The sequence below is a fragment of the Sulfolobus sp. E5-1-F genome (genome assembly GCF_009601705.1).
Classification (GTDB): domain Archaea; phylum Thermoproteota; class Thermoprotei_A; order Sulfolobales; family Sulfolobaceae; genus Saccharolobus.
Map to the genome: position 1 here is coordinate 115,343 of NZ_CP045687.1, position 114,274 is coordinate 229,616.

Consider the following 114,274-nt stretch of genomic DNA (forward strand, 5'->3'; position numbering starts at 1 on the left):
AGATAGATAATTTTCAAACTAAAAAGTCTGAATGAGAGTATGAAAAGTATACCGGAAATTATTGATAGAATTGCATCAAATAGGAAGAATGCTCTTATGCCAAATGGTAAAATCCGAAAACTATATAATGGTAAATGATCAGCAGTCCACGCAAAACTAATTATTCCCGCAACTACTCCTAACACCAATAACGAAATTGAAACTCTCGGCATATACCCTTATGAAATTGAATAAATAATAAGATTTTGCCCAAATCTTTAATTAGATTGAAAACACTATTTGGGAAAAGATTTAAATTAATATAAAAGGGAGGACATTTTAAGTGAGACAATGAAAATAAGTAGAATTGGACTTGTAATACTAGGAATTTCTATAATAATTCTGATAATTGGTGGGGCATTTTTTGGAATGGCAGCTACATCCCATCATCCAGCACCTTCGTCAAGTCATATAACAACATATACCACTACTACTAGTACATCAACCAGTATGTCATCTTCTACTACTACCACTTCAACATCGAGTTCTAGTGGAGCGGTATGGGGTTGAAAAGAAAGCTACTCGTTTTTAGTTTCTCTTTTTCTTCAATAGGCGGACCATTAGCGTTAGTTGGGCAATTTTTAGAAAACGTAACCCCATACGAAGTAGCTTTATCTATTCTCATATTCGCACCCATTACTTTTCTTATATACTATTCGATGAATAGAGTATGGGATAAAGGAGGGCTTTACGATTATGTAGTCAAATTTACTCCCAAACTTTCTAATTACTTCCTATACTTCTGGTTTTTCTCATATTTTCTTTATTTAAGTTATACAGTAGATTATATAGTATATTACATACTAAATCTAGACGGATTGGTAGGTATACTGTTGACAATAGGAATAGCGGGGTCTATCGCAATTATAACATTCTTGGATAAGGAGTTAGAATTCCTGCTTATCTCAACTATAATACAAATTTTATTTATACTCCCTATAAATTGGCATCTTAAACCCATGAACTCTTATGAACTAAGTTTTACTAACATTCTATCTACCTCTCTGTTATATATCTGCATAACCCTTACACCGTTTGTAGGAAATGGTAGCAAAGAGGGAATTAATAGTGTAATTCTATCATATGTAATAACTGGAGCTATTCTGTTTTTAGACTCCTTTTTCAACATTCCTAAAATAATATATCTTATTTCATCATTTAGTACATTCTCGTTAATAGTAGTAGAATTCTATTCGCTGAAGAGCGTTCTATCGAAATTCAGCGTTAAGAGTAAAAAATATCTCATACTAGGGTTCTTAGGATTTACACTCGCAAGCCTAATAAATCCCTACACATATTATATTTATACAATTGTGCCATCTTTGACAGCACTTTACGTGTCATTAATGATCTTCTTTATCTCGATGATCTTTTCAATTAGAAATGTGCTAAAACTGCTAGGCTTGATAAGTGTAGGATTACTCGGATATGGTCTTTATACTTCATTACAACTATCATCCTATTACCTACTTCTAGAACAAATCATTACAATTATTATAATAAGCGTGATTCCGTTAGTTAAGAATCGACTTTTCTATTAGTAGACATAGCTAATAGTTTCATATAGAGATAACCGCCCACAGCTTGTAATATACCTCCTATTTCTAATGGTAATGAATATGAGATATCTAATAAGTAACCACTAATACCAGAGCTCATTTGTGACAGCCTTGTCGCCAAACCTTGAAAGCTTGAAGCAGTACCAAAATCTTCAGCAGACACTCCTCTAATATTAACTGCACTCCTATTTGGTGCTCCAATCCCAGCGTTTAAACCCCTTGCGATATATAATCCAGCCGCTAAAGTCAACCAAGGTGAAAAGGCCATCGCAATTAAGAACACACCATTCAGTATCCTAGTTATCGAAGCTACCTTTAATGGGTCAAACCTTATTTTATTCGAAAGCAGTGAACCTATTGCAGTCGTTAAATAAGATATTGTAAAGAGTAATCCTATTTCGAAAGAAGTAGCATGAAAAGCTAACTTATACCACAATGGGAGGAGTGGAATAGCTATACCTAGTCCGAATCCAGTTATTGAGTTTGAAACTATAACTTTAGAAATGTATTTTATACTGGACTTTTTCATAATCTTAGAAGTCTTTTTAGGCCTCCTAACCTCTTTAACAAAAAGTAATGATATTGCTGAAGCTAAGAGTAATGCAAATGATAGGAAATATAGTATTCTATATCCCTCAACTGAATTGCTTATATAGGACCTTATTGAAAGGAGAACACTCCCTCCTATTCCAGATAAGGATGAAGCTGACATTAGGAAACTTAGTCTTCTTACCCTTTCCTTTTCATCAATCCAATTACTAGCCACCAATGCAGTTAAACCTGGTGAAAATACTCCTCTTATACCGCCAGCAGTTCCTCCAACTCCCCCTATTATCAGAGCTATAAAGATTAGAATTCGGTTAATCGAAAGGGCAAGCAGTATTGATGCAATTGAAGCCAATATTTCTACAAAGATCAAAACTTTTTTGTAACCAGTCCTGTCACCTATCATACCTAGGGCTAGGTTAAGAGCCGATGAAAATCCTATTGCTCCTAAAAATATTATTCCTATAATTTCAAGTTTCACACCAATCTCAGATAAGTATAGTGAGGAGGAGAGAGTTATGTAAATTATTCCTATACTCCTTAAAATCCTTGATAATAGAAGATAAGCATAGCCATAATCGTCTTGCAAAAAATCACCTAATATAAAAAAAAGAATAATTTAGTAGTTTAACTATTTTTCGTTTTATCTTCTATCCCCAGCTAAATTAAACTTAATAAGGAAAACATTGAGTATTAACTTATGCCATTATGTCCTTCATGCGAAATAAGATTTACCACATGGCATGATTTAGCCAATCACATGGATTTTATGGCGAACGTTAAGAGTGACAAATCTCATGTAATGTGGCTAAATAGAAATTTATCAATAAACAGAATGGAGATTGACGAACTAGCATCTGCCTTGGAAAAGTTTTTCTTAACACCCGACAGCTTATCAATGTGGATTAGGACAAGATTTATAGAGAAATTTTATGGAGATAATCCTCATCCCTTTATTGTCGCAATGCAAAATCCTACTAAAGGAGTATTATTAGGCTATGTAATTGAACATCAACATTTTTTGAAGAATTGGGTTAAGGTATTATCATCAATAGTATTCAAAACTGATAAGGACGATGTCTTACAATATGAACTTGAGAATATCTCAGTTGAGTTTATAGGTTATAATGGTAGACCAGCTCACTACGAGTTATTGCTAAGGATGGGAGAAGCCTTAGGAATGCCGAGAGAGAAAATATTGTCAACACCACCATTACCCTCTACGCAGTCAGCAATAGGAACATGGAGGAAAATTGCTGAAAGTAAAACCTGGTTGGAGACGATGGCAGCAATGCATAGTCTCGAATTAGTAGCTGATAGAAGTTTAGTTAAATATGGTGCTAAATTACACTATTTTAATCCAGAAATACTTTCCTCTGATGAATATCCCCAGGCTGTTAAGGACTTTTTGAGAGAAGGATATGAGGCTGATGTTTCACATGCAGGAGAAGCTCTAGAAATGGTTGAGAAATACGCTAAGGAAATTGAAATGAAGGAAAAAGTGCAAGTTGTTGTACTTAAATCATTTGACGCTTTTTCAAAATATTTATTAGCTAGATTAGAGAGAGGATTTGAAATAGAACCAGGTCTACTAAAGAGGGTGATTAGATGAAGATTATTGTTAATGGCAAAGAAGCAGGTACAAAGGAAAAAGGTTGTGCTCTATGCGGAGGAACTTGGGGAGATTATTATGAGGATATTGATGGCGAGAAGTTGTTCTTCTGTTGTGATATATGTGCACTAGAATTCGTAAACATGGCGAATGAGATTAAGAAAAGAACAAATTGGAGGAAAATTGATGAGTTGATAATAAATGGAAATTATTATACGGGAAGGACGTGCTCGGCTAAGAATGAAAATAAGGAGTATAAATTTTACGTTAAGTTTAATGACGAAGGAGGAGTAGAGACTTTTAAGGAATTAAGCTAATGGTTCACATAAGCCATTTTCTTTTATCCTCATTTTATTTTTAGGTTCACTTAAGGACCTACAGAATAATTTAACATTATCAGATTTGACTAGACAAAGCCAATACTTGTCTTCAAATCCATCAGGGGTAGCAGTCAATTTCCACGATATTAATAGTTCCACCTCCTCTATATTCTTGGTGTTAAATTCCGTTGAATAACACCTTGGACATCTGGCCCTCTTAACCCAAAACGAATAGCCACAATTTTTACACACATAGATCAAGGCTCATCACCGTAAACTATTACAGTTGCTGAATTTCCAAAGCCAGCCATGCTCAGAGATAGACCAACGCTAGCATTTTTAACTTGTCTACTGTCTGCCTCATGCCTAATCTGTAAAAATGCCTCAATTGCTTGAGCTATTCCGCTTGCCCCTATTGGATGACCTTTAGAATTTAACCCTCCACTGGTGTTTATTGGCATCTCGCCATTAATCTTTGTGTAATCATTATAATATGCCTTCCATCCTTCTCCTTTCCTTAATAAACCTAACTCCTCAGCCTCAACTATTTCCAAGACTGTAGCCATATCATGAAGTTCAGCAAAATCAACCTTATCAACCTTAGCCATTCTCTTGGCAATTAATCCAGCATTTTTCACTGAATTTATTGATAATATATCCTCACGTTCAGACAAATAAGATGTATCCGACGAAGCCCCTATACCTTTTATAAATACGGGCTTTTTGGAAAAACTATATGCGTCTTCATCCCTTACCATAACAATTGCTGCTGCTCCATCACTAATTGGGGTAAATTCGTAAAGGGTTAGTGGATCTGCTATGATAGGTGAATTCAAAACTTCCTCTAAAGACACTACCTTCTGAATATGAGCATATGGATTTAAAGAGCCATTATAGTGATTTTTTACTGCCACTAGAGCAAATGCCTCTCTTGGTGCATTATATCTCCTCATATACTCCTTCGTCATCAATCCTGCAAGTGAAGGTAGTGTTAGTCCAGCAACTCTTTCTTCTGGCGATAATAAGGAGGCTATTACTGATGTAACTTGCTTGGTATTCCTCTCAGACATTTTCTCAACACCTAAGACTAATACGGTTTTGGCAATTTTAGAATCAAGTAACGATTTAGCAACCAATATTGCAGAACCTCCACTTCCACTAGTATTATCAACCCTAATTGATGGTACGGTGTCAATTGACAAATAGGTTGTAATTAAGTTATTTATACCAGATAAGGAGTTGAATTCTCCAGAATAGGTGTTAGAAACAACTACAAAATCAATTTCATATTTTCGTACTAATGGTAACGCAGCTTCTCCCGCAAGCTCTAACAAGCTCTCCTTTCTCTTCCCAAATCTGGTTAAGTTTGCATCAATAATTGCAACCATTCATGTGAGTTTCTACATTTAAAATATAAAATTAAACTCTCAATAGAGAGAATATAAATCTAGTTTCCTAAACACAAACAGCTATAGTCCTTGTTAGTAAGAAATGTTTATATTTTTTAAGAAAGAGTGTAATGATAATGGCAATATTCATAGTTCTTTCAAATCTCACAGATAAGGGAGCTGAGACTATAGCAGATAAGCCAGAAAGAATAAAAGAGGTAAATGAGGAGTTAGCTAAGATAGGAGCTAAGGTAAAGGAGCAATATGTAGTATTTGGTGATATAGATTTTATTAACATAGTAGAAGTGGATAATGTCGAAACGTTCCTTAAGGCATTAATTGAGCTGAATAGCAGAGGTACTGTAAGGACAAAGACCTATTTAGCGATTCCCGTTGATGAGGCGATAAAGGCTATTAAGACTACACCACCTATTGGTCATCCACATGAAAAGAAATAACTTTTAAAGGTAATACATTTTTTGTCTCTCGTATTGAGATAAATATAATAATCTCTCTTTTAGAGACGGATGAGTTCTAAATGAGAGAACACCTTTTTTATCAATAATAGTATTATTTACAATAAATTCCTTAGCCAGCAATATCTGTATTGGGGGGATATATCTCAGCATATTAGTAGGGATGCTTCTACTTAAATATCCAATTTTTATCAAAGAACTTTCTAGCCAATAAGTTATCTCAGGATTAATCTTCACTGCAGTTAAATCAGCTCTCCTTTCTATTTTTCTATGCACGTAAAAAACTAAAGGCAACAGGATGACTAAATATATTATAAGGAAAAATAAGGAAACTAAAGGCAGATAATTGATAAGTGTCGCGTAGATTGAATTTATGGAAAATATTGTAAGTAGCATGACTTCTGGATCATAATTCCTTATATGGGCAATTTCATGAGAGAGAACTGCTACTAACTCCTCTGGGGTTAGACTCTCATATAATGGTAAAGTAACTGCGATTCCTCGAAAAATTATATTTCCAAAGGCAAAAGCGTTAAGGAAATTATCATTTATAGTATAAATTCTGGACACCTTAACGTTAAATTTCTTTGAAAGATCTTCTACCATTAAGGTGATATCTTGAGAAGCTTTCCTCATTTTAAACACAAGTATCATTATAATTGGAGAAATGAGGTACCACAAACCAAATACTAGTCCTATTTGAATTAGAAAGAAATAGGGTATGGTTATATTCATGGATGATACTACTATGCCAATTACTAAAATAGAGAAGAAGGATGCTAGATAATATTTCCACCAATATGTGGTTATAGAGTGCACACATATTATTCACTCTAAAAGTTTATAAAACGATAAGATAATCAAAGTTATTACCTAGAGAACTAGACTAACATTATGAAACCAGAAGATTACTACTACTCGATCAAATTAATACCTGAAATAACTATAGCGAAGGGAAAATTATTTCACGTAGAGACATGGATAGAAGAGGATAAGTACAAATCATCAATTTATTTGAATCTTCATCGGATAACCTTTCAAGGAAACGAATCATCTCCAAAGTTCCATAACGATAAGCTTTACTTTATAAGAAATGAGGAATCGAAATCATCCTTACTAGAAGCACAACTCTATGGTGAGCCAAAAATAGTTTTTACATTTTCTGGTAGAATATTGAAATACGACTTCCATAGCAAGGGAATATTAGTAATAGCAGAGGAAAATACAGATAAGACATTACCGTTTAGAGCTGAGAAGATAAAATATAGGTTTGATAGTAGAGGCTTATTGAGAGCTAGGCAATCACTTTATTTATTCGATGGTAAGGATTTGAGAAAGCTTGTCAGCGGGGACTTCGACGTTACAGATGTAGCTACAAACGGCAATAGGATTGTAATTTCGGCAACTAAAGATGGAGATGATTATGGATTAGGAAATTTGTATGAGGTGAACATAGAAACTGGGGAGTTAAACAGAATAACGAAAGAAGATGGAACTGTTCAAGCAATCGCTATGAATAGCGATGGTAAAATAGTATTTCTAGGACATAGGAAAGGACTAACTCCATGGGCTTCTCTCGAAATAATTTTGCCAGAAGAAGGAAAGAGTTACATTTGTGGAAAGACTTGCGGAAATAAAGTATTAACTGATTTATTTGATGGTGCAAAGGATAAGATAGTATTCGAAAAGGATATAATACTCTCCTTAGGTCAAGAGGGAGGTACGTCGCATATTTATCAAATCTCTGATAATAAGGTAGATAAGGTAACTAGCGGAAATATAATGGTAAGAGGATTTGATTATAGTGATGACGAACTAGCCTACTTCTATTCTACTCCAGAAAAACCCGTAATACTAAAGTATGGAGATATAGAATATGACCCTAATCCTAACGTTAAAGGATACACTCCAGAGAGAATTGTAATAAACTCTAATGGAATGGAAATCGAAGGATGGAGTATAATTAGAGATCCTAATAAACCAACAATATTATTTATCCATGGAGGACCGCACATGGCATATGGGTATGGTTATTTCATAGAATTCCAGTTCTTCGTAGATAATGGATTTAACGTAATATATGCAAATCCTAGAGGTAGCCAAGGATATGGAGAGAATTTCGCTAAAGCTTGTGTGGGAGATTGGGGTGGAAGGGATTTCGAGGATCTAATAAACTTCGTGAATACAATTAAGGAAAAGTATGGTTTGAAAGGTAAATTTGGTGTTACAGGTGGTTCTTATGGAGGTTTTATGACCAATTGGGTAGTAACGAAGACTGATATGTTTTCAGCTGCCATTAGTGAAAGGAGCATATCAAATCTAGTTAGCATGTGTGGGACTAGTGATATAGGTTTTTGGTTTAATATTATTGAATCAGGGATCACTGATCCGTGGAGTGCTGAAGGTATAGAGAAATTGATGAGAATTTCTCCTATTTATTATGTGAAAAGCGTTAAGACACCTACTATGTTAATTCACGGCGAGGAAGATTACAGATGTCCAATTGAACAGGCTGAGCAATTTTATGTCGCATTAAAGATGCAAGGGGTCCCAACAGTGTTAGTAAGATATCAAGGTGATAGTCATGAACACGCTAGAAGGGGAAAGCCTAAGAATATGATAGACAGACTAAAGACTAAATTAGAATGGTTTAGTAAATATCTGCTCTAATCAATATCTTTTTCCCATTCCTTATTTATGGCTGAGAGAACGTCCCTCAAAGTAACTACGCCTATTATTTTTCCCGTTTCATTAATTGCTAATAAGTGAGTTATATTTATTTTTCATCATGAAAATAAAGGTATCTATTAAATCCTCCTCTCCGTTTATAGTAATCGCGTTCTTAATCATAACTTTTGATACGGATTCATTTTGTGAGATCCCTTTTGCAAGTGACCTTAAAATTATACTCCTAGTTATTATTCCTATAATATTATCTCCTTTACTATTGTCAACTATAAGAGCGAAATTAACTCCTTTTTTATCCATAAGTTCTAATGCTTTATAAAGGCTAGTATATCGGTCAATTTTTAAGGGTATAGTATTATTGAAGACATCCTTAAGTTTCATAGATTATTTTTCTCTTTCTAAGACTTAACTTTATTTATCATTAACAATGTTTAACAATTACACTTTATAAGAAGAAAGTTTAAAAGACATATATAAGGAAAGAGACTATCTTGTATAAGAAAAAAATATATAGATTAACTTGAGCCGGCACCACAACCGCAATATCCATATTCATCTATCTCAATACCGCATATTGGGCATACGTAACCGGAGCCTTTTACTTCTTGAGCTCTTTTTCCATATAGCAATAGATGGGGATCGAAATACAATTCCCTTAAATTAGGTAGAGATTTCTCTTCTTCTGCTGTAATTTTTATATTTATAGCCTCCTTAATTCTAAATTTTAAAGTTTTCTTTTCTAAAGCTTTCTTAGCCAGTTGTTTAGATGAAATTTTCCCCTAATAACTCCGCTGCGATCTATAATTTCTACCTCTTCATCACTTACATGAAGGGCTATCCCCTCAACTTCTTCATCTTCATGTAATTTCTTAACTTCTTGCATATTGCTATTTATACTGTTTATAGTATTTAAACTTATATCTTCATAACTCCAATAGAAATAGACTTGTTTCTATATGAAGAATTTTTCCTTTATCGCTTAATGAATAGAACAACTAATTATATAAAAAAGAAAATGAAATCAAGTTAAACACAGCAACTCATTTTAGTAATATCACTGGTGAAAGCTAACGCTATTATTCTTAAACTTTCTCCCATTGTAGGAAAGACGTGTATTGTATCAATTAAATCGTCTATTGTAGCCCTAAATTTAATTGCTAACGCTGCCTCATTTATCACTTCAGCAGCGTATTTACCAAACATGTGAACACCTAAAATATTCCTAAACTTCCTATCTATAACCATCTTTATCAATCCATAATCTTCCCTTAATATCCTCGCTTTAGGTATATTACTCATCTTAACGACCCTATAGTCTATATCATAACCTTCTTTAATAGCCTCTAACGCAGTAAGACCGACTTTAGCTACATTGGGTTCTATAAACACAGCTTGAGGCACACTAATCATATCAATACTTCTTTTTACATTCAGTATTGCGTTTTCTGCTGCGATTGAACCTTGTCTTCCAGCTAAAGCTTCCAACATAGGACCACCAATTACATCCCCGGCCGCAAACACATTAGGATTTGAGGTTCTTAATTCTTCATTAACTTTTATGCCTCCCTTATCGTTTAACTCGATCCCCGCTGCGTCTAAATTCAAATCTACATTAGGCTTTCTTCCAGTAGCCAGTAGGATTTCGTCAGCTTCAACTTCACCTTTGTCCGTAACTATTATCTTTCCCTCCTTTCCTTTCCTAACCTCCTTAACTCTCACATTCGTAAAAACTGGAATGTTATCAATATCTTCTAAATAGTTTTTAACTGCGAGAGAGATTTCCGGTTCCCAATTTGGTAATATTCTTTCGCTCCTTTGAAGAATTATAGTATCAACTCCTAGTCTCTTGTACATTTGCGCAAACTCTAACCCTAAAGCCCTGCCACCTATAATAGCCAAGGATGATATTGTCTTGTTTGGTGATAAGGCTTCTACATTCGTCCAAAATCCAACTTCAGTTAAACCCTTAATGTTAGGTATATCTGGAGAAGAACCTGTGGCTATTATAAACTTTTTAGCCTCTATTATCTCCCCATTTACTTTAATTGCATTAGGTGAAATGAAATGCGCTTTACCGATTTTTAATTTAACATCATATGAATTTATCAGATCCTCGTATTTTTCCTTTCGTAGTGAATTTACGATTTCAGCCTTATCTTGAAAGGCTTTGAAAAATTCTGGAAATAACTTTTTTCCTACTATTTTTGAAGAATAATTGTACAACTCACCTATTCTCAACATTCTCTTCGAGGGAACGCATCCTACATTAACACAAGTTCCACCTATTTCTCCATAACCTACAACTACTGGCTTTATTCCTAACTCATTTGCTTTTATTAACGCCGCAAATCCAGCTGCACCATAACCTATGATCACTAAGTCTTCCATTACTATCCCTTTCTAGCAACATGAGGATCCTGCTGCTTCCTTAAATCTAGCCTCGTATTTATCGGCACAATGAGAACAACAGAAGTAATGCTCTTTGCCATTGATTTCTCTTACATATATTTCATTTTCAGATAGTTTAACTCCACAATTCTCACATTTCAACTCGTCTTGCTTTAGATTTAACCTTAGATTAACCATCTTATTCGCCTATTTATATTTCTGATTAGGTAATATATAAATATTTTCATATGAACATATGTTCATAGAAAGACTTATTTCCGCTTGTTGACATTATAAAAGTGTGGAACCTCTTACAAATGAATTAGAATCGTTATTCTCTGCATTAGCTGATGGGACGAGATTAAAAATAGTGCTCTTTCTATTAGATAAAGGAGAAGCTACTGTCGATGAAATAAGCAAATCTTTAGGTAAATCGCAATCTTTAATATCTCATCATATGGCTTGTCTAAGAAATTGCGGAATAGTCAAGGTTAGAAGAGATGGTAAATTTTCATACTATTCAATATCAACACCTGAAATAATTGAGCTAATAAAACTATCTATAAATCACGTCAGAAAATACAGCCAATCTATCTTATCTTGTGATGTTCTTGCAGAAGAAAAAGGTCAAGTTAAATTATCTCGTTAGAGTACCATATCCGTTTGAGTTGGTTTGTCTCAACTGTGAAACAAGCTTCTTCTCCCTTTTCTTTGTGGATTAACTGGTGATTTAGAGCCTTAGAAACTGGTATTATCTGATTACATAGTTTACATCTCAACATGATTTCATCATATTCTGATGATGAAACTCGAGGCAAAAGTGGAAGAATATCTCCATTACCAATTATGGGCAATTTAGTGGGTATAATCTTCTTACTACTCATAAATATATGTTTATGAAGAGATCAATAAAAACTTTATTCAATAATTACATGTTAAAATCTAATCTCCACGTTTCCAGATCAATGCATTGTCACTTTTTCTCCTAATCATAAGTACCCTATGAAGAGGAATCACAATATCTTCATGTTTAAGATATAAATAATTGTTATCTATAGTATAAATCTCACTAAACGAAATCTCCTTTAAACCGGTCTCAGTTAGTCTGTCTTTTATCAAAATGACATAATCATCTAAGTTTTCTTCATATTTCCATCTAACCATGTTTATTGCATCTTTAATTTTCATATAAAATTTTATATAAGGAAGAGCTTTTAGTTTTTTATAAGATGAAGAGAATGGCAATTTATTGCCGGAATGATTGGTGAATGACCGGGCGCATAACTGATATAAACGGGAGAAATAATAGTAGTATAAATGACAAAGCAATGTCCTAAGTGCGGGTATGTTAATCCGGATGATGCAAATTATTGTAGCAGATGCGGATATCCATTACCGCAACAGCCAGTAATATCTTCAAATTATCCCTCTACACCTCCACCTAATCCCCTCAGACCAGATAGGATAACTGCATCGCTAAATATCTTCACAAGGAATCTCTCAATTATATTCCCTTCAATAATAATGTTAATAATAGAGATTATATTAATAGCGGTCCTTGGTGCAATAACTGCTGGAATTGGTTTAATCTTACCTGTAGCCTTTACAGTTACGGCTGTAATATTTAGTATAATTATAGGGATTATTGATGCGATTATCTTCAGCATAACAGTACATACAACCACTTATATGGCCCAAGATGCTGTTATGGGAACTCCACTGAATTTAAGTACAGCTTTCACAAAGGCTAGAAATTCCTTAAATAGGTTGTATCCTATAATTGCTATACTTGTAGTATTGGGAATATTGTTAGGAATAAGCAGGTCGGTTGGGTTAGGCTGGATAATAGAAGGACTAGTTGGAGTACTATTATATATATATTCTGCTTCAGCAGTCTTAAATAAACCAACAAGTTTATCTGAAACACTAAACTGGTATTCGAGAGCATTTAGCGCAGATGCAGGTGGAGCAATAGTTATGCTAATTGGATCGTTATTTAGCTTAATACCAGTATTGAATATATTTGTAATACCTTATACTTCAATTTTAACCTATTTAATGGTAAAGGATATTAGTTAATATATAATAAGTAGAATTTTATTTTATTAACACCCTGAGAAATCATTATAAGTAGGGGAAATTACAAATTTATTATAGGGATTGTTAATGAGGAGTATTTCTGAGGCTATAACTGTGGTATTTCTTATTTTAGTTACATTAATTGCAATTACAATTGTTACCATCTATTATCTGCATGTGGTTAACACAAATCAATATGGTCTCTCTCAAGAACTTAAAAATTACTACGTTGATACTGGCCAGGTTTTAAGTGTCGTATACTATCGTCAAATAAATAACCAATCATACTTTTATGTCGAGAATATTGGAAATGTACCAATAAATGTAACTAACATCTATGTTTATCATACTATTGTAAAATTTATAATATATAATAACACGAATACTCACATTCAGATACTATACCCGAGAATAGTTTACGTGATTGAGGTCTATGACAACACTACCAGTATAATAATACAAACTTCTAATAATAATTTGATACAATTGGAGGCCTAAAAGATGAAGGGACAAGCTTCAGTTATCGCAATGATAATAATCTTCTTCTTACTACTTGTAACAATAGGTTTAATACTATATGTAAGTGCCTCATATATGAACCTTCAAAAAGAATATTTACAAGTTTCTCAAATACTTGAGAATAAAGCTAAAGAGAATTTATTGATAGGATATGTAAACAATACTTTGTCAATATATAATTCCGGATCAGTAGTAACTACAATCGTTGCCATATTATTAATAAATAAAACCAATGTGACAATTGTACCCGAAAACATTACAGTACCGCCCAATACAAATGTTATAATACACGTTAAGAGCGCTAGTGGGTATGTTATTGTAACATCTTATGGAAATAGTTTCTATATTGCGCCACCTTCTGGGAAAAAGTAAAAAAGGAGAAATAAGATAATATCCTTATGCGAAAGTATAGAAAAGGCTTAGAAAACGCTTTGGTTACTGTATTGCTAATATTAGTTGCAATAGCGGCAGTTAGCCTTATCAGTTATTACTTCTTTGGTGTACTCAGGCATAGTATGATCACTACTGGACTGAGTATAAGTAATGTCCAAATGGTTGGAGGTATTCTTACTGGAGATTTAGTAAATCAAGGAGCTAGTAATATAACCAGTATTACAATTCAAGTACATCCTCAAAATAACGCTACGGTTATATCAAACTATACTAATTCTAGCTTAGATATACCACCTGGGCACTCATATGCCTTTACATTAGCAGTACCTAAGGCAATTGAAGGTAATAATTATGTTATTACTGTGATTGTTAAGTACGATAATGGACAAACCTATGCTACATCAGTAGAAGTTATTGACGAGTAGCTACAATAAAGTATTTTATTTTTATTTTTTTAAATAGGTATATGGTACTTATTGGTAAAAAGAAATCACATAATAAATTTGAAGAATTATCCTATTATCTACAATCGATTGATGAATCCGGAATAATAACTCTAAGAGCTAACTTAGAAAATTACAATATCGTGGAGCATTATTCCTTAAAAAACTTTGACGTCGAAGTTTACATTGGTGAGAAAGAGGGGATTGGTTACTACTTAGTAAACGAACCACAGCTAGATAAGAGAGAAGAGAAGATCTTGTTAGCGATTCTTGATGGCTTGATATATTCTCCCACAACTGCAGTATCAAATAAACAAATTAACTTAGAAAAACTTCAAGATGATGTATTAAAAATTTCGGCTAAATTAGGGGTTATAGGCGAGGTAAAGAGAAACTTAAAGAAATATATGTACTATATTACTCGAGAAATAAAATATTCAGTCTTACAAGCTCCAATGAGTGATCCTTTTATCGAAGAGATAGAACTAGTATCCGCAGGTACACCTATTTCAGTAGTTCATAGTAGACATAGTGAATGGCCCAGATTGGAGACTAATATTATTTTAGGCAGTGAATTAAAGGTGAGGAGAATAGTAGAGAGGTTAGCATCATTAGGTGGGAGAAGTGTAAGTACAGCTACCCCATTACAAGATTTCATGTTACCAGAAGGTCATAGAGTTGCCGTAACTTACGGGGAGGAAATAAGCAGAGGAACAACGTTTAACATAAGGAAATTCCCTGAGAAACCTTTAACGATAATTGATTTAATATATAAGTATGGAACATTGAGCGAGTTAATGGCAGTTTACCTATGGATAATTGCAGAAGCTAAGTTATTTACATTCCTCGTAGGCCCAACAGGTAGTGGAAAGACTACAGCTCTAAACGCACTATTAATGCTACTTAATCCATTAGCTAAATATTTAACGATTGAAGATACGCCAGAGCTAAAATTGCCCCACAAATATTGGATCCAATTCTATACTAGGCCATCGAACTATGAAGGAAGTAAGGATATCAGTTATTATGAGTTAGTAAGACTTTCTTTAAGATATAGACCGGATTATATTATAGTAGGAGAAGTCAGAGGAAAAGAAATAGAATGGCTAGTTCAAGCAGTTGCCAGTGGTCACGGTGGACTAACAACCTTTCATGGATCTAATCATGTTGACTTAATAACTAGAATCAGTGGGTTACTAGGACAAGAGCTCTCATTACAATTCAGACAGTTAATTTCAGTGATCGCAATCATAAAGAGAATTGAAACTGAGGATAGAAAGATGAATAGGAAAATGATATCTATTGTTGAAAACGATACAAACGGATTTAGGGAAGTATTTAGATATGATTATGAAAGAAAGGGATTCATTCCCGACAATTCAAAGGAAATCAATAGTGTTCAGTTAGAAAGGGCTAGAGAGTTATTAGGCTGGAGTAGAGATAATTTGTACAGAGAGATTGAAAATAGATTATTATTACTAAGGGAACTTGCTAAAAAGAACGTTTATGAGTATGATAATTTGGCTAGAGAATTAGTTAAGTATTACATAAATGGTGATAGGGGTGAGTGAAAGAAGAATTAAATTGGCTAGTATAGTCTCATATGATTTCTTATTTCTAGTTCTATTATCAGGCTTATTGAATTTAATTATCGCACTATTTAGAGAACGACTTCTATATATAGTTAGTGGTTTCTTCCAATATATAGTGATTAACCCTTCAGTTGCACTTGGAGATGCTTTAGGTTTTCTATTTGTTCTTCAAGCATTACTTTTAGGATTATTTATTGGAGGAATAGTTGTTTTAAGTATAAACTTTACAATAAATTTAACGCGAATAAGAAGTGAATATGAAGAAGGTGTTCCATTATCAACTATTTTGAAATCTAGAATAATTACAAGCAGTAGATTGGGTTTTATAGCGAATTGGATAAGCGAGCGTACTAAGAGATATATTAATGCAAGTGCTGATTTGGAAAGCCCAACCGAAGTTGGCGTTAGATATGTTGCATATTTTTTGGTCTCGTTGCTTGTTGTAATACCGATATCATTAGTACTCAGTATAATTTTGCTCTCCCCTCTACCATTTCTATTATTACTTTTTCCATTAATTTTTATCTTTTATCCAGAACAGAAATACAAGAGTAGGGCTAGGGAAATGAGAGACAACATTCAAGATGAGATACCTTTCTTTGTTACTTTAATTACTATCATTAACGCCAGTGGTACGACTATATATGAGGGAATGAGAAAAATTGTACAATTTCCATTATTTAAAGCTATGAAAAAGGAAGCATTACTTATAATAAGAGATATAGAACTCTTTGGAAAATCCCCTCTTGACGCCCTAGAGCACAGAGCTCGGTTAACCCTAAATAGAGATTACTCTTGGTTTTTAGCCGGTTACACTTCGATTATAAGGAGTGGTGGTGATATTGAAGCATATCTTTTTCAAAAGGCTAGAGAGTTTCTTAATTGGCTCCAGTTTCGTTGGAGATTTTACTCCGAAAGAACATCCTTCATAGGTGAGCTAATAGTAATCTTGTTCCTTATTTTCCCAATGTTCTTAATTGCACTGGCATTCTTTACAAATGGTGCTGTTATATTATTTTTGCTTATAATACCAATATTATTTGGCACAATATTGTATGCAATTACAGCTAGTAATAGGCCAAGATATATGGATAATCTGGGTCTTACCAAGGTACAAGTACTAATCTCAGTTGTCGTTGCATTACTAACAGCAGGAGTAGTAGAAATATATCTTAATGAAATATATTACGCAATTGGTCTAGGACTTCTAGTATTCTCCATTTCATCGACAATGTTGATGTATAACCAAATAAGAGAAATCAATGATATTGAAAACTCGCTACCGCAATTTTTAAGAGATATCACGGAGTTTAGAAAGATAGGTTATGATCTAAGTCGAGCCATTAAGACATTAGCTGAGGAAAAGAAATATAGAAGGGAACTTAATAGAGTATTAGATGAGATAGTAAAACAAGATTCCATGGGAATTCCAATAACTAGGGCTAAGATAAATACTAGAAGCTGGTTAGGCAGATTCTCACTTACTACTGTTCAGATATTAATAGAAAGTGGTGCTGTAAGACCAGACCTCCTTGAGTATTTAACCGAGTTTACTCTTAACTTTATACAGTCGAAGAAAGAGGCGTTCTCAAGAATGAGAGCCTATCAAGTTTTAGGAATCTTAACGCCAATCCTTCTAATAGCTACAATACTCATAGCTATTGTGATCATTAGTTCATTCACAGCAATTACTTTACCAACAAACACGCTTGGTCTACCTCAGTTTCCTAACATCATTAGCCAATTTATTTTATCACCGTTTATCCTAGCTGAAATGTTCATATTTATCTTATTGTCAACCTTTACTATAGGGTTACTAGTAACTAAAGCGCTATATGGTACTGTTCAATATATGATAATGCCGTTGATTGGATTAGTATTAGCGTTACTTTCAATACACTTCTTCAGTGTAATAGAACCGATAATTTTGAAATTCTTCTCAATATAAATGTTTATAATCCTCTCCTTCCCATATTTTATTAATGCAAGATAGTTTAGGATTACTTGCAATTACTCTAGCAATTATACTACTATTTTCCATTCTAACTGGTATAATAATATTAAATCACGAGGATATTATGGAGTTCTATAATACTCAAGATGCTATAAACGCCGAAAAATTAAGTAAAGCCAAAGTAGGTTATTATTGGGTTGTTGAAGAATTAAAAAATAAGACAATCTCCTTTATTCCTCACGTTTACATATTAGACACTGAGGGGATCTATAATATTCAAAGCATTTTGGAAACTACCTTTAGTGGTGAAACTTACACATTTCCAGTTAAAAACTTGATGATTTTTACTAATGGTTCATTAATTAAAGATGGAATAATTTTAAGTCCTGGAGACGCAATAATAATCAGACCAAATATCACTAGTGGACAAATAAGCTTCATCAGCAATACTGGAAATTCGTTCTCACTAGCATTACTTCCTCCATCTTCCGATACATTACTTCAAAATGAATCAAACCAGAATTATACTGTTATAAGCCTTGGAAATGAAAGCATATTGTCGATAAAAACAATTCTTGACCGATTACTGGGACCCCAAAATATCACAAGTGGTGAATTAGTCTTTAATTCAACACCACCATTATATAACTATACCTATAATCCCTCTTCTACTGAGTTCCCATCTGCAGAACACTATCAAGTAAACATTACTTATTTTGAAAACGTAACTCCCGTAAAAGTCTTTAATTTAAAGGATAATACAACATATATTGTATATCTAGGTTATGCATGGTGGAGCGGTAAAGTTTACGCGTTTAAAGATGGAAACGACGGAAACTGTGTTGGTAATTTCAACATCTCATACAATACCTCATACGTTTACTATAAATACGGCCCGGTGAATTTTATTGATAACTACAAAATTAATTTTCACACTCTTAGTTATGGTTACGTTCCACTGTATATGATAGTATATACTTATAATGTTACCAATTCCAATTTGGGATCTTATAGCAAGATAGGAAATTACAGTCAACTGTGGGTTAGACCTATAGGAAATAATTCTCAAGTATATATAACTTATAGCGGTTCCAGCTATATTCATTATTATTACTACAACTTCTCAATAAGATACGTGGATAACAATAGTGTAAATTCAATTATAGTAGGAGGGTCAACTATATACTTAGGTTATTTTCCAATAAACATTACGATAGATGTAGTGGACAATGCAGGGATATATAATGAGATATCGTCATTCCAAATACTATACAAAAATGTCCCACAAATAACTAATTTACCTATAATTATGAACTTAACATACAATATAACCTCGTATTCCCCTCCATTCATCCTTAACATTTCTTTAACCAACGCATCACTTACAATAATGTTTAATGGTACAGCTAATTTACCAAACTACACTTTCTATAGTTACAAGTTACCTATTATAATTCCAACAAACGAAAGTATATTAAACATTAATGGTTATACTTTACCTATATTTGTTCCATACTTTATTATTATAGTTAATGGAAAAATCATCGGAGAAAACTTACCGCCCTAGTAAATATATGTAGTATAGAATCATTGAGACAATTATAACAAGATCATAAGCTATAGGATTAAAAAGGAGAATTAAGATACATACTGCCAAAACGGAGTATACATATCTCCAAAAGTTCTTTGAGAATATAACACCGAATGTAGAAAAACCCAGTGAGAATATAATAGCAGAATAGAACCATTCTTGATAATCAAATATAGTTGGGGGAAAAGTTGCTACTCCAATTAATGGGAAAACCTCTCTATACGTTAATCCCCTTAGGTAGTGCAATAAATATAACGCAAACATCTCAGCCATCATTGGGTAGAAAAACCAGTAGCTGTTTATGGAGTAGTAAAAAGCATAGTATAATGTTGAAAATTTTGAAGGGCCAAATTGAGCAATACCGAAAGTTAATCCCATTAATACTTCATTCAATACTAATAGTAGTGAGAAAATAACAATATGAACTCTTTCTCTATTGAACTTTTTATTTACAAAGTTTCTTATATTTAGTAGAAAATAAACAATTAGAGGTATCATTATGAAAGTGTTTATGCCAAAAGCTATTGCCAACGATAAGGTTGATGGCGAGATTAAATAAACAGATGCCCCAATAAACATAGTTATCATCATTATTAAAGAAAAATATATGAAGAAGACTCCAACATAGGTTTTTATTTTCTCTATATAGTAAAGGATTAATATTATAATGATAATCATGATGGAGGCTATAAACGGTAATACTATTAGTTCATCTAGCATATGTGAGTTATTTTATATTAAAAATAAAAAAGTATATGTGACTGAGTGTGGTCAACAATTTTATGCATTTGAGATATTTGCATTTATTATCACTCCCTATCCACTAAATATACTTGAGTGTAAAGAATGTTGTAGATTAGGAAGAAGGTCGAGAGCCAACTCGTAATCGTTAACCTATTTGAACTTTAGGTGAAGCGAAAGCCCATAGAGGAGAGCCTATGCTTTAATGTCCTTTTTCAGCGTAATCCCTCCTACCAAACGTAACCCACTTGTGCCCAACATTAAACCAGTCAAAGGCATTATAAGCTGGTAAACCATCATGCAAGTAAACCACTCGATCAATCCTCTTAAAGTACCTACTCGCAATTTCCTCAATCCCCCTCATGTTAACTATTAACACGTGAAAACCACTCCTCAAGCCATGAAGAAAGGAATAGCCTTTGTCACAACATCCCTAATGATCCAAACGTAATAATAATTACCCCTAACGCAAACAACCTTAGTCTCGTCAATGCCGTAAAGACCACTCAAGGACACTACATACTTAACCCTACCAAGCCTCTTGTAATAGTAAAGCAAAGTGGAGTGTGGTAGCGTTGTCCTCCAAGAGGATAAGCCAGCTAGATAACTCGCTAAGCCTAACGCGACCTCCTCCCTAACGTGAAATCTTGGCTTAAGATTAATATACTCCATTAGGATTAAAATAACTTGGGTGAGCACGGGAATACTCCACTTGTTAGGCATGTGCTCACCAATAAAAATCCCGTGCTCACCCAAAAAGGTATTACGCTAAATAAAAACAATTTATTTCTATAATAGAAATAACTTATACGATTAATTTCAAATTAAGTAAATTGTTGACCACACTCATGTGACTTACGGAAAACCTTTTATATAATAGGTTTTTATAAATATTATGAACCCGTTTAAGAAAGAAAAAACATATCCTAAACAAGTTGATTTGAACAAAGTAGTAAATGAGTTTGTATCTTACTTAAATAGTCAGAAATGGAAAGTTCAACAGAAAGTTGAGGGAAATAAGGCAATAGTTCAAGCACAAAAAGGTGGAATATTGAGGGATATAATTGCTGCAGATAGAGCCTTAACGTTTACTTTTGAGAACACGCCACAAGGCCTTAAGGTTACTGCTGGTATAGGTGGTTGGAAAAAGAATTTGGCGATAACAGCGTTAGAGACACTGTTCTTATCCGAATTATTCTTACTAATTGATGTTCCGGAAATGTTATGGAATGAACACATTGAAACAGAGCTTATGAAAAAATTAGATGAAATAATACAAAAGTACTAATTTATAGTAACTTTTGTTTTAATCGTGAATATAGTTTTATTCTTTCTTCAGATTCTCTAGTAGGTCTTTCAATCTCCTTAAACTTAACCTTTTCAAGAAATTCGATAACATTTTTAGGCTTATCTACACCGCAGAATGACATACCCCTAACTATAGAGCCCAAACCCCAAGGACCTCCATAAACTGTATTTACAAATTTCTTAATTTCCTCAAAATTGTTCATAAGATAGCCACAAACTTCTTCCCTTATATAAGGATTGCGTACCAGAGAGGATATAACGAATCTAGTATCTTGAGCCTTTATAGTCTTATTAAATATTAATGAGAAAACCTTGTCTACAATAGATGGATCACGAAGTGATGAAATCGCATTTAATATTCTATTCTTCTCCTCATCTAAATTATACTTCTTATACTTTTCTAGAAGAGTATTGAAATCGTTGGTAGTTACTGCATATGCTATTGCAACGGCATCCTTTATATTGCTATCTATATTTTCGTATTGATCAAATAGAGTCGATAATCCTAATGCAAAATCTTCATCCATTATAGCCAAGGCACTGCTAACAGCTGAATACGCTAATTTACCTAAATCATCATTAGCCTTCCTAAATATCTTCACTTGATTAACCAGGAAATCTTTTCCATAATTATTCTTTAATAGATAATATAAAGTTAAGAATTGGGAGGTTACTTCCCTTGATACAAAAGAGTTAGAGGCATATACGAACTTATTAATCACGTCAAAGTACGTCTTTGGGTTTATCAGATCGGCCAATAGGAAATTCCAATAATCATTAACTAACCCTAACTCTTCATAAACATTATACTTAGACGAGAAGGCCAGATCAAGAGAATCGTAAAGCACTCTATAAAATCCAGTCCTATTTATGTTAACCTTAATACTTTTCAAGCCCTCTTCTATCTTTATTTCAGCTGATTCTTTATCTAAAAGGAGAGTTCCAAATTTACCGTTAATCTCGTATGTAAGTGGAACCTTGTACGTCTCATTTAAACCACTATCAAAGAGCATGAATCTCTTCTGCGAAAACCTAACTGAATTGCCAGACGCATTAACAAAAATTATAGGATAACCAGGTTTCGTAATCCAATCCGCCATAATATCCCCTATATTTTGCCCAGCTACTTTTGAAATTGAATCCCATAGATCCTTGCCCTCTGCGTTCCCAAATTTGAAGGAGTTTAAGTAGTGAACTACACCCTTTCTGAAATTCTCCTCACCAACATAAGCCTCAATCATCCTTAAAATACTAGCTCCCTTACCATAACTGATATTATCAAACATTTGTTCAATTTCATGGGGATCTCTTACATGCGCCTCTATAGGATGGGTAGTCGAAAGGGAGTCATCCTCTAAAGCGCTTAAAGTCTCGCTATAAATAAGATGACCTTCACTATCCCATTGAGGAAATAAATACTTTAGACTCTTAAAGCTCATGAATGTTGCGAAGCTCTCGTTTAACCATAAATCATCCCACCACTTCAAAGTAACCAAATTACCAAACCATTGATGAGCTAACTCATGAGCAACAACCTCGGCAACCCTGAACTTCTGATAAACAGATGAAGACTCATCAGCCAACAAAGCAGTCTCCCTAAAAGTAATTGCACCCCAATTCTCCATAGCACCTGCGGCAAACTCTGGAACTTGTATCAAATGAACTTTTGGTAATTGATATGGTATCTCAAAATATTTTTCATAAAACTCAATAACATTTCTCGCAACATTAATTGCAAATACTCCTCTTTTTGACTTTCTAGGGACTGTAGCCAATATTATTGTAGGTCTCTTAGAGTTGTCCACAATCTCCTCAAAATCGTCTATTCCTAAGTATAACAAGTATGTAGACATTCTAGGAGTTTCTTGAAAATGATAAATTACCTTACCGTTCACATCCTCTTCTACTTTCTCAACTTGCATATTCGATATTACCTTTAATCCCTTTTGTACTTTAACACTTAATCTAAATTTTGCTTTCATTGCAGGATGATCAAAACATGGTATAAATCTTCTAGCGTATATCGCCTCAAACTGTGTTGTTATCATTCCTTTACCATTATAAGGAGCGACATAAATTCCCAAAATTGAATCATTAGAAGCCTTTCCTTTAAACCTTATTTCAAGTTCCCTTTCTACCTTACCATAAATTATTAATTTCTCACCCTTTACTTCAAATTTAGCATCTCTACCATCAGATTTCACACTTTCTATATCGAGATTGACACTATCAAGCTCTAATTTTTCTTCGTCAGAGGTAAGATATATTTTCTCTATGCCTTCATAATTATATCCATTAAAGTCCAGAAAAATTTCATACTTTTCCACGTTATGCATACCTATATAAATAGAAGTGTAAATAAAAAATTAGTGATGAAGATAGAGAAGTACTTTGGTGTACCTTTGGGCGGAATAGGGACGGGAAAAATAAACTTCTACCCGGATCTTACGATTGATGAGATAACTATTCTAAACAACTGGTCAAACCCACTCAGAAGGATAAGGGGCTTTCACGTATTAACGTTTCTAGATGGAGAACCTATCTTTCTTCAAACCAATCCTGGAAAAAACGTGGAAACGTCTCCTCGATACACCTTCATTAAGCACATGGACATGTGGGTAGAGTTCCCGATTATTAGGTATTCAACACCTTTTGCTGAAATAGAAGTATATTCAATTTTAAGGAGAAATGATATTAAGAATTCATCACTCCCAGCAATAAAGTTTAAGATAAAGGGAAAAGGAAGATTCGCAATTTCTTTTCCAAATATAGTCGGAAGTAAGAAAAGTGGAAGAGTAAATGAGGCTTATAAGGGAAAGTTAAACGGTGTTATAATGAAAAATGAGAGAGCCCTAAACTCTGATCCCGCTTATGGAGAAATTTTCCTAGGATGTGAGGGTTGTAAGGTTATAACAAACTTCGCCTACTATAAACCAGCTAAGGTTGGAATGACTGAAGATATTACCTATTTCTATAATTTGGAAGAGCATGATGAAAAATATATAATAAAGCCTTATGCTAGAGAGGAAATAGGGGGTATCATCTATAAAGATGTGGATGAGGAACAAACGTTTATCCTTTCATGGTTTTTTAACGGAAGACCTCATCACTATCCGTATGGGCACTATTATGAAAATTTCTTTAAGGATTCGATAGATGTAGCAGAATACGCTCTTAAATTAGAGCCAGAACTAGGAATAGAAGAAAAAGTAGAGTGGCTAAAAGACGCTTTACTAAATAGTCTTTACATACTAACCTCAAACACTTGGTTAACCAAAGATGGTAGATTAGCTGTATATGAAGATCCTTACATTAGTAAATTAATGAATACTATTGGTTCTATGACCTTTGATGGTCTCGGATTTACTCTTTTAGAGCTTTATAGAGATTTAGTGATATCTGCTGACAATAATTTCCTTAATTATGTAAATAATGGAGAGGCGCCTCACGATATCGGAGAGGAGAGTATTGAGGATCCAATATACGGAGCGTCGTATCCATATTGGTGGACTGACCTAGGATCAACCTTAGTCCTAATGCTATATAGAGACTATGTATTTACTTCCGATAAGAGAATTTTAGAAAAGAATTATAATAGAATAAAGGAAATTATTGATTGGCTCATAAGAAAGGATATGGATGGTGATTGTATACCAGACTCGAAGGGTGGTTACGATAACTCTTATGATGGAACCCATATGTATGGAGCCTCATCCTACGTAGCATCAATGTTCCTTTCAACACTTACCGCATTTATTAGAATATCTGAGATTTTAGATGTTAAGATTAATGATAAATACTATAGATTTTTGGAATGTGGAAAAAAGACATTTAACTCCTTATGGAATGGAAAATATTTCATTCTATGGAAGAAGAATACCGAAGAAAATAGGTCTTGTCTAAACTCACAATTACTAGGCCAATTCTGGTGCGATATTTTGGGGTTACCACCTATTACCGATAACGATAAGATAAACACGGCTCTAAGAAGTATTTATGAGCTTAACTTTAGAGCTTCTAAATATTGCTTAGCAAATGCAGTCAAGGAAGATGGAAGTATAGACACTTCAACAGGTCAACTTAGATCATGTTGGCCTAGAGTTACCTTTGCAATAGCTGCACATATGATATTAAGGGGTATGGTTAAGGAGGGAATAGAAGTAGCAGAAAGGGAATGGAACACAATTAAAGAGCTTAACCCATTCGATCAATCGTCAAGAATAGATGCGATAGAGGGAAAATACGTAGGGTTAATGTCATATATAGGAAGTACCTCAGTTTGGTTAGTGAAACTAGCGTTAGATAAAATACGATGAAAAATATTTAGTTACGATATAATGGATATTTCAATATATTCGTATATTGACAATATATTATCCCTGTCTTAAATATTAATTTTTAAATATTGGAGAAGACTACACTACCATCTTTTAACGTTAATATTACATTAAGATTTTCGTCTAAAATAACTAAATCTGCAGCATAACCCCTAGATATTTGCCCTCTATCATCTAAGTTAAGTAAAGAAGCTGGAGAATATGTTGCATATTTTATAGCCTCCTTTAATCCAATAACTTTACTAACCCTTCTTACACCTTCATCTAAAGTTATGTTACTCCCTACAAGCTTGTTATTATCTTTGAAACAAGCCTTATTGCAGACAATTTTTTCTCCATAAAGTAAAAATTCACCTTCACCTAGCCCTGCCGCTTGTAAGGAGTCTGATACTAATATCGTACTATCTCCTTTTAACCTACTTATAATATTTATTGTAATCTCATTAACGTGTATTAGATCTGGTATTACTTCAGTGTATATTGAAGAAGTTAATGCTACACCGATTATCCCAGGGTCTCTATGATGGAATGGCCTCATTGCATTAAATAAGTGCGTAACCGATGATACGCCAAAACCTATAGCTCTTCTAGTATCATCTGAGTTAGCGTCCGTATGACCTAAGGAAACTTGAAAGTTATCTACTATAGTCTCAAGTTCTCTATCACTCAAGATCTCGGGTGCTACAGTAATCCTCTTTATACTAAATAGTTTTGAAATTTCTAAAATTCTTTTATCAAAGTTGGTTAAGAATTTATGTGCACCAGCTCTATTTGGATTTATTATAGGTCCTTCAAGATGTATTCCGATACTTTTAACTTCACTCAAAATTCTTGCTATACTGATCAATTTTTCTATATCTTCAGAAATTGTTGAGGGAATAAAAGTGGTTACACCATGTGAATAATAATACTTTACCATCTTTTCGTAGTCATTAATATTTCTAATGTCATTTACGAGAATTCCTCCTATACCGTGAGTATGAATATCAATTAGTCCGGGTACTACATAGCCACCTTTATATACCTTTATTTCCTCATTACATATTTCACTACCGATTTTTCTTATTTTTCCATCCGATATTACTAAATCATCCCTAAAACTCTCTAAAGGCGTTATTATCTCTAACCCCCTAATGCACTTGCTCACTTTCCTTCACCTTGCCATATAAGAAACATGCAACGTCATGCGAATATTTAAATAATTTAGGCTCCTCATTATTGCATATATTCATTGTAAAAGGGCATCTAAGTCTATAGGGGCATCCTTTATCTACCCTTTCGTAATTTATCTTAACGTCAATTTCTTTATATAGGTTATCGATAGATGGTGTAAGATTTATCAAATCCTTAGTATAAGGATGTAATGGATCCTTTAATATTTCCTCTAAGTCACCTCTCTCTACTATTTTGCCAGCGAACATTACTATCGCATTACCCTTATTAAGTAGATGATAGAAGTATCTGGCTATTGGGATATCGTGAGTTATGAATACCATTGTAAGGTTAAGCCTATTTTTTATTTCTGCTAACGTATTTAATATTCCAATTCTTAAAGAAGCATCAACCATGGTCACGGGTTCATCGGCTACTATTATCTTAGGGCTTACTGAAAGACTTCTCGCTATGTTAACTCTTTGCTTCTGACCACCTGAAAGTTGATGGGGATATTTACCTAAAAAATCTTGTGCAGGAGTCAATTTTACCAATTCCAACAGGTTAATCAGACGTTTTTTTAGCTCCTCCTTGCTAATATTTTCCCAATGTACCATGGGAGCTGCTAAGATCTCTTCAACAGTCTTATTAAAGGGAAGTGTAGAATAGGGATCCTGAGGAATTAACTGCACATCTCTTCTGTATTTTTTAAATATTTTTCTCTTATTTTTCCATATATTATATCCATCATAAATAACCTCACCGGACGTAGGTTTCTGTAAACCTACAATTACCCGTCCTAAAGTTGTCTTACCAGCTCCACTTTCACCTAATACTATAAGTAGATCTCCTTGATTTATGCTTAAAGATATATCCTTTATAGCGTAGAATTCTCGTTTTTTAAATAATCCAATCTTATCCTCAAAAATTACTGAAACTCCCTTAAGCTCCATTAGACCCATATAAGTGACACCTTACCTTTCTGTCTTTTACTAAATAAATCTCGGGTAATTCTTCTTTGCACCTTCCGAAAGCTTTAGAACATCTATTTAGAAAAGGACAACCCTTTTCTCCTACTAGTAATGGTTCATCTAAGGAAACATTGATAATCTTCACTTCTCCTTTTAAGGAAGGAATAGAGGATATTAGTAACGATGTATATGGGTTTAATGGATTCTTAATGATCTCCTCAGTATTACCCTCTTCCATAACATAGCCTTTATACATAACTAATAATCTATTAGCTATTTGAGCTATATTAAGTATATCATGGGTTACATAAATTATTGTAACTCCTAATTCTTGATTTATATTTTTTATCAACTTTAATAGTAGTTCTTGATTAAGCATATCTAGCGCACTTGCTGGTTCATCCATCAGTATTAACTTAGGATTTAGGAGAAGGCTTAACGCTATCATTACTCTCTGTCTCATACCACCAGACAATTGGAATGGATACATGTTAAGAACACGATTAGGATCTAAACTTACCAGTTTCAACAATTCCCTTGCTCTCTCAATTACACTTTTCCTATCAGTCTCACCGTGACTCATTGCTATGTAGTAAAAATTCTCGCTAACGCGTAAGACTGGATTTAAAGCGTTCTGACTAGCCTGGGGGACATACGAAATTTCTTTCCACATTAGTTTTTTAAATTCATAAATGGGAATAGCGAATAAATCTAAGCCATTAAAAATTACTTTCCCAGAAACTACTTTCCCTGGTGGTCTTATAGCTCTAAGTATAGCGTTAATGAGTGTAGACTTACCAGAACCGCTTTCACCAATAATTCCAAGAATTTCACCCTTTTCAACGCCAAAACTTACATCATTAACTGCCCTTACAATTTTACTATTACCCTCATCATAAATCACATTCAGATTATGAACTTCTAATATCATAACACATTTATATAACTTGAATTTGTTACTTATAGACTTTTCTTCTCGAGAAAATATAAGGGTGTAAAGCAAATTTATACTATGATGCAGAATAAATTATTTGAGTATTTCCGACTAGTATGGAAGAACAAAAAATCTAGAGCAGGATTAATTATTACTGTATTTTATGTTTTACTCGCGATATTTGGAGAAATTATATTTCCTAGGACGTATTCTTTACCCCCTAGTTCAACTACTATATTTATGCCACCACAGCTATCAAACTTTTATCTAATCTTTGGGACTGGTCCATTTGCAGAAAGCATTTTAGTACAAATCGTTCAAGGCGCTAAGTCTATAATTGAGGTAAGTTTCTTGGCTGGTCTATTCGCTACATTGATAGGTATAGCTGTAGGAATAGTAGCAGGTTATCTAGGTGGAATAATTGATGATATCCTCATGGGAATAACCGATATTGTCCTAACTTTACCTAGTATAATATTATTGATAGTAGTAGTAAGTGCATTCAAAACTAGTAATCCAATTATTCTTTCTCTAATATTAAGTATAACGAGTTGGGCTGGATTGGCTAGAGCTGTAAGATCTCAAGTTCTAGTAATTAGAAATTCCCCTACAATAGAAGTATTAAGAGTATTAGGGTTGTCTAGGGGATACATTATATTTAGGGAAGTAGTACCAACCTTGGGTTCATATATCATAATACACTATATATTTAATGTAGAAGCCGCGGTTTACGCAGAAGTAGGATTATACTACTTAGGAGTATTGCCCTATAATCCAAATAATTGGGGAGCGATGATACAACAAGCACTCTCATATGGAGCAGCCTTAGGCGGGAAGGCAATATATTATCTAACATTTCCCACAGTTGCAATTATAGGCTTTATGAGTGGCTTAATATTACTAAGTTATGGAATTGATGAAATATCTAATCCTAGGATAAGAACCTATAAATAAAAAATTAAGTTAACTTTATTTTCTATTACAATTTTCTCTATCTCCTTCTCATCAAGAATACCACAACTGCAATAATTATGATAATAACAACAATCACTGCAGCTACAATTGGAATTATCGAAGAGGACGTTGTTGTAACTGTAGTTGTACTTACAGAAGTAGTCACTAAAGACGTGGTAGTTGTAGATACAGAAGTAGTTGTTGTAGTTAAAGTAGTAGGAACAGTAGTTGTTGACACAGAGGTTGTTGTTGTAGTAACTATTGTACTCTCATATAATGGAGCGTACCAATAATCGATTAAAGCTTGTATCATCGCAGTACCACCTATGCCATACTGTGCCTCTGACCAAATCCATGAATTAGCCGGAGGAGCTGCAATAAGAAGTGAAGGATTAACAATAACGTAATTCTCAATCTCCACCACAGGTAAGATTGGAAGTAAATATTGGTTCATATAGTATGATAACTCTTGATTAGATTGAATTAGCTGCTGTGTACTATTAGGAGACTCAGTTTCTTCTAGTAACTTATGGAAGTCGACTACAGTGCCATTGGGGAGAGTGAGATTCTCATTCCATTGAGTGACATTCCATGGGTATCCTCCAAAATATGAAAGCACTAAGCTCCATGGCGCGGTACCCGGAGAATATGAGCTACCCCAGTTCTCAAACCACAAATCATATCCAGTACCATTTTGCCATGCTTGATGCCACTGATTAACTACAGTATATATATGTAACTGAGCATTAATTCCAAATTGTTGTAGTTCTTTCTGAACTTCTTCCATCATAGCTAACGCTTGTGTTGGTGGTGCACCTGCACCTATAGTTAAAGTAAATGGAGTCCCGTTCGGAGTATACCATACTCCAGATTTCTGATAGAACCCTACGCTTTCAAGTAGTTGCGCAGCCTTTGTCAAATTAACATTATATGGATTTAGCGATGAATAATACTGAGGAGATGTCATAAATGAATAGTATGACACATTGGGAATTGCATTAGGTATAGCTACTGGTGCCGTTAAAGGACCACCCACTGCAGCTATTGCAGTCCTATTTAGAATATATGCAATAGCAGCCCTAACTTGATAATCTCTTAGCCAAGGATTCTTTAAATTGAATGCTAAACCCCAACCGAAAGGTTGAGGTATTTTAATAACTTCAAGTGTAGTTGGCAAACTCTCTAGTTGGGTTGGTGATAGTCCAGTCAAACTTGACCAGTCCAGAGAAACTTGACCTCCAGTTATTGCGGCTGCCGCTAAATCTGGTTGCCCATATTGATACACCACTATTTGATTGAATGGTATGTATTTAGCGTCATAGTAATATGGATTCTTATTCAGCACTATTTCATTTGATGACAGTTGCGATAGGTAGAATGGACCACTATATGGATACGTTGCAGGATTAGGTCTAAAATGAGTAATCTCTGATCGGATATTCTGAATTATCTGTTGTGCAAGTTTCATATTACTGGTATTTTGTATCTTCGTCCAATTACCTAGGATCTGATCAATTATAGGCTTCCAAACCTGATACGGTATTATAATTGCAACTTCCCCTAGGCCTACAGTATTAATTAATGTATTAGTATACAATATTGGCGATAAAGTATCATTAGGCCAGGTCTCGATTAGCGTATAATTATTAACAACAGTATAGTTTGGAAATGGTGGGGCACCGAACATATCTAGTATTAGACATGTTGCCATTAGATCATAAGCAGTTAGCGGTTGTCCATTACTCCATCCACTATCGTTCCTTATAACTAAGGTAACATTTATTGGTTTTGTCTGCCAAATTTGTTGCCAATTTGATGGGGAGAAGTTCCAAGAGGTTACTATCACTGGAATTGCTTGTCCATTAGTAACGTTTATTAACGCAGAATAGGCGTAAAGTAGACCGTAGAAAGAGCCACCTAAACCTCCTGCAAATATATTAGGATTATAAGTCGCAAATGAAGAATACGCTTCTACGTTGGAATTATACCATCCTAGGTAAAGTGTCGATGGAAATACAGAAGATGCCGAACTTGCTACTATTATACCGCTCATTGAGGAAAGCATTACAATTATTGAGAATATTATACCTAGTTCTAATACTAATTCCTTTCGCATAGATATTATTTGTATTTTCACACTTATAAACTTTGCCTAAACTTTTATGGTAAACTTAAGAAACACTTATATCTTATTAAAAGCAATAATGATCTATGAATTATAAATGGCTGATTAGGAGAGTTGCATCAGCTATTGTTGCAATATTTGCTACAATAGTGATTAGTTGGGCCTTATTGGAGTTTTCTCCATACTCTCCTGCAAATTACATCATGCAATTCATAAATCCACAAGATTTCGCTCAAAAACCTGAACTATATAGTTCACTCATAGACTACTTAAACACTCTAAGACCGCATGGGAATCCATTAATTAATGCAGCAGATTATATTTGGAATACATTACATGGAAATTTAGGCTTCTCGATAATTAGCAACGTACCAGTGGCTCAATTAATTGCAGTGGCATTGCCTTGGACATTATTCATCGTAGTAACGTCTCTTCTAATAAGTTTCTTCCTCGGGATAAGAATAGGTCAGAAACTAGGGTACATGAGAGGAACCAGGACTGATTCCATGTCCACAGTCTCACTATCGATCTTAAGATCAGTACCAATTTACATCTATGCTGTATTATTTATTTACATACTTGCGTTTACATATCATATCTTCCCCACAGGAGGGGCTTACAGTGTACATGCAACTCCGGGATTTAATCTCCCCTTTATAGCCAGTGTGTTGTATCATGCGTTTTTACCAATACTCACATTAACCGTAGTAAATTTAGTAGGATGGATCTTACAGATGAGGGCAAACACAATATATGTACTTGGCGAAGATTTCGTAAACTTTGCTGAAGTTTCTGGAATTAAGAAGGATATAATAGAAAAGAAATATATTGGAAAGAATGCAATATTGCCCCTCTACACTAGTTTAATAATAGCAATAGGATTCTCCTTTAGTGGATCAGTATTCGTAGAGCAGACATTTTCGTATCCTGGAGTAGGTAACTTACTAATTAACTCCATTACCTCTAATGACTATCCCACTGAAATGGGAGTATTTATCATAATAATTGTAGCGGTAATTGTAGGTAATTTGATAGCTGATTTGACATATTCCTTCTTAGATCCTAGAGCTAAAGTTGGTGAAGAATAGTGGAGGTGAATAGAACACTATTGGCCATAGGTTATACGCTATTATTACTAGATATTTTTTCACTGCTAATATATAGGAGTCCCGCAACATTATTTCCTCAGATAATCGTTCTAATATTATCAGCATTTATGATAATATATGCGATTAGCCAGATAAGGAACTTAAAATAGCTTCCTTAAAATTCGAATCGGATTTAAAGAGAGCAGTATAGATTTGATCTTCCTTATCGTTAATCAAGATTGAATCATTGAATAATAATATCGAAGCAAATGTGAGATTAACATGACTTGAATCACGTAATTTTTTTAACACTTGTTTGTATGCTAAATCGTATATTCTAAGAAGAGAAGATAAGGTAATCTCCGCCTCCCTTTTTCTGAAATACAATCCTGGATTATATAAGCTAGATAATAAATAATCTAAAGAATCAAGTCTTTCTCTTTTCTCGTTAAGATTTTTTAGTTCAATATAACCATCCTCTAGTAATTTGATAACTTGATTTAGGGGCATCGGTTCTAATTTTTCCCCAACCTCTCTTGATTCAAGATTAGCCCTCACCAATAATATTCTAATATGAGGCTTCGATACGTTTTTAAGAAAATACGCGTCTATAAAAATATTATCAACTCTGTAGAATGGTAGTAATTTCATCTTCTTCGCCTCTCTTTTAATTGAACCGCGTAACCAAGAAGTATAAGGCCAATAAATAATATAACTCCAGAAGATAAGTAACCAATTCCTGAAAACCAAGAGTTGAAAACTTTTATGGTAAACGAAATAGTAGTTAAATTAGAATACGGAAGTGATCTAAACTGAATATAAACTGTACCAGAATTTGGAGAAATATATGATATACTAAATGAATTTGTGTTACTTGCAACTTGCTGAGGTACGATCCCTATAATGTAGATATTAATAGGTTTTGTGGAATTTCCTTCAATTACTATTCTATCATTTTCTCTAACTATAACTGGAAAACCTTGTGCTCCTTCTTCAGCTAAGGAAATAGTATCTTTAAGAGCATACACTACCAGAGAGGAGTAAAGATACGTGAAAATTACATCTATCAAACCTATAGTTAATATTACAATTGAAACTATTAAAATTGTCCTCTTTCTCATACAATATATACCCTTTTTCCTAGCTGATAAAAACTTTATTTTTCAAAGCCTTTACTTATACATATGTCGAAGATTTCTGAAATTGAGGCATATATTTTAGGTAAAGAGGTAACAAGCGCTCAATGGGCGTCACTAATGGTATTGGTAAAGGTTACAACAAGTGATGGTAAAGTAGGCTGGGGAGAAACTGTAAGTGCGTTAAGAGCCGAGGCTGTTGCAAATTTTGTAAAGAAGATAAACACTGTATTAAAAGGAAGCGACGTATTTAACGTTGAAAAGAACAGGCTAGAATGGTATAAGCATGATTTCAATATGACCATCTCCTTAGAGTCAACAACAGCCTACAGTGCTATAGATATAGCGTCTTGGGATATAATTGGGAAGGAATTTGGAGCTCCATTATATAAGGTACTTGGAGGAAAAACAAGAGATAAAATACTTGTCTACGCGAATGGATGGTATCAAAATTGTGTGAGGCCAGAAGACTTTGCGGAAAAGGCCAAGGAAGTCATAAAAAAAGGGTACAAGGCTTTAAAATTCGATCCATTTGGCCCATATTTTAATGAAATTTCTAAGAGAGGTTTAGATATGGCTGAGGAGAGGGTAAAGGCTGTTAGGGAGGCTGTAGGCGACAACGTGGATATTTTGATAGAGCATCACGGTAGGTTTAGTGCAAATTCCGCAATCATGATAGCAAAAAGGTTAGAAAAATATAATCCATTGTTTATGGAAGAGCCAGTTCATCCTGAGGATATAGAAGGACTTAAGAAATATAGAGCTAATACGAGCTTAAGGATTGCGTTAGGTGAGAGGATAATTAATAAAAATCAAGCTCTTTATTTTATGAAAGAGGGGTTAGTGGACTTTTTACAAGCTGATCTGTATAGAATCGGTGGAGTTACTGAGACCAAGAAAATAGTGGGAATTGCAGAAGCCTTTGACGTATTGATGGCTTTTCACAACGCTCAAGGTCCGATATTAAACGCTGCAACATTACAATTTGATGCGTTTATACCAAACTTCTTAATACAAGAGTCCTTTTATGACTGGTTCCCGAGTTGGAAGAGGGACCTAATATATAATGGAACTCCGATAGATAATGGATACGCTATAATACCAGAAAGACCTGGTTTAGGAGTTGAAGTAAACGAGAAAATGTTAGATAGTTTAAAGGTTAAAGGTGAGGAGTACTTTAATCCAGAGGAACCAGTATGGGTAGTGAAAGGAACATGGAAGGATTACTAGCTAGTTAGATCTCACCTCTAGTTATTTCCTCTGGATCCGGTTTTCTGCTTATTAGTCTACCTCCATCAATTACAATCTCAGTTCCAGTAATAAAGGTGTTTAAATCGGACGCTAAAAAGGCTAATAAATAAGATACCTCAATTGCCCTTCCCATTCTTCCTAATAAAGTGGCTGCTCTTTCGTCTAAATTTTTTGGTGGTTCATCATCTTTGCTATAGATCGGACCTGGTAATACAGTAATTACTTGTATTCCATATTTTCCTAAGTCTATGGCCAAACTCCTTCCCATAGATATTAATCCTCCTTTGGTAGTAACATAGGCAAAGGATCTCTCTAATGGAAACTTCGATTGAATTGCTGAGATATTAATTATTTTCCCCTTAATACTGTTTTTAATCATCAACCTTGCAGCCATTCTCGATAGAAGAAAAGGTGCAGTTAAGTTTAAGCCGATAATTTCATCCCACTCTTCTATGGGAATGTCAAGTACTGAATATCTAGAATTTCGAGAAGCATTGTTAATCAGCACATGAATTGTCCCAACGTTTTTCTCATACCATTCAATAAATGAGAGTATCTCTTCTCTTCGTGTTAAATCAACTTTTTTAAAATATACATTTTTAGGTAAAGAGTTGACTTCTCTCCTACCTATAACGTAAATAGTTGCACCTAATTTACTGAAAAGTTCTACAGTCTTTAAGCCTATACCAGAAGTTCCACCAGTTATGAGGCAAACTTTTTCGCTTAAATCTAATTTAGTCATATAGAATGATCTTAGACCTAAATAAATAAGCTTTGAAGATATATTGAATTCGTTATATAGTTTTTAATTATGATGTATTGTAATATATAAGTATATGAATAGTTTATTATATAATTATTATAGACGTATAGAGGAATGTATTTATGAGTACAGATATCAAAGCAATCTATCATACTTAAATGTGATTATCTATATACATAAATGTTTTAAAAATTGAATAAGAATAATTCTCAAATAACGTAGAAAATCTGTTATTGGGATAAAAGTTCTTAAACCGATTACGTTACTTTATAATATGATCTTAAGTTGGATCAAAGATGAAAAAATCACATTTAAGCCATTAATTCTCCCAATAGTCCTTCTCGTAATTGCATTTAACCCTTTCACAGAAAGCCTAGAATTTTACTCTCCCGCAGTTTACATGATATCACACTATATAGTTTACTTCTCTGGAATATTTATTGGTTATAAGTACTTTAAGGGAGACGTAATTTCTTTAACGCTGGGACTAATACCACCCATTATATGGCACTTACCATACTTTTTCGCATTAGGCGCAGCTTTCATAACGTACAGAGCACTACTCGAAATAACACTTCTTGTTGGCGGGATTCTTGCTGGTTCGTCAATTAAATACATAAAGTTTTACCTAAAAGTTACATTATTCGCACTCTGGATGTTAGGAGACAGTGTACTAGCAATATTATTTATCATAGCTAGCCCAATATATTCAAACACTATTTACAACTTTTCTCCATATTCTCCATCATCCCTTCCAATTGCTGGCGTAGCAATGTTTATTGCAATGAACGTGTTCTTAGGGTACGTTATAGCTAAATACATAAAAGGAATACTAGGGTGAGCGTAAAGGCCTTTCACTAAAAAAGAGAAGTTACTTTTGAAAATTAAATTGCGTAAAATAGAACAGATGACGTGCAAAATAGCGATCCGAAGAATCCTAGTGCCATTAAGTACGCATAATCTGGAGTTAATAAGCCATAAAAAACTAAACCACCTGCAGCTGCTATTCCTATAAACAGTAGATTCAAGAGAGAAAATAGGTACACTGATCTTATACCTTCTCTCACAGATTGAGCAAGCATTGCTGCACCAAAAAACCCTACAAGCATCGCAAGTGTTATATGACTTGATAGTATCAAAGCCTGTGAGTAAGCATTTAGTGGGAATTTATCATAAAATAGTGTAGCAATTCCAGCATAAAATAATCCAGCTAGAAGTATGGTCTCAGTTAAGGAGATATATAACATTAACCTACTTGGCCTTATCCTAGACTGTGACACCACCAATTTACTCACCCCTTCTTATACTATATATTAAACAGCCAGAGGCAGTTATAAGTGCAAATACAAAACCCATTCCCATTTGAAGCAAGTAACCCACATCAATTACACCTCCGAAATAAAATGATCCAGCAAATGCTGCAAAAAGGATTGAAAGAACGTTTAGAATTGAGATTAAAATTGCACCCTTATCTTTATAACTTACAGCAGACGCAAGCATACCTACGCTTAATATAGCAACTAGAATTCCACCGTATAAGTGCATTATTAAGGGTATACCTTGAAGAGGAAGGTTATATACGGCTATTAACATACCTCCAGCATAGAGAACTAACAATATTGCTACCTCGCCGGCAGCTATTGCTGGCATGTAATTCATTCTGGACATCATCTTGCTTATCTGAATATACTTCTCATACATTAGTTCAATAGCTCCCAACACAATCACCTTATTGGTAGGTGTTTCCAGCGCTCTGAAGCTCTGTGTAACAATTACTTGGATTTTGGCCAGATTGTAATATCATTTTTGGACATCCAGTAGCCTGGTCATATGAAGATAGATACGCATACCCTGAAAGATTATTAGTGCGTCCTAATATAGTAGGAGCGTTTAAGTTCATGCCAATTGCGTAAAGGTAATCAGTATTAGAATCCCAATATAGTTGCACATAAGGTAGTGGTCTAACTGTGGGTCCTGTCAGTACAGAAGCTCCATGATAGGGATCATAAGTAGAACCATGACAATCGCAATGTATGACTCCAGGTGCATTAGCTTGTTGAGCAGCTTGAAGCGCCACTTCCGGTAAGAAGTTAGGAGTAGGTAAACCAACTTTCATGTATTTCGGTGGAAAGAAGTGAATCTCAGGTGGAGTGCATCCCAAATGTTGACATATGGCTGAAAAAGCTACTATTGAATTATTGGGTCCAACTCCACCAGGAAAAGTATAAGTCTTACCATTTTCCGGAATTACAACCGTGGTTGGTGGGATTTTTATAGGATTATCGTTCTCATCACCTAAGTTCAAAAGGAAAGTTATATCGCCTTGCATTGGATATTCAAATAGTAAGATCTCCGGGTTGTTTACAGGTATTTGAGATGCTTTAATCGGATTACCGCTGGAGTCGACTATGATTATCCAAGGAAATTGTTTCAAACTTATTTCGGGTTGATTTAGATACGAAATGACTGGAATTGCACTTAATACTGCAGCTGCACCTATACCTATGAGGATGCCCTTTAGGAAAGCTCTCCTACTGGGATCAAGAGGACCTACATTTTTCTCAGCGTAATTATATAAATAATCTCTACCACTTCTAACAAACTCTTTCTCATCAAACTTTGTTTTTGGATCTCTCATTTTTCTTAAAAGTTTAATCGCAAATATAAGGTCATCACGCTTGATAATAGGTATTCCCTTAGCCATACTACTTACCAAATTTACAATGAAACTTAAACCTTAAAAATTTTATTTTAAAATTTTCCATAGCAAATGTTAGCCTTATTTGTTGCAAAAGATTTTTTAGTAATATTATAACCATTTACCTTATATAGAGGGAATTTATTATGCAATCAAATTAACTAAATAAATAAGTAAAAATAAGCACAAACCTTTACGTACTAGAAATGACATGATAAATTAAATAACACATATATAGCTATTTTAACAAGAATATTATTTATCTTGAAAATACCAAGCCAATAAATGAAGTATAGTGAATGTGCGTACCTACAATTTTTCTTATAGTTAACTAGATTGTGTAATTCTAATTTTAATTAACTCAACTTTAACGGAGTCTAAGTTATTAAATCTTTGAAAAATTTCAAATAAAGATTTATAAGCCTCAATACTCTAAAAAAGAATCAGGTGTGAACTATGGATATTAAGGAACACGCTGAAGAAGTGTGGTTTATAATTATGTTGATTTTAGTTGCAACATTCTTCAGTTTGAACGTTTACTATATTCTAACTGGAAAGAGCTTCAGTTTAAGATACGGTTTACCGGAATTCTCTGGCTTACCTCCACAAGCTCAAGCAGCAGTAAGATATTTTGAAACCCACCCACCACCTTCTGGTCAGTATTCTGAGGTCATAAATGGGACATTAGTAGTTAATCTCACTGCAGTACAATACAGATGGATTCCCAACGTTATAGTAGCTAACGTGAGTGAACCAGTAGTATTAATAATAAATTCTCCACAAGTGGATACTGGGTTTTACTTAAGGCTTCCAAATGGGTTAGTTAATATAAATAATGTTCAAGGAATTACAAGCTATGTTTACTTTATAGCTCCTAATCAACCGGGAAATTACACGTGGTATAATGCAGAATACGACGGTTATGCTTCATCGTATATGACTGGAACCTTGGAGGTGGTATGATGAGTATTATGAATCAAATAAAAGATACTGTAGTGCCTAAAAATACGTTAAACGTAGTTTGGCTTTACACAATAGGTTCTATATTCTGGTTAGGAGTTTTAGGAATAGCTGCCATGAATTTGAGGACGTATTTAACGTTTAATAGTAATTCCCCCAACGTGGGAGAACTATACTATACTGCACTAACTATTCACGGTTGGGCCGGTATATTTGGATTTGTTCCTTTAGCTGCGGTAGCTGTAATAGCTTTCGCAATGTATAAGAGTAACTTATCGATTTTGCATACTAAACTAATGTCCATTTTCTTCTGGCTATCTAACATCTTCTTAGCGATTGGGCTTGCTGGATCTCCGGATATGGGTTGGTACATGTACCCTCCACTTGCAATAGAATCAAATAACAACTTCCATGCCTTTCTGTTTTACACTTCGCCTGCACTAATGGGTATGGCTTACTTATCCCTAACTTTAGCCTTCATATTACAGACAGCAATGTTCATAATCTTGATTGCGGACGCATATGCAACTAAACCAAAGAATGAAAGGCTAAACATATTTGGGGCTTATGGAGTAGCTTTTGCAATAGTTATTGCAATAACTCTTCCCGCATTAGCTGCATCTACGTTATGGTATACGTTGTATTTCTTTGCAGGAGTTCCAGTTAACCCGTTACTATGGGCATTACTATTTTGGTTCTATGGACATCCAGTAGTATATTACGTTCCGTTCCCACTATTTGGTGCTCTATACTACTATGTTCCAAAATACGCTGGGAGAGCACTCTTTAGTGAGAAGTGGGCTAGATGGAATATATACTTACTATCAATTGGCTCAATGCTTATATGGGTTCACCACTTGCAAACTTGGCCATTACCTATAGATCTAAGAATCTGGGTAAACCTTTCGACACTGATTTTAGCCTCAGGGTCTGGTCTTACTGTACTTAACTTAGGATTAACAATACTTCTTTCCCAGAAATATAACTGGAAGGATCCAGTTGGAATGGGAGCACTAATTGCATTAGTGGGTTTCATATTAGCCGGTGTCCAAGCATTAGTTTTACCAGAGAACTCAATAAATCCATTATTCCATAATACCTATTACGTAGTAGGACATTTTCACTTAATGATATGGACATTAATAGTAATGGGCTTTACTACAGTGTTTTTAGACATGTTAAGAAGCACATTTGGTGGATTCGACTTCAGTGCACAGGCCTCTAAATGGATGAGAATCGGAATGGTATGGTGGACTGCGCCATTTTTGGGTGTAGGCTATGCCATGTCAGTTATTGGCTATCTAGGAATGTTAAGGAGAATGATAACATATCCAGCAATGTTCCAACCATATAACTTGTTAGAGTCGATCCTCGCTGAGATAGGGATTCCAGGGTTATTATTAACTATATTTGTAGGTATTTTCGATGCGTTAGCTTATGCTTCTAAGCAGAATGTTTTTTCCACTTCAACACCCTCAACTCCCTCTAGTTTACCCGTAATGGCAAAAGATGGGGTGAACAAAAATGGGTGAGGAAAAGAAGGGAATTATAGATACTATAATCGATAGAGTAGGTGTAACTGAAGCGCCACTATTTAAAACACCAGATTACATGTATAATCTATCCTACTGGCTAGGAGCAATGGTAGCTGCAGCTTTCATATATACTGTCATAACTGGTTTATTCCTCTTAATGTATTATCAACCAGCTTACGCGTATCAATCAACACAAAGTATAATTTCCAGTGTTCCATATGGTCCAGTCTTATTATTTAGTCACTTATATGGTGCATACATCATGATTATCTTGGCATATATACATATGTTTAGAAACTTCTACAAGGGAGCATATAAAAAGCCTAGAGAATTACAATGGATAACTGGAGTTATACTTCTATTATTAACACTAGGAGCATCTTTCTTTGGATATAGCCTAGTCAGCGATGTCCTTGGAGTCAATGCAATAAATATTGGAGATCAATTATTAGTAGGTACTGGTATCCCAGGCGCAACAACCATAGTGGGATGGCTTTTTGGACCAGGAGGAAGTGCAGCGCTATCTTCAGATCCCTTAGTGAGATCAGAATTATTTGATAGATTGTTAGGATGGCATATATTACTAGTATTTCTATTAGGAGTTCTATTTCTATTTCACTTCATGCTAGCAGAAAGATATGGAATGACACCTTCAGTTAAGGATAAACCCAAAGTCCCGGCATATTACACTAAGGAGGAACAGCAAAGATTTAATGAGTGGTGGCCTAGAAACTTTGTTTATATGTTATCAATAGTATTACTAACATGGGGGATAATATTATTCGTTCCCAACTTATTAGCAAATATAAATGGGTTACCAATAGTGATCAATCCTTATCCCGCTCCACAAGCAGGATCGCCAGAGTCTACAAGCGTACAACCGTATCCCCCATGGTTCTTCTTATTCCTCTACAAGTTTGTTGACTTCCTATTACCTAACGGAATGCCAATCACTCCAATCTTAGTTTTGGCAGTACTTATTATAGGTCTTTTGATACTAATCTTCCTTCCATTCTTAGATCCCAGTGACGATTTACGTGTTACTAGAAGAAAGTTCTGGACATGGATTGTTAGTACTTTGGCTGTATATCTAATAGAGCTGTCTGTATGGGGATACTTAGAACCAGGTGTCCCAGTCCCATTCTCACAAGAGATAGAATACTTAGGGTTACCGTTAGTCGTTATAGGAGTAATTGTGTACTTATGGCCAGTAAAGCAAGATAGTACCCCAATCACAAGGACTGAGACAAAGGTAATTAAAATGAATATAACTCCAATGGAAATACTCCTCGCCTGCGTATCCTCCTTGTCGTTAGCAGGGACATTTGTAAACTTCCTAACATTTCCAACAGTCATAAATGGTATTATTTTAATACCAGTGGGATTATTTACATTATATATGCTAAGAAGAGTTGCAGCATTTATGGTTGGAAGAAAACCAGTAGCAGCTATGGGAAGCAGTGTAACGGCTAGTTGGAGCAAGAAGGCGGCTTTTTACGGAATAATAATAATTTTCATTGTTTCCCTATTCCTATTAGGTCTAATGTGGACCTTACCAAGTATAGGACCACAATCAACTTATGCTGGAATGGATTTAGGTGTAATCCTAATGCTCTGGGGAATAGCAGTGCAGCTTTATCATTATGAAATCTATGTAAAATAGAGGTGGGGTTGATGAATAAGCTAGGTATAGCAATTTTGGCTCTAATATTTGGAGCCACTGCGTTCATGGCTGGATTTATGGCGTATAATCTGCTGTGGGACTCTGTTAGAATTATATCAATGTTGGTGAGATAACATGAAAATTTATACAATAGCTGGAATTATATCGGGAATAATGGCTTTATTTTTTATAATACTTTCTCTACCTCTTAACCTTATTTCAGCACGGAGTATAGGAGTTGACCCTACAAGCATAATTATGGCAACACTATACATGCTCTTAGCGAGTATAATATTCGTAATACTCTTTAAGGGAATAAACAAGTTGTGAAGATTTATAAATATTTCTAAGTTATTTTTTTATTCATAACACAACTTTGAGTAACATATAATGTTCATAATTGACGTGCAATAGTTATTATTTTTAAATATCTTATGCGTCTTTATAAAACACTTATTATAGAAGGGTATAAAAATGAATTGCGTTATGAACTTAGATTTGGATTAACTATATATACTAAAAATTCTATCATTGTTATCGGCCATGAAATGGAAATATATAATAGTAATTTATGCAATATATATAATTATATCGATGATAGTCAAAATTGTAGGAGAAGCTAATTTTCCAGGTAATATATATTTCTTTTATTTGATCAACCACTCACAACTTGAGGCACTTAATCCCATTATGATATTCTTCAGTAAATACGGCAGGGAGTATATTTGGATACCGGTAACTGCAATCTTATTCATTATAGGTGGGAAGTTTAGGAGAAGTTCACTCTTATTAGTTGGAGGATTTATAATAGCTATAATTTTAGGAGAGGTGTCAAAATATGTAATGGCTCAGCCAAGACCATTTCTAATACTACATAACATAAATTTGCTAGTTTCAGAACCCACTGATTATTCTTATCCCTCGGGACACGCATTAATAGTGGCCGTAGGTGCAACGATAGCTCTCTTAACGTTACCATATTACATCTCAATACCTTTATTTATAGAAGCACTACTTACAAGCTATTCTAGAGTTTATGTAGGGATTCATTGGCCTTTAGATGTACTAAGTGGATGGATATTAGGAATAGCAATAGCTTTAACTGCAATGAATCTGGAAAAGTTTATTTCAACGATTTATAACAAGCTAGTTAACTCCGTTGTTGGTAGTGGAAGAAAAACAAATTTAAAACGTCAAAAGTAAAGGAAAAATCTTGTGGAAAAACTAACAGATTTAGAATTTAGAGCATTGGAAATTTTAAGAGAAGATTCTAGGATAAGTGTTACGGAGCTAGCGAAGAGGCTTAATATTAGCAGGAGTACTGCTACCAGACTTTTGAGAAATCTTAGAAGGAGAGGGGTGAAATTCACTATTAAATTTCAGAATGAACCTTTCATCGCTTTTGCGATTTCAGAGTCTTGTGACAGTGACGAATGTTATAAACTGTTGGATGGTAGATTTATTAATATAGTAAGAGCCAATACACTAGAAAGTTTAGAAAATAAGTTAAAAAATGTGAAGAGAAAAGATTTAGTATTTATAGGCAAGAGCAACTTTGTTGTTAAGTGTGATTACTGTGGTAAAGAAATATATGATAACCCATTAACATACAAGGTGGGAAGAAGAACATATTACGCTTGTTGCAATTCTTGTTTGACGGAGTTAAAGAAAAAATTTGCACGTAATGATGATTAACATTTACACAAGTTTTAGAGTCATTTTGATCGTTATATGATGTAAGTAGATGCAAATTGATAGAGGAAAAAGTTCTTTATAATAGAGGCAATAATTGATATTATGATAATTGATCCCGTTTGCGGAATGGAAGTAGATGAAAAAAGTCAATATAAAACAATGTACAAAGGGAAGGTATATTACTTTTGCTCATCTCACTGTTTAAGGGAATTTCAGAAGAACCCAGAGGAATACTTAAGGAGTGGACCCAAAGGGATGCCACATGGCCACTGAAAAGAAGGAGGAGTTGAAAATTAAAGATAATGAGGAACAATTAAGAATAGTTGGGATGCATTGTGCAACATGCGTGATGACTGTATCCAAATCTTTGAAGTCAGTTAGTGGAGTTAAAGATGCCGATGTAAATCTAGCAACTGGAAGTGCTAAAGTAATCCTAAGCGGAAACGTCAAATTAAAAGAATTAGTAAAGGCGGTAAGAAAGGCAGGCTATGATGTTGTCACACAAAAATTTGCTATAAAATTGAATGTTAACCCAGAGGAAATGCCTAAAATTGAGAGGAAATTTGAAACTATTAAAGGTATAGTTGATGTGAAATCCAATGCTGGTTTAGGATTAGTAAGTATAGAATACAATCCAGAATCCACTACTCCAGAGAAGATACTGAAAGAGGCTGGAGTAAAGGGAGAAATAATAGATGAGCGACGTAGCGAGAGGAGTATACTCTATAAGGACTTCTATGATATATTAAGGAGATTGATAGTAGGTATAGTATTTACACCTTTGACGTATCTATTTCCATTCTTTTTTAGCATATTAGCATCAATACCAGTACAGTTCTACTCGGGGTTAAGATTTCATAAAGGCGCGTATAGAGCATTAAGAAATAAAACTACTAATATGGATGTGCTCGTCTCCTTAGCGTCAAACATATTATGGTTCTCTGGAATTCTCCTTCATACCACATTTTACGCTGACGCTTCATTATTGATAACCTTCATACTTGTAGGTAAAACATTAGAAGCGTATATTAAAGCTAAGATGAGTACCGAAATACGTATAGAGCCCTATAAGGCTACTCTGAAAGACGGAAGAGTAGTTAACTCTAATGAATTAAAAGTAGGTGATATAGTAATTGTTAGGACAGGGGAAAGAATACCAGCTGATGGAATAGTTGAGAGTGGAGAGGGTGAGGTAAACGAGGCAATACTTACTGGAGAGCAGAAACCAGTATTAAAGAAAAAAGGGGATAACGTCCTAGCTGGTGGTATTTTAGTAAATGGTTACTTAGAAATATATGTTACTAGAAACTGGGATAGGAGTTATATTGTACAAGTAACAGAGAGTGTAAAAGAAGCCTATAATGCTAGAGTTTCTATCCAAAACCTGGTGGATAAAGTTTCATCAATATTCGTACCTATAGTTATCACTCTTTCAGTACTTACGTTTCTGATTTGGAAATTAGTATTGGGTTATGACCTATATTCTTCACTACTTTTTGCTGTTGCAGTATTAGCTGCAGCTTGCCCATGTGCATTAGGCTTAGCCTCACCTATGGCAATGTTAGTCAGTGTTCGTAGGGCATTAAAAAGAGGTATTATAATTAGGGACGGTAGTATTTTAGAAGAAATAAGAAATGTTAATGTTGCAGTCTTAGACAAAACTGGTACTGTAACTGAGGGTGAGTATGTAATTGTTAGTAAGAAGGAGCTTATTAAAGGAGCTTTAGATTTGGCTGCAATTGCAGAAAGTAGAAGTATACATCCTATTGCTAAGGCATTTCATAAAATGAATATGAAAGGGGGAGAGGTTGAGCAATTTGAGGAATTTCCGGGTAGGGGAATATATGCTAAAGTAAACGGATATGATGTAATTGTAGGAAGTAAAGATTTCGTGAAGAGCAATTGTGATTGGAATGTAGAAGATGAGGGAGATATTTTGATTTGTGTTAATGGAAGAGCGGGAGGAATAGTTAGCATAAGAGATAAGCTTAGAGATGATGCTAAAAGGGTTATAAATTATATGAAAGAAAGGGGAATTAAAGTAATAGTAGCAACTGGAGATAGTAGTGCTTATGCTGATGAAATAGGGAAGGAGTTAGGTGTTGAAGTTCGTAAGGGATTAACTCCAGATGATAAAGCAGAGTTCGTGAAGGAATTAAGGAAAAATGGTAATAAAGTGATGTTCATAGGTGACGGAATAAATGATGCCATTGCTATGAGAGAAGCTGACGTAAGTATAGCTATCTCCAGTGGTACAGATTTAGCTAAGAGTGCTGGTAAAGTTATAATTAATTCATTAGATGACGTAATAGAACTATTTGAGCAAGCGAAATTAGGAGTTAGAAAAATTAAGGAGAATTTAGCTTGGGCATTTGGCTATAATACAGTGATAATACCTATTGCTGCCGGAATATTTTACCCAACTCTATCTCTATATTTACCTCCGGAATATGCAGCACTTGCAATGGGATTTAGCAGTGTGATAGTGAGTTTATGGTCACTGGTTCCAATTTAACATAAATAAAAAGGGAATAGAGAGGTATATCTTGAAAATTAAATATAAAATATTTTATATACAAAAATTCTATCTTTTATTAAGCGTTAACGACAACTTCTTTCTTGTTAGCTTCTTCTTGTTTCTTCTTTCCCTCAACTTTAGACATAATATAGTTTATTGCTCTTTGTAACTCAGCCTTATGCTTAGTCGTAATGTGTTTTTCTAATTTCCCTTCGTCAAGTTTTTCATTGCAGAGAAGGCATGTGTACATTCCATCTGTTTTATATACAATTGGGCTTACTTTGGCATTTGATTGTTTTATCAACGCTATTAGTCTTCTAGCCTTCCCCTCTCCACCAGCCTTCTCTACAAATCTCATTATGTTTCCCCTGATTGTGTGCTTTGTTATTCCATATTTATATGCTAGTACACTTGGTCTTTCTCCTTCTACCAGATAGCTATATATAGCATCAACTACATATGCTTTATCAGCAAGCATCTTTATGGCTATATATTTTATACTCTCATTAGTCATACATGATATATTCTCCTAGTAGTTTTTAAACCTTTCTATTATAAGTATCTAATACTTATACCCTATTAATCTTATCAACAATACTAATATAGTATTAAAGGGAGTTAACTTAAGAAGAAAAATCCTTATGTTTTCTGCAAAAAGTTTTTAGCATTATTGTCAATACTTTAACTAATGATTAAAACAATTGATATTTCAAAGACTTTTAAAGTAAAGAATAAAGAGATAAAAGCTGTTGACAAGGTATCCTTTGAAATAGAAAGGAACACGACAGGGGCTTTGGTGGGTCCAAATGGTGCAGGAAAAACAACCTTAATTAAGATGCTTTCGACTCTCATAATACCTAGTTATGGTGATGCTTTAGTTAATGGCTATAGCATAACTAAAGAGGAAAAGAAAGTTAAAGAATCAATAGGTTTAGTTACGGTGAGTGAAAGGTTATTCTATTATAGACTAACTGCCCTAGAGAACTTAGTATTCTTCGCCAGTTTACAAAACTTATCCCTATCTGACGCTAGGAGAAGGGCAAAGGAGGTATTGGAAATTGTAGGATTGTCGGAATGGGAAAACATACCATATATGAAGTTTAGTACCGGAATGCAGAGAAAATTGGCATTAGCCAGAGCGCTAATAACAGATCCACCAGTTTTGCTATTAGATGAACCCACCTTAGGTTTAGATCCACTCTCAGCTAGAATGTTTAGAGATTTAGTTAGAAGAATTGGTAGAGATAAAACTATTCTCCTTACCTCGCATTACATGAAAGATATTGAGGAGTTAGCGGAGAAGATAATACTATTAAAGAAAGGTAAAGTAATAGCTGAAGGAAACAAAGAGAATTTAAAGAATTATTTAGGCAAAGTAATAGAAGTAGAAGTAAACGAGTATCCATTATCATTAGGCAAATACGTAGTGGAAACTTCAACACACTACTACATTTTGAGGATTCCAGAGAAGGAACTTGAAGAATTAAAGGATTATAGGGTGATTAAAGAGGAGGAGCCGTCATTAGAAGATGTGTATATATATTTGATAGGAGACGTTGAGGATTCTGCAAGGCTTGAAGCAGTAAGGAGAGGAGAATGGGGAGGAAGATGGGGATAAGCGGAAAACTCTACTCCTTCTTGTATTTAAGAGGATTTAAGGTATGGGTATCGTATAGGACCCAAACAATATTAACAGTATTAGGTTGGGTTCTTCCAGTTTTCACATATTACTTCACCGGGACTGCATTAGGAAATAGACTAGTGAGTGAAGTAGGAGTAAGTAATTATACGGCATTTTTTACCATAGGATTAGCTTTCCAGGGATATGTATCTTCAGTTATTTCTACTATAAGTCAAAGGTTGCGTAATGAACAACTATACGGAACAATTGAATACTATGTTATCTCAAGGACCGGAACGTTTGGGTTTTTGTTATATTCTGCACTCTGGGGTCTTACTCTAAATACAATAAACGCTGTTATTATTTTAGCCATAGGGTTTGCGTTAAACATACATTATAACGTTAATGTACTCAGTGCAATAGTAATTATAGTGTTGTTGATATTATCAACCTTAGGTATAGGTATGATAGCTGGAGCTGTCACAATGATAACAAAACAAGGTAATCCTATTTCATTCTTCTTTAATACCTTTACAAACCTAATTGGAGGTACAGTATTTCCAGTCACAGTACTTCCATTATTTGTTAGGTATATAAGTTACGGAATTCCTTTAACGTGGGCACTAGAGGGACTAAGAGAAGCATTCTTAAATGGAACTCCTATAACGGGCGTTGCCCAGTTTATTATAATATTAACCATATTTGATATAGTTCTATTACCATTAGGTATATTTTCATATAATTACGCATTCAAAAAAGCTAGAGAAAAAGGTACTTTAGCAGAATACTAATAGACAAGTGACGATTTAACACTATGGCAATATCTTAAAAAGTATAAGAAGAAAGATTACTCGTGAGTTAAAATGTTATACCGAGAGAGTATAGATTTAGATGAGTTTTTGACCCTTGAGGCTCTGGGTGCATACTAATCATTCTATTTTTGTCGCTATTGGCTTCGCTATTAACGGTTTTACTAGCAATGACACGAAATCCGATAACCATTCTATCTTTCTCCACTCTAGTACTATATAATACAATTATTGAGCAACTAGTCCTTATCCTAGTTAATTCATTTTTGATTGTATTACCCAAATCATCTCTACTAGTTGGTAATATGACGAGGACATCTCTTACATCTTTAGGCAATATAAGGTTAAAGAACTTCGTATAATCAGATATTATCCTTAAGCTATAGCTCTTAAGGTTGAAAATCTCCCTGCTTCTAGCCACAGTCATAATGAAATCTTCAAGGTTTCCAGTGCCGGCAGAATTAGTCAACATAACTACTACCTTTTATTAAATATATTAGCATTAGACTTTTTAAAGTTTATATGTATTTGGCACTTTTTATGCTCTATATAAAAATTATAGCGTAATACACTATCTAATTCTTGGGAAAAAGAGTTTTTATATCTTTTCACAAACATCGTACGCTTCTCTGATCAAATCCTCTGCTAGGCTCTTATCTATTTTAGTCGAATATCTATAATTCTCATGAATTACATGAACTTCCATATCAGTATTTTTCTCACCCTCAAGATCAAATGTTAAATATTGAACTGTAGAAAACTCTCTACCTTGATCCCTTCCTCCTTCTGGGATTCCTTGAATTAGCTTGTTTCCCACTTTTAGAAATATTGAATTATATATACCTCTTAGATTATCATAGACCCAATCCAGGTCCTTAAAGTCATAGGAATGGATATAAAGAGAGGCTTTTATCTTACCATCGCATGGAAGTAATGTTGAGTAAATCCTTATCTCTTCAAGTATATCTTCTTTTTTCTCCTTTTTATCTAGATATACCATTTCTTGAATCTGTTGAAGCACTGTATCTCTATTTTCAAATAATAACGTCAACCTATCTCCTAACTCTATTCTTCTTTTGTTCTTTATCTCAATAATTCTCCTTATTCTATCCATTCTTACTTTTTCATATGTCTCCCAAGGTAGGATATCTTGTAAAGTTATTTTAACCATTTTTCATCGCCTCCTTTAACAATTGAATTGGATGTAAGGGTCTTCTTCCCGAAGACTTTTCTATTTGAAGCCCAGCTAAGGGGCATTCAGTTGAAAAAAGATCAGCTTTACTTTGTTTGAAAGCTTCCATCATTTTACTTCCTACTCTTTTAGCAGTATCATAATTTCTTAATCCCCATCCACCATCTATACCAGAACAACCGTTATTGGAAATGTCGACTTTCGCTCCCATAGACCTCAATAGCCTAACCCCAGGTAATCCTAACTGTAAGAACTTAAGGTGACATGGAGGATGATAATACACATTCTTCTCAATCTTACCCTTTAGTTCTATCTTGCCCTCATTCTTCAATTTTAAGAGATACTCCATTGCGTCATAAACCTTAGGTACTTCCTTGTCCAGAATCTTCTTATATTCCCTAATCATTAACGTACAAGTTGGTATGGGTGAAACTATGTCATAACCTTTCCTTACCAAATCCTCTATCATCTTAGTATTATACTCGGCGTTTTTCTTAAGCCTGTCAACATCCCCAGAATCCAGCATTGGAGCCCCACAGCAAACAAAATTAGGAACAATTACTTCTATACCCAATTCGTTATATACCTCTATTAAATCCTCTCCGATTTCTGGAAAGAAATTCTCTACTAAGCAAGTGGGGAATAGTGCAACCTTTGCTTTTGGATTATCAATAGGTTTCGGCTTAACTCTTTCCCTTAAGCCTTTCTCCGCAACGGGTAGTGTTGGAGCTTCTTTATGAATCCCTAATAACTCCTTGTTCTTCTCCATAATTACCTTGGCTAAGGGTCTAGCAAACTTCACACCATCTAACATTTCAAATATAAAGTCCCTTACAGTTAGTCCTCTCTTTTTCTTATAATATAGCCACGCCCATTCCATAAGACTAGGAAAGTCCATGTTAAACTCATGAGGAGGAACATAGGGACAATTAACGTAGCACATCTTACAGTGGAAACACTTAGATGCCACATCAAATAAGTCATCTAAGGTTAAGTTCTTGGGACCTTTTTTATCAGTATAAGTAAACATAAGAGGAAATGAGTCACAATAATTGAAACATAACCTACAACCGTGACAAACACTCGCTTGTCTTATAAATTCTGATAATAATTTATTTGAATCAAAAAAAATAGGATTACTTGGATTTAAAGTATACATTACTTGCCTCCCTTTAGCTGGTTAAGGACAGCTGTGAATTTCTCCGCATGACTCTTTTCTGCTCTTGCCAAGGTTTCAAACCACTCAGCAATTTCATTGAATCCTTCTTCTCTAGCTACCTTAGCATACCCTGGATACATTTGAGTCCATTCGTAAGTCTCTCCTGCTACCGCTGATTCTAACATTTGCTCTAATGTTCCAATAGGTTTGTCAGTAGCTGGATCACCAATTCCTCCTTGTCTTATGAAATCTAAGTGTCCAAACGCATGGGCAGTTTCACCTTCCGCTATGCTTCTCAATAACCCAGCAATTTCGGGATATCCCTCCTCGTCAGCTCTCTTAGCGAAATATAGATATCTTCTATTTGCCATTGCTTCTCCACAGAATGCCTGCCTTAGGTTCTCGGCAGTTTTAGTTCCTTTTAACTCTTTCATCTTCTCACGCTATACTACTTTATTACTGCTAGTTTTTAAAAGTTTCTATCATTATTACCTACAAGTATATTTTAAAAAAGAGTCATTCTAACCTATAGGAGAAAGTAGATTTAGAAAGTGCTAGAAATATTACTCCTATTATTAATAGGAGTGTTGGTATATAAATGCGGGGTTCTGGTGCCATAAAATTAAATATAGGGGTAAAAAGTGAATAATAGAATAGTAATATTGAAAGAACAACTAATACTGCTCCAGTTATTATGAAGGCTTTAGTATAGGTATAATATGTGAATAAATCTTGCCAATCAGCTTTCTCGTTATCTATAATTATAGCTAAACCCCTCATAAAGGTTAAAGACTTATCATTGCCGAACATTGCGAAACCATTTATCTTGTTAAAACCTAGTTCTTTTGCTTCTTCATTTCCCTTTTTCAAATTAAATTTTATTACATCAACTAATTTAGATGGATCCTCGATATTTGAACTTTCCTCAATTTTACCTTCTTCATTGATTTTTACATGTCCAATATATCCTTTCAATTTCTTTATATTAGCCATTTCTTATGACCTCACCTTTTAAGATAGCCTTTATTAATAAGTCCCAATTAGTTTTCTTGGCATTAGTTATTACTAAGTAATCATCTAAAAATACAACTCCCATGTCATCTAATATCATAGCAAACCCTCTAAATGGTTCAAGAAATTTTAACTCTCTAGCTTCGTTTGCTCCAATTTTCATATTCTCCATTAAAATCTCACTTAATTTATCAAGATCAATCAAGATATCCTCACCTTGTATTTTAGTGAGTTTACCTTCATGAAATCTAAATATTGCAATTACACCGGGTATTTTATCCATCATTTCCATTCACTCATTATATAAATATGGTATTTTACATAAATAAGCTTTACCTTCAAAATAATAACTTATTACACTAAATCTAAAAGATAGTTATTAATTATATTTCTAAAAAATAATTAATAAAAAAGTTATCATCTTTTACTCATGATTGCCTTTAAAATTTCCTCTGGAGTTGTTGGAGTTTTAGTGAATCTAGCACCAACAGCATCTTCTAAAGCCCTAATTATCACTGCCGGACCTACTATTAATGCAGCCTCGCCAACACCTTTACTACCAGTTGGATAATTGGATGGATGGTACTGATCAGCAAATATCGAGGTAAACTTAGGCGCTTCAACAGCTGTAGGAACATAATAGTCAGCATAAGTTACAATTAATTGGCCATTCTCGTTAAGTAATGCTTGTTCATATAACGCTTGCCCAACAGCTTGAACACCTCCACCATGAATTTGTGCTTCCGCTAATGCCGGATTTACAACCTTTCCAATATCGTCATATGCCCTATATTCTAAAACTCTGGCAATTCCAGTATCATCCACTTCCACTGTCGCAATATGGACTCCATATGGGAAAGTTACGTCGTTCTCATACATTATCTTCTCCACTAATCCGGGGTCATGACTTCTATAAGCTATGCTAGCAACGTCATCCCAACTCATCTTCTTACTTGGATCACTCTTTAACTTAAACTCTCCTTTCTCATACTGAACTTCTTGAACATCGACATTCCAAGTAGATGCGGCAATTCTCTTCATCTTATCCAAGATCTTTTCCGCAACTTTGATTGCAGCAGAGCCTCCTATTGTTACAGATCTTGAACCGTAAGTTCCCATGCTAGCTGCCACGGTATCAGTGTCTCCCCAAATAACCCTAACCCTGCTTATATCTATTTGTAACGCATCCGCTACTATTTGAGCTATGGCAGTTTCTGTCCCTTGACCATGTGGTGTTGTACCAGTTATTACTAATACATCTCCCCTCTCATCTACTCTAATTTCAGCGTATTCCCACGGACCAAAACTGCATATCTCCAGATAATACGCTAACCCTACTCCAACCCTATGACCTTTCTTTCTCTCCTCTTCAGCCCACTTCTTAAGTTCGTAATAACCTAGCCTCTTCACGCCTTCTCTTAATAATCCCACATAGTCTCCACTATCATACCTTAAACCAAATGGATTAGTATATGGTAATTCGGTAATTAGATTCTTTTCTCTGATACTTACGTCGTCTAATCCTAACTCATCAGCTACAGTACTCATTATCCTCTCAATAATATATGTTGCTTCTGGTCTACTAGCTCCTCTATACATAGTAATTGGGGGAGTATTAGTATAAACTGCAACGCTTTCAATATCCAGGTTACGTATCTTATAGGGACCGGGTATCATCATAGGTATTATTAATGGTTGGATACCAGCGGTTACTGTTATATAAGCTCCTAGATCTAGTAACAATTTACCCCTAATACCTAGGATAGTTCCATCTCTTTTAGCTGCAACCTCACCGGTGAAAATATTATGCCTAGCTTCACTTGCTAACATCTCTTCACTTCTGGTAGCTGTCCATCTCACTGGTCTTCCTAAAATAATTGATGATGCTACAACTGCCAGTTCTTCTGGCATTAGATGAACCTTAGCTCCAAAGGCACCTCCAACGTCTGGCATACTGACTCTTATCTTACTTTCAGGTATACCAAATATTCTAGAAAATTCCAAACGCATATAGTGAGGTACTTGCGTAGAATACCATACTGATAGCGTACCTCCTTCATATCTTGATACTATTCCCCTAGGTTCCATGGGATTAGGAATTAATCTTTCATTTATGGCTTCAACCCTAATTACCTTATCAGCTTCACTAAATGCCTTATCAACCTCTCCTGCCTTAAATGGAATCTTAAAGGATATATTAGTCTTTAACTCCTCATGGATTATAACTTGATCTTTCTCAGCATCTTCCATTTTAGTTACTGGTTTCAAAGGCTCATAATCCACTACTACCTTATCTATAGCATCTCTAACGCTATACTTATCTTGGCCAAGAACAATTGCTACCGGTTCGCCTACATATTTAACCTTATTATCTGGAAACGCCTTCCTCTCACTATATCTAAATGATCTTATATCTATATACGTTGGCCAAGGTCTAATTCCACCTTTTAATAAGGGGTTGATTTCCTTTGCAGTAAATACTGCAACTATACCATTGACCTTCAATGCATCGCTAACGTCAATTCTCTTAATGATCGCATGAGGATAAGTACTTCTAACAAAACCTGCATATAGGGCTGGTATCCTTATATCATCAACATATGTACTTTTGCCTGTTACGAATTTGTCATCATATAATCTTTTTACTGGTTTACCCACGTAACTCATGCTCTCAACCTCCTCGAGGCATCTAAAACTGCCTTAACTATGTTTTGATACCCAGTACACCTACATATGTTACCATGAAGTCCATCTCTAACCTCCTCCTCAGAAGGATTTGGATTTTCTTTTAGCAAGAAATACGTTTGCATTATCATTCCCGGCGTACAGAAACCACACTGAAGTGCAAAATTCTCCTTAAACGCCTCTTGAATTGGATGAAGCTTAGAATCTACTGAGAGACCCTCAATTGTAGTTATTTCTGCACCATCAGCTTGCACCGCAAACAACGTACAAGATTTTACTGATTTGCCATTCAATAAAACTGTACATGCGCCACAAGTAGTAGTATCGCAACCGATTTTTGTCCCCGTTAAACCTAATTCTTCTCTTAAAAAGTCAACTAATAGCATCCTTGGACTTACATATCTCTCATACAATACTCCGTTTACCTTAACTTTTATTTTAACTTTCTCTCCTTGATTAACTATTAACATTTAACCAGACACCTCCTTTAAGGCTTTTCTAGTTATAACCTTCACAACTTCCTTCCTATACCAAGAACTCCCCCTAGTATCAGAAGGGGGATTTATTTGACTCGAAACCTTATTTACAATTTCCTCTATTAAGTCATTATTTAACCTTTTACCTATTGCATTTTTCTCAACTTCTAGCGCTCTAAATGGCTTCTCCCCAACTCCACCATAGGCTAATCTAATATCTTCCACCTCATTTTGCCTTAATTTTATTGCTAATGCTAAGGATACAAGTGCAAGGTCTCCAGCTCTTCTCACAACTTTTCTATAAGTTGTTTGATATCCCTCCAAGTTAGGTAAAACAATCTCAGAGATAATTTCGCCTTTCCTTAAGTCTGTGGTGAATGCGCCTTTAAAGAAATCTAAAGCATTAACTGATCTATTGCCAGATGCTGAGGATAGAACAATTTCGGCATTTAACGCAGTAAGTACAGTGGGGATATCAGCTGATGGATCAGCGTTTGCAGCGCTACCACCAATAGTACCTAAGTTTCTAACTTGCATATCTCCTACTACTTTAACTGCTTGATGAAGCAATGGTACGTTTACCCTTACTAGATCGTTCTTTAGTATTTCATTATATCGAGTTAGAGCACCGATTTTAGTCGAGTTATAGGAACTTCTTACATAACTTAATGAAGTTATAGGATTTAGGTCAACTATATAATTGGGCGATATCACACGAAGTTTAAGCATAGGAATTAAACTTTGTCCTCCTGCAAGGGGCCTCGCATCATCGTGGGAATCTAGGAATTTCGTAGCCTCCTCAATACTACTAACCCTAACATATGTAAAATCTGGTGGATACACATGTTATATTATGCTATTAGCTATTTATTTTATCATGTAAAAAATATTTAGGTAGGAATATTGAGTAATAAAATGTTTCTTGTTTTTCTACGTCTGAGTCATAAGGAGAGTTCCAACATAAGAACTGATAATTAAACATTTTACATTAACATAGATAAAAAGGAGAAATATAATAAGTAAGAAATATTTCCATCCAGAAATGTTTCATTTTATTTTGAACTGCTTTAACACATTATTTCTATGAATATACTTCGTAATAGTTGGTGGGACTATAACACTACCGTTTCCTTTCCCTATAACCTTACCTATGATATGAGGTTCTTGTGACTTTCTCTTTAATTCATCGAAAATTTCATCAATAACTTTCTTATGAGCAAAAATAACTATGGCTCCATTTGTACCTGCAGTAGAATTCGGTATGATGAAATTCTCAGTGGCGAATTCATGTATATCCGGATCTATTACTGGAATATCAAACAACTCCACATCTACTTGTGCCTTTTCAGCAAATTCCTTTATTACAAATAATCCCGGACCAGTAACATCAGTAGTCATTGCGATATGAGAGTTTTCGTCAAATGAGCCTCCAAATGGTGGTAGATGATCATATATTATCTTCGCTACATCAGTATTAGGTTTCCTCATGTAAGTTAGGGCTTTTCTCTTAGCCTCTTCTACTCTCTGTATGGTAATCCCCCTAGCTTCCATATCTTCTATTAACTCAGGAACAGTTAACATCCACATAAAGACGTTTATTGGAGTTAATTCACCAACTGGTCTAGTCACTAAGATCTCCATATTCTCATTAACCCTATTGTAATATGTGGGCAATTCATGATCGGATTTACCTATTACAGTAGCTCCTATCATCAGCGTCTTAGAATTAGGTTGAATATCGCTTAGTAATTCAATTGAATATTGCCTAGAGTAATTTTCAGCATTTCTTAGTAATTGTTCCTTTAGGTCCTCCGTTGGAGCATCAACCACAGGGATCATTCTTAAATCTTGGAAAACACCTTTAGTGAAAAGGTCATTTAGAGAGTTGGAAATAGCAACATCAACCTGCATCTGAGATCCTGGATCATCCAACGGATCTACTATTTGAATAGTATCGTTATTTGCAACTGTGTACGATTTTTCCTTTTCACCATCTAGCCTAAATAGATCTAATACTGCTACTTCACCTTTGGGATTCGATGTAACTATTGAATGTCCTTTACCTATCGTAAGCTTTCTATTTGTCTTTATCGAAGTGTAAACATTCAGTAGGAACTCAGCGAATTTATCTGGACTACCCGCGGTCTCTTGATTCACTTGAATAAGACTAATAGCTCTATCAGCATCAAATTCTCCCCCGTTTATTATTCTCTTTATGTAAATTTTCTCTCTGCTTATGAAAATATCAGCGTCTTCTCTAGGTAATATTTCTATATTTCTTCTCATCAGTTCATCTCTTATCTTGTGTATAGCTGGATAGACTGTATCTATTAGATCTACTTTTACAGCGCAACCTGTAGCAAGGGATAGTGGATTCAATCCCATTTTTTTGTACTTATCTAAATTAACTCTAAATTTATCAATCAGCTTATCAATAGCCATCAGTTTAGCATATTCTCCTAAGAAAATAAAAAGTTAGCTATCATAATGTTTATGCATTTTTTGTAAATTTCATTTTAAATAAAAGTAGTTTTGCAAATCAAAAAATCCAATAAATTTAAATTCTCAATAAAAGGTTTAGATTATGATGCTAATAACTGAGAGAAGGTCTCCCTTTTATCCAAATATACAAGATGTACCACCATCAGTAATTAGAAAACTCACCAAGAACAAGGCAATTACACTAATTGATATTAGACAACCTTGGGAATACGAGGATCACCATATACCAGGGTCAATATTATTACCTTTGGATTACTTTGAAGAATTGTTTCCCCTAATATTAAATAATAAACACGTAGCAATTGTATGTGAGCACGCAAATAGGTCTACTTGGTTAGTTTATACTAAACCTTCCCTATTTAAAGAAGTAAAAGTTTACAATATGTTAGGTGGAATAGAATTATGGATGATGATGGGCTATGAAGTTGAAAAAGGGATGGATGAAAATGGCACACTATGGTATAAATTACTAACTAAAAATTTACGATAGAACTACTTTTTGCATATAGCGAAAGTCTTAAGAAATACGAATAAAAACATTAAATGATGGAAAGACTTCCGCCCTCAGCAAAGCTTGTATTAAAGGTTATATTGGAGAAGAAGGTAATTAGATTTAAAGAATTACAAGAGCAAACTAAATTACCCACACGTACATTAAGATATGCTCTAAGAGTACTTAGGGAAAAAGGCTTAATAAAAACATTACCTTGTTTAGATGATGCAAGAGAAAGAATGTATTCAGTATATGAGATAGACGAGTGCTATAAACTGTTTAACGATTAGAACTCTTCCATTTCTTCTGCGTACATTTCTTCTTCTAATTCTTCCTTAATGTTTTTCTTTATTTCCTCTAAATGTTCTAATACTTCCTTGAGATTTCCATATTTTGTAGGAATATACTTTAATCTACCGTATGACATCATATAAGAGCCTGGGCATAAGAACTTAGGGCCTACCACTATTGCATCGGCATTTAAATCTAAAATTACTGACATTGTAGCTTCCTTGCTGCCTACCCCAGGATTCTCATATTGTTCAACTTCCCTTTTCTCCTCATCAATGATTCCTATAATTTCCGCTTCATCGAGAGGTTTTAATTGTTGTGACCTATCATATGTTAAAACTATTCTCATACGCCTCTATTCCAAAGCATTTCTTAAATATTTTGTGATCAATAGATTTAGAAAAATTAGGAAAAAAATCTACTTAGTACTAAATTCCTTTCCAATAGCTCTAATTACAGTAAAGATAACTCCTAAACCTCTTTGAATTTCAGGGTCAGATAACAACCTAACGATACTTCCTAATGAAACTCGTGGTGGCGATTCTAAAGTCTTCTTTACCTCTTCGGAAGTGATAGCTCTCATTATCCTATACGGTACATTGCTAAGGGTTATCTCAAAGAAATCCATAGCCCTTGGGTAAACCTCTAAAAACTGAGATACATAAGTCGATAGATGAGTGATAGCTTCATCATTCAACATATCGCGTAATGTCTTTACTACATAGGCCATATCAAAGGCAACATCTAATGCTCCATTTCTATCCAATTCCTCTATTTTATTTAAAACGTTTTCTATAAGTCTCATTTTCTTCACAGTTGACTTTATGGACTTTAAAGTCTCATCGTCAATTTCTCTCATTATTTCTAATGAATTAGAAATATACCTTCCTAGATTCTGTATAGCATCATCGTTCAACATATCACGAAAACTCTTAACAACATAAGCAGAATTCATTAAAACGTCTAAGGTACCATCATTTTTCATATCTTCCAATCTCACTAAGAGATCATTAACAACACTAGATTTATCTAATAATGTCTTTACTGGCTCAGCCTTTTCAGTTATAAGCTTCATTATTTCTAATGAAGAAGAAACTGTAGAGGCTAGATTCTGTATAGCCTCATCGTTCAACATATCACGAAGCGTTCTTACTGTATATACCATGTTAATTAGTACATCAAAAGTCCCATCTTCTTTCAACATCTTCAATTTATTAATGAAGTCCACTAACACATCAGCGTTTTCCATAATCTCCATTGTATTTTCAAAGATTTTCGGCTTTGAGATAGCTTTGCCAAATTCTAAAAGCGAGGAAGCTATGTTACCTAGATTCTGTATAGCCTCATCGTTCAACATATCACGAAAACTCTTAACAACATAAGCAGAATTCACTATAGCATCCAACGCACCCGACTCCTTAAGTTCACTTACCTTTTTTAACGCTTCATTAAGGGCTGGAGTTAGGTCTATGAGTTCTGCTAATTCATCTATTTTCTTCTCATCGATTTTGGAAGCTAGCTTCTCAAGGTTGATAGTCTGCATGTTCACCACACAGAAATTATTTGCCCACCTTCAACATCCATACTAAATGTAGTTATGCCAGCTATTTCGTCTACTATATCGTTATAGTCATCTTTAGTATAACCAAACAATTTACTAGCATAAGAGCAAGCATATATCTTAACCTTACCGCTTTTCTTAGCTTTTCTAAATAAACTTATATAGTCTTCTTCCTTCTTTTCAATCATAGTTCTAGAGGAGATATCCTCACTCCTTACTTCTGGATTTTTAGTAAAACCCTTGACTGCATCCATAGTTAAAAAGACGTAAACTTCGTCTCCCATGGATGATACTATAACTGCAGTCATTGCAGCATATGTTAATCTTGAACGTTCATTTGAGCCCACTATGATCCCAGTTTTCATGTTAAACCACAGCTTTAGCTGTAACCGTCCAATACATCTTATTATACATTATCTTTCCCCACCAATGTATATATGAAGGTGGTGGTGGGCTCTCATTCATAGTATAGCTAAATCTTATATAGGTTGCTTGATCAGTACCAGTAGCTATATAACATAGAACGTCTCCTCCATAGTGCTTAACTCCAAGATTGCCCTTTATATCATTTGCAATATTGTGTGCAACAACATAAGATTCGAAATCTGCAGTTGAACCTGCCTTAGAAACTGGCAAGTCGGTAGCATCACCCATTACGTAAACATTTGAGTGATCCTTCATCCTAAGTGTAAATTTATCTGTTGGAACCCATCTCCTTCTATCACCTATTCCAGAGTCCTCAATAACCTTAGCACCCATATTAGGTGGTATGCCAATTAACATATCGAACTTTAACTTCTCACCTTCTTGTGATTCTATAACCTTGTTATTAGGATCTACACTGGTTACCGTAAATGGAGAGTGAACTTCTATTCCTCTTTGTTCAAATAATCTTAGCATAAACTTGTTTGTTATCGGTCTCCCAAATACTCCTTGCACAGGATATGTGTAAATTATTTTAGTCTTTTCCCTTATTCCTCTCTTTCTTAAATAATCTTCCAAAATTAATGTAACTTCCAATGGAGCTACTGGACATCTATGAGGTAATCTTGCGGTGTTAACAACAATTGTACCACCCTCAAATTTCTCTAATGCTTCCCTCATTTTAATGGCAGCATCATATTCGTATACCGTATGTGCTGCAGCCCTATAGCCAGGAATTTCATCCCATGTATATTCTACACCCGTAGTTATCACTAAGTAATCGTAGCTATGCGACACCCCATCCGCAGTTTGAACTGAGTGATTAGCAACATCTATTTTACTAATCGTGCCCTTCTCTCCATGTAGGAATTTGATTCTGGGATCCAGTAATTCGCTCTCTTTTCTGACTAGCTCACCTGGAGTTTCAAGACCAAAGCCAACTAATAGTTGCCCTGGTAAATAAATATGATCATCTGATTTATTTAATGCTACTATTTCGACATCTCCTTTATTAACTTCATGCTCTAACTTTTGAACCAATCTGTTTGCTACAATTGTACCCGCAATATTTCCTCCTGCTATTATAATCCTTTTAGCCATTTATCTCATCTCCTATTTGCTTATTAATAACACGTATTTACTACCTTCTTGAGATTCTTGAACGATCTTCAAACCCCTCTTCTTACTCCACAAAGTGATATCTTTCTTCGTTGCCTCATCACCCAAAATAACCTTAACAGCCTCACCATCTCTTAACTCATCAACAACACTAGACAACTCACCAATAGGTCCAGCACAAGAAGAACTCGTTAAATCAAGCTCCTTATATATCTTAAGACTACTCATCTTTTACACTCACCTACATTCTATGTTACATTCATACTTTATAAATATTACGTTTATTTCAACAATATATTTTTTCAAGAATGTTATTACTTAATTTAGTTATACCTAAAATTACAAATGTTTTAAATTTTAAGTATCTCTAGACTGTATATAATTATACACAAAACTACATTATGAAATTATAATCTGGAAATCTCTGTTAACCAAATCAGTTAAAGCGTAATGATGTTCCTCATCTCCAATCAATTTTATTGCGTTAGATAGTTTATCCCTAATGTTCAAATGAGGTGGAGAGGCACAATAGCCGCATGCACCTAATACAATGCCTTCTCTTAACGCTTTTTCATAGGCCGGTCTTAATCCCTTATAAGGACTTTCAGATATTGGTATTTTAGTACCTAATCCATCAAAATAAACGTAAACTTCGTGTCCTTCTTTCTTAAGCTCCATCGCGTAGTGTAAGGCATGAGCTGCCCTTATCGATTCGGATAAATTAGTTGGATCATCCATCATTACGAAAAGAAGCTTAGCCATATTTATTTTATATTCTACTAATTATTTTAAAATTAACTATCTTTGCTTATTGTAAATTACTCTTTAATAACTACCCTCTTAGATTTACCCTCAAATCTAGGCAATGTACCTAAATCTACAAGCTCCACTTCAGGCGTTACAAATGCTACTGTTCTAATTTCTTCTATCAGTTTTTCGACTAGCTTTTCTGATGGTTTTTCAGTTTCTACTTTAATTATTAATCTATGTTCTCTATTTGTCCTATCTACAACTATTTGAAACTCTTCTACTTCCTCGTGAGACATTAAAACATTAGCAATAGCAGTAGGGAATATCTTAACCCCTTTATAGAATATCACGTCATCTAATCTACCCTTTAACATTTTGATTTTAGGAAATGGTATTTCATCATCACTTTCAATAAGACTAGTAATATCTCTTGTCCTATATCGGATTAGTGGGACCGCCTCCTTACTAAGCGTAGTTATCACCATTTCCCCTTCTTCACCTTCAGAAACTCTCTCACCAGTCTCTGGGTCAATAATTTCAACCAAATAATGATCAGTCCATATATGTAACCATTCGTGATTATCCTCTGGACACTCTTGCGCAACTCCTGGTCCTAAAGCTTCGGTTAAACCATAAATTTCCAACGCTCTTCCTTTTCTAGCTTTTAGGCCTAGTTCCTCCTCAATTCTCTCTAACATTTCTTTTGTCATTGCCTCAGCACCGGGAATTGCTAACCTGAGTTGCAATTCCTTCTCAGCATCTATGTTGAGTTTACGCAGGGTTTCAGCAACTAGTAATTCGTAAGAGGGAGTGCCAGTTATTACAGTAGCTTTAAAATCCTTTAATGCTCTTGCTAACGCTTCGGTTCTACCAGTACTCCACGGTATTACCTTCGCGTTTATTCTCTGAATACCTTGATGCAAACCTATCCCACCAGTGAATAGTCCGTATCCATAAATGTTCATAACAATATCGTTCTTTGTAACTCCAGCAGTTACTAGACTTCTTCCCACGAGGTTTGTCCATACTTCAATGTCATTCCAAGTATAGGCGTTTACTGTAGGAATACCTGTAGTCCCAGATGTCATGTGCCATCCAACTAAACTCTCAAAAGGCACTGCTAAGAAATCACCACCATGTGGATAAGCATGTTTCCTTAAATCATCCTTAGTTGTAAAAGGAATTTTAACCAAATCTTCAGGGGTTTTTATATCTTCCTGCATTAATCCCCTTTCTTTAAACAATTTGTGATAGTATGGGGAATTCTCATAAACTCTCTTAATCAGAGCCCTAAGTCTAAACCTCTGAACTTCTTTAATCTCCTCTTTACTTAATACCTTGGGATCTACTTCGTTATAAGTTAACTTAAGGCTCATCCAACCACCTCACCAATTATCCTCATGTTATCCGTAGTTAGTCTTACCTTGCCACCTACCTTAGGCTGACCTTTAATCCATGCCATCAAATTTATTCCATCCTTTGTCCTTACTATTCCTATAATGTAGTCTTCATAATTTTCGAAACCCTGGGGTTTCTGCGACACAATGCTATATGTCATTATTTCACCCTCATTAGATATCCTAATCCACTCCATCTCGTTCTTGCCACAGTTATAACAATCCTTTTGAGGGGGGAAATAGACTGAACCGCAATTCTTACATTTAGTAGCTACGATTTCTCCTCGCTTAACGGCTTCAATAAATTCGTCAGGATACTTAATCTTATACTTTATCGACAAGGGTAGTGCATCTATTTGCATTCAAGATCACCTTCTTAGAATCATAACATACGCGAAATGACCAGTACCGCCTACATTGTGAACTAGCCCAATATACTTTTTAAGAGGTTGTTGCAATTTATCAGCTTCATCTCTCAATTGCTTAGTTATTTCGTAAATCATTGAAAGTCCAGTAGCTCCTAATGGATGTCCCTTTGCCTTTAGGCCACCAAACAAATTAACCCCTACTTTGCCTCCTTTCTCGCTTTGACCCTCCTCTACGAACTTACCTCCCTTCCCTTTTTCTGTAAAACCTAAATCCTCATATCCCATTATTTCAGCTATTGTAAATGCATCATGTACTGTAGCTACTTCTATATCATTAGGAGTTACCTTAGCCATCTCATAAGCTTGCCTTGCAGCCAACTGAGTTGCTCTAAAACCCACCCATTCTCCCCTTCTTGCAACATAGGCATAATCATTTGCATAACCAATTCCGGTTATCCAAACTGGAGAATCAATTTTCAATTCTTTCACTTTCTCCTCTGATGCAAAGATTGCAGTGGCGGAACCATCACTTATGGGACAAGAGTCAAGTAATTTTATTGGCCATGAGATTATTCTGGACTTGAGAACTTCTTCTACAGTGACAGGTTTTTGAAGGTGAGCTTTAGGGTTCATTGCGCCATATTTATGCGCTTTTACCGAAACTAGAGCCATCTGCTCTTCAGTCGTGCCATAGACTGCCATATGTCTTGTAGCATAAAGAGCGTAATATGTTGGGAAGGTGGTTCCATAAAAGTGGTATTCCCACTGATAATTACCCCCTCTACCGCCTATTGCTAAAGATGTAGAAGTGTCAACTTCAGTCATCTTATCAACTCCTACAGCCATTGCAATATCAACTAATCCTGAAGCTACAGCGGTATATGCAGATAATGCTGCGGCTAACCCTGTAGCACACATTGCCTCTACACGTAAGGGGACCTTGCCTGTCAGTCCAGAATATTCAGCAACAATTGGAGCAGGGTATAACTCTATACCCCTATAAGCAGTACTACCTACAACGACCATTCCTATATCACTTTGTGATAAACCACTATCATGTAATGCCTCCTTAATAGATTCCCAAGCTAGTTCTTGGACGGAAACGTCATCTCTTCTCCCGAATTTTGAATTACCTACTCCTATTACAGCAACTCTTCTTGCCATATTGGACTAACCAAGATTTCTTACAATACTAAACTATATAAACTTTTGTGAATAGTACTATATGCGGGTGAATTACATATATATGTATAGTACAGTACAAATAGAAGCTATAGAAAATATAGCAATTATAAAACTGAACAGACCGGATAAATTAAATGCAATTAATTTCCAAATGGTTGATGAATTGGTAGATGTTTTGAATAAGTTAGATAGTGATGACAAGACCAAGGTCGTAATAATAACAGGGAATGGGAAAGCATTTTCTGCTGGAGCAGATGTTAAAGAAATGCTGGAAACACCCCTCCAAGAGATAATGAAAAAGGGCCATATGCCATTATGGGAAAGATTAAGGACATTTAAAAAACCAGTGATAGCTGCGGTAAATGGTATTGCTGCTGGTGGTGGGCTAGAACTGGCAATGGCATGCGATATTATTATTGCTTCAGAATCTGCAAAATTAGGTCAACCTGAGATAAATTTAGGGATTATGCCAGGAGCTGGAGGAACACAGAGATTAACTAGGGTTTTAGGAAAGTATAAGGCTATGGAGCTAGTACTCACTGGGAAGCTAATTGACTCTAAAGAAGCAGAGAGATACGGATTAGTAAATAAGGTAGTACCAGATAATGCGTTAATGGATGAGACAATCAGATTAGCGAAGGCAATAGCTGAAAAACCAATAATCTCCCTAATGTTAGCCAAAGAGGCAGTTGTCAAAGCATGGGATACATTACTGCAACAAGGATTGGATTTCGAAAGAAGGAATTTCTATTTAGCTTTAAGCTCGGAGGAGGCTAAAGAAGGTATGAGAGCGTTTTTAGAAAAGAGAAAACCCAGGTGGGAGAATGATAAAAGTTGAAAATAAGGAAAGTTATGCAATCGTTATAATGAGTAGAGCTGATAAATTAAATGCATTAAACTTGCAAATGAGAAATGAATTGATATCAAAACTTAAGCAAATTAACGCGGATCCGAAAATTAGAACTGTAATAGTAACTGGAGAAGGAAGAGCATTCTGTGTGGGAGCTGATGTAAACGAGTTCGCTCCAGATTTTGCCATAGACTTACGGGAGACGTTTTATCCAATAATTAAAGAGATTCGGTTCTCAGATAAAATTTATATATCTGCAATAAATGGGGTAACAGCTGGAGCTTGTATCGGGATAAGCCTATCCACAGATTTTAAATTTGCCAGGCGTGATGTAAAATTCGTTACTGCATTTCAAAGACTCGGACTAGCTTCAGATACTGGAGTAGCATACTTCCTTTTGAAGTTAGCTAGAGATCAAAGAGCCTATGAGATCGCTGTCCTAGGTGGAGAATTTACTGCAGAAGAAGCCGAGAGATGGGGATTATTAAAGGTATCGGAAAATCCACTTCGTGATGCTGAGGAGATGGCTAATAGAATAAATAATGGACCATTTCTGTCATATCTTGCCGGAAAGAGAATGGCTAATCTAGTATTATATAATGATCTAGAAAGATTCCTAGAGTATGAATCTGCTATACAAGGTTATTTAGGTAAAACGAACGATTTCAAAGAAGGTATATTGTCGTTCAAAGAGAAAAGGGAGCCTAAATTTAAGGGAATTTAAATGCTGAAAGAGAGTCCTTTTCTTAAATTTCTCAACATAGGATTAGAGGAGATAAGGGAAGGCTATGCTAGAGTCTCTGGAGTAGTGACTAAAGATTTCCTAAACTCACATAACACTGCACATGGGTCGTTTATTTTCGCTATTGCTGATGCAGCTTTCGAATACGTTAGCAACTTTTCCCGTGATTCAGTAGCCTTACATATAGATATTGATTTTAGAAGACATGTAAAAGAAGGAGAAAAAATTATGGCAGAGGCATTTGAAGAGAGTGCAGGGAAAACTACTTCCTTATATAGAATAATTGTGAAAAATAAAGAGGGAAAGCTTGTAGCATACGTTACCGCTCTAGTTTTTCATCTTGATAATAAGAGAGAAAGTTAATTTCCGTCCTTTTATAGTACACTTATCTTCATTAATATATTAAAGTAGTTGGAAAAGCTTATATATTTGAAGCAATAACATATATATGGTGAACGCATGGATATAAATTATGATAATGATCCAATATATCCGGAGAATAATGTCTATCCACCGACATGGGAGTTTGATGATGAAAAGGCTATGAGACTTTATAGAAGAGCTAAAAAGGAGCAATGGGATGAGGAAGATCTAGATTGGAAAAAATATGAGGAAATTATATCTGGCCTTGACAGAAAACAGAGACTAGCGTTGGCCTATTGGTGGGCTCTATTATCTAACTTTGATAATGCTACACCAGTGTTCGCTTACGCACTAGTTAAAGCTAGTGAGAAAAGATTACCAGTAACTATCAAAGCCATCTTATCAACAATAACTTTTGATGAAAATAGACATAACGTATTGTGCGGATTTGCAATAGATAAGGCAATGAAAGGGTTTCCCTTTAATTTTAAGCCACAAGACGATTTGGAAAGAAAGGCTAAACTGAACGTCGAGTGGGTTTGGTGGAATGGTTCTAGATATTGGAAAGGTTATGTTGAAGCTTATAATAAATACACTCTAGACATTCTATTTACCTCATTTATGATGGGCGAAGCAGCAGCTACAACGGTATTTAGCGGAATGAAGGACAAGACCAAAATACCTACCTTTAAGGATGCCTTCAGAAATCTAACTGTAGATGAGACTAGACATTACGCTTTTACTCATCTGATATTAACTAATAGTTTAAATAGGATGAATGAGGAGAGGAAGATGTTTGTAACTAAACAGATGAGAGCCGGATTTGTCTTTCTATCTCTAATAACCTATAAAGCCCCTAAGGAATTCTGGAAATTACCTCCTTGGTATCAAGAAATACATGAAAAGATGGAGGAGTTAGCAATTGATGCTGGTTTAGGATTACCAACAATAGAGGAGAGAGAAAGAATTTGGAGAGAGGCAGTAGCGAGGGTTGCTAGCAACGTTAAGAGGTTTAACGTTAAGGTTCCATCAATGCCAGAGATTGGGATAAATGGGGACGAGGATATAGAATTAAAAGAAGACGATTTAGTAGCTGCGATATTCTAAATTCGCAAACCTTTTTATTAGGTCTTTAATTTTTATATATTAATGGAGAAGAATCTGAGGAGAAGAATTCAGAAGATCAAAGGTGGTAGCTATATAATAACGTTACCTCCAGAGTGGGTTAGGAGAAATAGCTTAGATGCTAAAAGTGAGGTCTTTGTTATAGAGAAAGATGGAGAACTATTAATAAAACCTAAAAGGGATTACATTACTAAGAAAACCATTGATCTTGATTTAATTGACTTAGAAACTACCAAATATTTAATAACAGTATACTACATGCAAGGTATTTCAGAAATAGAAATAACATCGAAGTCCGTAATACCAGCCTCTATAAAAGATGAGCTGAAAAATTTGCAATTATACCTACCAGGTTTAACGATTGAGAGTGAAAGTTTCAACTATATTACGTTCAGGGTTCATGATAATATTGGTACTAATCTGATTGAAGATATGAAAACTTTCTCCAGTAAATTACTAATACTACTAGAAGATCTTGCAAAGATAATTGAAAATCCTAACAAGGAGATGGCTATAGATTTGAAAAATAGAGCTGATGAGTTGAATAAATTATATAATTCAGTGATAAGAGAGATAGCCCTAATCTCACAAAAAGAAGAGGAATTCGAAATAAAAAATCTGCCTACAAGAGATTTAATACTTTATGCCATAGCAATGCGCGATATGGGAAGAATGCTATCTCATATTAAAACTGCGTCCCTAGCCGTAACTGAATGTACAAATACATCTAATAAAGACCTTAAGTTCATAATTAAAGCCATCGTGAATATGTTCAAGAGATCACAGGAAGTTTTCTTTGATAAAAATATAGATCACATAAGAGATATAAGGGAAAGTATGAAAGAAATAAACAAAATAGTCTATGGAAACGAAATAGAATGCAAAGAACTAGCAAGAGAATTAGCAAGAATTGCTAGTTACTGTGTAGCTCTAATGGATGATGGTGTACATAAAAGTGTTAAGATAATAGTATAAATACTTCTCTGTGATAAGATAAGTCAAACTTTAATTTGTAAAATCCTTTAATTACTATTTTAGAAAAGTCTACATATAACTAACTCACATTTCCATAAATCTTTTAAACATAAAGTGATAATCATGATGGGATTATAACTGTCTAGTCTCAAAGGTCTAACATTTTTATTAATAATGTTAACAGGCTTAATTCTGCCATCACTATTTTTCCTACAAACTTTAGCACAAACATCTATAACGATATCTCCCCCAAACTCTTCTGTACTTGTTGACGTATCACAAGTTAATCCACCAGATGCACTAGATCCCGCCACAGGATCTTATGTTCAAGATGGACCATATTAAGTGATGTAAATCTTGATATAGAAAAAGGGGAAATAGTAGGAATTGTTGAAGAAAGCGGTTCTGGGAAATCCACATTAGGTCACGCAATCTCCAGAATCTTACCTCCGAATGCGAGAATTCAAGGCGATATCATAATAGATGGAGTTAATTTAGCTAAGTTAAAAGATAACGATTTGCAGAAATATAGAGGAACATGGGTTTTCATGATATTTCAAAATCCATTAAACAGTCTAAACCCAGTAAAGAAGGTAGGTTCTCAGCTCCTAGAAGCTGTAAAAATTAGGCATCAAAGGGATGGAAAGAAGGTTGAAGAAGAAAGTTTAATGAAGGACGTTATTGAAGTTCTCAAAGACTTAAGATTGCCAGATCCTTATTCCATTTAGTACTTTATAGATTTTATCGTAGTCTGAATAGTTTCTTATAGTCAAAGAAGTATCCATAAACGTTTTTCAAGTACCTTGAGAGAGCCTTTACACCAAGGTGGGAACCGAGCTCATACTTCAAGATGTGGAGGAAGTTCACAACTAGGCCAACAAGCTTCATGTATCCGAGGATCTTGACTACGCTCTTGAACGAACTGCTCCTAAGGCCTAGGACCTTCAAATCCCTTATCATAGTTTCAACATCCCACCTATTCTCCCAAGTCGTTATTACCTCCTCAGAGGTCATGGTTAGATCGGTCGTGAAGAAGTACCTCCTCCCGCAACCTTTATAATTGTCAACTACAATTAATTTAATAGGAACGCCGAGGTACGTGACGGAGAACTCTCCCTCGGGGAACTCGGCGACCGGCACGGATCTACCTCCCTCGGTAACCCGCGCGCTCGCCTTGAGTTCCGAAACAACACCGGGCAGAAGAGTTCTCCCGTTCACGTACCACGAATCGAACGCTATTGAACTAACGTTAAGCCTCCTCCTCACTTTCTCTATCAGCTCAATTGCGATTTCGATCTTCGTTCTGAACTGGACTGGCTTCCCTTCTTGTTTCAAGATATTCACGACTTTTTGTGGTAGGTAGATCTCGAGGTGGATCAGGTAGACCTCGTTGGTTTCCAAGTCTCTTATTGTGGCTACAAGGATTTGGTGTGCTGGGATGTAGGTTTTATCCTTCCTGGAGTAGAAGAATTGGGTCATGTGACCTGAGACCCACGCGGCTTTAGCGTAGTATTTCTCGTTTAGTGTATCGTCTATTGAGAGCTGGACCTTGTGTTCCCCTACTAATTCCTTCACTACTTCGATTAGATCGACCTTAGCGACCTCCTCTAACTTCCTCAAGGCGTATTCGTAGTCAATTCCAGCCGTGGTGCACTTGGCCCTCATTGATCCATCCTCGATCAGAGATGCACCCAGTAACTTCTCTAGGGATTTACTGCCTAGCGTCTTCTTCACTTTCTCTAGGTACTTCCTTACCCTTGCAAATCTCCTGTTGAAGAGACTCGTTATTTTCATTGTTTAGTCTTGGTATTATCATCCTAAAAAGTTTTTAAGGTATTTCAAATTGACGTCATTTTCAGGAAACTACTATCCATTATTGACCGTTACCCTCACCAACTCTCAGGTGGACAGGTTCAGAGAATAGTTATTTCAATGGCTTTATTACTAAAGCCCAAATTGCTCATAGCTGATGAACCAACATCTGCATTAGACGTTACAATACAAGCGCAAGTAGTTAATCTATTTAAACAATTAAATAAGGAAATAAATACAAGTATCATTTTTATAACCCATGATATTTCCTTAGCTTATGTAGTATCGGATAGAATAGTAGTAATGTATGCTGGAAGAATTATGGAAGATGGAAAAGTTGAAGAAGTCTTAAAATCGCCTATGCACCCATATACACAAGGGTTAGTAGCGAGTATACCAACTGGAGATAAAACTCAAAAGTTAACTGCCATTCCGGACAATCCACCATCTTTTTTCGCGTTACCTACTGGGTGTAAGTTTAGTAATAGATGCATTAAAGTTTTTGACGTTTGTAGAAAGAAAGAGCCTAACATTATTGAGAAAAATGGAAGAAAAATAAGGTGTTGGTTATATGAGTGATAATATACTTTATAAGGCAACTAATATAAATAAATACTATCTTGCGAAGAAAAGAGGAATATTGGAATCATTATCAAGAGAACCTCCAATTTACGTTAGGGCATTAGATAATGTATCAGTAGAGATAAGAAAAAGCGAAGTCTTAGGTGTAGTGGGCGAAAGTGGTTCTGGCAAAACTACATTAGGCAAAGTACTAGCTACATTAGAAAAGCCTACTAGTGGAAACTTATTCTTTATGGGAATAGAGGTAAATGATCATAATGTAAACCTTATCAGAAAACGAATACATATGGTTTTTCAAAATCCTATGACATCCATAAATCCAAGAATGAAAGTTAAGGATATAGTTAAAGAAGCTATGAGGGAAAAAAGTGAAGAAAAAGTGAAGAAATTATTAGAAGAGGTTGGACTAGATTATAATTACGTAAAAGATAAGTATCCTAGAGAACTATCTGGTGGGCAGACACAGAGAGTAGCAATAGCGAGAGCGCTTGCTAAAGAGCCGGAATTTTTAATTCTAGATGAACCGACTTCAGCTTTAGATGCATCAGTACAGGCTCAAATTCTTAATCTACTCGTAGACTTACAAAAGGAAAGGAAACTAACATATCTCTTCATTACCCATAATATCGCGGTAGCTAGATACATCTCCGATAGAGTCATAATTATGTATGCGGGAAAAATTGTGGAAGAAGGAAATACAAAAGAAGTTATTTCGGAACCAATGCATCCATATACTCAATCATTGCTTAGCTCAGTACCAGAGTTGGGGAAGAAAGAGCTTAAACCGCCAAGCGGGGAAGTACCTAGCTTAATAAATCCGCCTAAAGGGTGTAGATTCAATCCTAGATGTCCTTTTGCTATGCCAATATGTAAAGAGAAGGAACCACCAATGGTGGAAATAAATGGAAGAAAAGTCTCTTGTTGGTTGTACGAAACCAACTGGAAGAAGGCTTCTGGTTGAAGGAACCATCATACTTGTGATTTTTTCTTTATTCTTGGAAATAACTAGCATAATTAATTATCTTATTTTCGTTGGAATATGGGGGAGTGTTCTCATGCAGTCATCTTATTCGATATCTAGCTGTAAAATTATATCAAGTTAGTAATTTTTATAATTACTCATCTTGATCTAGAGGTAACCGCGAAACTAGAACGTACAAAATAACTTAAGAAACTTTATGTGCGAGAACTGCGAGTTTTTTGAGGGTAAGCGACATGGATCTCGCAGTTCTCGCACAACTAATACTTTTGATTTTAAGAAATTTAAATCTTAAGCCAAGAAAGTACGCGCTAAAGGATATTGCACTAGCGTTAGCAGCATACTCCTTGGGAGTTCAGATCACGAAAATAGGAATCCCACCATCAACACTATACTACTACTTGAGGAAAGTGGGAATAAGAAGGAGAAGGGAGAAGAGACCAACATGCCCATCATGCAACTCCAACAGAGTAGTCAAGAACGGCTCATCCAGAGGGAAGGCAAAGTATAGATGCAAAGTGTGTGGAAGAACGTTTTACAACACGTTGAAGCACAGAATGAATAAGGAACAAAGGGAGAGAATCTTAAAGGAGTACTTGAACAGGATGAGCATGAGGGCAATATCAAGAGTTGAGGGAAAGCCATTAACTACGATCTACAGCCTAGTGAAGAGGATTGGAGCAAAGGCCTTCACGAGCTTAATAATATTGAGGGGGCAACTCAAGAGTTTCGTGGCCAAGTCTACAGTGTTTGACGAGTTCTGGACTTATCTTCGTGTTAGGCATGGGAAGGTTAGAGCGGATCTCTGGATTTGGACTGCTCTTTCTGATGGGATACCTTTCTACGAGTCTGGGGACAGAAGTTATGGGACTTTCCGTCTCCTCTTGAGCTGGTTACCTAGGAGTGGGGTAAATTATACTGATCACTACTGTGTTTATCAAGTTCTTGATAAGCGCGTAGCTAGTAAGAAGTACACTTACATTGTGGAGAGTCATAATTCTCGGTGTAGGTCTCATCTTGCTAGGTTAGCTAGGGATACTAGGGCTGTTAATAGGAGTCAGAGGATGGTGGAATATAGCTTGGCCTTGTTGAACGTTATGTATCCTCACGTGTTCTCAAGGGAGATAACGCCCTTAAACGAGACTTACTTGAGGGCAGTACAGTATATTAGAGATAATCTGATATAATTTTACTAACAGTTCTCGAATAAGATGACTGCATGAGAACACTCCCGAATATGGTATTCCACATTACTTATTATAATTGCTTGGTTCAAGAGTTATACTTACTGTATCTCGGAAAAAGAGATAATAATAAAATCACTATTAGGTAAAAAAATAATCAAAGTAGAAAATTTTAAAGAAAGCTTTGTATCACAAGGACCTATAGCAAAGAGATTGAAGTGTGGCTCAGTTTACATCATTTTAAATAACGGAAAGACCGCGATCTTATACGATATAAAAAATCCAGAAAAATTCTTCGAAAAAATTCAGAATTCCCGCCCTTAAATCATCACGTTGTCAGTACCTAGCCATAACATCACTTAAGATAGTTTAGATACGACATTTTTTATCTCATCGTAGTTTGGTTCCTTCGTTGGATCTTCGGAAACCCACTTATACCTTATTATACCATTTTTGTCAATTACAAATACTGATCTCTTAGCGAGTACATATCCCTTTAGGATTGGTAACTCTCCAGCTACACCATAAGCTTTTACAGCTTCCCTATTAAAATCACTAACAATAGTGAAATTTAGCTTATTTTGCTCCTTAAATGCTTTATTACTAAACGGCGGATCTACACTAATTCCTATAACTACTGCATTAACTTCATTAAATTTAGCAAGAGAGTCTCTAAAAGTACACATTTCTTTCGTACAAACTGAAGTAAACGCTGCTGGGTAAAATGCTAAAACCACTACTTTACCTTTAAAATCAGATGGTATTTTAACTTTTTTCAAATCTGTATCTACTAATTCCAATTCTGGAGCTTTCTCTCCTACTTCTACCATACAATAGGTTTAGTATGAGAAGATAAAAAACTCAACACTAAAAGACTTTTAAAAAATTTAAGTAGATATGCCAGGGACTGGTATCGAAAGATCAATCTCCTTGGAGTCTCTTAACACCTTTATATCAACTTGTGAACCAACCATCTCTTCTAGTGTAGCTAATAAATCTATAGGAGATTTAACTTCTTGATTATTGACTTTCAGTATAATGTCGCCCCTTCTTATACCATTTCTATACGCAGTTCCATTTGGATCTATGTTCATTACAAGTAGGCCACTTTGCCTCTTTACCCCTAAGTATGTTGCTAACGCTTTGTTCAACTTTATTACTCCAACCCCTACATAAGGCCTTACATATCTGCCAAACTTCATAACGTTTTTCACGAAACTATTAACAAGTTTGGAAGGAATTGCGAAACCTATATTCTGAGCCTCTCTTATCATCGCTGTAACAGTACCTACGACTTCACCTCTGGTATTTATAAGAGGACCTCCACTATTACCCGGATTAACAGCAGCATCTGTTTGAATTACATATATAGGAAGACCATTATGTGCCATTATAGTCCTTTCTTCACTGCTAATTATTCCCATGCTAACACTATATAAACCCAAAGGATTCCCCACTGCTAACACTATCTCTCCAGTCTTGTATTCTTTAGCCAGTTTCAGACTAGGTAAGTTTAGTGTAGTACTTAGCATCGCAAGATCGTGATATGGATTTATCGCAACTACTTGTGCTTCTTCCCTAAATCCATCTTCAGATATTACTAGTATCTCTTTTGCATTTGATATAACATGATAAGATGTTATCAGAATATTTTTCCCTATAGAGTAGCCAGATCCTATACCTTCAGCAACTTGAGGCATAAAGAACTGGTCTAGTGCAATTTGCTTTGTTATTATGGTGACCACTGATGGAGTTACCTTTTCCACTAAATCTTCATACATTGTATATGTTACGTTAGGCAAACTATTTATATTCTTTCACCTTCCGAGAAAATCGAAAAAGATACTTTAAAATATATAAATTGATGAAAACTTGCCATAGTCCTCATGATGAATCTTCTAGATTCTGAAATACCACTAGGTGGAACGAAAATAAAGAGTGTGGTCAACAATTTAATTAATTTGAAATTAATCGTATAAGTTGCTTCTATTATAGAAATAAATTGTTTTTATTTAGCGTAATACCTTTTTGGGTGAGCACGGGATTTTTATTGGTGAGCACATGCCTAATAGATGGAATATCCCCGTCTAGCCCAAGTTATTTTAATCCTAATGGGGTATAATATTAATCTTAAGCCAAGATTTCACGTTAGGGAGGAGGTCGCGTTAGGCTTAGCGAGTTATCTAGCTGGCTTATCCTCTTGGAGGACTACGTTACCACACTCCACCTTGTTGTACTATTACAAGAGGCTTGGTAGGGTTAGGTACGTTGTGTCCTTGAGTGGTCTTTACGCCATTGACGAGACTAAGGTTGTTTGCGTTAGGGGTAATTACTATTACGTTTGGATTATTAGGGATGTTGTGACTAAGGCTATTCCTTTCTTCATGGTCACTAGCTTGAGGAGTGGTTTTCACGTGTTAACATGAGGGGGATTGAGGAGATCGCGAGTAGGTACTTTAAGAGGGTTGATCGAGTGGTTTACTTGCATGATGGTTTACCAGCTTATAATGCATTTGACTGGTTTAATGTTGGGCACAAGTAGGTTACGTTTGGTAGGAGGGATTACGCTGAGCAAGGGTTTAGGACATTGAAGCATAGGCTCTCCTCTATGGACTTTCATTTCCCTTGGAGTTCAAATAGGTTAACGATTACGAGTTGGCTCTCTACCTTCTTCCTAATCTACAACATTCTTTATACTCAAGTGTATTTAGTGGATAGGGGAGTGATAATAAATGTAAATATTTCAAATGCATAAAATTGTTGACCACACTCAAAATAAACTCAAAAATCCTTTTAAGGTATCTAAACCACAGTAAACTTATGAGTAAGGGAATAATAGGTATCGTTATAGCGTTGTTAGTATTAGCTGGAGGAGTATACTACGGTTACTATTACTTTACTACTGGAGTTGTAAATGTATATATTCAAGATCCTCCAACTACCCAAGGAGTTAAAATATACTTAACTATCTCTTCCATTATGATACATAAAACTAACGCTAGCAACTACTCTTGGATAACAATTTCAAATAAGACAATCACTGTACTATTAACTTCTAATATAACATTTCTAGCATCTTCAAGAATACCTTCCGGGGAATACAATGAGATATTTCTAGAGATATCTGCTGCTCAAGTCCAACTTGGAAATATTAATATTTCAGCTAAAATACCCAGCGGAGTATTTAAAATACATATCATAAACGGTATGAATCTAAAAGGAGGCTCTTCACAATCGCTACTTATAAGCTTTCCTCATGTAACCTATGCTAATGGACAAATAATAATAAATCCTTCAATTACTGCTGAGGTTATGAGCTAAATTAAAATATAATTGGCAGATAGGTTAATATGCTGTAGATAAATAAATATATTTAATGATGGATCTAGACTCTAAAGGTAAAGGAAACCCTTTTATCTTTTACGCTGCTTATTATCCTCCACTTTATTCTAAACTTAAAGCTAAAACTTTAAGAGAATTAGTGGAGGGTATCAAGAAAGCTGATAAGTATACGTTATTTTACCACGTTTTTCATCCAATTTTTAGCTCCCACCTAATACCCGAAGAATATTCTAACGATTTTGCACACTGGATAGCTGAGAGTTTAGGAGATAAAGAGTTAGCGGAATTAGTTTCTGACATACCAGGTGCTGAGCCTAGAACCATAGAAGACATTAGAAATGATTTGATAGAAATCCTAGAACCCAGAGCAGATGAAAGAATGGGAATAAGAGAGTTTGTGTTTGTTTCATGCACACCAATAGTATACAAGACAAATTACATCGCAAACACTCTTGCCGAGTTCTTAGATTTAATACAAATAATACCCGCTAGGTCACTTGTTTGGCATTTCGTAAGTAAAAGGGTACTCGGAATTTCAAAGAGAAATGATTTTTCAGAATGGCTAGACTCTAATTTTGGACTCTCAGAACTAGCTGAGACCTTAAGTAAGATTGATCCACAAACCTATATTGAAGAAGAGGTGCTTAGGAGAGATATAATTAGAATATTAGAAAGGTGGTTATTAAGATGATAGAGAAATACGTAGAATTTATAGGAGAACATGAGCTTGATGCGATCTTTAAGATAGCGGAAAAGATAAAGGATCTATCAATACTCCATGTAAACTCTACTAAGGCAGGAGGAGGAGTAGCTGAGATATTAAACAGAATGTTACCATTAATGAAAGAATTAGGTCTCAATGTCGATTGGAAAGTAATAAAAGGAGATAATGAATTCTTTAACGTAACCAAATCTTTTCATAACTCACTACAAAATGGGACTGGGAATATACCAGAAGAATACTTTAAAATTTATGACAAATGGCAAGAGATAAACCTATCTGAAATTCCATTGGATTATGACATAATGTTTATACACGACCCACAGCCAGCAGGACTTATAAAATTCAAAAAAGGTAATAATAAGTGGATTTGGAGATGCCACATTGATATTTCAAATCCTTATCCACCGGTGTGGAACTTCCTACAGAAGTATATCTCACAATACGATAGCATGATAATCTCAGTTCCGTCATTTGGGAGAGATAATATTGAGATTCCGCAATTCATAGTTCCCCCATCAATAGACCCATTAAGTGTGAAGAATAGGGACATTCCTGAGACTACTGTATTTAGAATATTATATAAGTTTGGTATCAATGTTGAAAAGCCTTTAATAACTCAAGTATCGAGATTTGACTATGCTAAAGATCCTCTAGGTGTTATACAAGCATATAAGTTAGCCAGAAGACATGTAGATATACAGCTACTATACGTAGGAAGTCCAGCCACCGATGATCCGGAAGGTGAAAAGGTTTATAATGAGGTAGTTAAGGCTTCCAAAGGAGATAAAGATATACATCTTCTAATGTTACCGCCATACAGTGATTTAGAAATAAATGCATTTCAAACAGCATCTACTATAGTTATGCAGAAGTCTATAAAAGAAGGTTTTGGTCTAACTGTAAGTGAGGCAATGTGGAAGAGAAAACCAGTAATAGGAGGAAATACTGGTGGAATACCTTTACAAGTGATAAATGGAATTACTGGTTTCCTAGTCAATAGTGCACAAGGAGCAGCACACTACATAATATACTTAATTAGAAATGAGGAAATAAGGAAGAGACTTGGTATTAACGCTAGGGAACATGTAAGGAGAAATTTCCTCATAACTAGAGAATTAAGGGACTATCTAATGACAATAGCTTATGTGGCTAAAAGGTACGATACTTAATCTCCTTCTTGTTTTAATGAGCTAAGTTTGCCTCCTTTATATCGTAATATTATATGAAAAGATTTAGAAACCTTATAAACCTCTATTCTTATTTTATATAGTGCCAAGGTCTTCTGATGTCAGACTAACACCAGTTAGTGAAAGTCTTAGAGAAAGAGCTGAGATCATTATAAGGATGTATGATATAGAAGATGAGAAAGATTTCTACACTAATGCATTCATGAGTATAATGAACATAATGGAAAAGGACGAATCTTTATTGGGAGTAGACTTCTGCTTTCTTATCCCCTATATTCTAGTTCACGAGAACTTCTCGTTTATACATTCTTCGTATATAGAGGATAAAGGCGATTTGTATTCCAATGATGAAATTATAGAATATCTAATTAAAAAATATTTTAACTTTATAAATCCGATATATCTAAAACATTTCCTTGAATATTTAATTCCATCTACATATACCCCGTTAGTAATTAGGAATGGGAATAATTTAATCTATAAAATCAGTTTTAACAATATAAATAAAAGATTACGAGAATACGTAGAGAACTTTTTACAGACTATTGTTACAATATTGGATATAGGAAAAATAAATAGCAGCAAAGACACTCTAGAAATAGTCACACCATATCGATCTCTTATAGATTTTGTAAACCAAAATCATCATTTAGTGAGAGTTGAAAACAGTGTAATCAGCAAGAGAAACCAAATAATAACTAAATTCAATCTCAAAAATGATATTAAATCCGATAAATTTGTAAATGATTGGTCCCTCTATCAAATACTTACAATATATGATACTTTATTCAAAAATAACCTACTTTTATATAACATATTAGATAGACTAAATGATATTTACACCTTGTTCTTGGAACTGAGAAAGTCAGGTCATATTTTATTTCCCAATATAAGAGGAATCGAATATATCAATTATAGATTATTAGATAGGGAAATAATCAACAAAAACCTTGATATTTTTACCCTTCTTATTAGTCCTAAAATTAGATTAATAAAAATAAATAACCAAGAGCTTATTATTACTGGTTTAAATAATTTTGACCAGAACCTCTCTAATTTTATAAGATATGCTTTAAATGAAACAGAAATAGAAAAAGTTACTCATGGATACTTTAAAATAAAGACGAATGAGCGAATATTTTCATAACCGATATGCAAAACCCATAATTACTCCATTCCATCAATTAAACACATGACATTTCAATCTAGGCCTTGGAGAATTAGAAACGATATTTGGGAGAAATTGGACGAGATTTGCATAAAACTAAATAATAAGAAATCATATAATTGTACAGATAAAATAATACAGAGTGCGTCCGAACTAATAATGGAAGATATCGATATAACTGATATTAGTACCAGAAGCGCAATACTTGGAATTAAATATCTCATTTCATCTAACGTATTCTATAATCTCATCTCAATCGTCCAAGAGGAAAAAATATACAAAGAAATATCGAATTCGTTGTTATCATTAATAGCTAATAAAGTGCAAGAGTCAGCCTTACTAGGTCTAGAGAATTCTGAAAACAATTGCAAAGAGAGGTCAATTTTAGAGAATGTATTGAGAGGACTTACATATATTCTTGGAGAGAATATAAAATTAATTGCAGATGGAAAAACAAAGTTTGAAATAATTAATGCCACGAGTAATCCTAATATAATCAAATTCTTACACATAATAATGGAAACTCTTAGGGAAAACTTTCAAATAATCCAATTAGATGAGAGTTGTAAGTATGATAGAATTTGCTTAAAGATAGACTTCTGCTAATCGCCATCAGTTTTTCACTTTACTTACCACAACATTCATTGGCATGATACACGTAAGCTTTATCCTTATTTTCTATCTTTATAATAGTCGCATTAGGATCTAAACAAATATCTGTCAGAACTCATGTTATCACATTCACCCTCATATACACTTAATGTACTGCCAATACTTTCTTCTGTTACTTCAGCCAAGGGAGCAATTCTTAGTATTTTCACGCATATCTACAACTAACAAAATTATTAAATTCTACCTTATCTAAAATAAACGTGCAAACAAGAAGGTAATTAGATTCGTGATCATATCTAACTTCTTTGGATTCTTTCGAAATTATCTGTAACTATCAATCTTCATAAGTTTGAGAAAAATCTATTTGGAGTCTAATTTCGGTGATATAAAAAGCTTCGAATAGGTACAAATACTTCCATTTTACCATATTATACTTGTGATTAAAAGATTACTGAAAGTATTCTTTAAACTAGCACCTAGAGTACTAGCATATAGGGAGTACAGAAATAGAATCTTAAAGGAAATGCCTATCGATGAAACGGAGATAGCGAAAGAGGCTAAGAAATTTGTTGACACTTTAATTGAATTAGGCCCTACATTTATAAAGTTTGGACAGATTCTTTCAGTTAGACCAGATATTATGCCTGAAGCATATATAAGAGAACTAGCCAGATTACAAGATGAAGTTCCGCTTGCACCATTTAGTCAAGTAAGTAAAATTATCGAGGAGGAACTCGGTAATAATGTAAAGATTTTGAAAGAACTTTCTTCAGCATCTTTAGGTCAAGTTTATCTTGGAGAGTATGATGGGAAAATTGTTGCAATTAAGATAAATAGGCCTAGAATAAAGGAAACCGTGAATGAAGATATTCAAGTATTGAAAAAATTAATGCCACTTCTTAGATTTATATTTGATGAGTCATTTACTGAAATAATAAAGGTGTTTCTCGACGAGTTCTCTCGAAGAATATTCGAAGAAATGGATTACACAAAGGAGGCATTTTATTTAAATAAGATTAAAGAGGAGTTATCAGATTATCCCTCCTTAAGGATACCTTCAGTAATAAAAGCAACAAAAAGAGTGTTAATAATGGAATATATTAAGGGGTATAAAGTTACAAGTGAAGAAGCAAAAAAGATAGTTGATAACAAGATATTGGCATATAGGGTATTTAGACTGTTTATGTATATGTTACTAAACAAGGACTATTTCCATGCAGATCCTCACCCGGGTAATATAGCCGTAGACGATCAAGGGAATTTAATACTTTATGACTTTGGGATGGCTGGGAAAATAGATGAAAAGACTAGAAATCTATTGATTAGGGCATATGTGGCAATGGTAAGAATGGATGCCGATTCACTAGTGAGAGTGTTGGACGAGCTAGGCGCAATACAACCTTTTGCGGATAGGAGGGTATTAGCGAAAGGGCTAAGGCTTTTCATGCAAGCGATGCAAGGAATAGAAGTTAGTGAACTAGAACTAGAAGATTTTATGAAACTAGCTGATCAAGTATTCTTTAAATTTCCACTCAGAATGCCTCCTAAACTTGTTCTGCCTTTTAGGATGATTAACGTTTTAGATGGAACATGTAGAGAAATAGACAAGAACTTTGACTTTGTTAAATCATCAGTAACTTTTTTGGAGGAAGAAGGATATACAACAAAGGTTGTTATTGAACAAATAAGAGAAATCGTAGATGGAATTTGGAATAGGTTTAGGAGCTTTCTACTGTCATATTCCCAACAGCAAGAGCTAATAAACATACAAAGCAATAGGAAAGGTAATGAAATAACTAATTATATTCCTCAAATGATATTGGTTATAACAATAATATTTTATGCTATAACAAGAGATATCATAATTACCCTCATTATGATCATTCTAGCGTTATCAATATCACTCAGTAGAAGAAAAAATACATAACTTAAAGAAAATTACTCTATTTTGATTGATACTGAACCCTCTACGGGTATCCTTATAGTCAACACGCCATTTTCGTACTTAGCTGTAACTGAAGAGTCCCTCTTAACCTTTACCGGTAAATGAATTACCTTATGTATCTTGAGAGGCCTCTGAGTAGTGTATTTGGTACCTATATATTGTATTTCCCTTTCAGCGTTAATTATCAACTCGTTTTGTGCAGATATTCTTACATTTATTTTATCCTTATTAAAACCCGCTAAGTCCGCAACAACTACTAGCTCTCCTCCTTCTTCATACATATCTATTGGTGGAATAATTGATTCGTAGAATTCCCTAGATAGTTCATCTAATCTTTTACCAATTTCTCTAATTATCACATTCATCATAATTTATCACCTTCTCATTCTCCATAGAGCCTTGAGCAATCTATAGATTAGATACCATCTCAGAATTCTTCTCATAAATATAGCATAGTAAAATTGTGATATAAATATTACGTACATGTTAGTACATTCGCTCTCAGTTAGCATGGCTCGGGTTCATCACAGATCAAGCCGAGCCCTTCTCAGCATCAGATTAAAACCAATGTGAGTACTACAAAAGCCGCTGCTATGGTAACCAATGTAGAACCAATAATAAATAAATCATTTCTAATCCGGGGAAAGAGATTAAAATAAGCTAAGCCAACATACGTAGCTCCAAATATGGCCATGACTAAAGCTATAATCAAGAAGGAAATCTTAACAAATGTTGCTGGTGGAATCATTTTCTATCCTATTCTCTATTCTCAGGCGGAATATATATGTCTTATGATAATGAAAATAGTTAACTAATATTATGATTCTAATATATAGTACTACTGAAGAAAGTTCAGTAGGAAAAACGCTTAAAAGTTTTTGTATAAAGACAAAAAATATGGAATGGAAAGTAATTATCACAGCAATTCTTTTAATTATATCTCTTATCCCATTAACCTCAACGTATCATAGTGATGCTAAACCCTTGCCATTGTCTTCATTAAATCCTAATGACCCGGGCATAACTTTTTACGACGAACAAATATTTATGACGCTAAACTCATATCCAGTTAGTACAAATTTAGTAGCTTATGTAAAAGTAATTGCTCAGACTAGTGATTCTGGTTACGGACCAGCGTATTTACTGAATGCAATAACTAATAATGACTGGTGGTATCAAGTTGGTGTAGCCTATAATTGGCCTTATACAAATGGCTCATTTGACCCAGGATTTCACATGATCTACATGGTTTGGAATAGCAGTGGAGATCCAGTACTTGGCCCAGTTTTGCTTAACTTCAACGGAAATGTAAATAGTGGAGATGAAATAATGTTGGAAATTGAAATATCAAATGGTAATATAGTACTTTCTGCATACGATAATACCACCGGTTCTAAAGCTATTGCCACTGTTAACGCTAATGGTGCATCAAATATTGTTACAGATCTTAACTTTTTACATGGCTACATAACTGGATTAATGACAGAATGGTACCACCTTAGAGCATATTTTGGAGGTGAACTTGGAGTAGTATATAGATTGCAACATTTAGCAACTAGCTTCACTTTAGGTGTTAACGAAATCTATTTAACCTCCCCTCCACAAAGTATAGCTTCTAATGAGATAGCGTATTCAGTCTTAAACAACTATACCTTCTATAATTTATCCTATATAGAAGCATATACTGCGTCAAATGGATATTACTTTATAACTGGCAATCTGTATCCAATATTCTTAAATTATAAAGTAATTGGAGGCAGTTTTAATATACCTATAAACATTACATACTTTTACGACGGCTCTAAAGAGATCACAAGATTACCTTCCTTGATTTTCGTTGATACTAACACCAATATAAGTATGCCATCTATTGTTTTAGAAGGGTTAAGTAGAATTATTAGCCTAAATTCTACGCCAATTCTGGCAACTAGAAGTGGTAATCTAACAGTGTATTATCAACTTCAGTATTTTATTAATATAAACATCCCTGTAAATGCGAGTATTAATGGAATTTATACAACTCTAAGCAGTGGATGGTATAATGCATCCATAAAAGTTCTAATCAGCCCATTTACATATTATCCTAACAGTTCAAGAATAATGGTATTTTCTTATCCAACGACTCAGTTTATATTAAATAGCCCCATAAATCTCAGTATAACTTATATTTTACAGTATTACGTGCATGTTGACTCATTAACTCCACTTTTTGGATCAATAAATGGTACTAATGCTACAATTTTCTCAGGATGGTATAATCAGAATACTATTATACAGATTTATAATATAACATTCTATCAGAGTAATGAAACTAGAGCGTTAATTACTAAAATTCTACCTGCAAACAAAATCCTCGTAAATATGTCTTATACAATAACTGTAAATGAGTTAGTGCAATATTTTATTACTGTAAAGTCACAAATACCCATTTATGCGCTCATAAATGGAACCAACAGTACGTTAACCAGCAATTGGTATAATAAAGGGACATTTATTAATGTAGAAAACATAACATATTATGGACCAAATAATGAATATAGATACGTAATAGCTAGTATCTTACCTTCTAGAAACATTACAGTTGAAAATCCAATTACAATATCAATAATAACTGTAAAGCAATACCCCTTGTCTGTTTATTCTAAGATTCCAGTTTACGCTTTAGTCAACGGTACTAACGAGACATTACAAAAATACTCTTGGTTCAATACTGGAACTAGAATACAGATAGAGAATATCACATACTATATAAATAGTACTGCACGACTTCTTATAGAAAAAATTTTACCCTATTCAAACTTTACATTACTCCAACCAATTAATATAACTATAATTACACTACCTCAGTATTTCTTAAATGTTAGTAGTAGCTACCCAGTATATATATTATTTAATGGTAAAAATACTACTTTAAGTGACGGATGGTATAATAACGGTACTGAAATTAAATTGTATCCAATTTGGTATATTAACCAGACTGAAAGACAAAAGTTAATGAGTATTAGTCTAAATGGAAAGCCAACTTCCAATAATGTCATAATAGTTGATGGACCAATCTCTCTAAAATTAGACTATATAATACAATATTATATAAGTTTAATTTCAATTATACCAATTAAGGCCTTAATCAATTCAACCTTGACAAATTTCACTCCGGGGTGGTATAATAGCGGAACACTTATTTCATTCATAAACATGACATACTACGTTTCCAATAATACCAGATATATAATATTATCTATAGTACCATTTAACTTAACAGTAAATACTAGCGTAACTGTAAAGGTAACTACGCTAAGGGAGTACTTAGTTATTATAAATACACCCGTATTAATTACGGTTGCAAATAAGACTATAAATACCAGCGAAATATGGGTACCAGCTGGACAATCTATATCAATACCTAGATACGTTAATATTAGCAATAATGTAAGGATATTTTATAACACTACTTCATACTTAATAAACGTAACCCAACCAACTAATATTAATGTTAAGCCGGTAAAGGAATATCTAGTAACTATAAATGGGAATTCAGAATGGCTTCCGAGTGGAAGTGTGATAACGTTAACCCAGTTTATACCAATATATGAACAAGGCAAGTGGATAGGAACTTATAACGTTAGTAATGGTGTAACGATAACTGTAAATGAGCCGATTACTGAGACTTTAGTAAAGACTTTAAATGGGACTTTTGTAGGAATTATTGCTATAGTAATTGCAGTTATCGTTTTAGGAATATTAATATTAACTGTAAGGAGATCCAGACCAAAGTTCTAGGTCATTTAATTTTTTTATATATTACTATATTTATTATAAGTAGTGAGATAAGTGAGAAAATTAGAGAGTAATATACGTTAGTAAAGAATAGCAATAAGGCAGCAATTCCTACAATTGAGTTTATTTCTATTTCCCTTATTAGTAGCGACAATGGATCTGCAATTCTTATTCCCTTTCCTTTGATAACGTTATTATATGATATGAAAAGACTAAGTTCCACACTAGCTATTGACGACGGCAACATAATTAAGCTCAAAGGAGCATGGCCAAAAAATGAAAAGATTATAACGTCTACTAAATAGATTATCAAAATAATTAATAATTTCGAAATATAAGAACTCCTTAATCTTGAGGGTAAGGATAGTAATAGTTGTAATCCCGATGCTTCAAGCAATATTAGCATTATTGAGGACGTTGTTATCATGAAGATTACGTAAAAGATTGCGTAAACTGGGGCAAAAAATGAGAAAATAAGTGCAAATACGGGTACAGTTAGTAAAAAACTAGCTTGAGGAACTCTAAGGAGTCCTTTCATATCTTTATAAAGATATGTTATTAACGGAGACTGTAATTTTATGTTATATTTTGTTGGATAATGAGTTGAAACCTTGAACGACAAGAATTTCAAGGCTTGATTATAGGCAAATATTATGGAAAGACAAGTGTAAACTAGGGAGAGTAAAAGACCCTCAACATTTAAAAAGCCGAAAGGGAAGATTGGCAGGACGTATGAAGGGAGACTTACATATCTAAAGGTAAAACCGTAAGGTAATAGTATAAATATTATCCAGATTAGCGATGTTCCCACCCTAAATAGAGCAGAAGTTACTCCTAATCTTATTCTCTTCCCCAATAGTATTATCAAAGCAAAGGAAAGTGAAAAGAAAAATATTATCTCAAGTTCTACCATAAGGGCTTGTAAAATAGACTGTGTTATCATATAAGTGGAGATAGGCGCAATTACTATCGAAGCTAAAAAACCATAGTAGAAAAATTCAAATATACCTCTAAATACAGCTATATTAATATCTCTCTCAGTGAGTGGAAGCGACAGTAAGAAGGTTTTTAGATCATAATTTGTTACAAAGAAAATTACATTCAATCCGGTAGTGAAAATATTGGCAAGTATAATTAAGTCTAGAAATATAAAGGAAAAAGGGGCGTTTTTGTTTATTAATGAGATAGATGCTGAAACTATTGTTGCTATGGTATATGCAATAATATTACTTATCTTGATCGTAACCGCATTCCTTCTAATCTTGCTAATCGCATCCGGCTTAGGTGATAAACCAAAAGATCTGCTTGTATACATCAAATATATTATTTGCTTGTAAATCATATCATGAATCTTTACGCTACTCATTCCAATCCCTTTAATATATCCTTTATCTCCTCGTCTAATCCAGTTACGGAGAGGAAAACGTCTTCAAGGGATCTCCCAGCTTCCCTAATGTTATCTGAAGAAGTCTCCATTACCATTATTCCCCTATTCATTATACCTATTCTATTGCAGATTTTTTCTGCAACCTCCATTATATGCGTGGAGAACAACACTCCACCTCCATTCTTAATATGGTTCTGAATTAGTTCTTTAAGGACTTTAACTGATAGAACATCTAACGCGTTGAAAGGTTCGTCAAGTATTAGTAATTTAGGTTCGTGAAGCAAAGACAATAATATAGAAACTTTTTGTTTATTCCCCATAGATAAGGAAGCTATAGGTGTATTCATGAACATATCTAAGGAGAACGCTCTAATTAACGCGTTTATTCTGTTCAGATCTTTAATCCCTCTTAAACTTGAGACGAAACTTATTATCTCAGCTGGTGTCATATATTCATAAAGAGCTGGCTGTTCAGGAACGTAACCAACGTAATTTTTCACAATTTTGTCTTTATTGCTTATTCCTAAGATTTCTATTTCACCCTCAAAAGGAACCATATCCATTATAGCCTTCAACGTGCTGGTTTTTCCCGCACCATTTGGACCTAAAAGACAATAGACTTCTGAGTTTACTGAAAAGCTTAATGAATTAACTGCGATAAATGAACCATACTTCACTGTAAGGTTTCTAACACTTAAGAGCATTATATAAATAAATGTATCACACCATTATTAACCTTAATCTTTAAGCTAACTTTGGTTCGTAAATCTGGACAGCAACCTATTTATCTTTTCTTCTATTTTCTTTAATCTCCTCTCGTTTGGATCATCATCTTCATAAAATCCAAATAATCCTCTCATTTTCATAAATATTACATCTCCGACTCTTTCTATCTTAGGCTCGTAGCCAATTTTAGTAATCCTATATAGACCTTGAACTTTTTCATTACCTATTGGTACTACCATAATCCCATTTTCCTTCAGTTGATCGTATAGCTTACAAGGTATAGTTGGCGCAGCTGCCCATACTATGATCCGATCATAAGGAGCCTCTTTCTCATATCCTAAACTACCATCCATCTTAACTAATTTAATGAGAGGATATCTGGGCAGAAGAACATTTTTAGCATACTCAAATATCGTATCATCTATTTCAATAGATATAACATTACTCTCACCAACTACTTCAGCTATTAATGCTGTGTAATAACCTATACCAGTACCTATCTCTAAAACCTTCTGATTTTCTTGTAAATTAAGAATATCAAGCATGTATATGCCTAAACTTAGCGCTGTTGTTGTAATATTAGGCGTTACATAAAAGGGTTTATCTATATAATTAGGATCATATGCATATTTTTTCAATAATTGAGGCAAAAAGTCTTCTCTGTTAACCTTGATAAATGCATTAACCAACTTTGAATTTTTTATAGACCTTAATATGTCTTCTTTTGCACTCATACTTATTAACTATTTGAAGATATTTTTAATAAATATGATGATAGGCTCTTGACACACATGAAGATGCCTCTTACTTCTGAAAATTTAAATAACAGGTATTGTTAGTTCCTTTATGATGGAAAATAGTGCAAAGTTATGGAATTCAATCCAAGATATTTACTCTTCAATCCTTAAACATCCATTTATTCTCGAACTAGTTGAAGGAACCCTAAATAGAGATAAGTTCCAATATTACATCATCCAAGATTATATGTATTTGAGGGAGTTCTCTAAGGCATTAGCTTTATTATCAGCGAAGGCTGAAGATGAGGAACAAGCTTTATTGTTTGCAACACACATACAAGATGCCATAAAGGTAGAACAAGCACTACATAAATTTTACATAACCGAATTTAATCTAGATGTGAAAGATTATGAAATGAGTCCAACTAATCTAGCTTATACATCTTACTTGCTTGCCGTAGCCTATTCTAGACCTTTCCATGAAGCAATATCTGCAGTACTACCTTGTTATTGGATATATATGGAGGTCGGAAAAGAATTGTTAAAAAAAGGATCTAAGGATAAATATTATCAAAAATGGATAGAAACTTATGGTGGAGAGGAGTATGAAAAAGGTGTTAGAGCAGTATTAGGTATTGTAAACAATCTAAAAGTTAGTGAAGAGGAATTTAATAAGATGAAAATTCATTTTAGAACCGCATCTATATACGAATATATGTTTTGGGACTCTGCGTATAGATTAGAGAGGTTTCCCTTTTTTACAGAAAGAAATAAAGGAGTATAGCTAATTTGCTTTTATGGATAAACTACTACTCCATGTAGGTCCTACTACTATCAAGGAAGATGTTTTAATAGCGGGGCTTGAGAACAACGTTGGTTTTACGTCTAAGGAATTTATAGAAGCACTCTCATACTCGTTAAAAGGAATAAGATACGTAATGGGGGCAAGCAAGAATTACCAGCCAGTAATAATCCCAGGAGGTGGAACATCTGCTATGGAAAGTGTCACATCATTACTCAAACCTAATGACAAAATACTAGTAGTTTCAAATGGTGTATTTGGGGATAGATGGGAACAAATATTTAAGAGATATCCAGTTTATGTAAAGGTACTAAGATCTTCACCTGGCGATTACGTTAAACCAGAGGAAGTAGAGGAAGAGGTAAAAAAAGACAATTATAAGTTAATAACACTAACTCACGTAGAGACCAGCACTGGAGTTAGAGAACCCGTAAAGGATGTAATAAATAAGGTTAGAAAATATGTAGAATTAGTAGCAGTGGATGGGGTCTCAAGTGTTGGAGCTGAGGAAGTTAAGGCTGAAGAATGGAATGTCGATGTTTACTTAACAGCTAGTCAAAAGGCATTGGGTTCCTCAGCTGGTTTAGGTTTATTATTACTTTCTCCTAAGGCCATATCGATATTGGATTCACAAGAGTCAATTGCTGGCTACTATCTGAATCTAAAGAATTGGCTACCAGTTATGAGAGCAGCTGAAGAGGGTAAGGCTGCGTATTTCGCTACCCCACCAGTTCATGTAATTTTACAACTAGCTGAAGCTTTTAGACTGATAGAGAATGAAGGTATAGAAAATAGAATAAAAAGGCACTTAACAGTAGCTAGCGCAATTAGGGCTGGTTTAGAAGCCTTAGGATTAGAGATTGTTGCCAGAAGACCAGAGTCTTATAGCAATACTGTAACGGGTGTGATTCTAAAGACTACTGAACCACAAAAGGTCCTGGCAGAGACCGTTAATGACGGGGTAGAGTTTGCCCCTGGAGTTCATCCGGCATTTAAATATTTCAGAATAGGTCATATGGGCTGGGTAACCCCTAATGATGCAATAGTAGCAATAAGTGTTATTGAGAGAACCTTAAGGAAATTAGGTGAGCCAATAAGGTTTGGTGAAGGAGTGAAGGTAGTTGAAGAAGTCTTATCATCAGCCCGCTGAAAGTATATCATCTAAATCTAAATCCCCGAAAATATCATCACTCTCAGTTTTTAAGATAATACCATAATAATATTATAAATATGACTGATGTTAGTAGTAACAATGTTACATTTAACGATATATTAGAGTACGAGATTATCAAAAGGACTTATCAAAATATTATAATGAAGCTTAATTCTAGAAATTTAAAATCATTAAAAGAAGGATTAAAGGAATTATTGAACTTCGTGAGAGATATAAAGAATAATATATTAGATAAAAGGTTAAGAAGAATGATTCAATATCAGCAAAAATTAGCCAAAAGATTACTCTTAATTATAGATATAAGATATGTGATATTCTTCATCTATAAAATATTAGTTAACTCTTTAGTAACTAGACTTTACGAGTCTATCAGAACGTTATTGGAAGAAGTAAATAAGGTTGTCAGATATTGAGTAATGACTCTTTAAGACACTCTTCCACTATTTTAGCATCGCTTTCTGGGATAGGCCTCTTAAGGTTTGCAGGAGCGTTCCTAAGGTATTTAGCTATTTGCCCTTTATCTTCAATAAATCTAATCTTATCTAAAATTTTTTTCATATCGCACTCTCCAACTACAACAGGCTCTACTTTAACTCTATAAACGTATATTCCCTTATTCCTTACTGTCTCCTCAGGATATATTGGTGTCTGATCCTCATACCAGTTTGAAAGGACTTTTACTATACCTACAATCTTTCCTCCATATCTTTTCGCATAATATTTACTGACATATATAATAATGTAGTCACCTTCTTTTATGTACTCCTCTAGATTCTCTTTGTAACCATAAACTCCTTTATCTCTAATTACATCCCACATGTCCTCTTGTATTGGTACTAACCAGTAGGTCACAGAATGCAATAGTATTTTAAGATTATAAGATTTACTAAACCTCTTTACAAAAAGCATTGCCGTAGTTATCAGTTTTGTACGGACCTTAAAGTTTATATTAATTCATGATAAAATTTTATATGGTTTCCCATTATTCATGATATACGGATAGCTACTGGGTTTATACCCCCCAATGGGATGGAGAAAGTTTGCTTGTGACTTAGATAAAGTGAGATGGTTGAGAATTTACATAAAATATCATGAAATCCTATGAAACCTATATGAAACCCCTAAACCTCTTACACAACAATTCCTATAATTACATAATAATATCAAAGGAGAGCACTTTTAAGTAAAGTAGCCTATTTATACTTAGTGAACAAGGTTCAACTTGTCTCTTATGTTGCAATCTCCTTATCAATCTTAGGTATCATTTTAAGCACTATAGCAATCATTATGTCACAAAGAGGGCACTAACATAGTGAGAAAGAAAAAGCTATAAACATAGAGAGATATTACATGTTGGTTAGAATGAATGATAGGCTGTAAAGATACGTCTTGTGTTAAAGATACTCTAAATGGGCTCCTTAATAAATATGGCGTTGGAAAAAATGTTACAGAAATAGTATTAGAAAATATAAATGAACTTGCAATTTATAGGAATAACAAAATATTCGTTAATTTGTTGAAGTATGATGAAATAGCAAATGAAGTTTCGGGGGAAAGTGAAATAGTATCAGCATTTCTTCTTTTATCATCCTTATACTCTTTGGTTGGAATAAAAAGAATGGAGGAAATAATTAAAAATGAATACGGAAGAGAATCACCCATATATAAACTCTATGAGATATTATTCAAATAAGATCAGGCAATTTGTAAAAGAGAAGTATAATAGGGAATTAGGATTAAATATTAAATATTATTCAGATTTTGATGCAAGTAGATTAATGAAATTAATTGATAAGACCCTATTAATTAACGTAATAAGATTAGAAGGGTTATGCGTAGAAATAGAGGAATGTACTTTACTTTCTGCATCGATATATCTTTTCACATATCTCTCATTAATTGGATTTGAGGATAATGAAATAAAAGACATTTGTAAACGTAATTTTCCAGAGCTTTACCTCTATTTATTAAAAGTAGTTAAGAAGAGATTGCCTTCAACGCACTTGTAATAAAATCCTCAACAACTTTCTCAGGTTGTTTAGCTTTCATAACGGCACTTGCCACGCCTATCCCATGAGCTCCGAGTTGTAACGCCTTGTATACATCTTCACCAGTCGTAATACCAGCACCTGCTATTAAATAGATTCCCTCCGATTTTCTTATCTCTACTACAGCTCTAGTTATTACCTCAGGTTTTGCCTTAGAAACTGAAATACCAGTTCCTATTAATTCTGGAGGCTCTATTAAAATTGCGTTTGGCTTTAACAGGCTAAAAGGATAAACCAGTTCGTACCTATCAACGCAAAGTACGCTTTCTAATCCCAAATTTCTAGTCCTTTTTAAGATGTCATCTATTTCATCTGCTCTTAAACGCTTTTCACTATGGTTTATTAAAGTTCCCCTCGCCCCGGCATCTTTTATCATTTCTGGCAAAATAGCCCCAGTATATGCTCCTAAAGGTACCGAATCTACATGTTCAGCATAAATTGGTAATTCCACCTCTTGGGTCATCCTATATATCATTGTAGCTGGTACTGATAATATTATTTCCACTGAATACTGTTTACTTATTTTTTCTATCTTTTTACCTAACTCTATTGCCTTATTACCAAAGGAGTTTTCATATGCTTTAAAGTTTATTATAATAATAGGGGGTTTCACAATAAGAAGATGAAAGGGAAATAAATATGTATTGTGGAATTGATCTAGCAGTAAGAAGGAAGACTGCAGTAGCTGTTCTCATAAACAACGAAATAAAAATCATTGAACTAGTAACGAATGATGAAATTATAGAGAGTTGCAAGAGAGCAAAAGTCACTGCAATAGATTCACCTCTCTCCCACTGTAAAGGTTTTAGAAACGTCGATAAGGAGATGATAAAAAGAAAACTGAAGGTATTGCCACCATCCTTTATGAAAACACTTGTAGAAAGAGCTATCCAATTGAAGGAAAAGTTGTATAACGTAATTGAGACCCATCCAACATCTTCCATGAAATTAATTGGTTTGAATTGGAGAGAATTACATGAGGTTAAAGATTATGTGGATGCTGCATTGTGTGCAATGGCTGCAATGGCTTACGATCTAGGGTATGCAGAGGAAATTAAAGCTGATGATGGTATAATTTACCTATTATCAACGAAATTTCCTTATGAGTTAAAAAGGAAAAATTATTTTGAGTTTTATCTGAAAGGACCTAAATGAGGTAATGTGATTCCTATTAGCCCTAGGAGAAATAGTATTATAAATGCAATTATTATTGCTAAAATCGCTATACCTAAAGCTTGTACCCAGCCAGTGTTAAAAACCACTTTGTATACTCCTAGAAATGCTATAAATCCTATTATTACTCCAATTAATGGCGAAATAAGCGAAAATAGCGCTGTAAAAATTGCGTAAACCACTACTCCAATTAATGTTGCTAACATAGCCCTACCAAACGTAGTAGTTCTTGGTGTAACTACTTTTCCAGCTAGCCATGTAGGTATAGAAATGACTATCCAAGCTATTATAAAAGCAATAATAGCACTAATCGGACCTAATATTAGAGGCATGAATATGACTTTATAAAAAAATAATAATAAGATTTATCTCTTGTCTATAGGAACATACTCTTGATACTCTGGCCCAACATATAAAGCTCTTGGCCTAATTAGCCTATGCTGTTCCTCTACATATTCTATTATATGTGCTAGCCAGCCTAAAGTTCTCGATAAAGCAAATAATGCAGTAAACATGTATACTGGAAATCCTAAAGCAAAGAAGACTATTCCAGAATAGAAATCAGTATTAGGGTATATTCCTTTACTCGAAAATTGCTTTATTCCTAGCTCCTCAAGTTTTTGAGCTATCTCGAAATATTTCTTAGCTTCGCTATTCCTTTCAATTAAGGTTGAGGCTAATTTCTTAAATATTTTTGCTCTAGGATCATAAGTTTTGTAAACTCTATGACCAAATCCCATTAGTCTATTCTTTTGATTTATTATTTTATCATTAAACCACATTTCTACTTTATTCGGATCACCTATTTCTATGAACTGCTTAAAAGCTTCTTCAGCAGCTCCACCATGTAATGGACCTTTCAATGCCGCTAAGGCAGCAGTAAGTGAGGAATACATATCTGATAAAGTGGATGCAGCCACAAGCGCTGCAGTTGTAGATGCTGGTACTTCGTGATCGGTATAGAGTATTAGAGCCTTATCCATTGCGTTTATTTCGTCTCCAGTGGGTTCTCTAGCCAAACTTGCTAGTAAAAAGCTCTTTGCGAAACTATCTGAGGGTTCAGGTATTCTTGGCTTATTACCCTCTTTTCTTCTATATACGTTTGCTACTAGAGTAGCCATTTTAGCAATTATACTAATTGCTTTTTCCTTATCGTTCTCTTTCCATTTGAAATTCTTATCGATAGATGCTAATGCTGCTGTTCCCACTTCCAAAAGACCTATAGCGTCTGCATCTCTCGGCATTAAGTATATTGTGTCTAGAACTTCTTGAGGTACCTCATATTCCTCATTAAGTTTCTCTTTTAAATCGTTTAACTCTTTCTTTGTAGGTAATTTTCCATAAAGCATTAAATAGATAGTCTCTTCATAACTGCCGTAATTAACTAAGTCTTCAATATTATACCCTCTATACCTCAGTATTCCCTTTTCTCCGTCTATGAATGTTAAATTCGTAACCTTTATAATAACGTTTTCTAAACCTTTACTTACAACGCTCATTAGTCCGTACCTCCTTCCCAATTTAACTCAGACCTAACTAAAAAATCTAGAACGTGTTTCTCATTTACTATATCCTTTATCGATACTACACCGACAAGCTTCCCTTCATCATCCACAACAACTATATGTCTTATATTGTTTTTAACCATTTTCTCTGCTATTTCTCCTATTGGAGAATTAGGCTTAACTGTTATTAATTTTCCGAAAGTTCCCAGATTCTCTACTTTATCATTCAAATCCTTACCACATGACACAGCACGCAGAACGTCTCTTTCTGTAAATATTCCGACTGGATAACCTTTTTCATCAACAATTACCACGGATCCTATATTATTTTGATACATAATCTTACAAGCCTCAATAGCCTTAACACCTACCTTTACCACTACAGGGGATCTCTTGATTAAGCTTCTAGAAGTTACTGCCATAATTTAAATTTCGTATATAAAAATTTAAAGCTTTCTAATGAGTTTTATACTACCTAATTCCTTGTCTAATCTTTCGTAAAAGAAGTAATCAATTATCTCGTACTGTTGTTGCCTAGTAATCATCTTATCTAATAAATTAACTTGCGTTCCCTCTCTTAATAATGTCTCTAGGGCATCTTTCATTGCCTTAGCTGCCACTCTAAATATAGTAACAGGAAATATTACGTATTTATAACCCATCTCCTTAAACTCTTGGGCCTTAATGTAAGGGGTTTTACCAAATTCAGTCATATTAGCTAGTAACGGAGCCTTTACCTCTTTAGCGAACTTAGCGAACTCCTCCTTACTAGTAAGAGCCTCTGGAAATATTACATCAGCGCCAGCTTCTAAATAAATTTTTGCCCTTTCTATTGCATCATCTAACCCAATTACTCCACGAGAATCGACTCTTGCAATTATTAAGGAATCTCTTCTAGCCTTTAAAGCAGCCTTTATCTTCTGAACCATTTCTAAAGGCTCTACAACCTCTTTACCCTCTAAATGCCCACATTTCTTTGGCATTCTTTGATCCTCTATTTGAATGGCGTCAGCACCGGCTTTTTCCAAAACCCTTACAGTTCTATAAACGTTTATTGCCTCACCAAACCCAGTATCTGCATCAACTATTATTGGAATATCTGCAACTTCCTTTATTTTTCTTATCATCTCAGCAACCTCATCTAATGTGATTAAACCTATATCTGGTAGACCATAAGATGAGGTAAGAGCAGCGCCCGATAGATAAACTGCCTTAAAACCTACCTTTTTCGCTAGAATCGCAGTAAACGGATTAAATACTCCAGGTACTATTAAGAAATCAGATTCCTTTAATACTTGAGACAATTTCCCTCACCTTTAATTCTTCCATATTCCACAAAATATTTAACTCTTCCTTCCTTCCTTTTAGCCTCAAGTACTTCTCCTCAACTTCGGCATCAGTCATTGGATTATTATAATAACCTCTTGGATTCCTAATTTCAACTGTATCTTTACCCTTACTGGTATAAACTGTTACTTTAACAGGCAACTCCTTAGGATATATACTAGTATATTTCTCGTCTTCAACTACAGTAATCTTCTTCATTAAACTCCTTATTTTTTCATTGAATATCATTTCTTGATCATACGCGTCGAGCCAAAAATCCTTCTTAATTAAAGTATAAGCCAGAATATAGGGCAAACTATGATCTGCTGTCTCCTTGTTAGTGGGATTCCATTTTTCTTCATCAGCTATTATCGTCTTAGCAGCCTCATAGGTTTCAACTTCAATCTTAACAATGTCATCAACATTAACATTTAAGCTCTTTCCAGCCTCAACAACTGCCTCAGCATGATACTCCACTGGATATTTCTTCAAACTAGTCTTAAGTATACCATCTACCTCTAACTTATTAAACACCGAAGAGTCGAAGTCTTTAGCTACAACATTAATGAAACCTAATCTACCTGAAAAAGTCTTTGAAGGACCGGTCATTCCAAACTTAGCTAAAAGTGCCGCAAAAGTCGCTTTCCTTGAGGCATCCGCTGCAGCACCGGCCTTCCACATGGATAATTCCCCAGATCTAGTTTCCCTAAGTGCAACGTTTGGCACTATTGTTAACGAAATAGCGTTAATAGTAGACTTTTCGTCCAATTTTAACATTTTAGCTAAACCTGCAGCAGCTCCTATCTGAAGGAAAGTTACGTGATCAAAGCCCTTCTTTCTCAACGATGTTGCATCACACAATTTTACCCCAATTTCATAACCTGTAACGATCGCTTCTATTACATCCCTCCCTTTAAGATCAAAAAGTGAACCTAAGGATAAGAAAGCACCTATCATGTCACTGGGATGTAAAGGCTCCTTTGAAAGATAAGTGTCATTGAAGTCTAGATACCTAATTAAAAAAGTGTTGTAAAAAGCCGCGAAATCTGGAGTCGCACTTCCTCCGAAAAGTAGGGGAACAGAACCTTGGAAATACGTTAATACCTTTTTGTTAACTAAGTGAGGAGGAGAATTTAGTGCTCCATAAGCTACTGCTATTGTATCAATTATTCTCTTTTTTGCCTCATGTATAATCTTTTCACTTAAGTTTTGGTAATTTACTGAATTCACAAATTCAGCAATCTTTTCAGCTATTTCCATAATAGAGTAGAATTAAAGGGAGTATAAAAGTCGAACTATAATGAAAATTGAAAAAAGCTTAATATACTTTAGGATGCATATTTATACTCGTGATAGTATGGTAAAAATAGCTTTTATAGGAGTAGGAAAAATAGGTCAGACGATAGCTTATTCTGTAATTTTTGACGGTTTAGCCAGTGAAGCTATATTATACGATATTATTCCAGAATTACCAGAAAAGTTTGAACACGAGTTAAGACATGCAATAGCTACTAGAGGTCTTTCCACTGAAGTAATCGGTACTAACTCTCTTGATGATGTAACCAATGCTGATATCATACTTATTATGGCGGGTAAGCCAAGGAAACCCGGAATGAGCAGAAGGGATCTATTTGTTGATAATGCGAAAATACAAATAGACCTCGCAAAGCAGCTTCCTCCTAAAAACCCAGGTGCGTTATACATAATGGTTGCAAATCCAGTAGATATGATGGCTTCAGTATTCATGAGATTCTCTAAACAATTTACAATAAGTACTGGAGACACAGTAGAGACAATGAGAATGAGAGCATATATAAGTAAGAAACTCAAAGTTCCAGTGACTAAGATAACTGGATACGTAGCGGGAGAACATGGAGAAGATGCAGTAGTTTTATGGAGTACAGTAAAAGTTAATGGGAAACCATTTGAGGAAGTAGCTAAAGGGTTAACTAAGGAGGAGGTCGAAAATTACGTTAAGTCAATACCAGGAGAGATAATAAGAGTGATGGGAGGTACAACCTGGGGACCTGCAACTATAATAAAGGACATTGTTAGATCAGTAGTCTTAAATGAAGGGAGAGTTATGAGCATCGCAACTCCTAGAACTTATAAAGATGAAATAATACATATAAGTGTTCCAACAGTTGTAGGAGCTGAAATAGGACCAAGTTTAGAGGGTGTTTTGCCAGAAAGTGACAGAGAGAGGTTAAATAAATCTGTTGAGGACTTTTACAAGGTCTATAAGGAGAACTTAGATCATCTATTGCAAGTAATTAAACAATGATTTCTTGATCTCGCATATATACCTCTAACTTTCTTTAAACTTCGTAAATATACATTACCCTTACCATAAGCTTTTTTATTTCCTTGATAATTACACTATTGATGAAAGTACTTATTCTAGGTGCCGATGGCTACCTTGGATGGCCATTAGCATTGAGATTAGCTAAGAGAGGACATGAAGTTATTGGAGTAGATAACCTATACACTAGAAATGCAGTAAGGGAAGTAGGGTCAGATTCTGCATTTCCATTACCAGATCCAGAAGAAAGAATTACAGCAGCAAGGAAATTACTTGATTTCAATATAGTTTTTCACAGAGCTGATGTCAAGGATTTTGATAAATTACATGAGATTATTCAAAAGTATAAACCAGATGCCGTAGTACATTTCGCCGAACAAAGATCTGCTCCATACTCAATGATTGATGTTAATCACGCTAATTATACCTTCATAAATAATCTTACTAGCACGATAAATCTCATTTATTCAATAATTAAAGTAGATCCAAGTATCCACATTTTAAAGATGGGAACAATGGGAGAATATGGAACACCAAATTATGATATACTAGAGTCACCATTCGTAGAAATCGAAATAAACGGCAAAAAGGATAAGATTCCATTTCCTAAATGGGCTAGTAGTTGGTATCATTGGAGTAAAGTTTATGATAGCTATAACTTGTTATGGGCAAATAAGGTATGGAATTTGACTATCACCGATATTATGCAAGGCCCAGTATATGGTACGAGAACTGAAGAGATTATAGACGAGAAGTTGAGAACAAGGTTCGATTTTGATGAGGTTTGGGGAACTGTTGTTAATAGATATTGTGTGGAAGCAGTATTGGGTCTTCCGTTAACACCTTATGGAAAAGGAGGTCAAACTAGAGGATTCATCTCACTTGAGGATAGTATGCAAGCGCTAACTACTCTATTGGAGCATCCTCCTAGTCAAGGAGAATATAGAGTCGTTAATCAAATTCATGAGGTGTATAGTGTGGGTCAAATAGCTCAAATGGTCAAAGAAGTTGCTGAATCTATGGGACTGAGAGTTACTATTCAAAATGTCAGAAACCCTAGAGTAGAAAAAGAGGAGCACTATTATAAAGTTGAAACTAAGATACTGCCATCGTTAGGATTTCGCCCTAAAAAGAACATGAAGGAAGAGATAAAGAACATGATAGAGGACTTAATTCCTTACAAGAATAGGCTAGAATCATTTAAACATGTAATACTACCTAAGACGGATTGGAGAAAAGGAAGAACTTAAATCACTCTTAACCATCAAATTGTCGCATAAAGGTAATATTCTGAGTAAATTTGTAGTGGATGTATCTTAGTTTTTTAGAAAAATTTATTTAAACCCTCATAAGAAGAGTAGGATGTTGGAAAATAGCTTAAAGAAGAAGTTAGGTTATTTCATAAATTATAGTGATATAGAATACGAAGTACTTTCCCAATATTATAAGTTAGAGTTGAGAATGCCCAGTAACGCCAATTTAGGTCAATTACTTCATGAGTATTTACAAGAATATCTAATAAATGGTATTAACAGAATTAATGAGAAATATCTCCCATTTTACTATAATTTGAATAAGGCTCTAGAGCTTCTTTCAAGAATAGTTGATGAGAGAAAATTGTACTATTGCGATAAGAAAATAGAGAGAATAGGAAACGTTAAATTAATTGGGCAAGCTGATATTTGTTCTGACGACTTAGTGATAGAAATAAAAAGTAAACCAGAACTAAAAAAGGTCGACTTAATGCAAGCGCTTATTTACACTTATTTATACGAGAGAGATGTAATACTTTTTTTGTATGGAATATATACTGGAGAGTATACTATAGTAAGACTACCTTTTAATGAAAGAAATATAAACTCCTTATTCGAAGGTCTCAAAAAGATAAGTGAAAGAGAAGAAATATTGTGAAAACTTTTAAAACAGTATTGTAAGAAAATAATATAAAACATAAATGAGATAGGTAATTATGGACTCAATAGATAAGGGAATATTAAAGATACTTCTAAAAGATGCTAGAACACCACAAAGAAGAATTGCAATGACGCTAGGCATATCTCCTCCAGCCGTCAGTTATAGAATGGAAAAGTTATTTGGGGATATAATAAAAAGATTTACACTTTACGTTAATCCAAATTTCCTAGGTAGATATCATGGTTATGTAGCTTTTAACAATTTATACGATTGGGATGGGGATTATATAGCTAAGATTGAGTGTTTAGAAGAAGTTAACGTTTATGAAATTGATTCCAAGAGTAGACTTGAACTTGACGAAAAGATACGAAAAATGAGCGAGAAATTGGGAGAACCGAAAATGATCTATATACCACATCAAATGCCTTACAGTCCATCTAAGTTTGACTTAAAAGTAGTAAGCATACTTAAAGAGAAACCTCTAATAAAACCAATTGAACTTGCTGAAGAGTTAGGAGTATCATCTAAAACAATTAGAAGACATCTAAGATATTTGTATAGCAAAAAATTCATCCGACTAATACCTATTATAGATTTAAATAAAGCTGAGATGTCCATATTCGCAGTATTTACATCCAAAGTGGAGGATGGGAAAAAATTCTTTGCAAAATATACTTTCACTGAAATAGAGGATGACAAAGCTGGAATATTTGTAAATGTGGTTGATAGTATAGATGAAGCTAGAGACCTTGCACTAAAGTTTAAGAGAGAATACGATAAGGATGCAGAAATAATGATAACGACAAAATATGAGTTTTTATGAAAGTGTTTTCACAATAATATTCTAAACCTTCTCACCAATATAGTTTAACCAAGCTACAATATGTCCTTCCTTAAGATGCCATTCAACACAAGCTGGATCTTCGTGATATTAAGATACTTACGTAAAGAAAAATTGCATGAAAGAGAGTCAAAAAAGATTAGGGATTAAAGGTCTAGAAATTAATGAGGATTTTGAGGCAAGTAATTTTATACACCAATATAATCAGTGAATTAAAAAAGAGACTCAAATAAAAACGCTAAAAGTCCTACTAACCGGAATAATGAATTATCTGTTGTAGTATTTGACTCTCTTTTTCTGTCTACCTTTAAATGTTTTGAACTCCCTAATTCTAGCTAACGCTTCTTTCACATTACCAACTCCCTTTAACATCTCAGCCAAACCCCTCTCACCAATATAGTTTAACCAAGCTACAATATGTCCTTCCTTAAGATGCCATTCAACACAAGCTGGATCTTCCTTTCCTAGTCTCTCGATTTCCTTTTCTAGTTCATTGACATCGTGTGCTATTCCTATTGTTTTATCATATGACTTAAAATAGAATGGCTCCATATAACATGGATTTCCTTAGAAAGAGTTTATAAGGATTTTTGCGTAATACTGAAATATTATATGAAGTGAACGATGAGGCAAACTACTCCACCTTTGCGGATAGTACATCTACACTTTAAAATGAGGATTTTCTGATTCTCAAGATAATCTCAATCCCACTACACCCACAGCGTACGTTCCATCGAACGGAACTGTTTACATGCCCCGTGCGAAAAATGGTTACTGTGGTTTGCCCTTCACGAGCTTCAAACCTTTGTCCTAATGGTATGGCATAGTTCTTTCAGTCAAGGTTTAATACCTCTCATTTTTTCTCTAAATGAAAGCTTTTCCATAACGAGACCAGGAAAGGGATTCTCATACCTTAACCCCCATAAAGCTAAATGAGTCTTATATTTGACTTCCCTTCTCCATATTCTATACCGTTAGACCATTTCTTGAAAATCTCTCCGCTTCCTTTTATAACCAAATTGTGTCCAGGGTTTTCACTTGGCTTAATTGTAAACTCCATAAGTCTTCCCTCTCTATTAATAATCAACGTTAATATATCATGACATTCTAAATTTAAATTATCAGAAGAAATCCCATTTATTCCAATTATTTCGTCACCCTGAATAATTCCTGCTTTATCTGCAGGTGAATCATCTTCAACAAAAGTTACCTTCTTGTTATCTAGCATTAAACCGCAATACGTCAGTATGGGGATTTCGTTTTTAGCGAAAATTACGCATTAAATAAAATACAATAAGGCTAAATTTCAAAATGTAAAATAGGAGAAAAGTTTGTATATAAGGAAGGCGAACCTAACGTATGACCAGTACAACAGACCATAATAGAACTTACGTTAGGTCCGCCTTCAAGAATTTATTATCCCTTTTCTCCCTAATATTCCTTTCTCTCCCAGATGAGAAGGTAAAAAAGATCTTGAGAGCACTCTTGAAAGCTAGAGGAAGATACTTAAGCGAGCTTGGAAACGAGGGAAAATACGCGCTCAACGCCCTAAACTCGGTGAAAGCTGAAAACGTGATAAGCGCAATAGAGGAACAGGCTAAAAAACTCCTCAAGGTCAGGGACAAGAGGGTAGCAGTGGACTTCCACGCAATACCACAATACCACAAATCAAAGAACTTACTAGCAAGAATAAAACCCACCAAGGGCACAACCTATGGACTAGTCCAAATAGCGATCTACCTCATGGGAAGAGTTAAGGGATTCATAAGCGTCCAACCCGTTACCGAGAAGAACGTAACAAAGAACTTCAAGGAAATCTTCACAAACCTCGAGAGACAAGTCAAGGAGCTGGGATTCAAGCTAACAATTATCTTCGCCGATAGGGAGTTCGCCGTGAACGAGGTACTCTCGTTCCTCGTGGAGAGGGGAGTTGACTTCGTCATAGCAGCTAGGTTGAACATGTATAAGAATTACCTCAAGGAGTTGGAGGAGATTAATGTAACCTACGCTGGGGTAACCTATACGGGTTTCTTGGTTAAGAGGCATCGTTCTGGAGCTTATTTGGTTATCTTGAGGGAGGGAGATAGGTTAGTCTCGTTTTTGGTGAGGAGTAGGGTTTCGGAGTACGAGGCCATTTTCTTGGCTGAGATGTATAGGAGGAGGTGGGGAATAGAGACTGCATTTCGTTCCCTTGAGAGCTTTAGGATAAGGACGAGGACTTGTGACGTGAGGAAGGAGTTGGTTATCGTCCTCATCTCGTATCTCATAGTTAATGCTTGGTTTATTCTCTCATCTCGTCGGAGGATCAAGTTGAGGGAGTTTGCAGACGAGATGATCTCTCTTTCCTCGACTGAGATGAGGGGAGAGGGATCTCAAACGAGTTCTAAATCTTACTTGGACTACCCAGTTTGTTTGTATACTCGTTTACTTGTTTACTTGAATTGACTCACTCTCGCTTTCCCTTTATCTCACGTGCAATAAATTCTATATTCCTCTTCACTTGATTAGGAAAAGTGCTATTTTTCTTCTACTTTAGCACAATATAATATATTTTAATGGGGTTAATGTTAGTTTAATACTATCTTAGTATTTTTTAGTTTATATCAAGATAAAAGAAATCCCCATACTGACGTAGAACCTTTATCTAAGAAACTTAGCTCAAAATATTTTGACAATCTGTTAAATATAGGTGGATTTCGTAAATACACCAATTCGTCTAAATTTCTAACTCCCAATCTCTCTGCTATATCCCTAACATCCTCATACGTATATTCTCTTATCTTATATAACTCTCTAAAGAAATCATAAATTGAGTTTCCATTTTCAATCATCTCTAGATCCATTATAAGACCAATAATTAGACCTAGCTGATAATAGGAAATGCCTACGTTTAAGAAATTATTATCACGTCGGTAATACTTGATCCATGTAGTATAGGAGGATTCTGCTAAGCTCATTCTCTTTAATCCTGGAAAGGTAAGCCATGCTAATGTGTTTGCAATGTAATTTAGAGTCTCTTCAACTTTTGATACTCTTGTTCTCAAAGGTACTATTACTGCAATATATTCTGTAAGGCCTTCCGCAACCCACAGTAATTCAGTATAGGTTTCTTTCTCATAATTAATCTTTAAATCTTTAGGCTTAATCTTCTTTACATTATACCTATGGAAATACTCATGAACAAATAAACGGATAAGCTCTTTATAATTCCACGAGACCACTATGGAAGAAGAGTTCTCATGCTCTATTCCGCCTAAATCGGTATCAGATCTCCTAAAAAAGAATATGTATTCATTTGCTAAGGAATCGGAGAATATCCTCTGATCTATTTCAAACGTGCATTTACCTAGAGATTCTATAAATGGTTTATCTAGCTCATCAATAGTAGAAATTTTATGATTTCTGTCAATTTCAATTAGCTTTAATTTAGGTGAAGCTTGAATTGGTGAGTCCGCAAATTCATTATAATTATCGGCACAAAACCAATCTCCTACTTTTTTCAGCGTGGTGTGGATAGGCCACGTAACGTTAATTTTAACACAATATTCCTCTTCAATTGTCTGAAAAGGAAAGACTGAGGGGGGATTTATGAATAGATAGTCACTCGTTGAGATCGCTTCTCTCTGATCTTTACTAACTGCTTGAATTAAATATCTGAACTTATCCTTAACGAAGAATCTGTTCTTCCCTATCCTAATCCCGTCTATTTCTACAACATATCTCTCAGTATCTCTGATAACATAAGAACCAGGGACCCATGTTGGAAAAATAATTATACCCTCTCTTCCCTCCCCAAAAACCTCGATATACTTATTTCTAGGATTTATATAAAATTTCATCTTAGAAAACAAGTAGAAAGGTAATAAAAACTTTATGGCGGTTTTACATCTATTGCTGCCACTGGACAAACGTTAACACATGCCATACAGAATATGCATGCTTGTTCATTTACTGGATCTGCCTTCTTTTCTGATGCAGGATGACCGGGTGTATCATACCATTGAAAGACATTGACCGGACACGCGTTTATACAAGAACCATCTGCAATACATAGATCAAAATCTACTCCAACAATGGTACCATGGATACCTAGCTTTGCTGGTGGTTCCACTGTACCGTATACTTTATGCCCAGAATGCTCTCCCGAAACTGGGAAATTCGTCCTGTAGTTGGGATCTATACCCATTTTTCCACCATTTACTCCTTCTACCAAATCATTAATTAAAATAATCCCTAACGAGTTCGGGAATCTTTTCACATCTTTACCTATTAATATTATATATTGCTTTATTAAGGTAAACAAAACATCTTATTATGTAGTGATGCAAATTAGACTAACCAAAATTTTTAAATCTGACGAAGATAAGAAAATTTATACATGAATCTTAGAGAGAAAATTCTTGCTTACTTATATCAGAATAGGGAGTGCACATTAGAAGAGATAGCTGAGGGATTGAAGGAGGATAAATATGAAGTTGATGCGACATTGAAGTATTTAGAACGAGATGGATTAGTTATAAAGAAAACTAAAGGTATTATATTTAAAAAGACTGTCTACGATCTTACTGCATCAGGTTTTGAGGAAGCTAAGAAGATTTATGAATCTCTACAAGAAAAATCTAGACAATTACAAGAATTAATTGTTAGTGGTAAAGTGGATCCTTCCCAGTTACCTCTAGAATACGTTGATATTCTTCCATTATTAGTCACTTTGTCACTTTTAGATATGATGCTATTAGAGGATCTTACGCTGTTTGACGCATTTGGATATTAAACGCTTAAATTCAATAGTGTGCATATAGGAGTTATGTGAGACTTAAGATTACTAGTATTGAGGATTTATTCATTCCACCACTTCAAGAATACTCCTACTTATGTAATGGTATAATCACTGACATGAAATGTAAAGGAATGGAAATTTATAGGGACCCGGACTTTATCGCTTTTACAGTAAATGACATACTAAGTTCCATGAGCTTACAAGGCTTAATTAAGATGAAAACTAGAGGAAGAAAAAGAGAAAGATGGCTAAGGTATATCTCAAAATACAAAATGGAACTTGAACCTAAAGAATTCTCAACAATACTGAGATTGGGAGCTTTATTAACTATTTACGTTGATGGTTATGAGATAGAGGGAAATCAAGGTGATGTAGTAGTTAAGGAGTTCAGAATCAGCGGAACTGGAAGCAATACAGACCATATTAAAAAAATGCTACTTGAGCTCTCTCCTAGGCTGATAGTTATTCAGAACAAGAATAATATTTGGTACGTGGTTACGGGATACAAGGTAACATTTGTAGATTCGCAACTAAAGAAAATAGAAAAATCATTTATAAACTCAGATAGAATGGAATGTAGTGAAATACAAGAGGAGTATAACACTAGAATATGTATTGATCCTTCTTAATCAGAAAATAGGTTCATTTCATAATGTCAACACTCGGCAAATTCATCATCATTTAATCAATAGAGAAACGGATAAAAAACTTAAATATAATATTAGGGAAGAGAGCCTTTGCACTTTCTAGCAATACTTAACACGTCTTCTCATTATGCCTAAATTTAATCTGAAAACGGAAAGATAAAGAGAGTCTTATGTTATATACAATTTTATCTGTTTAAAGAGACGAAGGTGGCAAAAGATATTGTAGGCTAAGAATACTAAATATATTACATTTATAAATATATTTTGGCAATTATAAAAACTTTTAGGCTAATCGAAAATAGTATAGTCTACGTTGGAGATATTGCACTATGCAAAACAAATTTAACTTGATGTTCAGTCGTATATATGATGGCTAAAAGGAAAAAATCGCAACAAAATGAAAATAAGTTACTTTACATACCTTTTGTTGTACTAGTCGTGGTAATTGTAATCTTAGTTGCGATTCCATACTTTAGTCATTCCTCTTCATCTTCACCGATCACGGCCAACGCTAATACTCCCCTCTTTAATCTTTACAAAGTAAGTAATACCAATTATGCGTCTAATAATTCTGTCGAAATCTACTTCGTATCTTGGTATGGTTGTCCAAACGGCGCCACAACATCATGGCCCTTATACTTAGCACTTTCAAAATATGGAAATGTAAGCGTGGTGCCACATTATTCAGTATATGAGAGTAATTTTGGAGGGGAAATACCAGGATTGCTGTTCCTAAACTATACGCCATTTTCGAACTCTCGAGTGTATTTTCACCCGATATACATTTACGGCCAATATTTGAATGAGACAATCAATGGAACGCCAATAAATGGTGATGATGTGACCTTTGGATTAGCAGAACTAAAGAGTGAGTTACCCAGTTGGGCGTATAATCTGGTAGTATATTATGAGGTAAACCAAACATATACACAACTTAATAATATTGCCCCAGCATATTTTGGTAATTATCCGCACATAATTACAATATTAATTATAACTGGACCTGGCGGTACTTGGATTAATTTGGGATACCCCAATCAAATCTCTCCGTCTACATTAGCAACATTAAATTCTACAGTACTATATAATATAATATTACACAAAACTACGCCTTCTGGACAATACTTACAAGCCTACAACCAGATTCTCAATGCATCAAAAGTAATAGCGAATGCGATAAACGAGGCGTTGGCTTAAGAGATCACTTTATTATAAATACTTTTGAGAAATTACCCTCTTTTTGTACCTTTAGGGCTCTTAAAGAGGAAGGACATTCGCTACATTTATCAATTTGTGGAAGTTTCTTATTACTTAACAGAATAATTTTGGCGAACAAGTTAGAATATCTAGCCACTATGGAATCAAAATATTGTTTATTAAGTATAACTGGCAACGCTTCAATTTCATGGAACATTGAATTACTAAATAACTTAGAATTCTTCCATGCTGAAACTATGTTACTATTATCATCGAATACCTTATCCTTACCCCATATAAACATTGGGATTAACAATACATCACCACCCTCTATCTCCTTGACCCTTCTTTTTTTATCGTATCCTTCCAAGAAGTCAAGGATAATATTCATATAATATCTTCCCAAGTTCTCATCATACATCTTATCCTTATCATATTGTTCATGGAATAACTTATTGAGCCAAATATACGCATCAACTATCTCATTTCTTCTACCTATTATTGGGTCGTAAAACTTAAATTCTGTAAAAGAGGAGAGTGACGGAGACGCAACAATAACATTCCCCTTAATTTCGTCCTTAACCTCATTTAAACCATCTTTGAAATAGTTATAGGATATTAATGGATCTGCTGCAATACCGGGAGTATACCCTTCTTCAGTCCCAGGTATTGAATATTGAACAAATCTGTAGATATCAAAAAACCTTGCCTCTGGATACCATTCCTTAAATTTTGCCAAACCATCTTCTTTTCTTTCATTAACCTCTTCCATAATTTTTTTAAATGCCTCAATCGTATCCTTATACTCTCCATCTAAATAGCCATAAGGAATGAAAATAGGCTCTCCCCATCTAGGATCTGCATATCTAAAACCGTAACCTCTTATAATATCTGGAAGATAAGAATCTAGTATAGTCTTTATTGCTAACTTCATTGTCGAATGTAAGTGATCTATGTGATGTATTACCTTAACTTTCTTACCAAATAAACTAGGCACATCTTATATTGAAAGCAATAAAATTTAAAGCCTTTCATATTAAATGCTGACATTTAGAAGTCTTGACGCCAAATATCCTAAAGCATGAGTACCTAAAGCTGCTAATAGTGCTAAAGAAGCCATTTGAGCACCTTTCTTAAATGGACTTATACCGCTTAATATCCCTATGATAGAACCAACAATAAATGTGGATATCCCTGCCACTACATAGGACGTGATCACACCAGTAAGTCCAGATAAGCCAACTAAATACGGCAAAATGGGTATTATAGCTCCAGTAATGTATGATAAACCCGTAATTAAGGCACTCTTAACTGGATCTTCTTTAACTTCAGGGTATAGAATATCTTCAGCAACGTTTACTAAACTTGATGAAACCTTCTTAGCTAGATTTAAGTTTACTCCAAGTTCTGTAAAGAAATTCACTAATCTTAATTGAACTGAGTGTTGATCAACATTCTTCTCAAACTCCAATCTCTTTCTCTCCTGGATCTTTACGTCTTTTTCTGACTTAGTAGATAGATATGCGCCTATTGCCATTGAAAGGGTTCCAGATACGCCAACTATCAACCCTCCGACAGCAACAAATAGTGGTGAAGATATAGCCCCAGATAAGCCTGAGACCGCTGCTAGAACCTCTACTAGACCGTCACTTATACCATATACAAAGTCACCTACACTTTTAGCTTCAACATTCCCTAAAACTTTTTCATGGACAGCCTCATCCACCATAATATCCCTTAACCTTTGTTTCTCATCAGAAGAGAAGATTTCCATTTCAGACAATTTCCTATACTTCTCTATATCATCTTCCTCACTGCTTTCTAGGACTTTAATCGTAATATCCAGACCCAAAATTTTTCGTAACAGCGTGTAAAAGTTTACCTTGATTTTATTCAAAATCCCTAACTTCTCTCTAACCTCAAGTCCTCTTTTTTCAGCGATTTCCCTCCAAAATTCTGAATGTTTCTTCTCCATTTCCGCTAACTTAGATAGTGTCTTCTTTAATTCTGTATTTCTCTCTTTTTCTGCTAACTTTCTGTAGACCTCATAATCAAATAGCTCTTCTTCGTAACTCTCAAGTATAATATTCTTCAACTTTACCACTCTTTATAATACTCTATAATACAGAGTAGAATTTAAGATTAACTTATAATGATTTCGAATTAATAGTTACTTCAAACATGAGGGGAAATTTTTAGTTTAATAAAGGAGAATATTAAACATGGACATATTTGAAAAGGCGAAAAAGTTGAAAAATTTAGGAGACGAATATGAAAATTTGCTTAATAGTTTGCTCAACGATTTATTTAAGTTGATACCTGACTGTCTAGCATTGAACTTAGATGATTCCTTATTGCCAGTATATGCGGTTTCAGGATTAAAGACAAAAGGTCTACTTGCGTTTCCCTATAAGTGCAGAGGAAGAGTTGGATATGTGGTAATTGGTGAAGATGGAATTCTATACTTTGAAGATACTGAAGGAAACGTTATTGAACTTAAATAAAAATTAATAAAGTATTAAGTGAGAAATTAATCCGCATTGAAAAATTTCACTTTAAGCAGGACAGTATTTTTACTTCCATTCTTATTATGGTGGGTTCCAATAATAGGACCATTTTTCACTGGATTGTTACTAAGTTATCATTTCAAGACAAATTATAGGCTCTCAATAGTCTCTTCCATAGTGTATTCAATTTCTCTCTCCGCATTAACGACATATGTATTTTATATAGTAAAGATTACCATTTTGGGATATCCTTTTTATTATTTAGTGTTGGCATTCAATGTACTTGGAAGCATAACATGTATAGCAACAGCATATATGTCAAGCCGACACGGTACATTCGCAAGAATGATGAGAAATACTATAGAATTAGAATTTACAGTAAGTAATATGAATGAAATAGACGAAATACTATCACAATATCTCGATGTAAGTCTTTGTAACCAGCCAAACATTAGGTTCATATCAGAGGACCAAATTGAAATTACACGATCATGCAATAATCTACAAATAAATTACGAAATAATAAAAATAGGCAAAGCGCTAAGAGTTAAAGCTAAATTTGAAAACCTTAGAAATTATTAAATATTTTCTCAAAGGTTCTATCTAATAACATTCTAAAATTATCACTTGTTTTCTTACCAAAAATATCTTCAAATACAAGATCTGACAACAACAACCTTTTGTTCCATCCCTTTTCCTCTAGTTCTGGTATCTTTGGGAACTCCCTTACATATCCTAAGGTTAAATAACCTACCAACTCTATCTCCTTGGGAATTTTCAATATCTCCTTGACCTTTTCCTTATTGAAAAATGACACGAATCCGACACCTATTCCCTCAGCAGTGGCAGCTAACCATAAATTACCTATCGCTAATACAGTACTATATAAAGATGTCTCTGGCATAGTAGACCTACCTAAAATATTAGGGCCAAATCGAGTAGGATCGTAGGTTACTGCTATGTTAACAGGGGAATCTAATATAGCTTCTACTTTTATCTTGGAGAATATTATTCTGCGTTCTTCATCTAAAGTGTTTTCAAATCTCTTTCTCTCCTCTTCTACTAACTGTTTTATTTTTTTCCTAATTTCCATATCTTTAATTATAATGAAATTCCAAGGCTGTGAATAGCCAACTGAAGGGGCCAAATGAGCAGCAGAAAGAATTTTGGCTAAAACCTCATCTGGGATCGGGTCTGGTTTGTAATAACTTCTTATATCTCTCCTCTTTCGTATCGCTTCATATACATTCATACTTATGGATAGACTATCCAGATATATATGCTTATTTGCTAAATATAATATCTTACCCTCTATCTCAGAGCCTATTTAGAAGTTCAGTTATAGCCTCGATATAGGAGGGATGGGGAGCTACGTAATCTTTA

130 protein-coding genes and 9 pseudogenes (2 of these 139 cut by a window edge) are annotated in these 114,274 nt (G+C 34.6%); 70 read left to right on the forward strand and 69 right to left on the reverse strand.

Features of this window, described 5'->3' with window-relative positions; translation table 11 throughout:
• Nucleotides 1-212, reverse strand: partial view of a hypothetical protein gene (locus GFS03_RS00560; RefSeq protein ID WP_153422015.1) — the 5' portion only. Its footprint begins 184 nt before the window's first position; 212 of the gene's 396 nt are visible here — the first part of the coding sequence; its start codon is at nt 210-212; its stop codon lies beyond the left edge, outside the window.
• A 118-nt stretch (nt 213-330) separates the two neighbouring features.
• On the opposite strand from GFS03_RS00560, the gene GFS03_RS00565 reads away from it, so the two are divergent.
• On the forward strand, nt 331-549 hold the full coding sequence (locus GFS03_RS00565; protein ID WP_153422016.1) for a sulfocyanin: 219 nt from the start codon (nt 331-333) through the stop codon (nt 547-549).
• A complete protein-coding gene (locus tag GFS03_RS00570) occupies nt 540-1,580 on the forward strand; it encodes a hypothetical protein (protein ID WP_153422017.1) in 1,041 nt (346 codons plus the stop codon). The genes GFS03_RS00565 and GFS03_RS00570 overlap by 10 nt, the downstream gene beginning before the upstream one ends.
• Here GFS03_RS00570 and GFS03_RS00575 read toward each other — a convergent pair.
• Nucleotides 1,558-2,733 (reverse strand): MFS transporter, encoded by a 1,176-nt coding sequence (locus GFS03_RS00575; protein WP_153422018.1) that lies wholly within the window; start codon nt 2,731-2,733, stop codon nt 1,558-1,560. The two genes, GFS03_RS00570 and GFS03_RS00575, sit on opposite strands and share 23 nt — an antisense overlap.
• 111 nt (nt 2,734-2,844) lie before the next feature.
• Here GFS03_RS00575 and GFS03_RS00580 point away from each other — a divergent pair, with 111 nt between their 5' ends.
• Nucleotides 2,845-3,756 carry a C2H2 type zinc finger domain-containing protein gene (locus GFS03_RS00580; protein WP_153422019.1) on the forward strand — a complete coding sequence of 304 codons (912 nt, stop codon included), beginning with the start codon at nt 2,845-2,847 and terminating at the stop codon, nt 3,754-3,756.
• Nucleotides 3,753-4,073, forward strand: coding sequence for a TA0938 family protein (locus GFS03_RS00585; RefSeq protein WP_153422020.1), 321 nt, complete (start codon nt 3,753-3,755; stop codon nt 4,071-4,073). The genes GFS03_RS00580 and GFS03_RS00585 overlap by 4 nt, the downstream gene beginning before the upstream one ends.
• On the opposite strand, the gene GFS03_RS00590 is transcribed toward GFS03_RS00585, so the two are convergent.
• Both GFS03_RS00590 and GFS03_RS00595 read right to left on the reverse strand, forming a co-directional pair.
• Complete coding sequence (locus GFS03_RS00590; RefSeq protein WP_153422021.1) at nt 4,065-4,337, reverse strand: zinc ribbon domain-containing protein; 273 nt, start codon at nt 4,335-4,337, stop codon at nt 4,065-4,067. The two genes, GFS03_RS00585 and GFS03_RS00590, sit on opposite strands and share 9 nt — an antisense overlap.
• Nucleotides 4,334-5,464: a thiolase family protein gene (locus tag GFS03_RS00595; protein ID WP_153422022.1), complete on the reverse strand. Its 1,131-nt coding sequence runs from the start codon at nt 5,462-5,464 to the stop codon at nt 4,334-4,336. Before GFS03_RS00595 ends, GFS03_RS00590 begins: the two co-directional genes overlap by 4 nt.
• A gap of 137 nt (nt 5,465-5,601) precedes the next feature.
• Between GFS03_RS00595 and GFS03_RS00600 the strand changes: the two genes are divergently transcribed.
• The gene (locus tag GFS03_RS00600; RefSeq protein ID WP_181443766.1) at nt 5,602-5,922 is read left to right on the forward strand and encodes a GYD domain-containing protein; all 321 of its coding nucleotides are present in this window, start codon (nt 5,602-5,604) and stop codon (nt 5,920-5,922) included.
• A gap of 3 nt (nt 5,923-5,925) precedes the next feature.
• Here the strand turns inward: GFS03_RS00600 and GFS03_RS00605 are convergent, their stop codons facing one another.
• Nucleotides 5,926-6,759, reverse strand: a complete 834-nt coding sequence (locus GFS03_RS00605; protein WP_153422024.1) for a M48 family metallopeptidase — start codon at nt 6,757-6,759, stop codon at nt 5,926-5,928.
• 75 nt (nt 6,760-6,834) lie between these two features.
• On the opposite strand from GFS03_RS00605, the gene GFS03_RS00610 reads away from it, so the two are divergent.
• A complete protein-coding gene (locus tag GFS03_RS00610) occupies nt 6,835-8,610 on the forward strand; it encodes a S9 family peptidase (protein ID WP_153422025.1) in 1,776 nt (591 codons plus the stop codon).
• On the opposite strand, the gene GFS03_RS13715 is transcribed toward GFS03_RS00610, so the two are convergent.
• The 5 genes and pseudogenes from GFS03_RS13715 to GFS03_RS00630 form a co-directional block, all read right to left on the reverse strand.
• Entirely contained in the window at nt 8,607-8,720 is a 114-nt protein-coding gene (locus GFS03_RS13715) for a CBS domain-containing protein (protein ID WP_349750736.1), read from the reverse strand. The genes GFS03_RS00610 and GFS03_RS13715 overlap by 4 nt on opposite strands.
• Nucleotides 8,692-9,009: a CBS domain-containing protein gene (locus tag GFS03_RS00615; protein WP_238699143.1), complete on the reverse strand. Its 318-nt coding sequence runs from the start codon at nt 9,007-9,009 to the stop codon at nt 8,692-8,694. Before GFS03_RS00615 ends, GFS03_RS13715 begins: the two co-directional genes overlap by 29 nt.
• A 134-nt stretch (nt 9,010-9,143) precedes the next feature.
• A pseudogene (locus GFS03_RS13720) lies at nt 9,144-9,511 on the reverse strand (sulfolobus mercury resistance protein, MerI).
• Between the two features lie 143 nt (nt 9,512-9,654).
• Entirely contained in the window at nt 9,655-11,016 is a 1,362-nt protein-coding gene (gene merA, locus GFS03_RS00625; RefSeq protein ID WP_153422026.1) for a mercury(II) reductase, read from the reverse strand.
• Between the two features lie 12 nt (nt 11,017-11,028).
• Nucleotides 11,029-11,214, reverse strand: coding sequence for a transcriptional regulator (locus GFS03_RS00630; RefSeq protein ID WP_153422027.1), 186 nt, complete (start codon nt 11,212-11,214; stop codon nt 11,029-11,031).
• Nucleotides 11,215-11,317: 103 nt separating this feature from the next.
• Here GFS03_RS00630 and GFS03_RS00635 point away from each other — a divergent pair, with 103 nt between their 5' ends.
• Entirely contained in the window at nt 11,318-11,665 is a 348-nt protein-coding gene (locus GFS03_RS00635; protein ID WP_153422028.1) for an ArsR/SmtB family transcription factor, read from the forward strand.
• Here GFS03_RS00635 and GFS03_RS00640 read toward each other — a convergent pair.
• Both GFS03_RS00640 and GFS03_RS00645 read right to left on the reverse strand, forming a co-directional pair.
• Nucleotides 11,649-11,900, reverse strand: coding sequence for a hypothetical protein (locus tag GFS03_RS00640; RefSeq protein WP_153422029.1), 252 nt, complete (start codon nt 11,898-11,900; stop codon nt 11,649-11,651). The genes GFS03_RS00635 and GFS03_RS00640 overlap by 17 nt on opposite strands.
• A 58-nt stretch (nt 11,901-11,958) precedes the next feature.
• The gene (locus GFS03_RS00645) at nt 11,959-12,204 is read right to left on the reverse strand and encodes a DUF504 domain-containing protein (RefSeq protein WP_153422030.1); all 246 of its coding nucleotides are present in this window, start codon (nt 12,202-12,204) and stop codon (nt 11,959-11,961) included.
• A 129-nt stretch (nt 12,205-12,333) separates the two neighbouring features.
• Here GFS03_RS00645 and GFS03_RS00650 point away from each other — a divergent pair, with 129 nt between their 5' ends.
• The 7 genes from GFS03_RS00650 (at nt 12,334) to GFS03_RS00680 (ending at nt 19,563) form a co-directional block, all read left to right on the forward strand.
• A complete protein-coding gene (locus tag GFS03_RS00650; RefSeq protein ID WP_153422031.1) occupies nt 12,334-13,095 on the forward strand; it encodes a zinc ribbon domain-containing protein in 762 nt (253 codons plus the stop codon).
• An 87-nt stretch (nt 13,096-13,182) separates the two neighbouring features.
• On the forward strand, nt 13,183-13,593 hold the full coding sequence (locus GFS03_RS00655; RefSeq protein ID WP_153422032.1) for a hypothetical protein: 411 nt from the start codon (nt 13,183-13,185) through the stop codon (nt 13,591-13,593).
• A 3-nt stretch (nt 13,594-13,596) separates the two neighbouring features.
• The gene (locus GFS03_RS00660) at nt 13,597-13,986 is read left to right on the forward strand and encodes a hypothetical protein (RefSeq protein ID WP_153422033.1); all 390 of its coding nucleotides are present in this window, start codon (nt 13,597-13,599) and stop codon (nt 13,984-13,986) included.
• A gap of 26 nt (nt 13,987-14,012) precedes the next feature.
• Nucleotides 14,013-14,432, forward strand: a complete 420-nt coding sequence (locus GFS03_RS00665) for a hypothetical protein (protein ID WP_153422034.1) — start codon at nt 14,013-14,015, stop codon at nt 14,430-14,432.
• A 41-nt stretch (nt 14,433-14,473) separates the two neighbouring features.
• On the forward strand, nt 14,474-16,021 hold the full coding sequence (locus GFS03_RS00670; RefSeq protein WP_153422035.1) for a type II/IV secretion system ATPase subunit: 1,548 nt from the start codon (nt 14,474-14,476) through the stop codon (nt 16,019-16,021).
• Nucleotides 16,014-17,990, forward strand: a complete 1,977-nt coding sequence (locus GFS03_RS00675; RefSeq protein WP_153422036.1) for a type II secretion system F family protein — start codon at nt 16,014-16,016, stop codon at nt 17,988-17,990. Before GFS03_RS00670 ends, GFS03_RS00675 begins: the two co-directional genes overlap by 8 nt.
• A gap of 34 nt (nt 17,991-18,024) precedes the next feature.
• A complete protein-coding gene (locus tag GFS03_RS00680) occupies nt 18,025-19,563 on the forward strand; it encodes a hypothetical protein (RefSeq protein WP_153422037.1) in 1,539 nt (512 codons plus the stop codon).
• On the opposite strand, the gene GFS03_RS00685 is transcribed toward GFS03_RS00680, so the two are convergent.
• Nucleotides 19,552-20,307 carry a hypothetical protein gene (locus GFS03_RS00685; protein ID WP_153422038.1) on the reverse strand — a complete coding sequence of 252 codons (756 nt, stop codon included), beginning with the start codon at nt 20,305-20,307 and terminating at the stop codon, nt 19,552-19,554. The two genes, GFS03_RS00680 and GFS03_RS00685, sit on opposite strands and share 12 nt — an antisense overlap.
• A gap of 60 nt (nt 20,308-20,367) precedes the next feature.
• Nucleotides 20,368-21,110 (reverse strand): annotated as a pseudogene (locus GFS03_RS00690) (IS6 family transposase).
• Between the two features lie 113 nt (nt 21,111-21,223).
• Between GFS03_RS00690 and GFS03_RS00695 the strand changes: the two are divergent.
• Entirely contained in the window at nt 21,224-21,616 is a 393-nt protein-coding gene (locus tag GFS03_RS00695; protein WP_153422039.1) for a hypothetical protein, read from the forward strand.
• A gap of 1 nt (nt 21,617) precedes the next feature.
• Here the strand turns inward: GFS03_RS00695 and GFS03_RS00700 are convergent, their stop codons facing one another.
• Nucleotides 21,618-23,972, reverse strand: coding sequence for a M1 family metallopeptidase (locus GFS03_RS00700; RefSeq protein ID WP_153422040.1), 2,355 nt, complete (start codon nt 23,970-23,972; stop codon nt 21,618-21,620).
• Between GFS03_RS00700 and GFS03_RS00705 the strand changes: the two genes are divergently transcribed.
• On the forward strand, nt 23,967-25,952 hold the full coding sequence (locus tag GFS03_RS00705) for a glycoside hydrolase family 116 protein (RefSeq protein ID WP_153422041.1): 1,986 nt from the start codon (nt 23,967-23,969) through the stop codon (nt 25,950-25,952). The two genes, GFS03_RS00700 and GFS03_RS00705, sit on opposite strands and share 6 nt — an antisense overlap.
• Before the next feature lie 82 nt (nt 25,953-26,034).
• Here GFS03_RS00705 and nagA read toward each other — a convergent pair whose 3' ends face one another.
• From nagA to GFS03_RS00720, 3 genes are read right to left on the reverse strand one after another with little or no spacing between them, the layout of a single operon-like run.
• Nucleotides 26,035-27,120, reverse strand: coding sequence for an N-acetylglucosamine-6-phosphate deacetylase (nagA, locus tag GFS03_RS00710; RefSeq protein ID WP_153422042.1), 1,086 nt, complete (start codon nt 27,118-27,120; stop codon nt 26,035-26,037).
• Nucleotides 27,104-28,087: an ABC transporter ATP-binding protein gene (locus GFS03_RS00715; RefSeq protein WP_153422043.1), complete on the reverse strand. Its 984-nt coding sequence runs from the start codon at nt 28,085-28,087 to the stop codon at nt 27,104-27,106. The genes nagA and GFS03_RS00715 overlap by 17 nt, the downstream gene beginning before the upstream one ends.
• Nucleotides 28,068-29,027, reverse strand: a complete 960-nt coding sequence (locus GFS03_RS00720) for an ABC transporter ATP-binding protein (protein ID WP_153422044.1) — start codon at nt 29,025-29,027, stop codon at nt 28,068-28,070. Before GFS03_RS00720 ends, GFS03_RS00715 begins: the two co-directional genes overlap by 20 nt.
• An 81-nt stretch (nt 29,028-29,108) precedes the next feature.
• Between GFS03_RS00720 and GFS03_RS00725 the strand changes: the two genes are divergently transcribed.
• The gene (locus GFS03_RS00725) at nt 29,109-29,984 is read left to right on the forward strand and encodes an ABC transporter permease (protein ID WP_153422045.1); all 876 of its coding nucleotides are present in this window, start codon (nt 29,109-29,111) and stop codon (nt 29,982-29,984) included.
• A gap of 37 nt (nt 29,985-30,021) precedes the next feature.
• Here GFS03_RS00725 and GFS03_RS00730 read toward each other — a convergent pair whose 3' ends face one another.
• Complete coding sequence (locus tag GFS03_RS00730; protein ID WP_153422046.1) at nt 30,022-32,100, reverse strand: ABC transporter substrate-binding protein; 2,079 nt, start codon at nt 32,098-32,100, stop codon at nt 30,022-30,024.
• A 95-nt stretch (nt 32,101-32,195) separates the two neighbouring features.
• Between GFS03_RS00730 and GFS03_RS00735 the strand changes: the two genes are divergently transcribed.
• A complete protein-coding gene (locus tag GFS03_RS00735) occupies nt 32,196-33,197 on the forward strand; it encodes an ABC transporter permease (protein ID WP_153422047.1) in 1,002 nt (333 codons plus the stop codon).
• On the forward strand, nt 33,197-33,367 hold the full coding sequence (locus tag GFS03_RS13305) for a hypothetical protein (RefSeq protein ID WP_167738471.1): 171 nt from the start codon (nt 33,197-33,199) through the stop codon (nt 33,365-33,367). Before GFS03_RS00735 ends, GFS03_RS13305 begins: the two co-directional genes overlap by 1 nt.
• Here the strand turns inward: GFS03_RS13305 and GFS03_RS00740 are convergent.
• Nucleotides 33,342-33,848 carry a hypothetical protein gene (locus GFS03_RS00740; RefSeq protein WP_153422048.1) on the reverse strand — a complete coding sequence of 169 codons (507 nt, stop codon included), beginning with the start codon at nt 33,846-33,848 and terminating at the stop codon, nt 33,342-33,344. The genes GFS03_RS13305 and GFS03_RS00740 overlap by 26 nt on opposite strands.
• Nucleotides 33,845-34,318 carry a hypothetical protein gene (locus GFS03_RS00745; RefSeq protein WP_153422049.1) on the reverse strand — a complete coding sequence of 158 codons (474 nt, stop codon included), beginning with the start codon at nt 34,316-34,318 and terminating at the stop codon, nt 33,845-33,847. Before GFS03_RS00745 ends, GFS03_RS00740 begins: the two co-directional genes overlap by 4 nt.
• 63 nt (nt 34,319-34,381) lie before the next feature.
• Here GFS03_RS00745 and GFS03_RS00750 point away from each other — a divergent pair, with 63 nt between their 5' ends.
• The gene (locus tag GFS03_RS00750; RefSeq protein ID WP_153422050.1) at nt 34,382-35,563 is read left to right on the forward strand and encodes a mandelate racemase/muconate lactonizing enzyme family protein; all 1,182 of its coding nucleotides are present in this window, start codon (nt 34,382-34,384) and stop codon (nt 35,561-35,563) included.
• 4 nt (nt 35,564-35,567) lie between these two features.
• Here GFS03_RS00750 and GFS03_RS00755 read toward each other — a convergent pair whose 3' ends face one another.
• On the reverse strand, nt 35,568-36,326 hold the full coding sequence (locus GFS03_RS00755; RefSeq protein ID WP_153422051.1) for an SDR family NAD(P)-dependent oxidoreductase: 759 nt from the start codon (nt 36,324-36,326) through the stop codon (nt 35,568-35,570).
• 295 nt (nt 36,327-36,621) lie between these two features.
• On the opposite strand from GFS03_RS00755, the gene GFS03_RS00760 reads away from it, so the two are divergent.
• Entirely contained in the window at nt 36,622-37,188 is a 567-nt protein-coding gene (locus GFS03_RS00760; RefSeq protein WP_153422052.1) for a DUF1404 domain-containing protein, read from the forward strand.
• A gap of 43 nt (nt 37,189-37,231) precedes the next feature.
• On the opposite strand, the gene GFS03_RS00765 is transcribed toward GFS03_RS00760, so the two are convergent.
• From GFS03_RS00765 to GFS03_RS00775, 3 genes are read right to left on the reverse strand one after another with little or no spacing between them, the layout of a single operon-like run.
• The gene (locus GFS03_RS00765) at nt 37,232-37,642 is read right to left on the reverse strand and encodes a hypothetical protein (RefSeq protein WP_181443768.1); all 411 of its coding nucleotides are present in this window, start codon (nt 37,640-37,642) and stop codon (nt 37,232-37,234) included.
• Nucleotides 37,635-38,048 (reverse strand): hypothetical protein, encoded by a 414-nt coding sequence (locus GFS03_RS00770; RefSeq protein WP_153424520.1) that lies wholly within the window; start codon nt 38,046-38,048, stop codon nt 37,635-37,637. The genes GFS03_RS00765 and GFS03_RS00770 overlap by 8 nt, the downstream gene beginning before the upstream one ends.
• A gap of 28 nt (nt 38,049-38,076) precedes the next feature.
• Entirely contained in the window at nt 38,077-39,051 is a 975-nt protein-coding gene (locus tag GFS03_RS00775; RefSeq protein ID WP_153424519.1) for a Rieske 2Fe-2S domain-containing protein, read from the reverse strand.
• Between the two features lie 450 nt (nt 39,052-39,501).
• Between GFS03_RS00775 and soxA the strand changes: the two genes are divergently transcribed.
• The 9 genes from soxA (at nt 39,502) to GFS03_RS00815 (ending at nt 47,413) form a co-directional block, all read left to right on the forward strand.
• Nucleotides 39,502-40,008: a proton pump complex quinol oxidase subunit SoxA gene (soxA, locus tag GFS03_RS00780; protein ID WP_153422054.1), complete on the forward strand. Its 507-nt coding sequence runs from the start codon at nt 39,502-39,504 to the stop codon at nt 40,006-40,008.
• On the forward strand, nt 40,008-41,537 hold the full coding sequence (gene soxB / locus GFS03_RS00785) for a proton pump complex quinol oxidase subunit SoxB (protein WP_153424521.1): 1,530 nt from the start codon (nt 40,008-40,010) through the stop codon (nt 41,535-41,537). Before soxA ends, soxB begins: the two co-directional genes overlap by 1 nt.
• Nucleotides 41,530-43,203, forward strand: a complete 1,674-nt coding sequence (soxC, locus tag GFS03_RS00790; RefSeq protein ID WP_153422055.1) for a proton pump complex cytochrome B SoxC — start codon at nt 41,530-41,532, stop codon at nt 43,201-43,203. The genes soxB and soxC overlap by 8 nt, the downstream gene beginning before the upstream one ends.
• An 11-nt stretch (nt 43,204-43,214) precedes the next feature.
• The gene (locus GFS03_RS13640) at nt 43,215-43,337 is read left to right on the forward strand and encodes a hypothetical protein (protein WP_255424873.1); all 123 of its coding nucleotides are present in this window, start codon (nt 43,215-43,217) and stop codon (nt 43,335-43,337) included.
• Between the two features lies 1 nt (nt 43,338).
• The gene (locus GFS03_RS00795) at nt 43,339-43,533 is read left to right on the forward strand and encodes a hypothetical protein (RefSeq protein ID WP_153422056.1); all 195 of its coding nucleotides are present in this window, start codon (nt 43,339-43,341) and stop codon (nt 43,531-43,533) included.
• A gap of 213 nt (nt 43,534-43,746) precedes the next feature.
• Complete coding sequence (gene sepP, locus GFS03_RS00800; protein ID WP_153422057.1) at nt 43,747-44,406, forward strand: undecaprenyl-diphosphatase SepP; 660 nt, start codon at nt 43,747-43,749, stop codon at nt 44,404-44,406.
• 12 nt (nt 44,407-44,418) lie between these two features.
• Entirely contained in the window at nt 44,419-44,898 is a 480-nt protein-coding gene (locus tag GFS03_RS00805; RefSeq protein ID WP_153422058.1) for a TRASH domain-containing protein, read from the forward strand.
• A 102-nt stretch (nt 44,899-45,000) separates the two neighbouring features.
• Nucleotides 45,001-45,171 carry a YHS domain-containing protein gene (locus GFS03_RS00810; RefSeq protein WP_153422059.1) on the forward strand — a complete coding sequence of 57 codons (171 nt, stop codon included), beginning with the start codon at nt 45,001-45,003 and terminating at the stop codon, nt 45,169-45,171.
• Nucleotides 45,161-47,413, forward strand: a complete 2,253-nt coding sequence (locus GFS03_RS00815; protein WP_153422060.1) for a heavy metal translocating P-type ATPase — start codon at nt 45,161-45,163, stop codon at nt 47,411-47,413. Before GFS03_RS00810 ends, GFS03_RS00815 begins: the two co-directional genes overlap by 11 nt.
• Nucleotides 47,414-47,492: 79 nt before the next feature.
• On the opposite strand, the gene GFS03_RS00820 is transcribed toward GFS03_RS00815, so the two are convergent.
• Nucleotides 47,493-47,930, reverse strand: coding sequence for a hypothetical protein (locus tag GFS03_RS00820; protein WP_153422061.1), 438 nt, complete (start codon nt 47,928-47,930; stop codon nt 47,493-47,495).
• Between the two features lie 174 nt (nt 47,931-48,104).
• Here GFS03_RS00820 and GFS03_RS00825 point away from each other — a divergent pair, with 174 nt between their 5' ends.
• Both GFS03_RS00825 and GFS03_RS00830 read left to right on the forward strand, forming a co-directional pair.
• Complete coding sequence (locus tag GFS03_RS00825; protein WP_153422062.1) at nt 48,105-49,034, forward strand: ABC transporter ATP-binding protein; 930 nt, start codon at nt 48,105-48,107, stop codon at nt 49,032-49,034.
• Nucleotides 49,025-49,828 carry an ABC transporter permease gene (locus GFS03_RS00830; RefSeq protein ID WP_153424522.1) on the forward strand — a complete coding sequence of 268 codons (804 nt, stop codon included), beginning with the start codon at nt 49,025-49,027 and terminating at the stop codon, nt 49,826-49,828. Before GFS03_RS00825 ends, GFS03_RS00830 begins: the two co-directional genes overlap by 10 nt.
• Nucleotides 49,829-49,895: 67 nt before the next feature.
• Here the strand turns inward: GFS03_RS00830 and GFS03_RS00835 are convergent, their stop codons facing one another.
• From GFS03_RS00835 to GFS03_RS00880, 10 genes are all read right to left on the reverse strand, one after another.
• On the reverse strand, nt 49,896-50,318 hold the full coding sequence (locus GFS03_RS00835; RefSeq protein WP_153422063.1) for a DUF4898 domain-containing protein: 423 nt from the start codon (nt 50,316-50,318) through the stop codon (nt 49,896-49,898).
• Between the two features lie 126 nt (nt 50,319-50,444).
• Nucleotides 50,445-51,017, reverse strand: a complete 573-nt coding sequence (locus tag GFS03_RS00840) for a DUF3501 family protein (RefSeq protein ID WP_153422064.1) — start codon at nt 51,015-51,017, stop codon at nt 50,445-50,447.
• Nucleotides 51,010-52,197: a heterodisulfide reductase-related iron-sulfur binding cluster gene (locus tag GFS03_RS00845; RefSeq protein ID WP_153422065.1), complete on the reverse strand. Its 1,188-nt coding sequence runs from the start codon at nt 52,195-52,197 to the stop codon at nt 51,010-51,012. The genes GFS03_RS00840 and GFS03_RS00845 overlap by 8 nt, the downstream gene beginning before the upstream one ends.
• The gene (locus GFS03_RS00850) at nt 52,197-52,631 is read right to left on the reverse strand and encodes a rubrerythrin family protein (protein ID WP_153422066.1); all 435 of its coding nucleotides are present in this window, start codon (nt 52,629-52,631) and stop codon (nt 52,197-52,199) included. Before GFS03_RS00850 ends, GFS03_RS00845 begins: the two co-directional genes overlap by 1 nt.
• A gap of 82 nt (nt 52,632-52,713) precedes the next feature.
• Nucleotides 52,714-53,190 (reverse strand): hypothetical protein, encoded by a 477-nt coding sequence (locus GFS03_RS00855; RefSeq protein WP_153422067.1) that lies wholly within the window; start codon nt 53,188-53,190, stop codon nt 52,714-52,716.
• A complete protein-coding gene (locus GFS03_RS00860; protein ID WP_153422068.1) occupies nt 53,183-53,494 on the reverse strand; it encodes a DUF2173 family protein in 312 nt (103 codons plus the stop codon). Before GFS03_RS00860 ends, GFS03_RS00855 begins: the two co-directional genes overlap by 8 nt.
• Nucleotides 53,495-53,625: 131 nt before the next feature.
• On the reverse strand, nt 53,626-55,875 hold the full coding sequence (cutA, locus tag GFS03_RS00865; RefSeq protein ID WP_153422069.1) for a glyceraldehyde dehydrogenase subunit alpha: 2,250 nt from the start codon (nt 55,873-55,875) through the stop codon (nt 53,626-53,628).
• Nucleotides 55,872-56,363 carry a glyceraldehyde dehydrogenase subunit gamma gene (cutC, locus tag GFS03_RS00870; protein WP_153422070.1) on the reverse strand — a complete coding sequence of 164 codons (492 nt, stop codon included), beginning with the start codon at nt 56,361-56,363 and terminating at the stop codon, nt 55,872-55,874. Before cutC ends, cutA begins: the two co-directional genes overlap by 4 nt.
• Nucleotides 56,364-57,212, reverse strand: a complete 849-nt coding sequence (gene cutB / locus GFS03_RS00875; protein WP_153422071.1) for a glyceraldehyde dehydrogenase subunit beta — start codon at nt 57,210-57,212, stop codon at nt 56,364-56,366.
• 204 nt (nt 57,213-57,416) lie between these two features.
• Entirely contained in the window at nt 57,417-58,811 is a 1,395-nt protein-coding gene (locus GFS03_RS00880; protein ID WP_153422072.1) for a SelD-related putative sulfur metabolism protein, read from the reverse strand.
• Between the two features lie 142 nt (nt 58,812-58,953).
• Here GFS03_RS00880 and GFS03_RS00885 point away from each other — a divergent pair, with 142 nt between their 5' ends.
• Together GFS03_RS00885 and GFS03_RS00890 are read left to right on the forward strand one after the other, a co-directional pair.
• On the forward strand, nt 58,954-59,361 hold the full coding sequence (locus GFS03_RS00885; protein WP_153422073.1) for a rhodanese-like domain-containing protein: 408 nt from the start codon (nt 58,954-58,956) through the stop codon (nt 59,359-59,361).
• Between the two features lie 56 nt (nt 59,362-59,417).
• Nucleotides 59,418-59,654, forward strand: coding sequence for a winged helix-turn-helix transcriptional regulator (locus GFS03_RS00890; protein WP_153424523.1), 237 nt, complete (start codon nt 59,418-59,420; stop codon nt 59,652-59,654).
• Here GFS03_RS00890 and GFS03_RS00895 read toward each other — a convergent pair.
• From GFS03_RS00895 to GFS03_RS00935, 9 genes are all read right to left on the reverse strand, one after another.
• Nucleotides 59,651-60,004, reverse strand: coding sequence for a hypothetical protein (locus GFS03_RS00895; RefSeq protein ID WP_153422074.1), 354 nt, complete (start codon nt 60,002-60,004; stop codon nt 59,651-59,653). The two genes, GFS03_RS00890 and GFS03_RS00895, sit on opposite strands and share 4 nt — an antisense overlap.
• Nucleotides 60,005-60,073: 69 nt before the next feature.
• Complete coding sequence (locus GFS03_RS00900) at nt 60,074-61,198, reverse strand: DUF1641 domain-containing protein (protein ID WP_153422075.1); 1,125 nt, start codon at nt 61,196-61,198, stop codon at nt 60,074-60,076.
• A 2-nt stretch (nt 61,199-61,200) separates the two neighbouring features.
• Nucleotides 61,201-61,581, reverse strand: coding sequence for a DsrE family protein (locus GFS03_RS00905; RefSeq protein WP_153422076.1), 381 nt, complete (start codon nt 61,579-61,581; stop codon nt 61,201-61,203).
• Between the two features lies 1 nt (nt 61,582).
• Entirely contained in the window at nt 61,583-62,740 is a 1,158-nt protein-coding gene (locus tag GFS03_RS00910) for an NAD(P)/FAD-dependent oxidoreductase (RefSeq protein ID WP_153422077.1), read from the reverse strand.
• A 12-nt stretch (nt 62,741-62,752) separates the two neighbouring features.
• Entirely contained in the window at nt 62,753-62,986 is a 234-nt protein-coding gene (locus GFS03_RS00915; protein WP_153422078.1) for a sulfurtransferase TusA family protein, read from the reverse strand.
• Nucleotides 62,987-63,157: 171 nt separating this feature from the next.
• Nucleotides 63,158-63,520 carry a hypothetical protein gene (locus GFS03_RS00920; RefSeq protein WP_153422079.1) on the reverse strand — a complete coding sequence of 121 codons (363 nt, stop codon included), beginning with the start codon at nt 63,518-63,520 and terminating at the stop codon, nt 63,158-63,160.
• Nucleotides 63,521-63,576: 56 nt separating this feature from the next.
• Complete coding sequence (locus GFS03_RS00925) at nt 63,577-64,884, reverse strand: phenylacetate--CoA ligase family protein (protein WP_153422080.1); 1,308 nt, start codon at nt 64,882-64,884, stop codon at nt 63,577-63,579.
• Nucleotides 64,881-65,267 carry a Zn-ribbon domain-containing OB-fold protein gene (locus GFS03_RS00930; RefSeq protein WP_153422081.1) on the reverse strand — a complete coding sequence of 129 codons (387 nt, stop codon included), beginning with the start codon at nt 65,265-65,267 and terminating at the stop codon, nt 64,881-64,883. Before GFS03_RS00930 ends, GFS03_RS00925 begins: the two co-directional genes overlap by 4 nt.
• 6 nt (nt 65,268-65,273) lie before the next feature.
• Nucleotides 65,274-66,437, reverse strand: a complete 1,164-nt coding sequence (locus GFS03_RS00935; RefSeq protein WP_153422082.1) for a thiolase domain-containing protein — start codon at nt 66,435-66,437, stop codon at nt 65,274-65,276.
• A 61-nt stretch (nt 66,438-66,498) separates the two neighbouring features.
• Between GFS03_RS00935 and GFS03_RS00940 the strand changes: the two genes are divergently transcribed.
• The 7 genes and pseudogenes from GFS03_RS00940 to GFS03_RS00970 all read left to right on the forward strand — a co-directional run.
• Entirely contained in the window at nt 66,499-67,296 is a 798-nt protein-coding gene (locus GFS03_RS00940) for an enoyl-CoA hydratase/isomerase family protein (protein ID WP_153422083.1), read from the forward strand.
• Nucleotides 67,283-68,032 carry an enoyl-CoA hydratase-related protein gene (locus tag GFS03_RS00945; protein WP_153422084.1) on the forward strand — a complete coding sequence of 250 codons (750 nt, stop codon included), beginning with the start codon at nt 67,283-67,285 and terminating at the stop codon, nt 68,030-68,032. Before GFS03_RS00940 ends, GFS03_RS00945 begins: the two co-directional genes overlap by 14 nt.
• The gene (locus GFS03_RS00950) at nt 68,033-68,413 is read left to right on the forward strand and encodes a hotdog fold thioesterase (protein WP_153422085.1); all 381 of its coding nucleotides are present in this window, start codon (nt 68,033-68,035) and stop codon (nt 68,411-68,413) included.
• Nucleotides 68,414-68,509: 96 nt separating this feature from the next.
• Nucleotides 68,510-69,520 carry an aminobenzoate oxygenase gene (locus GFS03_RS00955; protein WP_153422086.1) on the forward strand — a complete coding sequence of 337 codons (1,011 nt, stop codon included), beginning with the start codon at nt 68,510-68,512 and terminating at the stop codon, nt 69,518-69,520.
• Between the two features lie 42 nt (nt 69,521-69,562).
• Nucleotides 69,563-70,513, forward strand: coding sequence for an AbrB/MazE/SpoVT family DNA-binding domain-containing protein (locus tag GFS03_RS00960; protein ID WP_153422087.1), 951 nt, complete (start codon nt 69,563-69,565; stop codon nt 70,511-70,513).
• A 138-nt stretch (nt 70,514-70,651) separates the two neighbouring features.
• Nucleotides 70,652-70,852 (forward strand): annotated as a pseudogene (locus tag GFS03_RS00965) (hypothetical protein); the annotation flags it as partial.
• Nucleotides 70,831-71,238 (forward strand): annotated as a pseudogene (locus GFS03_RS00970) (ATP-binding cassette domain-containing protein); the annotation flags it as partial. The pseudogenes GFS03_RS00965 and GFS03_RS00970, both read left to right, overlap by 22 nt.
• Before the next feature lie 16 nt (nt 71,239-71,254).
• On the opposite strand, the gene GFS03_RS00975 reads toward GFS03_RS00970, so the two are convergent.
• Entirely contained in the window at nt 71,255-72,307 is a 1,053-nt protein-coding gene (locus GFS03_RS00975; RefSeq protein ID WP_153422088.1) for an ISNCY family transposase, read from the reverse strand.
• Nucleotides 72,308-72,382: 75 nt separating this feature from the next.
• Between GFS03_RS00975 and GFS03_RS00980 the strand changes: the two are divergent.
• The 4 genes and pseudogenes from GFS03_RS00980 to GFS03_RS13805 form a co-directional block, all read left to right on the forward strand.
• A pseudogene (locus GFS03_RS00980) lies at nt 72,383-72,904 on the forward strand (ABC transporter ATP-binding protein); the annotation flags it as partial.
• Entirely contained in the window at nt 72,897-73,868 is a 972-nt protein-coding gene (locus GFS03_RS00985; protein ID WP_153422089.1) for an ABC transporter ATP-binding protein, read from the forward strand. The pseudogene GFS03_RS00980 and the gene GFS03_RS00985, both read left to right, overlap by 8 nt.
• A gap of 254 nt (nt 73,869-74,122) precedes the next feature.
• Nucleotides 74,123-75,073 (forward strand): IS1 family transposase, encoded by a 951-nt coding sequence (locus tag GFS03_RS00995; protein ID WP_167738472.1) that lies wholly within the window; start codon nt 74,123-74,125, stop codon nt 75,071-75,073.
• Between the two features lie 126 nt (nt 75,074-75,199).
• The gene (locus GFS03_RS13805; RefSeq protein ID WP_409349259.1) at nt 75,200-75,394 is read left to right on the forward strand and encodes a hypothetical protein; all 195 of its coding nucleotides are present in this window, start codon (nt 75,200-75,202) and stop codon (nt 75,392-75,394) included.
• Nucleotides 75,395-75,429: 35 nt separating this feature from the next.
• On the opposite strand, the gene GFS03_RS01005 is transcribed toward GFS03_RS13805, so the two are convergent.
• Together GFS03_RS01005 and GFS03_RS01010 are read right to left on the reverse strand one after the other, a co-directional pair.
• On the reverse strand, nt 75,430-75,900 hold the full coding sequence (locus GFS03_RS01005; protein ID WP_153422091.1) for a peroxiredoxin: 471 nt from the start codon (nt 75,898-75,900) through the stop codon (nt 75,430-75,432).
• Between the two features lie 57 nt (nt 75,901-75,957).
• Nucleotides 75,958-76,851 (reverse strand): S1C family serine protease, encoded by an 894-nt coding sequence (locus GFS03_RS01010; RefSeq protein ID WP_153422092.1) that lies wholly within the window; start codon nt 76,849-76,851, stop codon nt 75,958-75,960.
• Nucleotides 76,852-77,072: 221 nt separating this feature from the next.
• Here GFS03_RS01010 and GFS03_RS01015 point away from each other — a divergent pair.
• The 6 genes and pseudogenes from GFS03_RS01015 to GFS03_RS01040 all read left to right on the forward strand — a co-directional run bounded on the left by GFS03_RS01015 (nt 77,073) and on the right by GFS03_RS01040 (nt 82,097).
• Nucleotides 77,073-77,825, forward strand: a pseudogene (locus tag GFS03_RS01015) (IS6 family transposase).
• A gap of 65 nt (nt 77,826-77,890) precedes the next feature.
• Nucleotides 77,891-78,391, forward strand: a complete 501-nt coding sequence (locus tag GFS03_RS01020) for a DUF4382 domain-containing protein (RefSeq protein WP_153422093.1) — start codon at nt 77,891-77,893, stop codon at nt 78,389-78,391.
• 55 nt (nt 78,392-78,446) lie between these two features.
• Nucleotides 78,447-79,103, forward strand: coding sequence for a DUF5752 family protein (locus tag GFS03_RS01025; protein WP_153422094.1), 657 nt, complete (start codon nt 78,447-78,449; stop codon nt 79,101-79,103).
• Nucleotides 79,100-80,305: a glycosyltransferase gene (locus GFS03_RS01030; RefSeq protein WP_153422095.1), complete on the forward strand. Its 1,206-nt coding sequence runs from the start codon at nt 79,100-79,102 to the stop codon at nt 80,303-80,305. Before GFS03_RS01025 ends, GFS03_RS01030 begins: the two co-directional genes overlap by 4 nt.
• Before the next feature lie 100 nt (nt 80,306-80,405).
• Nucleotides 80,406-81,470, forward strand: coding sequence for a hypothetical protein (locus tag GFS03_RS01035; protein ID WP_153422096.1), 1,065 nt, complete (start codon nt 80,406-80,408; stop codon nt 81,468-81,470).
• Between the two features lie 45 nt (nt 81,471-81,515).
• Nucleotides 81,516-82,097 carry a hypothetical protein gene (locus GFS03_RS01040; protein WP_153422097.1) on the forward strand — a complete coding sequence of 194 codons (582 nt, stop codon included), beginning with the start codon at nt 81,516-81,518 and terminating at the stop codon, nt 82,095-82,097.
• A 92-nt stretch (nt 82,098-82,189) separates the two neighbouring features.
• On the opposite strand, the gene GFS03_RS13645 is transcribed toward GFS03_RS01040, so the two are convergent.
• Nucleotides 82,190-82,312 (reverse strand): hypothetical protein, encoded by a 123-nt coding sequence (locus GFS03_RS13645; protein WP_255424874.1) that lies wholly within the window; start codon nt 82,310-82,312, stop codon nt 82,190-82,192.
• Between the two features lie 227 nt (nt 82,313-82,539).
• Between GFS03_RS13645 and GFS03_RS01045 the strand changes: the two genes are divergently transcribed.
• Nucleotides 82,540-84,030: an ABC1 kinase family protein gene (locus GFS03_RS01045; protein WP_153422098.1), complete on the forward strand. Its 1,491-nt coding sequence runs from the start codon at nt 82,540-82,542 to the stop codon at nt 84,028-84,030.
• An 11-nt stretch (nt 84,031-84,041) separates the two neighbouring features.
• Here GFS03_RS01045 and hsp14 read toward each other — a convergent pair whose 3' ends face one another.
• Both hsp14 and GFS03_RS13730 read right to left on the reverse strand, forming a co-directional pair.
• Nucleotides 84,042-84,416, reverse strand: coding sequence for an archaeal heat shock protein Hsp14 (gene hsp14, locus GFS03_RS01050; protein WP_153422099.1), 375 nt, complete (start codon nt 84,414-84,416; stop codon nt 84,042-84,044).
• Nucleotides 84,417-84,601: 185 nt separating this feature from the next.
• A complete protein-coding gene (locus GFS03_RS13730) occupies nt 84,602-84,796 on the reverse strand; it encodes a hypothetical protein (protein ID WP_153422100.1) in 195 nt (64 codons plus the stop codon).
• A gap of 71 nt (nt 84,797-84,867) precedes the next feature.
• Between GFS03_RS13730 and GFS03_RS01060 the strand changes: the two genes are divergently transcribed.
• Nucleotides 84,868-87,828 (forward strand): hypothetical protein, encoded by a 2,961-nt coding sequence (locus GFS03_RS01060; RefSeq protein WP_153422101.1) that lies wholly within the window; start codon nt 84,868-84,870, stop codon nt 87,826-87,828.
• A gap of 1 nt (nt 87,829) precedes the next feature.
• Here the strand turns inward: GFS03_RS01060 and GFS03_RS01065 are convergent, their stop codons facing one another.
• From GFS03_RS01065 to GFS03_RS01075, 3 genes are read right to left on the reverse strand one after another with little or no spacing between them, the layout of a single operon-like run.
• On the reverse strand, nt 87,830-89,191 hold the full coding sequence (locus GFS03_RS01065; RefSeq protein WP_153422102.1) for a permease: 1,362 nt from the start codon (nt 89,189-89,191) through the stop codon (nt 87,830-87,832).
• Nucleotides 89,188-89,916 (reverse strand): ABC transporter ATP-binding protein, encoded by a 729-nt coding sequence (locus tag GFS03_RS01070; protein ID WP_153422103.1) that lies wholly within the window; start codon nt 89,914-89,916, stop codon nt 89,188-89,190. Before GFS03_RS01070 ends, GFS03_RS01065 begins: the two co-directional genes overlap by 4 nt.
• Before the next feature lie 45 nt (nt 89,917-89,961).
• A complete protein-coding gene (locus tag GFS03_RS01075; protein WP_153422104.1) occupies nt 89,962-90,672 on the reverse strand; it encodes a protein-L-isoaspartate O-methyltransferase family protein in 711 nt (236 codons plus the stop codon).
• Between the two features lie 112 nt (nt 90,673-90,784).
• Here GFS03_RS01075 and tenA point away from each other — a divergent pair, with 112 nt between their 5' ends.
• From tenA to GFS03_RS01090, 3 genes are all read left to right on the forward strand, one after another.
• Entirely contained in the window at nt 90,785-91,459 is a 675-nt protein-coding gene (gene tenA, locus GFS03_RS01080; RefSeq protein ID WP_153422105.1) for a thiaminase II, read from the forward strand.
• 13 nt (nt 91,460-91,472) lie between these two features.
• A complete protein-coding gene (locus tag GFS03_RS01085) occupies nt 91,473-92,627 on the forward strand; it encodes a pyridoxal-phosphate-dependent aminotransferase family protein (RefSeq protein WP_153422106.1) in 1,155 nt (384 codons plus the stop codon).
• 80 nt (nt 92,628-92,707) lie between these two features.
• Nucleotides 92,708-93,064, forward strand: a complete 357-nt coding sequence (locus GFS03_RS01090) for a hypothetical protein (RefSeq protein WP_153422107.1) — start codon at nt 92,708-92,710, stop codon at nt 93,062-93,064.
• Here the strand turns inward: GFS03_RS01090 and GFS03_RS01095 are convergent.
• The gene (locus tag GFS03_RS01095; RefSeq protein WP_153422108.1) at nt 93,054-93,560 is read right to left on the reverse strand and encodes an EVE domain-containing protein; all 507 of its coding nucleotides are present in this window, start codon (nt 93,558-93,560) and stop codon (nt 93,054-93,056) included. The genes GFS03_RS01090 and GFS03_RS01095 overlap by 11 nt on opposite strands.
• A gap of 457 nt (nt 93,561-94,017) precedes the next feature.
• Between GFS03_RS01095 and GFS03_RS01100 the strand changes: the two genes are divergently transcribed.
• Both GFS03_RS01100 and GFS03_RS01105 read left to right on the forward strand, forming a co-directional pair.
• Nucleotides 94,018-94,344, forward strand: a complete 327-nt coding sequence (locus tag GFS03_RS01100) for a hypothetical protein (protein ID WP_153422109.1) — start codon at nt 94,018-94,020, stop codon at nt 94,342-94,344.
• Nucleotides 94,325-94,660, forward strand: coding sequence for a hypothetical protein (locus GFS03_RS01105; RefSeq protein WP_238699148.1), 336 nt, complete (start codon nt 94,325-94,327; stop codon nt 94,658-94,660). The genes GFS03_RS01100 and GFS03_RS01105 overlap by 20 nt, the downstream gene beginning before the upstream one ends.
• Here GFS03_RS01105 and tpiA read toward each other — a convergent pair.
• A complete protein-coding gene (gene tpiA, locus GFS03_RS01110; protein WP_153422111.1) occupies nt 94,629-95,312 on the reverse strand; it encodes a triose-phosphate isomerase in 684 nt (227 codons plus the stop codon). The two genes, GFS03_RS01105 and tpiA, sit on opposite strands and share 32 nt — an antisense overlap.
• A 26-nt stretch (nt 95,313-95,338) precedes the next feature.
• Here tpiA and GFS03_RS01115 point away from each other — a divergent pair, with 26 nt between their 5' ends.
• Nucleotides 95,339-95,854 (forward strand): DUF429 domain-containing protein, encoded by a 516-nt coding sequence (locus tag GFS03_RS01115; RefSeq protein ID WP_153422112.1) that lies wholly within the window; start codon nt 95,339-95,341, stop codon nt 95,852-95,854.
• Here GFS03_RS01115 and GFS03_RS01120 read toward each other — a convergent pair.
• The 5 genes from GFS03_RS01120 to GFS03_RS01140 are packed head-to-tail and all read right to left on the reverse strand — an operon-like array spanning nt 95,833 to nt 99,963.
• The gene (locus GFS03_RS01120) at nt 95,833-96,204 is read right to left on the reverse strand and encodes a hypothetical protein (protein ID WP_153422113.1); all 372 of its coding nucleotides are present in this window, start codon (nt 96,202-96,204) and stop codon (nt 95,833-95,835) included. The genes GFS03_RS01115 and GFS03_RS01120 overlap by 22 nt on opposite strands.
• A 33-nt stretch (nt 96,205-96,237) precedes the next feature.
• Nucleotides 96,238-97,371 (reverse strand): citrate synthase, encoded by a 1,134-nt coding sequence (gene gltA / locus GFS03_RS01125; protein WP_153422114.1) that lies wholly within the window; start codon nt 97,369-97,371, stop codon nt 96,238-96,240.
• On the reverse strand, nt 97,371-97,799 hold the full coding sequence (locus GFS03_RS01130; RefSeq protein ID WP_153422115.1) for a CBS domain-containing protein: 429 nt from the start codon (nt 97,797-97,799) through the stop codon (nt 97,371-97,373). The genes gltA and GFS03_RS01130 overlap by 1 nt, the downstream gene beginning before the upstream one ends.
• A 24-nt stretch (nt 97,800-97,823) precedes the next feature.
• Entirely contained in the window at nt 97,824-98,681 is an 858-nt protein-coding gene (gene prpB, locus GFS03_RS01135; protein ID WP_153422116.1) for a methylisocitrate lyase, read from the reverse strand.
• Entirely contained in the window at nt 98,656-99,963 is a 1,308-nt protein-coding gene (locus GFS03_RS01140; RefSeq protein WP_153422117.1) for an MmgE/PrpD family protein, read from the reverse strand. Before GFS03_RS01140 ends, prpB begins: the two co-directional genes overlap by 26 nt.
• Nucleotides 99,964-100,003: 40 nt before the next feature.
• On the opposite strand from GFS03_RS01140, the gene GFS03_RS01145 reads away from it, so the two are divergent.
• From GFS03_RS01145 to GFS03_RS01160, 4 genes are all read left to right on the forward strand, one after another.
• Complete coding sequence (locus GFS03_RS01145) at nt 100,004-100,987, forward strand: lactate/malate dehydrogenase family protein (protein ID WP_153422118.1); 984 nt, start codon at nt 100,004-100,006, stop codon at nt 100,985-100,987.
• A 101-nt stretch (nt 100,988-101,088) separates the two neighbouring features.
• A complete protein-coding gene (gene agl3, locus GFS03_RS01150; RefSeq protein ID WP_153422119.1) occupies nt 101,089-102,255 on the forward strand; it encodes a UDP-sulfoquinovose synthase in 1,167 nt (388 codons plus the stop codon).
• 112 nt (nt 102,256-102,367) lie between these two features.
• A complete protein-coding gene (locus GFS03_RS01155) occupies nt 102,368-102,916 on the forward strand; it encodes a hypothetical protein (RefSeq protein ID WP_153422120.1) in 549 nt (182 codons plus the stop codon).
• Nucleotides 102,917-102,974: 58 nt separating this feature from the next.
• Nucleotides 102,975-103,742: a winged helix-turn-helix transcriptional regulator gene (locus GFS03_RS01160; protein WP_153422121.1), complete on the forward strand. Its 768-nt coding sequence runs from the start codon at nt 102,975-102,977 to the stop codon at nt 103,740-103,742.
• Between the two features lie 285 nt (nt 103,743-104,027).
• Here GFS03_RS01160 and GFS03_RS01165 read toward each other — a convergent pair whose 3' ends face one another.
• Nucleotides 104,028-104,312, reverse strand: coding sequence for a hypothetical protein (locus GFS03_RS01165; protein WP_153422122.1), 285 nt, complete (start codon nt 104,310-104,312; stop codon nt 104,028-104,030).
• Between the two features lie 376 nt (nt 104,313-104,688).
• Nucleotides 104,689-105,000, reverse strand: a pseudogene (locus tag GFS03_RS01170) (PDZ domain-containing protein); the annotation flags it as partial.
• Nucleotides 105,001-105,119: 119 nt separating this feature from the next.
• Here GFS03_RS01170 and GFS03_RS01175 point away from each other — a divergent pair.
• The gene (locus GFS03_RS01175; protein WP_238699150.1) at nt 105,120-106,205 is read left to right on the forward strand and encodes a transposase; all 1,086 of its coding nucleotides are present in this window, start codon (nt 105,120-105,122) and stop codon (nt 106,203-106,205) included.
• A gap of 188 nt (nt 106,206-106,393) precedes the next feature.
• On the opposite strand, the pseudogene GFS03_RS01180 reads toward GFS03_RS01175, so the two are convergent.
• Nucleotides 106,394-107,599: pseudogene (locus GFS03_RS01180) on the reverse strand (M61 family peptidase); the annotation flags it as partial.
• A 32-nt stretch (nt 107,600-107,631) separates the two neighbouring features.
• A complete protein-coding gene (zfx1, locus tag GFS03_RS01185; RefSeq protein ID WP_153424525.1) occupies nt 107,632-107,946 on the reverse strand; it encodes a zinc-containing ferredoxin Zfx1 in 315 nt (104 codons plus the stop codon).
• Between the two features lie 192 nt (nt 107,947-108,138).
• Here zfx1 and GFS03_RS01190 point away from each other — a divergent pair, with 192 nt between their 5' ends.
• The 4 genes and pseudogenes from GFS03_RS01190 to GFS03_RS01205 all read left to right on the forward strand — a co-directional run bounded on the left by GFS03_RS01190 (nt 108,139) and on the right by GFS03_RS01205 (nt 110,384).
• A complete protein-coding gene (locus GFS03_RS01190; RefSeq protein WP_153422123.1) occupies nt 108,139-108,534 on the forward strand; it encodes a MarR family transcriptional regulator in 396 nt (131 codons plus the stop codon).
• A 35-nt stretch (nt 108,535-108,569) separates the two neighbouring features.
• Nucleotides 108,570-109,169 carry a hypothetical protein gene (locus tag GFS03_RS01195; RefSeq protein WP_153422124.1) on the forward strand — a complete coding sequence of 200 codons (600 nt, stop codon included), beginning with the start codon at nt 108,570-108,572 and terminating at the stop codon, nt 109,167-109,169.
• Nucleotides 109,170-109,460: 291 nt separating this feature from the next.
• Nucleotides 109,461-109,538 (forward strand): annotated as a pseudogene (locus GFS03_RS01200) (DNA/RNA nuclease SfsA); the annotation flags it as partial.
• 15 nt (nt 109,539-109,553) lie between these two features.
• The gene (locus GFS03_RS01205; RefSeq protein ID WP_153422125.1) at nt 109,554-110,384 is read left to right on the forward strand and encodes a DUF929 domain-containing protein; all 831 of its coding nucleotides are present in this window, start codon (nt 109,554-109,556) and stop codon (nt 110,382-110,384) included.
• A 4-nt stretch (nt 110,385-110,388) separates the two neighbouring features.
• On the opposite strand, the gene GFS03_RS01210 is transcribed toward GFS03_RS01205, so the two are convergent.
• Nucleotides 110,389-111,381 carry a hypothetical protein gene (locus GFS03_RS01210; protein WP_153422126.1) on the reverse strand — a complete coding sequence of 331 codons (993 nt, stop codon included), beginning with the start codon at nt 111,379-111,381 and terminating at the stop codon, nt 110,389-110,391.
• A gap of 39 nt (nt 111,382-111,420) precedes the next feature.
• Nucleotides 111,421-112,488: a VIT1/CCC1 transporter family protein gene (locus tag GFS03_RS01215; RefSeq protein ID WP_153422127.1), complete on the reverse strand. Its 1,068-nt coding sequence runs from the start codon at nt 112,486-112,488 to the stop codon at nt 111,421-111,423.
• A gap of 118 nt (nt 112,489-112,606) precedes the next feature.
• Here GFS03_RS01215 and GFS03_RS01220 point away from each other — a divergent pair, with 118 nt between their 5' ends.
• Nucleotides 112,607-112,888, forward strand: a complete 282-nt coding sequence (locus GFS03_RS01220; protein WP_153422128.1) for a hypothetical protein — start codon at nt 112,607-112,609, stop codon at nt 112,886-112,888.
• Between the two features lie 36 nt (nt 112,889-112,924).
• Nucleotides 112,925-113,473 (forward strand): hypothetical protein, encoded by a 549-nt coding sequence (locus tag GFS03_RS01225; protein WP_153422129.1) that lies wholly within the window; start codon nt 112,925-112,927, stop codon nt 113,471-113,473.
• Here GFS03_RS01225 and bluB read toward each other — a convergent pair.
• The gene (bluB, locus tag GFS03_RS01230) at nt 113,460-114,143 is read right to left on the reverse strand and encodes a 5,6-dimethylbenzimidazole synthase (RefSeq protein ID WP_153422130.1); all 684 of its coding nucleotides are present in this window, start codon (nt 114,141-114,143) and stop codon (nt 113,460-113,462) included. The two genes, GFS03_RS01225 and bluB, sit on opposite strands and share 14 nt — an antisense overlap.
• A gap of 64 nt (nt 114,144-114,207) precedes the next feature.
• On the reverse strand, nt 114,208-114,274 hold the 3' portion of the coding sequence (locus GFS03_RS01235; protein ID WP_153422131.1) for a dihydrolipoyl dehydrogenase family protein. Its footprint extends 1,166 nt past the window's final position; only the last 67 of its 1,233 coding nucleotides appear in the window; its start codon lies off the right edge, out of view; it ends in the stop codon at nt 114,208-114,210.

Bases quoted from the DNA above. Each gene is read 5' to 3' on its own strand.
- GFS03_RS00565 (WP_153422016.1), top strand. From the start codon at position 331: ATGAAAATAAGTAGAATTGGACTTGTAATACTAGGAATTTCTATAATA.
- GFS03_RS00570 (WP_153422017.1), top strand. From the start codon at position 540: ATGGGGTTGAAAAGAAAGCTACTCGTTTTTAGTTTCTCTTTTTCTTCA.
- GFS03_RS00580 (WP_153422019.1), top strand. From the start codon at position 2,845: ATGCCATTATGTCCTTCATGCGAAATAAGATTTACCACATGGCATGAT.
- GFS03_RS00585 (WP_153422020.1), top strand. From the start codon at position 3,753: ATGAAGATTATTGTTAATGGCAAAGAAGCAGGTACAAAGGAAAAAGGT.
- GFS03_RS00595 (WP_153422022.1), bottom strand. From the start codon at position 5,464: ATGGTTGCAATTATTGATGCAAACTTAACCAGATTTGGGAAGAGAAAG.
- GFS03_RS00600 (WP_181443766.1), top strand. From the start codon at position 5,602: ATGGCAATATTCATAGTTCTTTCAAATCTCACAGATAAGGGAGCTGAG.
- GFS03_RS00610 (WP_153422025.1), top strand. From the start codon at position 6,835: ATGAAACCAGAAGATTACTACTACTCGATCAAATTAATACCTGAAATA.
- GFS03_RS00615 (WP_238699143.1), bottom strand. From the start codon at position 9,009: ATGAAACTTAAGGATGTCTTCAATAATACTATACCCTTAAAAATTGAC.
- merA (WP_153422026.1), bottom strand. From the start codon at position 11,016: ATGGAAGACTTAGTGATCATAGGTTATGGTGCAGCTGGATTTGCGGCG.
- GFS03_RS00630 (WP_153422027.1), bottom strand. From the start codon at position 11,214: ATGGTTAATCTAAGGTTAAATCTAAAGCAAGACGAGTTGAAATGTGAG.
- GFS03_RS00640 (WP_153422029.1), bottom strand. From the start codon at position 11,900: ATGAGTAGTAAGAAGATTATACCCACTAAATTGCCCATAATTGGTAAT.
- GFS03_RS00645 (WP_153422030.1), bottom strand. From the start codon at position 12,204: ATGAAAATTAAAGATGCAATAAACATGGTTAGATGGAAATATGAAGAA.
- GFS03_RS00650 (WP_153422031.1), top strand. From the start codon at position 12,334: ATGACAAAGCAATGTCCTAAGTGCGGGTATGTTAATCCGGATGATGCA.
- GFS03_RS00655 (WP_153422032.1), top strand. From the start codon at position 13,183: ATGAGGAGTATTTCTGAGGCTATAACTGTGGTATTTCTTATTTTAGTT.
- GFS03_RS00660 (WP_153422033.1), top strand. From the start codon at position 13,597: ATGAAGGGACAAGCTTCAGTTATCGCAATGATAATAATCTTCTTCTTA.
- GFS03_RS00665 (WP_153422034.1), top strand. From the start codon at position 14,013: ATGCGAAAGTATAGAAAAGGCTTAGAAAACGCTTTGGTTACTGTATTG.
- GFS03_RS00670 (WP_153422035.1), top strand. From the start codon at position 14,474: ATGGTACTTATTGGTAAAAAGAAATCACATAATAAATTTGAAGAATTA.
- GFS03_RS00680 (WP_153422037.1), top strand. From the start codon at position 18,025: ATGCAAGATAGTTTAGGATTACTTGCAATTACTCTAGCAATTATACTA.
- GFS03_RS00685 (WP_153422038.1), bottom strand. From the start codon at position 20,307: ATGCTAGATGAACTAATAGTATTACCGTTTATAGCCTCCATCATGATT.
- GFS03_RS00695 (WP_153422039.1), top strand. From the start codon at position 21,224: ATGAACCCGTTTAAGAAAGAAAAAACATATCCTAAACAAGTTGATTTG.
- GFS03_RS00705 (WP_153422041.1), top strand. From the start codon at position 23,967: ATGCATACCTATATAAATAGAAGTGTAAATAAAAAATTAGTGATGAAG.
- GFS03_RS00700 (WP_153422040.1), bottom strand. From the start codon at position 23,972: ATGCATAACGTGGAAAAGTATGAAATTTTTCTGGACTTTAATGGATAT.
- GFS03_RS00715 (WP_153422043.1), bottom strand. From the start codon at position 28,087: ATGGGTCTAATGGAGCTTAAGGGAGTTTCAGTAATTTTTGAGGATAAG.
- GFS03_RS00720 (WP_153422044.1), bottom strand. From the start codon at position 29,027: ATGATATTAGAAGTTCATAATCTGAATGTGATTTATGATGAGGGTAAT.
- GFS03_RS00725 (WP_153422045.1), top strand. From the start codon at position 29,109: ATGATGCAGAATAAATTATTTGAGTATTTCCGACTAGTATGGAAGAAC.
- GFS03_RS00730 (WP_153422046.1), bottom strand. From the start codon at position 32,100: ATGCGAAAGGAATTAGTATTAGAACTAGGTATAATATTCTCAATAATT.
- GFS03_RS00735 (WP_153422047.1), top strand. From the start codon at position 32,196: ATGAATTATAAATGGCTGATTAGGAGAGTTGCATCAGCTATTGTTGCA.
- GFS03_RS00740 (WP_153422048.1), bottom strand. From the start codon at position 33,848: ATGAAATTACTACCATTCTACAGAGTTGATAATATTTTTATAGACGCG.
- GFS03_RS00745 (WP_153422049.1), bottom strand. From the start codon at position 34,318: ATGAGAAAGAGGACAATTTTAATAGTTTCAATTGTAATATTAACTATA.
- GFS03_RS00750 (WP_153422050.1), top strand. From the start codon at position 34,382: ATGTCGAAGATTTCTGAAATTGAGGCATATATTTTAGGTAAAGAGGTA.
- GFS03_RS00755 (WP_153422051.1), bottom strand. From the start codon at position 36,326: ATGACTAAATTAGATTTAAGCGAAAAAGTTTGCCTCATAACTGGTGGA.
- GFS03_RS00760 (WP_153422052.1), top strand. From the start codon at position 36,622: ATGATCTTAAGTTGGATCAAAGATGAAAAAATCACATTTAAGCCATTA.
- GFS03_RS00770 (WP_153424520.1), bottom strand. From the start codon at position 38,048: ATGTATGAGAAGTATATTCAGATAAGCAAGATGATGTCCAGAATGAAT.
- GFS03_RS00775 (WP_153424519.1), bottom strand. From the start codon at position 39,051: ATGGCTAAGGGAATACCTATTATCAAGCGTGATGACCTTATATTTGCG.
- soxA (WP_153422054.1), top strand. From the start codon at position 39,502: ATGGATATTAAGGAACACGCTGAAGAAGTGTGGTTTATAATTATGTTG.
- soxB (WP_153424521.1), top strand. From the start codon at position 40,008: ATGAGTATTATGAATCAAATAAAAGATACTGTAGTGCCTAAAAATACG.
- soxC (WP_153422055.1), top strand. From the start codon at position 41,530: ATGGGTGAGGAAAAGAAGGGAATTATAGATACTATAATCGATAGAGTA.
- GFS03_RS13640 (WP_255424873.1), top strand. From the start codon at position 43,215: ATGAATAAGCTAGGTATAGCAATTTTGGCTCTAATATTTGGAGCCACT.
- GFS03_RS00795 (WP_153422056.1), top strand. From the start codon at position 43,339: ATGAAAATTTATACAATAGCTGGAATTATATCGGGAATAATGGCTTTA.
- sepP (WP_153422057.1), top strand. From the start codon at position 43,747: ATGAAATGGAAATATATAATAGTAATTTATGCAATATATATAATTATA.
- GFS03_RS00810 (WP_153422059.1), top strand. From the start codon at position 45,001: ATGATAATTGATCCCGTTTGCGGAATGGAAGTAGATGAAAAAAGTCAA.
- GFS03_RS00815 (WP_153422060.1), top strand. From the start codon at position 45,161: ATGGCCACTGAAAAGAAGGAGGAGTTGAAAATTAAAGATAATGAGGAA.
- GFS03_RS00820 (WP_153422061.1), bottom strand. From the start codon at position 47,930: ATGACTAATGAGAGTATAAAATATATAGCCATAAAGATGCTTGCTGAT.
- GFS03_RS00825 (WP_153422062.1), top strand. From the start codon at position 48,105: ATGATTAAAACAATTGATATTTCAAAGACTTTTAAAGTAAAGAATAAA.
- GFS03_RS00830 (WP_153424522.1), top strand. From the start codon at position 49,025: ATGGGGATAAGCGGAAAACTCTACTCCTTCTTGTATTTAAGAGGATTT.
- GFS03_RS00835 (WP_153422063.1), bottom strand. From the start codon at position 50,318: ATGTTGACTAATTCTGCCGGCACTGGAAACCTTGAAGATTTCATTATG.
- GFS03_RS00840 (WP_153422064.1), bottom strand. From the start codon at position 51,017: ATGGTTAAAATAACTTTACAAGATATCCTACCTTGGGAGACATATGAA.
- GFS03_RS00845 (WP_153422065.1), bottom strand. From the start codon at position 52,197: ATGTATACTTTAAATCCAAGTAATCCTATTTTTTTTGATTCAAATAAA.
- GFS03_RS00850 (WP_153422066.1), bottom strand. From the start codon at position 52,631: ATGAAAGAGTTAAAAGGAACTAAAACTGCCGAGAACCTAAGGCAGGCA.
- GFS03_RS00855 (WP_153422067.1), bottom strand. From the start codon at position 53,190: ATGGCTAATATAAAGAAATTGAAAGGATATATTGGACATGTAAAAATC.
- GFS03_RS00860 (WP_153422068.1), bottom strand. From the start codon at position 53,494: ATGATGGATAAAATACCCGGTGTAATTGCAATATTTAGATTTCATGAA.
- cutA (WP_153422069.1), bottom strand. From the start codon at position 55,875: ATGAGTTACGTGGGTAAACCAGTAAAAAGATTATATGATGACAAATTC.
- cutC (WP_153422070.1), bottom strand. From the start codon at position 56,363: ATGTTAATAGTTAATCAAGGAGAGAAAGTTAAAATAAAAGTTAAGGTA.
- GFS03_RS00880 (WP_153422072.1), bottom strand. From the start codon at position 58,811: ATGGCTATTGATAAGCTGATTGATAAATTTAGAGTTAATTTAGATAAG.
- GFS03_RS00885 (WP_153422073.1), top strand. From the start codon at position 58,954: ATGATGCTAATAACTGAGAGAAGGTCTCCCTTTTATCCAAATATACAA.
- GFS03_RS00890 (WP_153424523.1), top strand. From the start codon at position 59,418: ATGGAAAGACTTCCGCCCTCAGCAAAGCTTGTATTAAAGGTTATATTG.
- GFS03_RS00895 (WP_153422074.1), bottom strand. From the start codon at position 60,004: ATGAGAATAGTTTTAACATATGATAGGTCACAACAATTAAAACCTCTC.
- GFS03_RS00900 (WP_153422075.1), bottom strand. From the start codon at position 61,198: ATGCAGACTATCAACCTTGAGAAGCTAGCTTCCAAAATCGATGAGAAG.
- GFS03_RS00905 (WP_153422076.1), bottom strand. From the start codon at position 61,581: ATGAAAACTGGGATCATAGTGGGCTCAAATGAACGTTCAAGATTAACA.
- GFS03_RS00910 (WP_153422077.1), bottom strand. From the start codon at position 62,740: ATGGCTAAAAGGATTATAATAGCAGGAGGAAATATTGCGGGTACAATT.
- GFS03_RS00915 (WP_153422078.1), bottom strand. From the start codon at position 62,986: ATGAGTAGTCTTAAGATATATAAGGAGCTTGATTTAACGAGTTCTTCT.
- GFS03_RS00920 (WP_153422079.1), bottom strand. From the start codon at position 63,520: ATGGCTAAGCTTCTTTTCGTAATGATGGATGATCCAACTAATTTATCC.
- GFS03_RS00925 (WP_153422080.1), bottom strand. From the start codon at position 64,884: ATGAGCCTTAAGTTAACTTATAACGAAGTAGATCCCAAGGTATTAAGT.
- GFS03_RS00930 (WP_153422081.1), bottom strand. From the start codon at position 65,267: ATGCAAATAGATGCACTACCCTTGTCGATAAAGTATAAGATTAAGTAT.
- GFS03_RS00935 (WP_153422082.1), bottom strand. From the start codon at position 66,437: ATGGCAAGAAGAGTTGCTGTAATAGGAGTAGGTAATTCAAAATTCGGG.
- GFS03_RS00940 (WP_153422083.1), top strand. From the start codon at position 66,499: ATGCGGGTGAATTACATATATATGTATAGTACAGTACAAATAGAAGCT.
- GFS03_RS00945 (WP_153422084.1), top strand. From the start codon at position 67,283: ATGATAAAAGTTGAAAATAAGGAAAGTTATGCAATCGTTATAATGAGT.
- GFS03_RS00950 (WP_153422085.1), top strand. From the start codon at position 68,033: ATGCTGAAAGAGAGTCCTTTTCTTAAATTTCTCAACATAGGATTAGAG.
- GFS03_RS00955 (WP_153422086.1), top strand. From the start codon at position 68,510: ATGGATATAAATTATGATAATGATCCAATATATCCGGAGAATAATGTC.
- GFS03_RS00960 (WP_153422087.1), top strand. From the start codon at position 69,563: ATGGAGAAGAATCTGAGGAGAAGAATTCAGAAGATCAAAGGTGGTAGC.
- GFS03_RS00975 (WP_153422088.1), bottom strand. From the start codon at position 72,307: ATGAAAATAACGAGTCTCTTCAACAGGAGATTTGCAAGGGTAAGGAAG.
- GFS03_RS00985 (WP_153422089.1), top strand. From the start codon at position 72,897: ATGAGTGATAATATACTTTATAAGGCAACTAATATAAATAAATACTAT.
- GFS03_RS00995 (WP_167738472.1), top strand. From the start codon at position 74,123: ATGGATCTCGCAGTTCTCGCACAACTAATACTTTTGATTTTAAGAAAT.
- GFS03_RS01005 (WP_153422091.1), bottom strand. From the start codon at position 75,900: ATGGTAGAAGTAGGAGAGAAAGCTCCAGAATTGGAATTAGTAGATACA.
- GFS03_RS01010 (WP_153422092.1), bottom strand. From the start codon at position 76,851: ATGTATGAAGATTTAGTGGAAAAGGTAACTCCATCAGTGGTCACCATA.
- GFS03_RS01020 (WP_153422093.1), top strand. From the start codon at position 77,891: ATGAGTAAGGGAATAATAGGTATCGTTATAGCGTTGTTAGTATTAGCT.
- GFS03_RS01025 (WP_153422094.1), top strand. From the start codon at position 78,447: ATGATGGATCTAGACTCTAAAGGTAAAGGAAACCCTTTTATCTTTTAC.
- GFS03_RS01030 (WP_153422095.1), top strand. From the start codon at position 79,100: ATGATAGAGAAATACGTAGAATTTATAGGAGAACATGAGCTTGATGCG.
- GFS03_RS01040 (WP_153422097.1), top strand. From the start codon at position 81,516: ATGACATTTCAATCTAGGCCTTGGAGAATTAGAAACGATATTTGGGAG.
- hsp14 (WP_153422099.1), bottom strand. From the start codon at position 84,416: ATGATGAATGTGATAATTAGAGAAATTGGTAAAAGATTAGATGAACTA.
- GFS03_RS13730 (WP_153422100.1), bottom strand. From the start codon at position 84,796: ATGATTCCACCAGCAACATTTGTTAAGATTTCCTTCTTGATTATAGCT.
- GFS03_RS01060 (WP_153422101.1), top strand. From the start codon at position 84,868: ATGATTCTAATATATAGTACTACTGAAGAAAGTTCAGTAGGAAAAACG.
- GFS03_RS01065 (WP_153422102.1), bottom strand. From the start codon at position 89,191: ATGAGTAGCGTAAAGATTCATGATATGATTTACAAGCAAATAATATAT.
- GFS03_RS01070 (WP_153422103.1), bottom strand. From the start codon at position 89,916: ATGCTCTTAAGTGTTAGAAACCTTACAGTGAAGTATGGTTCATTTATC.
- GFS03_RS01075 (WP_153422104.1), bottom strand. From the start codon at position 90,672: ATGAGTGCAAAAGAAGACATATTAAGGTCTATAAAAAATTCAAAGTTG.
- tenA (WP_153422105.1), top strand. From the start codon at position 90,785: ATGATGGAAAATAGTGCAAAGTTATGGAATTCAATCCAAGATATTTAC.
- GFS03_RS01085 (WP_153422106.1), top strand. From the start codon at position 91,473: ATGGATAAACTACTACTCCATGTAGGTCCTACTACTATCAAGGAAGAT.
- GFS03_RS01090 (WP_153422107.1), top strand. From the start codon at position 92,708: ATGACTGATGTTAGTAGTAACAATGTTACATTTAACGATATATTAGAG.
- GFS03_RS01095 (WP_153422108.1), bottom strand. From the start codon at position 93,560: ATGCTTTTTGTAAAGAGGTTTAGTAAATCTTATAATCTTAAAATACTA.
- GFS03_RS01100 (WP_153422109.1), top strand. From the start codon at position 94,018: ATGATAGGCTGTAAAGATACGTCTTGTGTTAAAGATACTCTAAATGGG.
- GFS03_RS01105 (WP_238699148.1), top strand. From the start codon at position 94,325: ATGAGATATTATTCAAATAAGATCAGGCAATTTGTAAAAGAGAAGTAT.
- GFS03_RS01115 (WP_153422112.1), top strand. From the start codon at position 95,339: ATGTATTGTGGAATTGATCTAGCAGTAAGAAGGAAGACTGCAGTAGCT.
- GFS03_RS01120 (WP_153422113.1), bottom strand. From the start codon at position 96,204: ATGCCTCTAATATTAGGTCCGATTAGTGCTATTATTGCTTTTATAATA.
- gltA (WP_153422114.1), bottom strand. From the start codon at position 97,371: ATGAGCGTTGTAAGTAAAGGTTTAGAAAACGTTATTATAAAGGTTACG.
- GFS03_RS01130 (WP_153422115.1), bottom strand. From the start codon at position 97,799: ATGGCAGTAACTTCTAGAAGCTTAATCAAGAGATCCCCTGTAGTGGTA.
- GFS03_RS01140 (WP_153422117.1), bottom strand. From the start codon at position 99,963: ATGGAAATAGCTGAAAAGATTGCTGAATTTGTGAATTCAGTAAATTAC.
- GFS03_RS01145 (WP_153422118.1), top strand. From the start codon at position 100,004: ATGAAAATTGAAAAAAGCTTAATATACTTTAGGATGCATATTTATACT.
- agl3 (WP_153422119.1), top strand. From the start codon at position 101,089: ATGAAAGTACTTATTCTAGGTGCCGATGGCTACCTTGGATGGCCATTA.
- GFS03_RS01155 (WP_153422120.1), top strand. From the start codon at position 102,368: ATGTTGGAAAATAGCTTAAAGAAGAAGTTAGGTTATTTCATAAATTAT.
- GFS03_RS01160 (WP_153422121.1), top strand. From the start codon at position 102,975: ATGGACTCAATAGATAAGGGAATATTAAAGATACTTCTAAAAGATGCT.
- GFS03_RS01165 (WP_153422122.1), bottom strand. From the start codon at position 104,312: ATGGAGCCATTCTATTTTAAGTCATATGATAAAACAATAGGAATAGCA.
- GFS03_RS01175 (WP_238699150.1), top strand. From the start codon at position 105,120: ATGACCAGTACAACAGACCATAATAGAACTTACGTTAGGTCCGCCTTC.
- zfx1 (WP_153424525.1), bottom strand. From the start codon at position 107,946: ATGGGTATAGATCCCAACTACAGGACGAATTTCCCAGTTTCGGGAGAG.
- GFS03_RS01190 (WP_153422123.1), top strand. From the start codon at position 108,139: ATGAATCTTAGAGAGAAAATTCTTGCTTACTTATATCAGAATAGGGAG.
- GFS03_RS01205 (WP_153422125.1), top strand. From the start codon at position 109,554: ATGATGGCTAAAAGGAAAAAATCGCAACAAAATGAAAATAAGTTACTT.
- GFS03_RS01220 (WP_153422128.1), top strand. From the start codon at position 112,607: ATGGACATATTTGAAAAGGCGAAAAAGTTGAAAAATTTAGGAGACGAA.
- bluB (WP_153422130.1), bottom strand. From the start codon at position 114,143: ATGAATGTATATGAAGCGATACGAAAGAGGAGAGATATAAGAAGTTAT.